The 110877-nt window shown below is 72.2% G+C and carries 108 protein-coding genes and 1 pseudogene; 61 read left to right on the top strand and 48 right to left on the bottom strand.

Annotated elements, in window-relative coordinates:
• The first annotated feature begins 35 nt into the window (after positions 1-35).
• Entirely contained in the window at positions 36-425 is a 390-nt protein-coding gene (locus AB0K34_RS10380; protein WP_301174498.1) for a DUF4440 domain-containing protein, read from the top strand.
• A gap of 103 nt (positions 426-528) precedes the next feature.
• A complete protein-coding gene (locus tag AB0K34_RS10375) occupies positions 529-1437 on the top strand; it encodes an SDR family oxidoreductase (protein WP_301174497.1) in 909 nt (302 codons plus the stop codon).
• A 53-nt stretch (positions 1438-1490) separates the two neighbouring features.
• Here AB0K34_RS10375 and AB0K34_RS10370 read toward each other — a convergent pair whose 3' ends face one another.
• Positions 1491-2594 carry a phospholipase D-like domain-containing protein gene (locus AB0K34_RS10370; protein ID WP_301174496.1) on the bottom strand — a complete coding sequence of 368 codons (1104 nt, stop codon included), beginning with the start codon at positions 2592-2594 and terminating at the stop codon, positions 1491-1493.
• Between the two features lie 228 nt (positions 2595-2822).
• Here AB0K34_RS10370 and AB0K34_RS10365 point away from each other — a divergent pair, with 228 nt between their 5' ends.
• A complete protein-coding gene (locus tag AB0K34_RS10365; RefSeq protein WP_301174495.1) occupies positions 2823-3260 on the top strand; it encodes a DoxX family protein in 438 nt (145 codons plus the stop codon).
• Positions 3261-3318: 58 nt separating this feature from the next.
• Here AB0K34_RS10365 and AB0K34_RS10360 read toward each other — a convergent pair whose 3' ends face one another.
• Positions 3319-4629, bottom strand: coding sequence for an MFS transporter (locus tag AB0K34_RS10360; RefSeq protein WP_138640086.1), 1311 nt, complete (start codon positions 4627-4629; stop codon positions 3319-3321).
• Positions 4630-4710: 81 nt separating this feature from the next.
• On the opposite strand from AB0K34_RS10360, the gene AB0K34_RS10355 reads away from it, so the two are divergent.
• The 4 genes from AB0K34_RS10355 to AB0K34_RS10340 all read left to right on the top strand — a co-directional run bounded on the left by AB0K34_RS10355 (position 4711) and on the right by AB0K34_RS10340 (position 9688).
• Positions 4711-5325 (top strand): TetR/AcrR family transcriptional regulator, encoded by a 615-nt coding sequence (locus AB0K34_RS10355; RefSeq protein WP_138640085.1) that lies wholly within the window; start codon positions 4711-4713, stop codon positions 5323-5325.
• A 96-nt stretch (positions 5326-5421) separates the two neighbouring features.
• Positions 5422-7104 (top strand): AMP-binding protein, encoded by a 1683-nt coding sequence (locus AB0K34_RS10350; protein WP_138640084.1) that lies wholly within the window; start codon positions 5422-5424, stop codon positions 7102-7104.
• Positions 7101-8744, top strand: coding sequence for an AMP-binding protein (locus AB0K34_RS10345; protein WP_138640083.1), 1644 nt, complete (start codon positions 7101-7103; stop codon positions 8742-8744). Before AB0K34_RS10350 ends, AB0K34_RS10345 begins: the two co-directional genes overlap by 4 nt.
• A gap of 74 nt (positions 8745-8818) precedes the next feature.
• Positions 8819-9688 carry a helix-turn-helix transcriptional regulator gene (locus AB0K34_RS10340; RefSeq protein ID WP_138640082.1) on the top strand — a complete coding sequence of 290 codons (870 nt, stop codon included), beginning with the start codon at positions 8819-8821 and terminating at the stop codon, positions 9686-9688.
• Positions 9689-10133: 445 nt separating this feature from the next.
• Here AB0K34_RS10340 and AB0K34_RS10335 read toward each other — a convergent pair whose 3' ends face one another.
• On the bottom strand, positions 10134-10883 hold the full coding sequence (locus AB0K34_RS10335; protein WP_240808358.1) for an ABC transporter permease: 750 nt from the start codon (positions 10881-10883) through the stop codon (positions 10134-10136).
• 92 nt (positions 10884-10975) lie between these two features.
• Between AB0K34_RS10335 and AB0K34_RS10330 the strand changes: the two genes are divergently transcribed.
• Positions 10976-11821 carry a polysaccharide deacetylase family protein gene (locus AB0K34_RS10330; RefSeq protein ID WP_364547241.1) on the top strand — a complete coding sequence of 282 codons (846 nt, stop codon included), beginning with the start codon at positions 10976-10978 and terminating at the stop codon, positions 11819-11821.
• A 69-nt stretch (positions 11822-11890) separates the two neighbouring features.
• Here AB0K34_RS10330 and AB0K34_RS10325 read toward each other — a convergent pair whose 3' ends face one another.
• Complete coding sequence (locus tag AB0K34_RS10325) at positions 11891-14080, bottom strand: MMPL family transporter (protein WP_364547240.1); 2190 nt, start codon at positions 14078-14080, stop codon at positions 11891-11893.
• A gap of 212 nt (positions 14081-14292) precedes the next feature.
• Between AB0K34_RS10325 and AB0K34_RS10320 the strand changes: the two genes are divergently transcribed.
• The 3 genes from AB0K34_RS10320 to AB0K34_RS10310 all read left to right on the top strand — a co-directional run bounded on the left by AB0K34_RS10320 (position 14293) and on the right by AB0K34_RS10310 (position 17178).
• Entirely contained in the window at positions 14293-15591 is a 1299-nt protein-coding gene (locus tag AB0K34_RS10320) for a sensor histidine kinase (protein WP_364547237.1), read from the top strand.
• Positions 15555-16199 (top strand): response regulator transcription factor, encoded by a 645-nt coding sequence (locus tag AB0K34_RS10315; RefSeq protein WP_089328396.1) that lies wholly within the window; start codon positions 15555-15557, stop codon positions 16197-16199. Before AB0K34_RS10320 ends, AB0K34_RS10315 begins: the two co-directional genes overlap by 37 nt.
• Positions 16200-16275: 76 nt before the next feature.
• Entirely contained in the window at positions 16276-17178 is a 903-nt protein-coding gene (locus AB0K34_RS10310) for a hypothetical protein (RefSeq protein WP_301174490.1), read from the top strand.
• Here the strand turns inward: AB0K34_RS10310 and AB0K34_RS10305 are convergent.
• Positions 17168-17941, bottom strand: coding sequence for an enoyl-CoA hydratase-related protein (locus AB0K34_RS10305; protein WP_301174489.1), 774 nt, complete (start codon positions 17939-17941; stop codon positions 17168-17170). The two genes, AB0K34_RS10310 and AB0K34_RS10305, sit on opposite strands and share 11 nt — an antisense overlap.
• Positions 17942-18658: 717 nt before the next feature.
• On the opposite strand from AB0K34_RS10305, the pseudogene rho reads away from it, so the two are divergent.
• A pseudogene (rho, locus tag AB0K34_RS10300) lies at positions 18659-19756 on the top strand (transcription termination factor Rho); the annotation flags it as partial.
• A 34-nt stretch (positions 19757-19790) separates the two neighbouring features.
• Here the strand turns inward: rho and AB0K34_RS10295 are convergent.
• Both AB0K34_RS10295 and AB0K34_RS10290 read right to left on the bottom strand, forming a co-directional pair.
• Positions 19791-21428, bottom strand: a complete 1638-nt coding sequence (locus tag AB0K34_RS10295) for a serine/threonine-protein kinase (RefSeq protein ID WP_138639274.1) — start codon at positions 21426-21428, stop codon at positions 19791-19793.
• 133 nt (positions 21429-21561) lie between these two features.
• Positions 21562-23136: an acyl-CoA synthetase gene (locus AB0K34_RS10290; RefSeq protein WP_138639275.1), complete on the bottom strand. Its 1575-nt coding sequence runs from the start codon at positions 23134-23136 to the stop codon at positions 21562-21564.
• Between the two features lie 221 nt (positions 23137-23357).
• On the opposite strand from AB0K34_RS10290, the gene sigE reads away from it, so the two are divergent.
• The 4 genes from sigE to AB0K34_RS10270 all read left to right on the top strand — a co-directional run bounded on the left by sigE (position 23358) and on the right by AB0K34_RS10270 (position 25979).
• Complete coding sequence (gene sigE / locus AB0K34_RS10285; protein ID WP_138639281.1) at positions 23358-23885, top strand: RNA polymerase sigma factor SigE; 528 nt, start codon at positions 23358-23360, stop codon at positions 23883-23885.
• 48 nt (positions 23886-23933) lie between these two features.
• Positions 23934-24737, top strand: a complete 804-nt coding sequence (locus AB0K34_RS10280) for an alpha/beta fold hydrolase (RefSeq protein ID WP_138639276.1) — start codon at positions 23934-23936, stop codon at positions 24735-24737.
• Positions 24738-24799: 62 nt separating this feature from the next.
• Entirely contained in the window at positions 24800-25372 is a 573-nt protein-coding gene (locus tag AB0K34_RS10275; RefSeq protein ID WP_138639277.1) for a helix-turn-helix transcriptional regulator, read from the top strand.
• On the top strand, positions 25359-25979 hold the full coding sequence (locus AB0K34_RS10270) for a GyrI-like domain-containing protein (protein ID WP_138639278.1): 621 nt from the start codon (positions 25359-25361) through the stop codon (positions 25977-25979). Before AB0K34_RS10275 ends, AB0K34_RS10270 begins: the two co-directional genes overlap by 14 nt.
• On the opposite strand, the gene AB0K34_RS10265 is transcribed toward AB0K34_RS10270, so the two are convergent.
• The 3 genes from AB0K34_RS10265 to AB0K34_RS10255 form a co-directional block, all read right to left on the bottom strand.
• Positions 25976-26446 carry a hypothetical protein gene (locus AB0K34_RS10265; RefSeq protein ID WP_138639279.1) on the bottom strand — a complete coding sequence of 157 codons (471 nt, stop codon included), beginning with the start codon at positions 26444-26446 and terminating at the stop codon, positions 25976-25978. The two genes, AB0K34_RS10270 and AB0K34_RS10265, sit on opposite strands and share 4 nt — an antisense overlap.
• 298 nt (positions 26447-26744) lie before the next feature.
• Positions 26745-27470, bottom strand: a complete 726-nt coding sequence (locus AB0K34_RS10260; RefSeq protein WP_301174483.1) for a hypothetical protein — start codon at positions 27468-27470, stop codon at positions 26745-26747.
• A 56-nt stretch (positions 27471-27526) separates the two neighbouring features.
• Positions 27527-28321 (bottom strand): L,D-transpeptidase, encoded by a 795-nt coding sequence (locus AB0K34_RS10255; RefSeq protein ID WP_364547229.1) that lies wholly within the window; start codon positions 28319-28321, stop codon positions 27527-27529.
• A gap of 237 nt (positions 28322-28558) precedes the next feature.
• Here AB0K34_RS10255 and AB0K34_RS10250 point away from each other — a divergent pair, with 237 nt between their 5' ends.
• Positions 28559-29107, top strand: coding sequence for a YceI family protein (locus AB0K34_RS10250; RefSeq protein ID WP_301174481.1), 549 nt, complete (start codon positions 28559-28561; stop codon positions 29105-29107).
• Between the two features lie 21 nt (positions 29108-29128).
• Here the strand turns inward: AB0K34_RS10250 and AB0K34_RS10245 are convergent, their stop codons facing one another.
• On the bottom strand, positions 29129-30526 hold the full coding sequence (locus tag AB0K34_RS10245) for a HAMP domain-containing sensor histidine kinase (protein ID WP_364547225.1): 1398 nt from the start codon (positions 30524-30526) through the stop codon (positions 29129-29131).
• Between the two features lie 131 nt (positions 30527-30657).
• Here AB0K34_RS10245 and AB0K34_RS10240 point away from each other — a divergent pair, with 131 nt between their 5' ends.
• From AB0K34_RS10240 to AB0K34_RS10225, 4 genes are all read left to right on the top strand, one after another.
• Entirely contained in the window at positions 30658-32139 is a 1482-nt protein-coding gene (locus tag AB0K34_RS10240) for a glutamate--cysteine ligase (protein WP_301174479.1), read from the top strand.
• A gap of 64 nt (positions 32140-32203) precedes the next feature.
• A complete protein-coding gene (locus tag AB0K34_RS10235) occupies positions 32204-32890 on the top strand; it encodes a response regulator transcription factor (RefSeq protein WP_138641382.1) in 687 nt (228 codons plus the stop codon).
• Positions 32887-33942: an ATP-binding protein gene (locus AB0K34_RS10230; RefSeq protein ID WP_301174478.1), complete on the top strand. Its 1056-nt coding sequence runs from the start codon at positions 32887-32889 to the stop codon at positions 33940-33942. Before AB0K34_RS10235 ends, AB0K34_RS10230 begins: the two co-directional genes overlap by 4 nt.
• Positions 33939-35729 carry a DUF4153 domain-containing protein gene (locus tag AB0K34_RS10225; RefSeq protein WP_301174477.1) on the top strand — a complete coding sequence of 597 codons (1791 nt, stop codon included), beginning with the start codon at positions 33939-33941 and terminating at the stop codon, positions 35727-35729. Before AB0K34_RS10230 ends, AB0K34_RS10225 begins: the two co-directional genes overlap by 4 nt.
• Here the strand turns inward: AB0K34_RS10225 and AB0K34_RS10220 are convergent.
• Together AB0K34_RS10220 and AB0K34_RS10215 are read right to left on the bottom strand one after the other, a co-directional pair.
• Complete coding sequence (locus AB0K34_RS10220) at positions 35707-36255, bottom strand: NUDIX hydrolase (protein WP_301174476.1); 549 nt, start codon at positions 36253-36255, stop codon at positions 35707-35709. The two genes, AB0K34_RS10225 and AB0K34_RS10220, sit on opposite strands and share 23 nt — an antisense overlap.
• A 1-nt stretch (position 36256) precedes the next feature.
• Positions 36257-36979, bottom strand: coding sequence for a GntR family transcriptional regulator (locus AB0K34_RS10215; RefSeq protein WP_301174475.1), 723 nt, complete (start codon positions 36977-36979; stop codon positions 36257-36259).
• 185 nt (positions 36980-37164) lie between these two features.
• On the opposite strand from AB0K34_RS10215, the gene AB0K34_RS10210 reads away from it, so the two are divergent.
• Positions 37165-37389, top strand: coding sequence for a hypothetical protein (locus AB0K34_RS10210; protein WP_138637300.1), 225 nt, complete (start codon positions 37165-37167; stop codon positions 37387-37389).
• Between the two features lie 23 nt (positions 37390-37412).
• Here AB0K34_RS10210 and AB0K34_RS10205 read toward each other — a convergent pair whose 3' ends face one another.
• Positions 37413-38621: a PucR family transcriptional regulator gene (locus AB0K34_RS10205; protein WP_240807714.1), complete on the bottom strand. Its 1209-nt coding sequence runs from the start codon at positions 38619-38621 to the stop codon at positions 37413-37415.
• A 381-nt stretch (positions 38622-39002) separates the two neighbouring features.
• Between AB0K34_RS10205 and AB0K34_RS10200 the strand changes: the two genes are divergently transcribed.
• From AB0K34_RS10200 to AB0K34_RS10185, 4 genes are all read left to right on the top strand, one after another.
• The gene (locus AB0K34_RS10200) at positions 39003-39467 is read left to right on the top strand and encodes a hypothetical protein (protein WP_301174474.1); all 465 of its coding nucleotides are present in this window, start codon (positions 39003-39005) and stop codon (positions 39465-39467) included.
• Entirely contained in the window at positions 39464-39775 is a 312-nt protein-coding gene (locus AB0K34_RS10195) for a transcriptional regulator (protein WP_138637297.1), read from the top strand. The genes AB0K34_RS10200 and AB0K34_RS10195 overlap by 4 nt, the downstream gene beginning before the upstream one ends.
• 91 nt (positions 39776-39866) lie before the next feature.
• Positions 39867-40382 carry a SigE family RNA polymerase sigma factor gene (locus tag AB0K34_RS10190; RefSeq protein WP_138637296.1) on the top strand — a complete coding sequence of 172 codons (516 nt, stop codon included), beginning with the start codon at positions 39867-39869 and terminating at the stop codon, positions 40380-40382.
• Positions 40379-41554: a hypothetical protein gene (locus AB0K34_RS10185; protein WP_364547218.1), complete on the top strand. Its 1176-nt coding sequence runs from the start codon at positions 40379-40381 to the stop codon at positions 41552-41554. Before AB0K34_RS10190 ends, AB0K34_RS10185 begins: the two co-directional genes overlap by 4 nt.
• 19 nt (positions 41555-41573) lie before the next feature.
• Here AB0K34_RS10185 and AB0K34_RS10180 read toward each other — a convergent pair whose 3' ends face one another.
• On the bottom strand, positions 41574-42476 hold the full coding sequence (locus AB0K34_RS10180) for an NAD(P)-dependent oxidoreductase (protein WP_364547215.1): 903 nt from the start codon (positions 42474-42476) through the stop codon (positions 41574-41576).
• A 122-nt stretch (positions 42477-42598) separates the two neighbouring features.
• On the opposite strand from AB0K34_RS10180, the gene AB0K34_RS10175 reads away from it, so the two are divergent.
• Positions 42599-43204, top strand: a complete 606-nt coding sequence (locus AB0K34_RS10175) for a TetR/AcrR family transcriptional regulator (protein WP_364547212.1) — start codon at positions 42599-42601, stop codon at positions 43202-43204.
• On the opposite strand, the gene AB0K34_RS10170 is transcribed toward AB0K34_RS10175, so the two are convergent.
• Positions 43184-43795, bottom strand: a complete 612-nt coding sequence (locus AB0K34_RS10170; protein WP_301174469.1) for a LysE family translocator — start codon at positions 43793-43795, stop codon at positions 43184-43186. The two genes, AB0K34_RS10175 and AB0K34_RS10170, sit on opposite strands and share 21 nt — an antisense overlap.
• A 104-nt stretch (positions 43796-43899) precedes the next feature.
• On the opposite strand from AB0K34_RS10170, the gene AB0K34_RS10165 reads away from it, so the two are divergent.
• The gene (locus tag AB0K34_RS10165; RefSeq protein WP_364547209.1) at positions 43900-44352 is read left to right on the top strand and encodes an Lrp/AsnC family transcriptional regulator; all 453 of its coding nucleotides are present in this window, start codon (positions 43900-43902) and stop codon (positions 44350-44352) included.
• 7 nt (positions 44353-44359) lie between these two features.
• Here the strand turns inward: AB0K34_RS10165 and AB0K34_RS10160 are convergent, their stop codons facing one another.
• Positions 44360-45256 (bottom strand): carbohydrate-binding protein, encoded by an 897-nt coding sequence (locus tag AB0K34_RS10160; RefSeq protein WP_364547206.1) that lies wholly within the window; start codon positions 45254-45256, stop codon positions 44360-44362.
• 70 nt (positions 45257-45326) lie between these two features.
• Complete coding sequence (locus AB0K34_RS10155) at positions 45327-45485, bottom strand: hypothetical protein (protein ID WP_364547203.1); 159 nt, start codon at positions 45483-45485, stop codon at positions 45327-45329.
• Between the two features lie 398 nt (positions 45486-45883).
• Here AB0K34_RS10155 and AB0K34_RS10150 point away from each other — a divergent pair, with 398 nt between their 5' ends.
• The 7 genes from AB0K34_RS10150 to AB0K34_RS10120 all read left to right on the top strand — a co-directional run bounded on the left by AB0K34_RS10150 (position 45884) and on the right by AB0K34_RS10120 (position 52048).
• Positions 45884-46579, top strand: coding sequence for a hypothetical protein (locus AB0K34_RS10150; protein ID WP_364547200.1), 696 nt, complete (start codon positions 45884-45886; stop codon positions 46577-46579).
• A 2-nt stretch (positions 46580-46581) separates the two neighbouring features.
• Positions 46582-47229, top strand: a complete 648-nt coding sequence (locus AB0K34_RS10145; protein WP_301174465.1) for a class F sortase — start codon at positions 46582-46584, stop codon at positions 47227-47229.
• A gap of 25 nt (positions 47230-47254) precedes the next feature.
• Positions 47255-47503 carry a helix-turn-helix transcriptional regulator gene (locus tag AB0K34_RS10140; protein WP_364547197.1) on the top strand — a complete coding sequence of 83 codons (249 nt, stop codon included), beginning with the start codon at positions 47255-47257 and terminating at the stop codon, positions 47501-47503.
• 66 nt (positions 47504-47569) lie between these two features.
• The gene (locus AB0K34_RS10135; RefSeq protein ID WP_138637282.1) at positions 47570-48616 is read left to right on the top strand and encodes a transcriptional regulator; all 1047 of its coding nucleotides are present in this window, start codon (positions 47570-47572) and stop codon (positions 48614-48616) included.
• A gap of 40 nt (positions 48617-48656) precedes the next feature.
• Positions 48657-49382, top strand: a complete 726-nt coding sequence (locus tag AB0K34_RS10130; RefSeq protein WP_364547194.1) for a nucleotidyl transferase AbiEii/AbiGii toxin family protein — start codon at positions 48657-48659, stop codon at positions 49380-49382.
• Between the two features lie 342 nt (positions 49383-49724).
• On the top strand, positions 49725-50615 hold the full coding sequence (locus AB0K34_RS10125; RefSeq protein WP_364547191.1) for a hypothetical protein: 891 nt from the start codon (positions 49725-49727) through the stop codon (positions 50613-50615).
• Positions 50616-50884: 269 nt separating this feature from the next.
• On the top strand, positions 50885-52048 hold the full coding sequence (locus AB0K34_RS10120) for a serine hydrolase domain-containing protein (RefSeq protein WP_364547188.1): 1164 nt from the start codon (positions 50885-50887) through the stop codon (positions 52046-52048).
• Between the two features lie 108 nt (positions 52049-52156).
• Here AB0K34_RS10120 and AB0K34_RS10115 read toward each other — a convergent pair whose 3' ends face one another.
• The 3 genes from AB0K34_RS10115 to AB0K34_RS10105 all read right to left on the bottom strand — a co-directional run bounded on the left by AB0K34_RS10115 (position 52157) and on the right by AB0K34_RS10105 (position 53742).
• Positions 52157-52450 carry a DUF397 domain-containing protein gene (locus tag AB0K34_RS10115; protein WP_364547186.1) on the bottom strand — a complete coding sequence of 98 codons (294 nt, stop codon included), beginning with the start codon at positions 52448-52450 and terminating at the stop codon, positions 52157-52159.
• 171 nt (positions 52451-52621) lie between these two features.
• Positions 52622-52831 carry a DUF397 domain-containing protein gene (locus AB0K34_RS10110; RefSeq protein WP_364547184.1) on the bottom strand — a complete coding sequence of 70 codons (210 nt, stop codon included), beginning with the start codon at positions 52829-52831 and terminating at the stop codon, positions 52622-52624.
• Positions 52828-53742, bottom strand: coding sequence for a helix-turn-helix transcriptional regulator (locus tag AB0K34_RS10105; RefSeq protein WP_364547181.1), 915 nt, complete (start codon positions 53740-53742; stop codon positions 52828-52830). The genes AB0K34_RS10110 and AB0K34_RS10105 overlap by 4 nt, the downstream gene beginning before the upstream one ends.
• Before the next feature lie 58 nt (positions 53743-53800).
• Between AB0K34_RS10105 and AB0K34_RS10100 the strand changes: the two genes are divergently transcribed.
• Positions 53801-54040, top strand: a complete 240-nt coding sequence (locus tag AB0K34_RS10100; RefSeq protein ID WP_364547178.1) for a hypothetical protein — start codon at positions 53801-53803, stop codon at positions 54038-54040.
• Complete coding sequence (locus tag AB0K34_RS10095; protein WP_364547176.1) at positions 54037-54438, top strand: hypothetical protein; 402 nt, start codon at positions 54037-54039, stop codon at positions 54436-54438. The genes AB0K34_RS10100 and AB0K34_RS10095 overlap by 4 nt, the downstream gene beginning before the upstream one ends.
• A gap of 35 nt (positions 54439-54473) precedes the next feature.
• Here AB0K34_RS10095 and AB0K34_RS10090 read toward each other — a convergent pair whose 3' ends face one another.
• Both AB0K34_RS10090 and AB0K34_RS10085 read right to left on the bottom strand, forming a co-directional pair.
• Positions 54474-55679 carry an MFS transporter gene (locus AB0K34_RS10090; RefSeq protein ID WP_364547174.1) on the bottom strand — a complete coding sequence of 402 codons (1206 nt, stop codon included), beginning with the start codon at positions 55677-55679 and terminating at the stop codon, positions 54474-54476.
• Between the two features lie 5 nt (positions 55680-55684).
• Positions 55685-56074, bottom strand: coding sequence for a VOC family protein (locus AB0K34_RS10085; RefSeq protein ID WP_364547171.1), 390 nt, complete (start codon positions 56072-56074; stop codon positions 55685-55687).
• Between the two features lie 101 nt (positions 56075-56175).
• Here AB0K34_RS10085 and AB0K34_RS10080 point away from each other — a divergent pair, with 101 nt between their 5' ends.
• Entirely contained in the window at positions 56176-56685 is a 510-nt protein-coding gene (locus AB0K34_RS10080; RefSeq protein ID WP_301175355.1) for a MarR family transcriptional regulator, read from the top strand.
• 28 nt (positions 56686-56713) lie between these two features.
• On the opposite strand, the gene AB0K34_RS10075 is transcribed toward AB0K34_RS10080, so the two are convergent.
• Positions 56714-57154, bottom strand: coding sequence for an SgcJ/EcaC family oxidoreductase (locus tag AB0K34_RS10075; RefSeq protein ID WP_301175354.1), 441 nt, complete (start codon positions 57152-57154; stop codon positions 56714-56716).
• Positions 57155-57174: 20 nt separating this feature from the next.
• Positions 57175-57879 (bottom strand): SgcJ/EcaC family oxidoreductase, encoded by a 705-nt coding sequence (locus AB0K34_RS10070; RefSeq protein WP_301175353.1) that lies wholly within the window; start codon positions 57877-57879, stop codon positions 57175-57177.
• Positions 57880-57954: 75 nt separating this feature from the next.
• On the opposite strand from AB0K34_RS10070, the gene AB0K34_RS10065 reads away from it, so the two are divergent.
• Complete coding sequence (locus AB0K34_RS10065) at positions 57955-58401, top strand: MarR family transcriptional regulator (protein WP_301175352.1); 447 nt, start codon at positions 57955-57957, stop codon at positions 58399-58401.
• Between the two features lie 64 nt (positions 58402-58465).
• Here AB0K34_RS10065 and ccrA read toward each other — a convergent pair whose 3' ends face one another.
• Positions 58466-59800 carry a crotonyl-CoA carboxylase/reductase gene (gene ccrA / locus AB0K34_RS10060; RefSeq protein WP_138640023.1) on the bottom strand — a complete coding sequence of 445 codons (1335 nt, stop codon included), beginning with the start codon at positions 59798-59800 and terminating at the stop codon, positions 58466-58468.
• Positions 59801-59846: 46 nt separating this feature from the next.
• Positions 59847-66326, bottom strand: coding sequence for an SDR family NAD(P)-dependent oxidoreductase (locus AB0K34_RS10055; protein WP_364547166.1), 6480 nt, complete (start codon positions 66324-66326; stop codon positions 59847-59849).
• A 325-nt stretch (positions 66327-66651) separates the two neighbouring features.
• Here AB0K34_RS10055 and AB0K34_RS10050 point away from each other — a divergent pair, with 325 nt between their 5' ends.
• Positions 66652-68778 (top strand): MFS transporter, encoded by a 2127-nt coding sequence (locus AB0K34_RS10050; protein ID WP_364547164.1) that lies wholly within the window; start codon positions 66652-66654, stop codon positions 68776-68778.
• Between the two features lie 8 nt (positions 68779-68786).
• Positions 68787-70016: a glycosyltransferase gene (locus AB0K34_RS10045; RefSeq protein ID WP_364547162.1), complete on the top strand. Its 1230-nt coding sequence runs from the start codon at positions 68787-68789 to the stop codon at positions 70014-70016.
• Between the two features lie 24 nt (positions 70017-70040).
• Here AB0K34_RS10045 and AB0K34_RS10040 read toward each other — a convergent pair whose 3' ends face one another.
• From AB0K34_RS10040 to AB0K34_RS10025, 4 genes are all read right to left on the bottom strand, one after another.
• Positions 70041-72701 carry an MMPL family transporter gene (locus AB0K34_RS10040; RefSeq protein ID WP_364547160.1) on the bottom strand — a complete coding sequence of 887 codons (2661 nt, stop codon included), beginning with the start codon at positions 72699-72701 and terminating at the stop codon, positions 70041-70043.
• Between the two features lie 43 nt (positions 72702-72744).
• On the bottom strand, positions 72745-74529 hold the full coding sequence (locus tag AB0K34_RS10035; RefSeq protein WP_364547158.1) for a fatty acyl-AMP ligase: 1785 nt from the start codon (positions 74527-74529) through the stop codon (positions 72745-72747).
• Positions 74530-74782: 253 nt separating this feature from the next.
• Positions 74783-75031, bottom strand: a complete 249-nt coding sequence (locus AB0K34_RS10030) for a zf-TFIIB domain-containing protein (RefSeq protein WP_171068862.1) — start codon at positions 75029-75031, stop codon at positions 74783-74785.
• A 147-nt stretch (positions 75032-75178) separates the two neighbouring features.
• A complete protein-coding gene (locus tag AB0K34_RS10025; RefSeq protein WP_138634806.1) occupies positions 75179-75415 on the bottom strand; it encodes a hypothetical protein in 237 nt (78 codons plus the stop codon).
• A gap of 1536 nt (positions 75416-76951) precedes the next feature.
• On the opposite strand from AB0K34_RS10025, the gene AB0K34_RS10020 reads away from it, so the two are divergent.
• From AB0K34_RS10020 to AB0K34_RS10010, 3 genes are read left to right on the top strand one after another with little or no spacing between them, the layout of a single operon-like run.
• Positions 76952-77701, top strand: a complete 750-nt coding sequence (locus tag AB0K34_RS10020; RefSeq protein ID WP_274704589.1) for an IclR family transcriptional regulator — start codon at positions 76952-76954, stop codon at positions 77699-77701.
• 48 nt (positions 77702-77749) lie between these two features.
• Positions 77750-78241, top strand: coding sequence for a SigE family RNA polymerase sigma factor (locus AB0K34_RS10015; RefSeq protein ID WP_301175344.1), 492 nt, complete (start codon positions 77750-77752; stop codon positions 78239-78241).
• Positions 78238-79050: a hypothetical protein gene (locus tag AB0K34_RS10010; protein ID WP_364547154.1), complete on the top strand. Its 813-nt coding sequence runs from the start codon at positions 78238-78240 to the stop codon at positions 79048-79050. Before AB0K34_RS10015 ends, AB0K34_RS10010 begins: the two co-directional genes overlap by 4 nt.
• A 61-nt stretch (positions 79051-79111) precedes the next feature.
• On the opposite strand, the gene AB0K34_RS10005 is transcribed toward AB0K34_RS10010, so the two are convergent.
• Positions 79112-79474, bottom strand: a complete 363-nt coding sequence (locus AB0K34_RS10005; protein ID WP_138634797.1) for a YkvA family protein — start codon at positions 79472-79474, stop codon at positions 79112-79114.
• 269 nt (positions 79475-79743) lie between these two features.
• Here AB0K34_RS10005 and AB0K34_RS10000 point away from each other — a divergent pair, with 269 nt between their 5' ends.
• Entirely contained in the window at positions 79744-80673 is a 930-nt protein-coding gene (locus AB0K34_RS10000; protein WP_364547151.1) for a hypothetical protein, read from the top strand.
• Between the two features lie 20 nt (positions 80674-80693).
• Here AB0K34_RS10000 and AB0K34_RS09995 read toward each other — a convergent pair whose 3' ends face one another.
• The 5 genes from AB0K34_RS09995 to AB0K34_RS09975 form a co-directional block, all read right to left on the bottom strand.
• Positions 80694-81347 (bottom strand): septal ring lytic transglycosylase RlpA family protein, encoded by a 654-nt coding sequence (locus AB0K34_RS09995; protein WP_240807244.1) that lies wholly within the window; start codon positions 81345-81347, stop codon positions 80694-80696.
• Between the two features lie 473 nt (positions 81348-81820).
• The gene (locus AB0K34_RS09990; RefSeq protein WP_364547147.1) at positions 81821-82666 is read right to left on the bottom strand and encodes a hypothetical protein; all 846 of its coding nucleotides are present in this window, start codon (positions 82664-82666) and stop codon (positions 81821-81823) included.
• A 261-nt stretch (positions 82667-82927) separates the two neighbouring features.
• Entirely contained in the window at positions 82928-84034 is a 1107-nt protein-coding gene (locus tag AB0K34_RS09985; RefSeq protein WP_138634792.1) for a ferritin-like domain-containing protein, read from the bottom strand.
• Between the two features lie 200 nt (positions 84035-84234).
• Positions 84235-84843 (bottom strand): hypothetical protein, encoded by a 609-nt coding sequence (locus AB0K34_RS09980; protein ID WP_240807242.1) that lies wholly within the window; start codon positions 84841-84843, stop codon positions 84235-84237.
• Positions 84844-84953: 110 nt separating this feature from the next.
• A complete protein-coding gene (locus AB0K34_RS09975) occupies positions 84954-85577 on the bottom strand; it encodes a TetR/AcrR family transcriptional regulator (RefSeq protein ID WP_138634789.1) in 624 nt (207 codons plus the stop codon).
• Between the two features lie 140 nt (positions 85578-85717).
• On the opposite strand from AB0K34_RS09975, the gene AB0K34_RS09970 reads away from it, so the two are divergent.
• The 5 genes from AB0K34_RS09970 (at position 85718) to AB0K34_RS09950 (ending at position 91285) form a co-directional block, all read left to right on the top strand.
• Positions 85718-87013 carry a GH1 family beta-glucosidase gene (locus AB0K34_RS09970; RefSeq protein WP_364547142.1) on the top strand — a complete coding sequence of 432 codons (1296 nt, stop codon included), beginning with the start codon at positions 85718-85720 and terminating at the stop codon, positions 87011-87013.
• A 19-nt stretch (positions 87014-87032) separates the two neighbouring features.
• Positions 87033-87446 carry a MarR family transcriptional regulator gene (locus AB0K34_RS09965; protein WP_138634783.1) on the top strand — a complete coding sequence of 138 codons (414 nt, stop codon included), beginning with the start codon at positions 87033-87035 and terminating at the stop codon, positions 87444-87446.
• Between the two features lie 82 nt (positions 87447-87528).
• Positions 87529-89274 carry a peptidylprolyl isomerase gene (locus AB0K34_RS09960; RefSeq protein WP_364547138.1) on the top strand — a complete coding sequence of 582 codons (1746 nt, stop codon included), beginning with the start codon at positions 87529-87531 and terminating at the stop codon, positions 89272-89274.
• A 136-nt stretch (positions 89275-89410) separates the two neighbouring features.
• On the top strand, positions 89411-90946 hold the full coding sequence (locus AB0K34_RS09955; RefSeq protein WP_364547135.1) for a serine/threonine-protein kinase: 1536 nt from the start codon (positions 89411-89413) through the stop codon (positions 90944-90946).
• A gap of 54 nt (positions 90947-91000) precedes the next feature.
• The gene (locus AB0K34_RS09950; RefSeq protein ID WP_364547132.1) at positions 91001-91285 is read left to right on the top strand and encodes a chorismate mutase; all 285 of its coding nucleotides are present in this window, start codon (positions 91001-91003) and stop codon (positions 91283-91285) included.
• Here the strand turns inward: AB0K34_RS09950 and AB0K34_RS09945 are convergent.
• Both AB0K34_RS09945 and AB0K34_RS09940 read right to left on the bottom strand, forming a co-directional pair.
• Positions 91270-91812, bottom strand: a complete 543-nt coding sequence (locus AB0K34_RS09945) for a hypothetical protein (RefSeq protein ID WP_364547129.1) — start codon at positions 91810-91812, stop codon at positions 91270-91272. The genes AB0K34_RS09950 and AB0K34_RS09945 overlap by 16 nt on opposite strands.
• Before the next feature lie 91 nt (positions 91813-91903).
• Positions 91904-93145 carry an ROK family transcriptional regulator gene (locus tag AB0K34_RS09940; RefSeq protein ID WP_138634768.1) on the bottom strand — a complete coding sequence of 414 codons (1242 nt, stop codon included), beginning with the start codon at positions 93143-93145 and terminating at the stop codon, positions 91904-91906.
• 118 nt (positions 93146-93263) lie between these two features.
• Between AB0K34_RS09940 and AB0K34_RS09935 the strand changes: the two genes are divergently transcribed.
• From AB0K34_RS09935 to AB0K34_RS09920, 4 genes are all read left to right on the top strand, one after another.
• Positions 93264-93461 (top strand): hypothetical protein, encoded by a 198-nt coding sequence (locus AB0K34_RS09935; RefSeq protein ID WP_138634765.1) that lies wholly within the window; start codon positions 93264-93266, stop codon positions 93459-93461.
• A 53-nt stretch (positions 93462-93514) separates the two neighbouring features.
• Positions 93515-94165 carry a GNAT family N-acetyltransferase gene (locus AB0K34_RS09930; RefSeq protein ID WP_364547125.1) on the top strand — a complete coding sequence of 217 codons (651 nt, stop codon included), beginning with the start codon at positions 93515-93517 and terminating at the stop codon, positions 94163-94165.
• Between the two features lie 8 nt (positions 94166-94173).
• Positions 94174-94926 (top strand): class I SAM-dependent methyltransferase, encoded by a 753-nt coding sequence (locus tag AB0K34_RS09925; protein ID WP_364547271.1) that lies wholly within the window; start codon positions 94174-94176, stop codon positions 94924-94926.
• 73 nt (positions 94927-94999) lie between these two features.
• A complete protein-coding gene (locus AB0K34_RS09920) occupies positions 95000-95542 on the top strand; it encodes a YdeI/OmpD-associated family protein (protein WP_364547122.1) in 543 nt (180 codons plus the stop codon).
• A 23-nt stretch (positions 95543-95565) separates the two neighbouring features.
• Here the strand turns inward: AB0K34_RS09920 and AB0K34_RS09915 are convergent, their stop codons facing one another.
• On the bottom strand, positions 95566-96618 hold the full coding sequence (locus tag AB0K34_RS09915) for an MBL fold metallo-hydrolase (RefSeq protein WP_364547119.1): 1053 nt from the start codon (positions 96616-96618) through the stop codon (positions 95566-95568).
• Between the two features lie 10 nt (positions 96619-96628).
• Positions 96629-97615 carry a helix-turn-helix domain-containing protein gene (locus tag AB0K34_RS09910; protein ID WP_364547116.1) on the bottom strand — a complete coding sequence of 329 codons (987 nt, stop codon included), beginning with the start codon at positions 97613-97615 and terminating at the stop codon, positions 96629-96631.
• Between the two features lie 52 nt (positions 97616-97667).
• Here AB0K34_RS09910 and AB0K34_RS09905 point away from each other — a divergent pair, with 52 nt between their 5' ends.
• Entirely contained in the window at positions 97668-98066 is a 399-nt protein-coding gene (locus AB0K34_RS09905; RefSeq protein WP_364547113.1) for a cupin domain-containing protein, read from the top strand.
• 7 nt (positions 98067-98073) lie between these two features.
• Here the strand turns inward: AB0K34_RS09905 and AB0K34_RS09900 are convergent, their stop codons facing one another.
• Positions 98074-98847, bottom strand: coding sequence for an endonuclease/exonuclease/phosphatase family protein (locus tag AB0K34_RS09900; RefSeq protein ID WP_364547110.1), 774 nt, complete (start codon positions 98845-98847; stop codon positions 98074-98076).
• Positions 98848-99057: 210 nt separating this feature from the next.
• Between AB0K34_RS09900 and AB0K34_RS09895 the strand changes: the two genes are divergently transcribed.
• The 3 genes from AB0K34_RS09895 (at position 99058) to AB0K34_RS09885 (ending at position 101561) form a co-directional block, all read left to right on the top strand.
• A complete protein-coding gene (locus tag AB0K34_RS09895) occupies positions 99058-99336 on the top strand; it encodes a hypothetical protein (RefSeq protein ID WP_364547107.1) in 279 nt (92 codons plus the stop codon).
• A 92-nt stretch (positions 99337-99428) separates the two neighbouring features.
• The gene (locus tag AB0K34_RS09890; protein WP_301175329.1) at positions 99429-100535 is read left to right on the top strand and encodes an LLM class flavin-dependent oxidoreductase; all 1107 of its coding nucleotides are present in this window, start codon (positions 99429-99431) and stop codon (positions 100533-100535) included.
• A 30-nt stretch (positions 100536-100565) separates the two neighbouring features.
• Positions 100566-101561, top strand: coding sequence for a helix-turn-helix transcriptional regulator (locus AB0K34_RS09885; RefSeq protein ID WP_364547103.1), 996 nt, complete (start codon positions 100566-100568; stop codon positions 101559-101561).
• A 32-nt stretch (positions 101562-101593) separates the two neighbouring features.
• Here AB0K34_RS09885 and AB0K34_RS09880 read toward each other — a convergent pair whose 3' ends face one another.
• The 3 genes from AB0K34_RS09880 to AB0K34_RS09870 form a co-directional block, all read right to left on the bottom strand.
• Entirely contained in the window at positions 101594-102697 is a 1104-nt protein-coding gene (locus AB0K34_RS09880) for a CapA family protein (protein WP_364547100.1), read from the bottom strand.
• A gap of 253 nt (positions 102698-102950) precedes the next feature.
• Entirely contained in the window at positions 102951-103868 is a 918-nt protein-coding gene (locus AB0K34_RS09875; RefSeq protein WP_364547097.1) for an SPFH domain-containing protein, read from the bottom strand.
• A complete protein-coding gene (locus tag AB0K34_RS09870) occupies positions 103865-104311 on the bottom strand; it encodes an NfeD family protein (RefSeq protein ID WP_138634729.1) in 447 nt (148 codons plus the stop codon). Before AB0K34_RS09870 ends, AB0K34_RS09875 begins: the two co-directional genes overlap by 4 nt.
• Before the next feature lie 148 nt (positions 104312-104459).
• Here AB0K34_RS09870 and AB0K34_RS09865 point away from each other — a divergent pair, with 148 nt between their 5' ends.
• A complete protein-coding gene (locus tag AB0K34_RS09865) occupies positions 104460-106691 on the top strand; it encodes a molybdopterin oxidoreductase family protein (protein ID WP_364547093.1) in 2232 nt (743 codons plus the stop codon).
• Between the two features lie 104 nt (positions 106692-106795).
• Positions 106796-107710, top strand: coding sequence for a Rieske (2Fe-2S) protein (locus AB0K34_RS09860; RefSeq protein WP_138634723.1), 915 nt, complete (start codon positions 106796-106798; stop codon positions 107708-107710).
• Positions 107711-107722: 12 nt separating this feature from the next.
• Here the strand turns inward: AB0K34_RS09860 and AB0K34_RS09855 are convergent, their stop codons facing one another.
• The 3 genes from AB0K34_RS09855 to AB0K34_RS09845 all read right to left on the bottom strand — a co-directional run bounded on the left by AB0K34_RS09855 (position 107723) and on the right by AB0K34_RS09845 (position 109718).
• Positions 107723-107959: a hypothetical protein gene (locus tag AB0K34_RS09855; RefSeq protein WP_138634720.1), complete on the bottom strand. Its 237-nt coding sequence runs from the start codon at positions 107957-107959 to the stop codon at positions 107723-107725.
• 89 nt (positions 107960-108048) lie between these two features.
• Positions 108049-108822, bottom strand: a complete 774-nt coding sequence (locus AB0K34_RS09850; protein WP_301175326.1) for a sulfite exporter TauE/SafE family protein — start codon at positions 108820-108822, stop codon at positions 108049-108051.
• Positions 108823-108929: 107 nt separating this feature from the next.
• Entirely contained in the window at positions 108930-109718 is a 789-nt protein-coding gene (locus AB0K34_RS09845) for an ABC transporter ATP-binding protein (RefSeq protein ID WP_138634714.1), read from the bottom strand.
• Positions 109719-109939: 221 nt separating this feature from the next.
• Between AB0K34_RS09845 and AB0K34_RS09840 the strand changes: the two genes are divergently transcribed.
• Positions 109940-110707: a hypothetical protein gene (locus tag AB0K34_RS09840; RefSeq protein WP_138634711.1), complete on the top strand. Its 768-nt coding sequence runs from the start codon at positions 109940-109942 to the stop codon at positions 110705-110707.
• Positions 110708-110877: the final 170 nt, after the last annotated feature.

Raw genomic sequence — 110877 nt, 5'->3', positions numbered from 1 at the left:
CCGCGTCCCTGCCCTGTCTACACGAAGGACACCGAATGCCGCGCCTCGCCGACCGTCCCGAAGACGTCCCGCACGTGTTCGCCGACCGCTTCAATTCCGGCGACCCGCCGGCGGTCGCGGAAATGTACGCCGAAGGGGCCGTCTTCGTCCCCACTCCGGGCACGCCGCTGACCGGCGGTGAAGCCCAGGCCGCCAATGCCGAATTCATGTCACTGGGCGTCCCGATCACCGTCGTCCCGCGCCACGTCTACACGGCGGGCGACCTTTCGCTCCTCATCGTCGACTGGACGATCGAAGGCCAAGACCGCGAGGGCAACCCCGTCCACATCGAAGGCACCGCCACCGACGTGGCCCGCCGCTGCCCGGACGGCCACTGGCGCTACATCATCGACAACCCCTTCGGCACCACCCCACCCCCACCCTGACGCCCACCAGCGTCCTGTTTGGCGGACGGCTTCAGGGGTAGCCGCCACAGGCAGTGACGGGGCCCTGCCCCTTCCACCGCAGACGCCCAGGGGGTTGCAGAACGTGCAGGACAACGGGAACGACCGCACGGAACCGCAGGTTCTCTCGGAGCCGGCGCCGCCGTACCCCAAGCAGCGGCAGCAGCCGCCCGGCAACGAGCAGGACGTCGAACTGAAGCCCCGCTACCAGGCGGAGCGCTACCGCGCGGCGGACAAGCTGCGCGGGAAGGTCGCGCTGATCACGGGCGGCGACTCGGGCATCGGACGCGCGGTGGCGGTGCTCTACGCCCGCGAGGGCGCGGACGTCGCCATCGTGTACCTGCCGGAGGAGCAGCCGGACGCGGAGGAGACCCGCCGCGCCGTGGAGGCCGAAGGCCGCAAGTGCCTGCTGCTGCCCGGCGACCTCGCCGAGGCGTCGTTCTGCCACGACGCCGTCGAGCGGACGGTGCGTGAACTGGGCGACCTGAACATCCTGGTGCAGAACGCCGCGCACCTGAACAGCCAGCTGGACCTTTCGCAGCTCTCCTACGAGGACTGGGACCGGTCCTTCAAGGTGAACGTGTACTCGTACTTCCATCTCGTCCAGGCGGCGCGCCCGCACCTGAAGGCGGGCGACTCCATCATCGCGACCGCCTCGGAGGAGGCCCTCAAGGGCAGCGACACGATGATCGACTACGCGGCCAGCAAGGCCGCCCTCGTCAACTTCACCAAGTCGATCGCCTTCCATCTGGCCAAGGACGGCATCCGCGCGAACGTGGTGGCCCCGGGCCCGACGTGGACCGTGCTCAACATCGCCGACCCGAACATGCCGGAGGACGGGCTCGCGAACCTCGGCAGCGAGGGCCCGATGGGCCGCGTCGCGCAGCCGGAGGAGATGGCGCCGGCGTACGTGTACCTGGCGTCCGACGCCGACTCCAGCTACACGGTGGGCGAGATCCTCGCCGTAACCGGCGGCCTGACCACGACCCGCTGATCCGTTCGCCTCGTCCAGCGGCCGTCGCCTGCCGGCCTTTCCCGTCCCGTCTTTCAGGCGGGGCGGGAGAGGTCGGTGGTGATTCGGGAGATCTCGTGGAGGGCGAAGGCGGCTAGTTGGCGCTGGGCGGTCTCGGCGTCGTCGCGGGTCTCCTCCAGGTCACCGAGGACGATGATGTTCTCGTCGTTCAGCGTCGTGGCGGGCGCGGTGTAGTTGAAGCTGCCGGCGATCACCAGGCGCTCGTCGATGACCATGAGCTTGTGGTGCACCTTCCGGACGCCGGTGCCCGGCTTGTTCTCGAACAGCTGCACCCCGGCGGCCTTCAGCGGCTCGGTGGCGGCCCACGCCTGGGCGCCCTGGCCGTGGTCCAGCACGCCGCGGACGCGGGTCAGCGACGGCGCCAGCCTGATCATCGTGTCGTCGATGCCGGACGAGCGGGCGAAGGTGAACATCGCGAAGTCGACGCTCGACGCGGCCTTGAGCATCTGCTTCATGATCTCCATCTCGGGGCCGTGCCGGGGGGCGAACAGCGGCTTGACGCGGATCTGGCCCAGCCGGAACTCCGCCGGGCGCGGCTCCACGCGCTCATGCATCGCGCCGAACGTCCCCGAGCGCATCCGGAGGAACTCCTCCAGGTAGAGCGCCGCCGCGCGGCGGCCCCGCAGGATCAGGACGTGGTTGAGGTTGTTGCCCGCCTTGCCGGCGGAACCGCCCGCCGGGTTGGTGCCGGTGTCGGTGAGGGTGAAGTTCGCCGAGCCGGTCAGCACCGCGGCCGTCGGCTCGCCGGCGTCGCGCACGATGAACTTCTGGTGGAAGATCGCCGGGTTCAGGTCGGTGACGAGGTCCACGCCCGCGCGCAGCAGGGCCGCGTGGATGAGCCGGTTCTCCTCGTTGGCCCCGGCCGCCGCCCACGGGTCCGCGGCCGGACGGCCCTCCCGCAGGTAGTCGCCCTCCAGGATGATCTGCACCCGCACACCGCGCGCCCGCGCCGCGAGGATCGCCTGGGCGATCGTCCGGGAGTCCAGTTCCTGCACCGCGACGCGCAGCGTGTGCCGGGCCTCGGTGACGAAGTCGCGGATCACCGCGTCCAGGTCGTCGGGGCCGCCGAGGACGGTGGGTCCCGCATGGAGTTCGATACCGCCGATCCGGACAGCCATGACGCCCCCAGCCTCGCCGCCACCACTCCCCTACATTTCCCCACAATCTGGGTCGATCTTCCAGAGGGACCCTGACGGCTTCTGATGCGGGGTTACCCTGCCTGACCTGGGCTTATGTGGTCTCGAAAAAATCTTGAAGAAAATCGGGGTGGGATGTCGATCCGGTCGGGGTCCGTGCGACGCGTCAGTGAAGGCCGATGAGATGCACCGCACGGAAGGACCACCGCCATGACCGCTCAGACCGCTCAGACCGTCCAGTCCCCCACCACCACCGCCGCCGCTGTTGACCGTGGCACGGTGCGCAGGGTGCTGTGGGTGCCGCAGGTGCTGCTCGCGGCGTTCCTGCTGATCGCGTCGGGGCTGCCCAAGCTGGTCGGGCAGGCCGACGCCGTGGAGACCTTCGACCTGATCGGGTGGGGCCAGTGGTTCCGCTACGTCACCGGGATCGTCGAGGTGTCCGGTGCGATCGGGCTGCTGGTGCCGCGGCTGGCGGGGCTCGCGGCGACCGGGCTGATCGGCCTGATGGCCGGCGCCATCACCACCCACCTGCTGGTGCTGGACCCGGCCTGGAGCCTGATGCCCGCCGCGTTCGCCGTCATCTTCGCCGCCATCGCCTGGAACCGCCGCCACGACACCCGCGAGCTCCTGCACTCCCTCAAGCGCTGAGCCAAAGCACCGCACGGCGGACGACCCGAGGCCATCCGGCTCCGGGTCGTCCGCCGTTTCAGCGTCCGGTACGGAGGCGCAGGGTCAGCACGGTCGTGAGGGCGGTAGCCGTGGCCAAGGCGAAGGCCGTGCGCAGGCCGACGAGGCTGTAGTCGGACAAGGCCCACACAGTGGTCGCCAAGGCGGGCCCTAGGGAGAAGCCGAGTTGGCGGGCCAGGCTCTGCGCCGCTCCGGCCGTGCCCTGGAGGTCGGGTGGCGCGCTCGACATGAGCCTTGCGAACGTCGGGCCCGCGAAGAGCCCGGTGCCCGCGCCGACGACGGCCAGGCGCCAGCTCAGGTCGGCCGGGTGCCAGCCGGTGCCGAGGGGCACCAGCAGCAGGACGCCGGCGGCCGTGACCGCGGCTCCGAGGACGGCCGCGCGGTCCGTCCCCCAGCGGTCGCCGAGGACGCCGCCGACGGGGCCCGCCGCGACCATCGCCACGGGGAACGCCAGGATCGCCGCCGCGGTGGCGGACGGGGAGAGCCCCAGCGTCCGCTGGAGGTAGAACGGCGCGAGGAACTCGGTGAGCGAGATGACCAGGGCGTTCAGCATGATCGCCGCGACGGGCGCGGCCAGCGCCGGGACGCGGAGGAGGGCCCGGACGGGGTCGCTCGCCCTCGTCCGGCCCCAGAGGCAGAGGGGCGGGACGGCGCCGGCGGACAGGGCCAGCCACGCGATGCCGTGGCTCGCCGACAGGGAGAGGGAGAGCAGCAGCGTGACGCTCGCCGCGGCGAGGAGCGCCGTCTCGGACAGGAAGGCGCGGCCCGGGAGGCGGAGGGCGTCCGGCGGCAGGGTGGTCAGGGCGATGGCCGTGACGAGGACGCCGATCGGGATGTTGATGTAGAAGATCCACGGCCATCCCCAGGCTTGGACGATCACTCCGCCGAGCGGCGGGCCGCTCACGGCGCCCAGCGGGCCGAGCGTCATGACGAGCGCGCCCGCCCGTCCGGCCAGGTCGGGGCGGACGGCGCGGATCACGATCGTCGGGATCACCGCGAACAGCACCGCCGCGAAGGCGCCCTGCGCGACCCGGGACGCGACGAGCTGCGCGAGGGACGGCGCCAGCCCGGCGGCCAGGCTGCTCAGCGTGAAGCCGGCCACGGCGAGCAGCAGCGCCGCGCGCGGGCCGGTGCGGTCGAGCCACCGGCCGGCGGGGAGCGTGAGCGCGATCAGCGGCGCGAGGTAGCCGAGGACGACCCATTCGGCGGCGGACGTCCGCACCCCGAAGCCGCGTTCGAGCGACGGCAGCGCCACCGCGACGATGCTCGTGTCCAGTGTCGCCATGAAGACGACGAGGCCGCTGCCCGCGACCGGCCACCACTGCCGCATACATCCCCCTTAACTGCACATGATGTGAAGTTAAAAAGTACACAGCGCGTGCAGTTTCGACAAGGCTGGAATCATGGGGCCATGCCCAGGTCGATCGAGGAGCCGCGGAACGCGCGGAGCCGCCGTTCCCGGATGGCGCTGCTGCGGGCCGCCCGCGAGCTCGTCGAGGAGCGCGGCATGGCGGCGACGACGATGGCGGCCGTCGCCGAGCACGCCGGGGTGTCGCGGCGGGCCGTCTACCTGCACTTCGCGTCCCGCGCCGACCTGATCACCGAGCTGTTCGGCTACGTCAACGAGGTCGAGGACCTGGAGGGCCGGTTCGCGCCGATCAGCGAGGCGCCCGACGCGGTGTCGGCGCTGGAGGCGTTCGCGCACCGGCACGCCGACTTCATGGCGCGCATCCTGCAGGTGTCGCGGGCCGTCGAGCGGGAGGCGGGCAACGACCCGGACGCGGCGCGGCACTGGGAGGCGGCGCTGTACTGGCGGCTGGAGACCAACCGGGCGCTGATCCGCCGGCTGGACGAGGAGGGCGTCCTCGCCCCCGGCTGGACGGTCGACACCGCCACCGACATGCTGCTCGCGCTCATCTCCAACGGGGTCAGCGAGACGCTGCTCAACGAGCGCGGGTGGACGCCGGAGCAGATCGGCGAGCACATGGCGCGGTTGCTGCGGTCCACGTTCACGACGGGCGGGTAGGACGATCCCGACTACCCCCGTTCGGGGGTGGCGCGGGTCACCCGGATGGCCAACCATCCAGGTGACCGGGTGTCCGTGCGGCTACGAGGAGAGACCATGCCCGCAGTCGAGTTCCGCGCGGCGCGCGACTTCCTGCTCGCGCATCGCGACGACTACGCGACGGCGTACGAGAAGTTCCGCTGGCCGGTGCTGACCGGTTTCAACTGGGCGCTGGACTGGTTCGACAAGATCGCCGAGGGCAACGACGCGCCCGCGCTGTGGATCGTCGAGGAGGACGGCTCCGAGGCCAAGTACTCGTTCGCGCAGCTGTCGCGGCGGTCCAACCAGGTCGCGAACCTGCTGCGCCGGACGGGCGTGCGGCGCGGCGACCGGGTCATCCTGATGCTCGGCAACCAGGTCGAGCTGTGGGAGACCGTCCTCGCGGTGATGAAGCTCGGCGCGATCATGATCCCGTGCACGCCGCTGCTCGGCACGGCCGACCTGCAGGACCGGCTGACCCGCGGCAAGGCCCGGCACGTGGTGGTCGCCTCGGCCGACACCGGCAAGTTCGACGGCGTCGAGGGCGACTACACGAAGATCGCCGTGGGCGCGCCCGTCGAGGGCTGGACGGCGTACGCCGACGCCTACGAGGAGGGCGAGTCGTACACCCCGTACGGGCTGACGATGTCGCGGGACACGCTGCTGCTCTACTTCACGTCCGGGACGACGGCGCAGCCGAAGCTGGTGGAGCACACCCACGCGTCCTACCCGGCCGGGCACCTGTCGACGATGTACTGGATCGGGCTGCGGCCCGGGGACGTCCACCTCAACATCTCGTCGCCGGGCTGGGCGAAGCACGCGTGGAGCAACATCTTCGCGCCGTGGGACGCCGAGGCGTGCGTGTTCATCTTCAACTACACGCGGTTCGACGCCGACCGGCTGCTCGACACGATGGAGCGCTGCGGCATCACGAGCTTCTGCGCGCCGCCGACCGTGTGGCGGATGCTGATCCAGGCCGACCTCGGCCGCCTCGCGACGCCGCCGCGCGAGGTCGTCGCGGCCGGCGAGCCGCTGAACCCCGAGGTGATCGAGCGGGTGCGGGACGCCTGGGACCGGACGATCCGCGACGGCTTCGGGCAGACCGAGACGACCGTGCAGATCGCCAACACGCCGGGCCAGCCGGTCAAGCCGGGGTCGATGGGGCGCGCCGTGCCGGGCTACAAGGTGGCGCTGATCGACCCGCTGACCGGGGAGCCGGGCGACGAGGGCGAGATCTGCCTGGAACTGGAGGACCGCCCGCTCGGGCTGATGACCGGCTACCACGGCGACGAGGCCCGCACGGAAGAGGCCATGGCGGGCGGCTACTACCACACGGGCGACATCGGCTCCCGCGACGAGGACGGCTACATCACCTACGTCGGACGCGCCGACGACGTGTTCAAGGCGTCCGACTACAAGATCTCCCCGTTCGAGCTGGAGAGCGTGCTGATCGAGCACGAGGCGGTCGCGGAGGCGGCGGTCGTGCCGTCGCCCGACCCGGTCCGGGCGGCCGTGCCGAAGGCGTACGTGACGCTCGCGAACGGCTGGCAGCCGACCGCCGAGACCGCGAAGGCGATCTTCGAGCACAGCCGGGCGCAGCTGTCGCCGTACAAGCGGGTGCGGCTGCTGGAGTTCGCCGAGCTGCCGAAGACGATCTCCGGCAAGATCCGCCGGGTCGAGCTGCGGACCAGCGAGATCGACAAGCATCCCGGCCCGGACGACCGGCCGCCGGGCGAGTTCCGCGAGGAGGACCTGCGATGAACCTCTCCTACGCGTCGGGCGTATCGACCACCCCCCTGCTCGGTGACACCATCGGCGCGAACCTCGACAAGACGGTCGCCGCGTTCCCCGAACGGGACGCGCTGGTCGATCGCACTTCCGGCCGCCGCTGGACGTACGAGCAGTTCGCCGACGACGTGGAGGCCGTAGCGCTCGGCCTGCGCGACCTCGGCGTGGTCAAGGGCGACCGTGTCGGGATCTGGTCGCCGAACTGCGCCGAGTGGATGCTCGTCCAGTACGCGACGGCGAAACTGGGCGCGATCCTCGTCAACATCAACCCCGCCTACCGGGTGCACGAGCTGGAGTTCGTCCTCAACCAGGCGGGCATCCGGACGCTGGTGTCGGCGTCCACGTTCAAGACGTCCGACTACGCGGCGATGGTGGACGAGGTCAAGCCGAAGTGCCCCGCCCTCCGCGACGTCATCCTCATCGGCACCCCCGACTGGGACGGGCTCATGGAGGCGGGCCGGACGAGCGACCCGGCCGTCCTGGTCGACATCGCGCGGACGCTCACCGCCGACGACCCCATCAACATCCAGTACACGTCCGGGACGACGGGTTTCCCCAAGGGCGCGACGCTCTCGCACCACAACATCCTGAACAACGGCTACTTCGTCGGTGAGCTGTGCGGCTACGACGAAGAGGACCGCGTGTGCGTGCCCGTGCCCTTCTACCACTGCTTCGGCATGGTGATGGGGAACCTGGCGGCGACCAGCCACGGCGCGTGCGTCGTGATCCCGGCGCCGGCGTTCGACCCGAAGGCGACCCTCGAAGCGGTCGCCGCCGAGCGCTGCACGTCGCTGTACGGGGTGCCGACGATGTTCATCGCCGTCCTGAACGAGCCCTCGCTGGACGGCCTCGACCTGTCCACCCTCCGCACCGGGATCATGGCGGGGTCGCCGTGCCCGGTCGAGGTGATGAAGCAGGTCATCGAGCGGCTCGGGATGGGCGAGGTCGCGATCTGCTACGGCATGACGGAGACGTCGCCGGTGTCGACGCAGACCCGGGCGGGCGACTCCCTCGACCGCCGGGTGTCCACGGTCGGCACCGTGCTGCCGCATCTGGAAATCAAGATCATCGACCCGGAGACCGGCGTCACCGTCCCGCGCGGCGTGCCCGGCGAGTTCTGCACCCGCGGCTACTCGGTGATGCTCGGCTACTGGGAGGAGCCGGACAAGACGGCCGAGGCCATCGACGCGGCCCGCTGGATGCACACCGGCGACCTCGCCGTGATGGACGACGCCGGCTACGTCAACATCACCGGCCGGATCAAGGACATGGTCATCCGGGGCGGCGAGAACATCTACCCGCGCGAGATCGAGGAGTTCCTCTACACCCATCCCGACATCGTGGACGCGCAGGTCATCGGCGTCCCCGACGAGAAGTACGGCGAGGAGCTGATGGCCTGGGTGCGGCTGCGCGAGGGCGTGCCCGGGATGACGGCCGGGGAGCTGCGCGCGTTCTGCGAGGGCAAGCTGGCGCACTACAAGATCCCCCGCTACGTGCACGTCGTGGAGGAGTTCCCGATGACGGTCACCGGCAAGATCCGCAAGGTGCAGATGCGCGCGGAGGCCGTCGACATCCTCGGCCTGGAGGACGCCGCCACCGCGCGGCACGCCTGACCGCCTGCGGAAACCCCCGCGTTTCTCCGCGTCCGGCCTTTCGGGGCGAGGGTCGCTCAGGGCATGCTCGGAGCATGGATGCGGCTGAACCGGGGGCCTCGGGAGGGCGCGCCCCCCGAGGCGCGCGCGACGACGCGGGATCCGTCCGGTCGGCGGTGCTGTCCCTGCACCGCACGACCGGGCTGCCGATGGTGTTCGGCGGCGCCCTGAGCGGCCGGGACCGGCTGTGCATCACCGAGCTGGTCGGCAACACGACCGACTCGCTGAACGGCCTCGTCGTGCGGCGGGGCAACGGGCTCGGCGGCAAGGCGATGGCCCTCGGGCGTCCCGCCTGGGTGAGCAACTACCCGTGCTCGGCGGCCATCAGCCACGACTACGACAAGCCCGTGGGGCGGGAGGGGCTGCTGTCGATCGTCGCCGTCCCGATCGTCGTCCGGCGGCGGGTGCGCGGCGTCCTGTACGGCGCGCTCCGCGAACCGCTCGGCCTCGCCGACCGCATCGTGGGCGCCGCCGTCCAGGTCGCCCGCGACCTTGAACAGGACCTCGCCGTCCAGGACCGCGCCGACGACGCCCTCGCGCGGGCGCGACCCGGCACGTCGGCGGCGCGCTGGGAGGAGGTGCGGGCGGTCCACGCGGAGCTGCGGGCGCTGGCCGAGGAGGTCAGCGACCTGCCGACCCGCGACCGCCTGCGCCGGGCGTCGCTGCGGCTCGCCGCCGCCGGGCTGGACGACGCGGACGCCGCGCCGCGTCCCGTCCTGTCGCCGCGCGAGCTGGACGTCCTGTCGTACGTGGCGATCGGCTGCACGAACGCGGAGGCCGCCGAACGGCTCGGCCTGCTTCCGGAGACGGTGAAGAGCTACCTGCGCTCGGCGATGCGCAAGCTGGACAGCCACACCCGCCTGGAGGCCGTGACCGCCGCCCGCCGCGCCGGCCTGCTCCCGTAAGGCCGCCCTGCGCGGGGGGGGATGGACCCCGGCCGCCGCCACCGGATCGCGGTGGGACGGGCCGATGGGCCGGTGGGGCCGGTGAGAACCGCGGGGCCGCGCGGCTTCTCGGTGGATCGGCCCGGCGACGGGGTCAGCGCCGCGGGCGGCGACGCGGGCGTGTTCCAGCACAGATCGGCCCCCGTGGCGCACTGCCTGGACACTCGGTCACCACACGCCGGCTGCGCCGGGCCGTGATCGCACGGCCGTCCCGGCTCGAATCCGGCCGGGGACGTCCGGCCCCCGATATTGCACTGAAGACCGTAACACCTCTGGCGAACATGATTGTTCTTAGGCAAAGGGTTACGGCGATCGGGGCGGGACCGTTGCCAATTTATGCGGATGTATACCGGCAGCTCCCACCCCCACCTGCGGGAACTCACCGAGGACGTCCACCGCCCTGCCGTCAATGCCCGTGCGTCCGCCTCCCGTCCGCCGGGGCGACGGCGAACCGGCCCCTGGCCACCAGCTCCAGTGTGATCAGCACGGCGATCGACTCGATCGCCAGCAGCCCGATGAGGACGAGCAGCTGCACCGCGCCCGCCTGGACCGGGTCGGCGCCGCCGAGCAGCACCCCGACGAACGCGCCCGGCAGCGTGACCAGCCCGACCGTCCGGGTCTGGTCGAGGACGGGGAAGAGCGCGAGCGCCGCCGACGAGCGGCACACCTCCAGCGCGGCGTCGCGCGGCAGGAGCCCGAGCGCGAGGCCGCCCTCGTACTCGCCGCGGCGCGTCGCCAGCTCGTCCAGCGCGCGGCGGCCGGTGAGCCCGGTCGCCGACATGGCGCCGCCGATGAAGATCCCGGCGATCGGCAGCACCGACACCGTGCGGGCCGGGACGAGCGAGGTCGCCATCAGCAGCCCGAGCACGGGCCCGACGCCGCTGACGATCGGCAGCGCGGTCCACCAGCCGGGGCCGCGCCGCGACCGAGTGATGCGGCGGCCCGCCGTCACGACCGCGATCACCACCATCCCGGCGATGAACGCGGCCGTCAGCCCCGCGCTGCGCAGCACCGCCGCGATCAGCAGCGACACCGCCGTGAGCTGCACCGCCGCGCGCACCGAGACGACCAGCATGTCCCGGCCGAGACCGAGCCCGCCGACCCGGACCAGCACCGCCGCGACGGCCGCCAGCGACGCCAGCACGAAGGCCAGCAACGGACCGACCTCCGGGGTCGCACTCACCTGCCGCCCAAATGAGCCGATTGTGATCCCATAGCGACCCCCTACCCGGTTAAAACCTCGATAGCGTGGGACTTGTGGAGGTTGAGGAGTCAGGTGGGACATCCCGCCGCAAAGCGCTTCTGCTGCTGGGTGCCGCCGGGCTCGCCACGCTCGGTGCCGACGCCGCGCGGCCCTCGGGCTCCCGCGCCGCGGCCGCGCCCGCGGCGACGCCCCGCGCGCGGCCGGTGATCCATCCGACGCCGACCCCGACGCCGACGCCGACCCCCACGCCGCGGGCCGCGTCCTGGACGCCGGGCAAGCTCACCGCGCTGGAGAAGCCCGTCCGGGAGCTGTCGCAGCTGGCCCCGCCCGCGCCGCCGAAGTCGATCGCGCTGACCATCGACGACGGCCCGAACCCGACGTGGACGCCGAAGATGCTCGACCTGCTGGCCGAGCACGAGGTCCACGCGACGTTCTTCATCATCGGCGAGCAGGTGAAGGAGTATCCGAAGCTCACCCGCCGCATCGCCGACGCCGGGCACCAGATCTGCAACCACACCATGACGCACCCGATCGCCATCGCGAGCCTGCCGGAGAAGAGGGTCCGCAAGGAGATCGTCGAGGCGCACGACCGGATCGCGGACGTCACCGGCGTCGTCCCGCAGTTCTTCCGCTCGCCCGGCGGCGCCTGGTCGAAGACCGTCCTGGAACTGGTCGCCGAGCACGACATGCTCCCGATCGACTGGGCCGTCGACCCCCGCGACTGGGCCCGCCCCGGCGTGGGCCGCATCCGCCGCGCCCTGCTGAAGGGCCAGGAGAACAACATCGTCCTGTGCCACGACGGCGGCGGCGACCGCTCCCAGACCATCAAGGCCCTGCGGGACGCCATCCCGAAGCTGAAGAAGCGCGGCCTGACCTTCGTCGCCCTCTGACCGCGCGTCGCCCTCCGACCGCGCGTCGCCCTCCGACCGGGCGCTGCGCGGTCGGAGGGCGGACGGGTCCTAGCGAGCGGCCACCAAGTCTTCCGTGGTGCCCGCGCGCGGGCCGGGGGCCGGAGCGGGGGCGGGCTCGTCGCCGTGGGAGATGCGGGGCAGCCAGTTCAGCCACGCCGGCAGGTACCAGTTCGCGCGTCCCAGCAGCGACATCACCGCGGGCAGCAGGACGACCCGGACGATCGTCGCGTCGATCAGGATGGCGACCGCGAGGCCGACGCCGAGCTGCTTGAAGTCCTGCATCGACAGCGTGCCGAAGATGCCGAACGTCGCGATCATGATGACGGCCGCGCTGGTCACGACGCCCGCGGTGGCGCGGACGCCCTCGTGCACGGCGCGGGTCGTGTCGAGCCCCCGGTCGTACGCCTCGCGGATCCGGGAGACGACGAACACGTGGTAGTCCATCGACAGGCCGAACAGGACGACGAAGACGAAGAGCGGGATCCAGGATTCGAGCGCCCCGGCGCCCGTCGTCCCGACGAGCGAGTCGCCCCAGCCGTGCTGGAAGACCGCCACCATCACCCCGTAGGCGGCGCCCACCGACAGCAGGTTCAGGACGATCGCGCTGGCGGCGATCAGCAGCGAGCGGAAGAAGACCAGCATCAGCAGGAACGTGATGGCCATGACGAACAGGAAGACGGGCGCGATGCTCGACTTCAGCTGCCCGTTGTAGTCGGTCGACCAGGCGAGCTGCCCGGTGACGGGCGCTTCACCGACCTTGCCGACGGTCTCCGGGACGATCCGCTCCCGCAGCGTCTCCAGGGCGTGCTTCGAGGTCGCGTCCGAGCCCGTCCCGGCGAGCGGCACCTCGATCTCGGCGACGTTCGCGCGGTCGTGGACGGTGACGTCGATCGGCTCGTTCAGCTCGCCGGACGCGGCCGCCCGCCGCTTCAGGTCGTCGATCGCCCGCGTGACCTGCGGCGCGTTGATGTCGCGGGCCTTCAGCACGACGACCGCGGGCTCCGGGTTGCCGGGGAACGCCTCGTTCAGCCGCGTGTAGGTCTGCGCGATCTCCTCGCCGGGCGGGATCTGCTGGTCGATGCGCAGCCGCTCGGTCTTCATGCCGAGCGCGGGCGCGGCCAGGGCGAGCAGCAGCCCGGCCGACAGCAGCGCGGCGATGCCGGGACGGGCCAGCACGGGCCTCAGCAGCGTCCCGACCACGCCGGCGCGCTCCTCACGGCGGCGCCGGGGCAGCCGGACGCGGCCGAAGTCGACCTTGTCGCCGAGCAGGGACAGCAGCGCGGGCAGGACGGTCACCGAGCCGAGCATCGCGATGAGGACCACGAGGATCGTCGCGATCGCGAACCCCTTGAAGAGCAGCAGACCGGACAGGAACATCCCGGACATCGCGACCATCACGGTGATGCCGGAGACGAGCACGGAGCGGCCGGAGGTCGCCGCGGCGATCGCCAGGGCGGTCTCCCGGTCGCGGCCCTTGCGGCGCTCCTCGCGCTCGCGCTGCAGGTAGAACAGGCAGTAGTCGACGCCGACGGCGAGACCCATCAGCAGCATCACCGAGTTCGTCGTCTGGTCGACGTGCAGCGCGTGGCTGACCACCGCGAGGACGCCGCCGGCGGCGAGGAACGCGGTGAACGCCAGGACGACCGGCAGCACGGCGGCGAGCAGCGCCCCGAACGCGACCAGCAGGATGCCGAGCGCGAGCGGCACCGCCGTCAGCTCGGCGCGCTTGAAGTCGGCGCCGAGGGCGTCGTCGAACCAGGCGTCGGCGGTGGCGCCGCCGAACTGCCCCATCCGCACGGACGGGTTGCCGCGCTCGGCCTTCGCGACCGCGTCCCGCACCGCGGGCAGCGGGTCGTCCGGCGCCTCCTTCAGCGTGAACTGGACGATCACATGGCGCCCGTCCTTGGCCACCACGTCCGGGCGCAGATCGGTGATCAGGCCCGTGGCCTGGACGTTCGCCCGCACGTCCGCCACCGCCCGGCGCATCTCAGGCGAGGCCGCGGGGGCGCCGTAGAGCAGCACCGTCTCCCGGTCCGGGTCCTCGATGCCGGCCTCCGCGACGATCTGCGCGGCCCGCGCCGACTGCCCGACGCCCTGCTCGTGGTCCGCCATCGTGATCTGGCCGGCCGCGCCGCCCAGCACCGAGGCCAGCACGACGAACAGCAGCCAGCCGAGGACGGCCGTCACGCGGTGCCGCGCGCTCCAGCCGCCGAGCGCGGCGGCGAGGTTTCGCTTCATGGGGGTTCCCCTGGTTAGGTCGTCTGCGGGGTGACACCCATTGACGCTAGGAAGCGCGCATCCGGCGGGACATGGCTCTAAACGGCGTTCCGGGGTGGACGTAGGTACACCCCAGGTTCGGTGTGCGGGCACACTGTGGACGTGGGTGCTCGCCAGAAGACTGGATTCCAGATGGCAGGTGAGCCTTGGAGGATCCAGTGAGCGGTGAATTGGTGAAGGAAACACGACTGCTGCGCCATGCGAGGGCGCCCTGGCGCGGACTGGCGCTGTGGATGCTGGCCGTGCCGGCGACGCTCGCCGGGCTCTGGTTCCTCACGGTCATCTCGATGATCACGAGCTTCATCGGGGTGCTGCTGTTCCCGTCCGCGACGATGCTCATGCGCACCCAGCTCGACGCCTACCGCGAGCGCATCAACAAGTGGACGGACGCCCGGATCGAGCGCCCGTACCTGCCCGAGCCGGAGCAGGAGCCCGGCCTGCACGGGATGTTCAAGCGGTTCATCGCGCTGATCTCCGACCCGGCCACCTGGCGCGACTACCTGTGGGTCGTCACCGACCCGTTCGTGGCGCTGTTCACCGCGGCGCTGCCCGGCCTGCTGATCATCTACGGGCTCTGGGGGTACCTGCTCGCCGCGTTCGCCGGGGACATGATCGGCCACTACGGCGGCAGCGACTGGTACGCCTACGTCCACATCACCGAGGGGTACGGCCGCGAGCCCGGCCGCGTCCTGTCCACCGTGGTCGTCGCCACCGCCTGCATCGCCCTCGGGTACGCGATCGGGCCGAAGATGATGACCGTGTACGGGCGCTGGGGCCGGACGATCCTCGGGCCGACGAAGAAGTCGCAGCTGGCGCTGCGCGTCCAGCACCTCACCGAGACCCGGTCGGAGGCCGTGGACGCGTCCGCCGCCGAGCTGCGCCGCATCGAGCGCGACCTGCACGACGGCGCGCAGGCCCGGCTCGTCGCGATGGGCATGACGCTCGGCGCCATCGAGCACCTCCTCGACAAGGACCCGCAGAAGGCGCGGCTGCTGCTCGCCGAGACCCGCGCGTCGTCGGCGAAGGCGCTGCACGAGCTGCGCGACCTGGTGCGCGGCATCCACCCGCCGGTGCTCGCCGACCGCGGCCTCGGCGACGCGGTGAAGGCGCTCGCGCTGGACCACCCGATGCGCGTCGAGGTCGAGGCCGACCTGCCCGGACGGGCCGAGCCGCCGGTCGAGTCCGCCGCCTACTTCGCGGTGTCGGAGATCCTCACCAACGCCGCCAAGCACGCCGGCGCGTCCCGCGTCTGGATCGACCTGCGCTACGAGGGCGGGATGCTCCGCATCACGGTCACCGACGACGGGCGCGGCGGCGCCACCCTCGACGGCGGGACCGGGCTGCGCGGCATCGAGCGGCGCATCGGTACATTCGACGGCGTCCTCGCCCTCAGCTCGCCCGTGGGCGGCCCGACGATCGTGACGCTGGAGCTGCCGTGCGCGTTGTCCTCGCCGAAGACCTCGCCCTTCTGAGGGAGGGCCTGGTCAGCCTGCTGGAGACGCACGACTTCGAGATCGCCGCCGCCGTCGACAACGGCCCGTCGCTCCTGAAGGCACTGCTCGACCACCGCCCGGACGTGGCGGTGGTCGACGTGCGCCTGCCGCCGTCCTTCACCGACGAGGGCCTGCAGGCCGCGCTGGAGGCCCGCCGCCGGGTGCCGGGCCTGCCGGTGCTGGTGCTGTCGCAGTACGTCGAGCAGCTCTACGCCCGGGAGCTGCTCGCGGACGGCACCGGCGCCATCGGCTACCTGCTGAAGGACCGGGTGTTCGACGCGGCCCAGTTCGTGGACGCGGTCCGCCGGGTCGCGGCGGGCGGCACCGCGATGGACCCCGAGGTCATCTCCCGGCTCGTCGCGTCCAACACCCGCGACACCCCGCTGAGCCGGCTCACCCCGCGCGAGACCGAGGTGCTGGAGCTGATGGCGCAGGGGCGCTCCAACGCCGCGATCGCGGAGCGGCTCGTCGTCACCGAGCGGGCCGTCACCAAGCACACCGCCAACATCTTCACCAAGCTCGACCTGCCGGTGACCGGCGACGACAACCGCCGCGTCCTCGCCGTCCTCGCCTATCTGAACAAGTAGGGGGCGTTCTCCGCGCCCCGCCGGGGCCGTACCGGGTGGCATAGTCTGCTCCGCGAGACGGCCCCGGGAGGGCGCGATGACGGTGGTTCTGGTCCTGCTGTGCCTGGCGATCGCCGGGCGGGAGCTGTATCTGGCGTTCGAGCGCCGGCATTCCCCGGGCGCGCCGGAGATCGCCGACATCCGCACCCAGCTCCGCGCGCTCAAGGGCACCCGGGACGAGCTGGAGGGGTTCCGCGCCTCGCAGCGGGAGCGGCTCGACCGGCTCACCGCCGAGCAGGACCGCGACCGGGAGGCGCTCGGCGCCGCCGACACCCGGATCCGGTCGCTGATCTCGCAGATCAACGACCGGCTGCTGCCGGACGTCACCGCGCGGCTGAAGCAGCAGCGCGACGCCGCCGCCGAGCAGCGCGACGCCCTCGACCGGCTCGCCGCCGAGGTCGCGGTGCTGCGCGCGCACCTCGTCGGGCGGCTCGACCAGGCCGTGGCCGCCTCCCTCGGCGCCGAGCCCGCCGAGCTGGTCGCCGGGGCGCTCACCGCCGACCCGCCCGGCGCGCGGCCCGCGCTGGCCGGCCCGTACGAGCGGTTCGCCGAGCAGTACGGGCTGCGCGTCGAGCTGACCGACCGCGACCGCTACTACCTGTCCGGGCGCAGCCCGCGCGCGCTGGAGCGCGACTTCGTCGACCTCGTCGCCGCGCTGCGCGAGGACTGCCCGGAGACCACCGGCAAGGCCCGCGGCCTGCTGGGCGCGCTGCGCGGCGTCGACCGGGGCGGCGCGCAGATCGGGCCGCTCCTGATCGTCCGGACGCCGGACGCGCTCGTGTGCGGGGTCGTGCCGCTCGCCGAGCTGCGCCGGCCCGAGGGCGCCGTGCCGCTGGACGACCCGTCCGGCGCGGCGCGGCGCCTGCACCGGCTGCCGGAGGGCCGGTTCTGCGACCTGTCGGGCTGGTCCGCCGGCGCCCCGGCGGGGCTCAGCGAGTAGGGGCCGTCCAGGTGAACGCGGGCGCGCGGCGCTCCAGGAACGCGGCGATGCCCTCCTCGACCTCGCCGCTCGCCGCGACCTCCGCCAGCCACCGGTCCGTCTTCTCCCGGACGGGCCCGGCGGCGGCGATCGCGTCCACGATGTCCTTGGTGGCCTGCTGGGTGAGCAGCGACCGGGACGCGAGCGTCGCGGTGAACGCGGCGACCCGGTCGCGCAGGCCGCCCGCCGGGACGACCTCGTCCAGCAGCCCGATCCGCAGCGCGTGCCCGGTGCCGACGAGGTCGGCGGAGAACAGCAGGTACTTCGCGGCGGCCGGCCCGACGAGCCGGACCAGCCGCGCCGTCGCGCCCGCCGGGTAGACGATGCCGAGCTTGGCCGGGGTGATCCCGAACCGGGCGTCCTCGGCGGCGAAGCGCAGGTCGCAGGCCGCCGCGAGCTGGCAGCCGCCGCCGACGCAGTACCCCTCGATCGCGGCCAGCGTCGGCTTCGGGAACGCGGCGAGCGCCCGCTCGGCGACCGTCGACAGGTGCGAGTCGTCGTCGCGGTGGATGTCGTTCAGCTCGGCGATGTCGGCGCCCGCGCAGAAGTTCCCGCCCGCGCCGGTCAGCACCACGACCCGGACGGCCGGGTCCTTCGCGAGGGTCTCCAGGATGCCGGGCAGGGCCCGCCACATGTCCGCCGACATGGCGTTCCGCTTGGCCGGCCGGTCGATGGTGATCGTCCCGACGCCCTCGGCGACCTCGAAGTCAAGCCCGGCGGCCATGGTCCTCCCTCGCCCGGACGCCCCGCCCGGATGTCGTCGCGCCTCGACCCGGCTCATCGTACGGAGCGCGCGGCGCCCGGACGATCCCGGGGCGGCCGGTCCCGGCCGCGGACCGGAGCGCCGTCCGGGAACCTCAGGGCCGCTCGGGGAGTCATACGGTGCAATTGGCCGCCTCTGCCGTCGGGGGACGCGTACGGGCGGCCGCCGGCGGCGCCGCACGGCGCCGCCGCACCGGTACAGGGGGCTCGACCTTCATGAGGAAAATCGGCGGCGATCGGGGAATGCGCAACCCGCGTCGCGTGCTGTACTGTCAAGGCAGTGCCTTCGGATTCCGTGAATCGCCTCGAAGGCCCTCTCTTCCCCGCCCGGGCCATCTGAGCGCCCGGTGATCCTCCCGGTTCGGCGCGCGCACCTCGGCGTTCCGGACCGCCGCACAAGGGAGCCGACGTCAGCCCGGTGAACCGAGCTGCATCTCTCGCATTCCTCTCGCGTACGCGCCGCGGGTTCCGCCGCCGTACCCGGGAAACGACTCCAGGCGGCGCGGACCGCTCCGCGCGAGCCTGAGAAGGGACCCGCATGTCCACTTCCACCCTCACCTCCGAACCCGCGACCGGGCACACCGCCGCCGGTCGCCGGTCGCAGGCGCACACCGTGCCCGCGCAGAACGCCCGCAAGGGCGGCCAGCAGGCGCGGCGCACCGCCGACGACGGGCCCGCCGTCCCGTTCCACGGCCTCCTCGCCGTCCAGGACAAGCACGCCTTCGTCCGCACCTCCGGCTACCTCGCCGGGCCGGACGACGTGCACGTCTCCCTCGCCCAGGTCAAGGCGCACCACCTGCGCCCCGGCGACGTCGTCGCGGGCACCGCGAAGGCGCCGAAGTCCGGCCGGGAGAAGTTCGGCTCGCTCGCCCGCGTCGAGACCGTGAACGGCCTCCCGGCGGCCGAGGCCGCGAACCGCCCCGAGTTCGGCAAGCTCACCCCCCTGTTCCCGGACGAGCGGCTCCGCCTCGACACCGGCCCGCTCGCCACCCGCGTCATCGACCTGGTCGCGCCGATCGGCAAGGGCCAGCGCGGGCTCATCGTGTCGCCGCCGAAGGTCGGCAAGACGATGGTCCTGCAGGCCGTCGCGAACGCGATCGCGCAGAACAACCCCGAAGTGCACCTCATGGTCGTGCTCATCGACGAGCGGCCGGAAGAGGTCACCGACCTGCAGCGGACCGTGCGCGGCGAGGTCGTCCACTCGACGTTCGACCGTCCCGCGCAGGACCACACCGCGCTCGCCGAGCTCGCCGTCGAGCGGGCCAAGCGGCTCGTCGAGCAGGGCCACGACGTGGTCATGCTGCTCGACTCGATCACCCGGCTCGGCCGCGCCTACAACCTCGCGGCGCCCTCCAGCAGCCGGATCCTCGCCGGCGGTGTCGCGACGACCGCGATCTACCCGCCGAAGAAGTTCTTCGGCGCCGCCCGCAACATCGAGAACGGCGGCTCGCTGACGATCCTCGCGACCGCGCTCGTGGAGACGGGGTCCCGCATGGACGACGTCTTCTTCGAGGAGTACAAGGGCACCGGCAACATGGAGCTGAAGCTCGACCGGGGCCTCGCCGACCGCCGCGTCTTCCCCGCCGTCGACATCGAGGCGTCCGGCACGCGCCGCGACGAGCTGCTGATGTCCCCCGAGGAGCTCGCGCTCTCCTGGCGGCTGCGCCGCGCCCTGCAGGGGCTGGAGAAGCAGCAGGCCGTCGAGCAGCTCCTGGAGAAGATGAAGGGCACCTCGTCCAACGCCGAGTTCCTGCTCCGCCTCCAGCAGACCACCTGAGCCGCCGCCCCGGACTCGGAACGGAGGAGACCCCTCAGTCGCGCTCCTGCGCCTTCTCCTGCTTCTGGTGCTTCTTCGGCTTCTCCGGCCTGAACGACTCCAGGATCCGGTCGTAGAGCCGCTGGCCCGGCGTCCAGTCGGGATCGGGCGCGGAGAAGCAGAACTCGTACCCGGCCGCCCGGCTGCACAGCACGTGCCTGACGCCGTCGCCCGTGCCCGACCGCCAGGTGAACTCCCATTCGGCGCCGCCCGCGGCGACCTCGGGGGCGGGTTCCAGCCGCAGCCTGCGGTAGCCCGGGAAGCGGTGCTCCCCCACCGCCCGGTGCTCCTCGGCGCGCAGCCCCGCGAGCGGATCGCCCGGTGCCGGGGAGATGCGCAGGCCCCGTCCCGCCCCGGCGTCCTTCCAGGTCATCACGGCGCCGCTGCGCTCGGACTGCCAGCCCGCCGGCACCCGCACCGAGTAGGCGCCCGTCTCATGGTACTTCGCGGTCTTGGCGGTCACGCCCGCCGCCGGCCGCAGCGCCACCGCGTCGCTCTTGCCGATCGACGTCCAGCGGGCCGCCCAGGTGCCCGTGCCCGCCGCGAGGACGGCCAGCACCGCGACCCCGGCGACCGCCCCCGGCCGGAGCCGCCGCCCCCGGAACGACGGGGTCTTGAACGGGGTCTTGAACCGCGGAGTCTTGAACCGCGGAGTCTTGAACCACCGGCGGGAACGCGGCGAACCGCACGGCGCCTTCCCGCTGCGTAGCGTCCACGGGACGCGCGGCCCGCGGAGGGCCCGCCGCGCGGCCGGGACGCGCACCCGCTCGGGGCGCGGCGCCCGCGTGATGCCCGGCTCCGGGAGGTCGGCGACGACGTCCCGCAGCAGCTCCGCCGTGGCCTCGGCGGTCAGCCGCTCCTCCGGCCGCTGCCGCAGCAGCCCCTCGATGACGGGGGTCAGGGGGCCCGCCCGCGCCGGGCGCGCGTAGTCGCCCAGCATCACCGCCATCATCGACGCGAGGGCGTGGCAGCGCAGGAACGGGGCGAAACCCTCGACCGCCATGTAGAGCGTCGCGCCGAGCGACCACAGGTCGGACGCGGGCACGCTCAACTGCCCGTCGATGCGCTCCGGCGGAAGATAAGCGGGAGATCCCTCAATGCCCGCGGGCATTGTGTCGGCCAGCTCCCGGCCATTGTCCATTTGGACGGCGAGCCCGAAGTCGCTGAGCAGAACGCGGCCGTCGTCGCAGAGCAGCACATTGCTCGGCTTCACGTCGCGGTGCAGGATGCCCGCCTCGTGCGACGCCCGCAGCACCGACAGCACGGCGGCGCCGATCTGCGCCGTCCGCCGCACGCTCAGCGGGCCGTCCTCGATGACCAGCCGGTTCAGCGAGCACCCCGCCAGGAACTCCATGACGATCCAGGGCCGGCCGTCCTCCACGATCAGGTCGTGCACGGCGATCACACCGGGATGCCGCAGCGCGGCCGTCGCGCGCGCCTCCTGCAGCAGCCGCCGGCACAGCACCCTGCGCTCGCTCTGCGTGATGCGCGCCGGCAGGTGCACCTCCTTGACGGCCACGTCCCGGTCGAGCATCTCGTCGTAGGCGCGCCACACGGTGCCCATGCCGCCCCTGCCGACCACAGAGAGCAGGCGATACCGCCGCGCGAGCGGTATCGGCCGATCCCCATTCATGACGTGGTTATTCGCCGGAACGCGCTCAAGGCACGCTCCCTCGGCATCAATTGTTTTTTGACCGCGGTCCGGCGAGAAAAGCGCGCGCGGCCGTGGTATAACCGCGCGGGCCGCATTTACCGGCGCGGTGCCGTCAGCCGAGGACGGTGCGCGCCCACTTGTAGTCGGACTTGCCCACGGCCGTGCGCTGCACCTCGTCCACCAGGGTGATCTGGCGCGGGAGCTTGTAGCCGGCGAGCCGGCCCCGGCAGTGCTCGGTGAGCTGCTCCAGCGTGACGGTCGTGCCGGGGCGGGGCGCGACGACGGCGGCGACGCGCTGCCCGAACCGCTCGTCGGGCAGGCCGACGACGACCGCGTCGTACACGTCCGGGTGGTCCTTCAGCGCGACCTCGACCTCCTCCGGGTAGACCTTCTCCCCGCCCGTGTTGATCACGAGGGAGCCGCGCCCGAGCAGGGTGATCGTCCCGTCCTCCTCCAGGCTCGCGAAGTCGCCGGGGATCGACCAGCGGGTGCCGTCGGCGGCGGTGAAGAACGTCGACGCCGTCTTCTCCGGGTCGTTGTAGTAGCCGAGCGGGATGTGGCCGCTGCGCGCGAGCCTGCCGATCTCGCCGGGCTTGACCACGTTCAGGTCGTCGTCCAGGACGGTGATGCCCGGCTTCATCATGAAGCGGGCCGTCCCCTCCTTGGAGTCGACGGACGGGCCGCAGGCACCGGTCTCCGAGGCGCCGTAGTTGTCGAGGAACATGATGGTCGGCAGGTGCTCCCGGAGGGCCTGCTTGGCGCCCTCGGTGAGCGGCGCGCCGCCGGACGCGATCGCGATCAGCGACGACGTGTCGTACCCGCCGCCCGCCAGCGCCTTCGCGACGGGCCGCGCCATGACGTCGCCGACCAGCATCAGCACGTTCGCCTTCTCCTCGGCGAGGAGCCGCAGCGCCTTGTCGGCGTCGAACGCGTGGTCGGTGTAGAGGACGACCTTGGCGCCGGTGAACAGCCCCATGTAGGCGACCCACTGGCCGGCGCCGTGCATGACGGGCGCGCAGTCGAGGACGGCCATCCCCGGCTGGTCGGCGTTGGCGGCCAGCTCCTCGGGGCTGCCGATGGGGTCGCCGAGGACGTTCCCGCCGCCGAGCGCGCCGAAGAAGATGTCCTCGCAGCGCCACTCGACGCCCTTCGGGTAGCCGGTGGTGCCGCCGGTGTACATGATGTAGCGGTCGTCGCTGGAGCGCTCGGGGAAGTCGTCGCTCGGGTCGGCCGCCGCCAGCGCCTCTTCGTACTCGACGGCGCCGGGGATCTCGTCCGCCGAGCCGTCCTCCAGGACGACGATGTGCCGCAGCGCGGGCAGTTCCCCGCGGATCTCCTCCACCTTCGCCAAGAGCGAACGCTCCCCGATGAGCGCGACCGAGTCCGAGTCGGCGAGCACGTGGCGCAGTTCGGCGGCCACGTAGCGGTAGTTCACCGGGATCGGCACGGCGCGGGTCTTGAACGCGCCGAGCATCGCCTCGATCCACTCGGCCCGGTTGTAGGCGAGGATCGCGACGTGCTCGCCGGGCCGCACCCCGGCCGCCTCCAGATGGTGCCCGACCCGGCTCGCACGCTCGCTGAGCTGCCGGTACGTCCGCCGCTCGGTCCCCGCCACGAGGGCCGGACGGTCCGGTCCGGCGGCGGCCAGGATCTCGATCAGGTCGGCCAGGTTGTAGCTACGCGCCATGCCACGTCCTCGCGGGAGTCGGGGTGGGACCGATCCCGATCCTGCTCGTGGACGGCGCGTGAACTCAATGCCTATTGGCGTCTGGTCCAATGAGATGAGTCACATCCCACACCGCCTGATCCGGCCACGCGCGGGGTCCTTACACGGCTCTTATCTGGGTACCGGCATGCTTGGCCGTAACGATTCAGTATCAGACGGGGGTAGTGGTGAGCGCAGGCGCGATGGCGTGGACCCCGCCGACGTGGGAGGAGATCGTCAGCGAGCACTCGACGCGGGTGTTCCGGCTGGCGTACCGGCTGACCGGCAACCGGCACGACGCCGAGGACCTGACCCAGGACGTCTTCATCCGGGTGTTCCGCTCGCTGTCGTCGTACAGCCCCGGCACGTTCGAGGGCTGGCTGCACCGGATCACGACGAACCTGTTCCTCGACCGCGCCCGGCGCAAGCAGCGCATCCGGTTCGACTCCCTCGCCGACGACGCCGCCGAGCGCCTGCAGGGCCGCGAGCCGTCGCCCGCGCAGGCCTACGACGACCGGCACCTCGACGCCGACATCCAGCGGGCGCTGGACTCCCTCGCCCCCGAGTACCGCGCGGCGGTCGTGCTGTGCGACATCGAGGGGCTCTCCTATGAGGAGATCGCCGCGACCCTCAACGTGAAGCTCGGCACCGTCCGCTCCCGCATCCACCGCGGCCGCGGCCAGCTCCGCGAGGCCCTGGAGCACCGCCGCCCCGCCGAGTGCGCGCAGTGACGAGCATCACTAGTGACCGCTGAGTAACTTCCGGCCTACCCTGCGGCCGTGGACATCGTCTTCGACCGCCGCGGCGACGGCCCGCCCCTCGTCCTGCTGCACGGCATCGGGCACCGCCGCCAGGGCTGGGCGCCCGTCATGGACCTGCTCGCCGCCGAACGCGACGTCATCGCCGTCGACCTGCCCGGCTTCGGCGACTCCCCGGCGCTCCCGCCCGGCACCCCCTACACCCTCGACACCGCCATCGACGCCCTCGCGGCGAGCTTCGCGAAGCTCGGCCTCGACCGGCCGCACGTCGCGGGCAACTCGCTCGGCGGCCTGTTCGCGCTCGAAGCCGCCGACCGCGGCCTCGCCAGCTCCGCCACCGCGCTGTCCCCGGCGGGCTTCTTCAACGCCCTCGAACTCCGCTACGGCATGTCGGTGCTGCGCGCCTCGCGCCTCGGCGCCCGCGTCCCGGAGACCTTCCTCACCCGCCTGGCCCGCTCGCCGCGCCGCCGCACGCTCATGTTCGGCATGATCTACGGCCGTCCCGACCTGATGGACATCGACGCGCTCACCGGCGACGCCCGCGCCATGCGCGACGCCCCGGGCTTCGAACCCACCCTCCGCGCCGGCCGCACCACCCGGTTCCGCGGCTCCTGCGCGGACGTCCCCGTGACCATCGCCTGGGGCACCAAGGACCGCCTACTGCTGCGCAGCCAGGCCGTCCGCGCCCAGCGCCGGCTTCCGAACGCCCGCTTCGTCTGGCTGGAGGGCTGCGGCCACGTCCCCATGGCGGACGACCCGCCCCTGGTGGCCAAGATCCTCCTGGAGGGCAGCGCCCACCCCCTGAAGGCCCAGTCCGCCGCCTGAGCCCTGGCACGGCCGAGCGGTCACCGCGCTCGCGCTTCTATTCTAGTACTAGGATAGAAGCCATGGCCGCCGAGTTGACGCCCGCCGAGCTGACCCTGCTCGGCCTGCTGATGGAGAAGCCGAGGCACGGCTACGAGCTGGACGAGGTCATCAGCACCCGCGGCATGCGCGAGTGGACGGAGATCGGGTTCAGCTCGATCTACTACCTGCTGACCCGGCTGCGCGACCGCGGGCTGATCGCCGAGATCGACGCGGAGCGGCCGGCGCGGGGCAAGGCGCGGCGGGTGTACGGGCCCACGGCCGAAGGGCGCCGGGCGTGCGCGCGGGCAGCGGAGGCGGCAGTGGCCGAACTCCGGCCGGTGTTCCCGCCCGTCCTGGTCGGCCTGGCCAACCAGCCGGTCATCCCGCCCGAGCGGCTGCGGGCCGCGCTCGACCGGCGGGCGGCGGCCCTCGCGGAGAAGGTCGCCGAGATCGCGGCGGCCCGCGACACCCAGCCGTGGATGCCCGGCTTCGCCCGCGCCGTCTTCGACTACACGCTCGGCCAACTGACCGCCGAACAGCAGTGGCTGGCCGCCTACCGGGCGGAACTGGCCGACGACCCCCGCCAGGAAGGCGACGGCCATGACCCGCTATGACATCAAGCGAGAGCTCAAGCAGTGCTACGCGCCGAGGAACCGCGACTGGGCTCTGGTGGACGTGCCCGCGCAGCGGTTCATCGCCGTCGACGGCAGCGGCGACCCGAACACCAGCGCCGCCTACGCCCGCGCCGTCGAGGCGCTCTACACCGTCGCTTACACGATCAAGTTCGCGAGCAAGCGCACCCTCGACCGGGACTTCGTCGTCGGACCGCTCGAAGGGCTGTGGTGGTCCGACCGCCCGGAGGTGTTCACCGCCCGGGACAAGGACGCCTGGCAATGGCGGATGCTCATCAGCCAGCCCGACTGGATCACCGAAGACTTCATCGACGACGCCAAACAGACCGCCCTGGCGAAGAAGGGCCTCCCCGCCATCGCCGACGTCCGCTACGAGCCCATGCACGAGGGCCTCTGCGCCCAAGTCCTGCACATCGGGCCGTACGACGACGAGGGCCCCATCCTCGCCGAGCTTCACGGGGAGTACCTCGCGGCCAACAACCTGCGCATGACCGGGCACCACCACGAGGTCTACCTCGGCGACCCGCGCCGGAGCGCACCCGCCAAGCTCAGGACCGTCCTCCGGCAGCCCGTCGAGCGGGCGGACTAGGTCGCCAGGACCGTCCCGAGGACGACGAGGGCGACGCTGAGCAGGCCGATCGAGGCGCGCAGCATCCCGGCGTTGCGCGCTCCACCGCGCACGCGGGCCGCCAGCGAGGCGTCGTCCGGGTGGGCCAGGGCGTCGCGACGCAGGCGGGTCATCCGGCGCGCCTGAAGGACGCCGAAGGTGAGCACGGCGACGAGGGCGGCGGCCAGCACGGCGGTCGCGGTGAGGGTGCCGTCCCAGGGGCGGTCGGCGACCAGGGCCGCGCCGCTGCCGAGGGCCAGCACCAGCGCGCCGGTCCCCACACCCAGGTAAAGCCGGCCCAACGCGCGGAAGAACGCGACCCGGTCACCGGGACCGAGCGTCCGGACGCTGACCCGCGCGACCACGCCGATCGCCACGAACCCGCCGACCCACACGGCCGAGGCGAGGACGAGGACGCAGGCGAGAACGACCTCGACTCCATGAGACATGTGCACCCGCCAGGCTTCCGCGCTGAGACCACCTATTTCTCACTTTTTTACAAGAACCACTGTGTAAATACAAGCCGGAAGCGGTGTGGCCCCGCTCGCTCTCCCGGAGCGAGCCGCGTTTTCGGACGGACGGGGCCGGGAGTTCCGGGATGGCCGTGAAGGCGGGGCGGAGTGGCCACATGTGGACTCCGACATATGACACAAACAGGCATATATGTCTCATGATCGACCACAAGTGTGCACTCACCAATGAGAGGGTGCCGGGCCGGCGTGGCCCGGCACCCTTCTCGGGGGTGTGTCAGCCGGTCACCGGGAGGTCGCCGGTCACCGGGGTCGGGACCGGGGCCGGGCTGGACGGCGCCGACGGGGCGGGCGCCGGGGTCTCCGACGGCGGACCGCTCGGCTTGCCGGGCTGCTCGGGCTCGCCGGGCTTCCCGGGCTTGCCGGCCTTGCCGCAGGTCACGGACGCGATGCTGAGCGTCTGCGTCTTGCCGGCCAGCGTCGCGACCACCTCGATCGCGGTGATCGTGAGGCTGCCGTCCTTGTCCTTGACGTGCTTGTTCAGCGTGATCGCGGCGGTGCCGAGGCCCTTCAGGTCGGCGTTGATCGTGGTGTTGGGCGTCGCGCCGAGCTTCAGCGTCCGGCCGTTGAGCGTCGCCTTCGTCAGGTGCGAGACACCGTTGCCGTTCTCGCACTTGGCCGTCACGGCGTGCGCGGCGAGCCCGATGCGGGGCACCTTCAGGTCCGCGACGGACGCGCGGCCGTGGCCGGACCAGGCGGCGACGTTCAGCAGGCCCGCCTCCACGAGGGGGTTGGCGGGCAGTTCGGCGAGGCTCTTGCGAGCCGGCTGCTGCGCGGACGACGTGACCGTCGGGGTCGCCGGGATCGCGACCGGGCCGGTCGCGGCGACGGCGGTGGCGGAGCCGGTGCCGCCGCTGGTGGCGGACGCGGCCGGGGCCAGGCCGAAGGGCAGGGCCAGCGCGCCGGCGACGGCGACGGCCTTGGTGAGTGACGGCAAACGCACGGTTTCTCCTCAAGTTGGGGGTGCAACGGGACCGGCCTCGCGGCCGGAGGTCTGGGTCAGACGGTGACGAGCACGGGGGTGCCGAGCGGCACCTTGGCCAGCCGCTTCAGCGCGTCCGCCGGGACGCGGACGCAGCCGTGCGTGACGGCCTTGCCGAAGACGTCCTTGGACGGCCAGCCGTGGAAGGCGACCGTGCCGGGCCCTCCGCCGAAGGTGTCGAGCGTGTCGGAGTGCGCGCCGACCGGCAGGATCAGCGGGCTGTAGGTCGGTTTCGCGGGGGCGAGGGAGGCGAGCATGAACGTCCGGCCGGTGGGGGTGGGCGTCTTCGGCGCGCCGACGGCCACGGTCCAGGCGCCGACCTTGCGGCCCGCGTCGTAGAGGGCCATCTTGCGGTCGCCGAGGTCGACCTTGACGACGTGGCGGCTGCGCGCGGCCTTCAGCCCGGTGTCGGGGATCCAGCCGGTCACGCCGTTGGGGCGGCTCGGCAGCAGCACGCGCCGCCAGCCGGGCCGGGACTCGACGACGGGCACCCAGGTGGGGCCCTTCAGCTGGGTGCTCGGCAGTTCGGCGACGGCGGGCGCGCCGGGCTTGGCGGAGATCGGGGTCGCGGCCTCGGGGTGCACCACCGTCCCGTCGCCCGCGGTGGCCGCGGTGTCCGTCGGCAGGTCGTCGAGGGTCGTGTAGGTGGTCGCCTGCGGCAGTGCGGTGGCGCCCTTGGCCGGGGCGGCCTTCGCGGGTCCGGGCTCGCTGCCGCCGCCGCAGCCGGTGACGAGCAGGGCCGCCGCCAGCAGGACGGCGGGGACCGCGGCCCCGGCCGCCGGCAGGGCGGCGCGCGGTGGTGCATCGCTCACGAAGACTCCAAGTGATCCCGCCGGAGGGACTCCGGCTCGCCTCTGTGCCCGCTGATTACGCATGAGGCGCGCCGGAGGTTGCACGCCGTGTGGACCGAGTTGCGGTGGGTGAACCACCCCTCCCCGGCGGGCCACCGCGCGGGCGTGGAACAATCCGGGATTGACAGGTGTTTGAACCCTCAACTAACCTTCGACGAGTCGTTGAAGTTTCAAGCAACCACCTCTACGGGAGTCACCATGAGCATCGCCGCCGTCGCCCCCGAGCTGACCGCCGGGACCTGGAACATCGACCCCGGGCACTCCGAGGTCACCTTCGTGATCCGGCACCTGATGACCAAGGTGCGCGGCACCTTCACCGAGTTCACCGGCTCGGTGCAGCTCGCCGAGGAGCTCAGCGAGTCGACCGCGACCGCCGAGATCCAGGTCGGCTCGCTCGACACCCGCAACCCCGACCGGGACGCGCACGTGCGCACCTCCGACGTCCTCGACGTCGAGAAGTTCCCCACCATGACCTTCGCGACCAAGGGCGTGCGGGCCGAGGGCGGCGAGTACTTCCTCGACGGCGACCTGACCATCAAGGGCGTCACCCGCCCGGTCACCCTGTCCGTGGAGTTCAACGGCGTCGCCGAGGACCCGTGGGGCGGGACGCGCGCCGGGTTCTCCGCCGAGACCTCGATCAACCGCAAGGACTGGGGCATCGAGTTCAACGTCCCGCTGAAGGGCGAGAAGGCCCTGCTCAGCGACAAGGTCGACATCCAGCTGGAGATCCAGGCCGTCCGCGCCTGAGCGTCCCCGCACACCCCCGCTTCAGCGAGAAGGGCCGTCCGGTTTCGGGCGGCCCTTCTCGCGTCCCTGCGGCGGGACGAGCGGCAGCCGGAGCGCGAACCGGGCCCCGGCGGCGCGGTGGTCCTCGATCCGCAGCGTCCCGCCGTGCGCCCGCGCGATCTCGCGGGCGATCGCGAGGCCGAGGCCGGTGCCGCCGGCGTCCCGGCTGCGGGCGGTGTCGAGCCGGGTGAAGCGCTGGAAGACGCGCTCCCGGTCGGCCGGCGGGATGCCGGGCCCGTCGTCGGTGACGGCGAGCAGCGCCAGCCCGCCCTCCCGGCGCACCTCCACCGTGATGGACGACCCGGCGAACCGCTCGGCGTTGTCGAGCAGGTTCCCGAGCAGCCGGACGAGCTGCATCCGCACCCCGCGCACCGGGACGCCCGCCGACAGCTCCGTGGCGATCCGCACCGGGAACGTGCGGCGGCGCAGCTCCGCGCCGGTGAGCGCGGCCAGGTCGATCGGCTCCTGCACCGCCGTCCCGCTCGTGCCGATGCGGGCGAGCAGCAGCAGGTCGGTGACGATCGACTCCAGCCGGTCGATGTCGCGCAGCGCCGACCGGACGACCTCCCGCAGGTCGGTGTCGTCGGGGTGCATCGCGGCGTCCTCCAGGTTCGCCCGGAGGCCGGCGATCGGCGTGCGCAGCTCGTGCGAGGCGTCGGAGGCGAACTGGCGCTGCCGCGCGACCGCGCGCTCCAGCCGGTCGAGCGTCGCGTTCGCGGTGCGGGCGAGCTGGGCGATCTCGTCCTCGCCGGGCGGCTGCGGGACGCGCCGGCTGAGGTCGGTGGCGCCGATCTCGGCGAGCTGCGCGCGGATGGCCTCGACCGGGCCGAGGGTGCGGCCGACGATCCGCCAGGTGACCCACGCGACGCCCCCGGCGAGCAGCAGGACCGCGGCGCCGAGCACCCCCTCCAGCACCCCGTTCACCAGGTAGGACGGCAGCCGCTCCGCGGCGTAGACGACGACGGAGTCCGGCGCGGTGCTGACCCGGATCGCCTCGACGACGTAGCAGTCCCGGCGCGGCCAGGCGCCGTCGCACACGGTGAAGTCGCGGACGCGCAGGTTGCTCGACGGCCAGAGTCTGCTCACCGGCGGGCGGCGCGCCGCGCCGGGGGTGGCGTTCGTCACCCGCCCGCCGGGCTCGACGACCTGGATGAGGAGGCGGCCCCCGGTGTCGTCGGGGATCGCGCCCTCCAGCGAGCCGTCGCGGACGCCACCGCTGACCCGGCGCGCGTCCACCTGGGTCTGCCGGAGGAGATCGGCCTTGACGTCGACGCGCACGGCGACGTCGACGCCGGCCGCCGTGATGCCGAACACGAACGCGGCGATGACGGCGGCGGCGAGCGTGTCCCGGGCCCGGATGGACCGGGGGCGCATGCGCATGGTCCCTCCCGGGGAGACACGTTATCCATCGCTCACCGACGGGGAGTCCCACCATGGATGCCGGGTTTTCGCCTTCGCTTACCGGGACATCCCGTTTTATGACGGTTCCTCCGAAGCACAGGGACGGACACATGGGCAGGGACGTGGCTTCGGTCACCATCAGCGGCGAGGACCGGCGGCGGTATCGCGACAAGGTGCGCAGGTGCCTCGACGTGCTGGCCCGCATGCTGGGCGAATCCCAGTTCGACTTCGAACGCCCGCACATCGGGCTGGAGATCGAGCTCAACCTGATCGACGCGCTCGGCGACCCGCTGATGCGCAACGCGGACGTCCTCAAGGCGATCGCCGACCCGGCCTGGGCGACGGAGCTCGGCCAGTTCAACCTGGAGATCAACATCCCGCCGCGCGAGCTCGGCGGGGAGAGCACCGGCGAGCTGGAGGCCGAGGTCCGCGACCACCTCCGGCACGCCGACGACCGCGCCACCGAGGTCGGCGGCCGGCTCCTCATGATCGGCATCCTGCCGACCCTGCGGCGCACCGACATCGGCGAGGAGACCCTCTCCGCCAACGCCCGCTACAAGATGCTCAACGACCAGATCTTCGCCGCCCGCGGCGAGGAGATGCGCATCGCGATCGACGGGCGCGAACCGCTGCGCATGCACGCCGACACGATCATCCCCGAGGCCGCCTGCACCAGCGTCCAGTTCCACCTCCAGGTCAGCCCCGACCAGTTCGGCGCGTACTGGAACGCCGCCCAGGCCATCGCCGGCCCCCAGGTCGCGATGGGCGCCAACTCCCCGTTCCTGTTCGGGCACCGGCTCTGGCACGAGACCCGGATCACGCTGTTCGAGCAGGCCACCGACACCCGCCCCGACGAGCTGAAGACGCAGGGCGTCCGACCCCGGGTCTGGTTCGGCGAGCGCTGGATCACCTCCGTCTTCGACCTGTTCGAGGAGAACACCCGCTACTTCCCGTCCCTGCTGCCGCTGTGCGACGACGAGGACCCCCGCGAGGTGCTGGACGACGGCCGCATCCCCGAACTCGGCGAGCTCACCCTCCACAACGGCACGATCTACCGCTGGAACCGCCCCATCTACGCGGTCGTGAAAGGGCGCCCGCACCTGCGCGTCGAGAACCGGGTGCTGCCCGCCGGGCCGACCGTCGCCGACGTCGTCGCCAACGGCGCCTTCTACTACGGCGTCGTCCGGATGCTCGCCGAGGCCGACCGCCCCGTCTGGACCCGGATGTCCTTCGCCACCGCCGAGGAGAACCTGCACCGCGCCGCCCGCGACGGCCTCGACTCGACCCTCTACTGGCCCGGCATGGGCGAGGTGCCCGCCGCCGAACTCGTCCTCCGCAAGCTGCTGCCGCTCGCCCACGAGGGCCTCGACCGGTGGGGCGTCGACCCCGCCCGCCGCGACCGGCTCCTCGGCATCATCGAGCGGCGCTGCGTCACCGGGCAGACCGGCGCCGCCTGGCAGATCGCCACCGTCAACGCCATCGAGGAGTCGTCGGGCACGTCCCGCCACGACGCGCTCCGCATGATGACCCGCTCCTACGCCGAGCACATGCGCGCCAACACCCCCGTCCACCTGTGGCCCACCGGGCCCTGATCTTCACGGCACCTCCACATTCCACGCCCTGCGCACGCATACCGGGCTCTTAGAGTCTGGTCCCGTGACGGGTAACGAGACTCGCGTCCTCGTGGTCGAGGACGAGCCGACGATCGCGCGCGCCGTGGCGGACCGGCTGGCCGCCGAGGGCTTCGGCGTGGAGACCGCCGGCGACGGACCCTCGGCGGTCGAGCGGGCGCGCGCGTACGAGCCGCACCTCATCGTGCTGGACGTGATGCTGCCCGGATTCGACGGCCTCGAGGTGTGCCGCCGCGTCCAGGCCGAGCGTCCCGTGCCGGTGCTCATGCTGACCGCGCGCGACGACGAGACGGACCTCCTCGTGGGCCTCGGCGTCGGCGCCGACGACTACGTGACCAAGCCGTTCAGCATGCGCGAGCTGGTCGCGCGGATCCGGGCGGTGCTGCGGCGCGTCGAGCGGCCCGCCATGGAGCCCGCCGACGGCGCCGTGCGCGTCGGGGCGCTGGAGATCGACGAGCGCGCCCGCCGCGTCCGCCGGGACGGCCGCGAGGTGCACCTCACCCCCACCGAGTTCGACCTGCTCACCTGCCTGCTGCGCAACCGCGGGGCGGTGCTGACCCGCGCCGTCCTGCTGGAGCAGGTGTGGGACTGGGCGGACGCCTCCGGGACCCGCGTCGTCGACAGCCACGTGAAGGCGCTGCGCCGCAAGCTGGGGCAGGAGCTGATCCGCACGGTGCACGGCGTCGGCTACAGCCTGGAGCCGGCGCCGTGACCCCGATCGTCCACCGGCTGTGGGCGCGGCTGCCCCGCCCGCTGGACCCGCTCCGGTCGATCAAGGTGAAGTTCGGCGTCGTGGTCGTCGTGACCGCGTGCGTCGCCGTGCTGATCGTCCTGTGGGGGTACCCGATGGGGTTCCGCGCGCGGCAGACGATGCCGGTCGGCGTGCTGATCTCCCTCGTCGTGATACAGCTCCTCGCGCACGGGATGACGGCGCCGCTCCGGGAGATGACGGCGGCGGCGCGGGCGATGGCGCGCGGCGACTACAGCCGCCGGGTGCGGGCCACGTCGCGGGACGAGGTCGGCGAGCTGGCGCAGGCGTTCAACCGGATGGCCGCGGACCTCGCCGAGGTGGAGCAGCAGCGCCGCGACTTCGTCGCGAACGTCTCGCACGAGCTGCGCACCCCGATCAGCGCGCTGCGGGCCGTCCTGGAGAACGTCGCGGACGGCGTCACCCCGGCGACGCCCGACGTCCTCGAGACCGCGCTCGACCAGACCGAGCGGCTCGGGCGGCTCGTCACCCAGCTCCTCGACCTGTCGCGCGTCGAAGCGGGAGCGGCCGTCCTCGACCTCGCCGACATCGACGTGGCCGAGTTCGTGGACGGCGTCATCGCCGAGGCCCGCGCCGGGCACCCGGAGGCCGTGTTCGCGACGGACGTCGCCCCCGACCTGCACGCCGTCGCCGACCGCGACCGGCTCCACCAGATCGTCGCGAACCTGCTCGACAACGCCGCCCGGCACGGCCCGGACGGCCGCCCCGTCACCGTCACCGCGCGTCCCGCGAACCTTCCGGGCGGATTGATCATCGAAGTGGCCGATGAGGGACCCGGCATTCCACCCGAAGAGCGGGCCCGCGTGTTCGAACGCTTCTCCCGCGGCACCGCGTCCGGCACCCGCGCCGGCACCCCCGGCGGCGGCACCGGCCTCGGCCTCGCCATCGCGAACTGGGCCACGGACCTGCACGGCGGCGACATCACCGTCCTGGACACCCCGACCGGCTGCCGCATCCGCGTCCTGATCCCCCCGACGACCGGAGACCCCAGATGACCCAGACCCCCGAGGACCCGCCCGAACCGGCCGACAAGCCAGAACCGCCCGACGCGCCCGAACCGGCCGACAAGCCCGCCCCGAAGCCGGAGCCGGGCGGGACGGCGGGCTTCCCCCCGCCGCCCGTGGCGGGCGGGTTCGTGCCGCCCGGCGCTCCGCCTCCGCCGGGCGCGATGCCCTACCCGCCGTACCAGCGGCGGCCGGGGCAGCCGGTCTACGGGCCGCAGGGCGGGTTCGCGGGGCCGCCGCTCGTGTACGCGCCCACCAAGCTCGAAAAGGCGCTGAAGGCGTGGAAGCGGCCGGCGCGGCCGATGGCGCCGTCGCTGCTGGCCGGCATGCTGATCGCCGGAGCGATCGGGGCCGTCACGGTCGGGCCGCCGCTGCGGGAGGGGCGGTTCGGCGTCGGCGCCGTCATCGCCGCCGTGGCCGTCGCGTACGTGGCGGCGGCGTCGGCGTGGTCGGCGGGACGGATGGTCCGCCCCGGCTCCGGGAAGCGGCGGCCGCGGGTCAACCGGACGGCGATCGTGTTCGGGCTGCTCTCCCTCGGCCTGGCCTCGACCGTCGCGCTGCGGGAGGCGGAGTGGGTCGTCGTGCCCGCGCTGCTGCTCGCCGTCGCCGTCGGGTCGTACGCGGCGTCCGGCGGGCGGTCGTGGGCGGAGGTCCTGCTCGGCGGGCTCGCGGTCGTGCCCGCGGGCGGCGCCATGCTGCCCTGGGTCGCGGAGAGCGCTTACGGGACGGTCACGTCCGACAAGAGCAGGGCGTGGCCGGTCATCCGGACGTCCCTCATCGCGGGCGGGCTGATCGCGGTGTTCGGCGCGCTGTTCGTCGGGGCGGACGCGGCGTTCGGCAGCCTCGCCTCGGGCCTCGTCCCCGAGGTGTCGCCGTTCTCGGTGGTCGTCTACGGGGCCGCCGGCGTCGTGACGATGGCGCTGGCGTCCGCCGGGGCCTACCTCGGGCAGGCGCCGCCGCCGCTGCGCATGCTGGCCCCCGGGCGCGGCAGGCCCGCCGGGCGCTGGTCGTGGGCGGTGCCGATCGCGGCGCTCGACCTGCTGTTCCTGCTGTTCTGCGCGATCCAGGCCGGGGTGTTCCTCGCCGACGACAAGGACGAGCTGCTGCGCTCGACCGGCCTCACCTACGCCGAGTACGCGCGGCAGGGGTTCTTCCAGCTCGTCGTGGTGACCGTGCTGGTGCTCGTGGTCGTCGCCGTCGCGAAGCGCTACGCCCCGGACGGGGGCCGGGGCGACGACGTGACCGTCCGGGTGCTGCTCGGGCTGCTGTGCGCGCTGACGCTCGTCGTCGTCGCGGTCGCGCTGCGCCGCCTCTACCTGTACGAGGAGACGTTCGGCTGGACGCGGCTGCGGCTGTGGGTGCACGCGTTCGAGCTGTGGCTCGGCCTCGTCGTGGTGCTGGTGGCCGTCGCCGGGGTGGTGCGTGGGCGCGTCCCCTGGCTGCCGCGCGCGGTCGCGGGCAGCGGCGCGGCGGCGATGATCGCCCTCGCGCTGCTCAACCCGGACGGGTTCATCGCCGAGCACAACGTCGCCCGGCACGCCGAGACCGGCAAGATCGACGTCCCGTACCTGCGGGACCTGTCCGCCGACGCGGTGCCCGCCCTGGACCGGCTGCCGGAGCCGCTCCGGACGTGCGCCCTGCGCGAGATCGCCTACGACCTGGACCAGGACGAGCCGGCGATGAGCGCCAACCTCGCGCGGGCGCGGGCCAGGAAGATCCTGGAGCGGCGCCCGGCCGACGGCTCGGTGGACTGCTTCAGCTCGTCTCGTCCATCGTGAGCAGGGCGTAGGCGGCGAGCGTCGAGTCGTCGGTGATGCGGCCCGCCCTGATGAGCGCCTTGAACTCGTCCCTGGACACCCACTTCTGCCGCATGTCCTGCTCTTCGGGCTCCCGGTCGGCCTCCCCGGCCGCGAGGTCGGACGCGACGAAGATGTCGAAGCCCTGGCCGCTCGTCCCGTGCGAGCAGTTCAGGTGGCCGAGGTGCCGCAGCGTGCCGGCGCGCAGGCCCGTCTCCTGGGCGAGTTCGAGGCGGGCGAGCTCCTCCGGGTCGGCGGCCTGCCGGCCGGGGAGCGAGCCCTGCGGGAAGCTCCAGGTGCGCCTGCCGATCGGGTACCGGTACTCCTCGACGAGGTGGAAGCCGCCGTCCTCGACGGGGATGACCAGCACGAAGTCGGGCTTGTCGACGACGCCGTAGATGCCGCGCGAGCCGTCCAGGCGCTCGACCTCGTCCTCCCGGACGACCATCCAGGGGTTCTCGTAGACGATCCGCGAGGCGACCTGGCGGACTGCGGGCTCTTCGGTCATGTCAGGCTCCCGACCCGTAGCGGTAGACGAGTTCGTGGCGGTCGCCGACCACCACCCGGTGGGTGACCTCGACGACGCGGTCGCCCTGGTCGTAGGCGCGCCGCCACAGCGTGAGGACGGGCTGGTCCGGGCCGATGCGCAGCGTCTCCTGCTCGTCCGCGCGGGGCAGCCGGCACGTCACGGTCTCCTCGAAGGTGATGCGGTGCCCGGCCTCCTCCAGCCGCGAGTAGATGCCGCCGGGCCCGGTGTTGACCTCCAGCAGCACCGGGATCTGCTCGACGATGGGCCAGATCACCCAGGTCGTCGCCGTCTGGACGGGCGGCTCCCCCTCCACGCCCTGGACGCGCGCCCGCTCCAGCACCCGCGTCCCGACGGGGACGTCCAGCCGGGGCGCGAGCCGCTCGCAGGCGCGGATCTCGGACACGGTCGTACGGGTGAACGGGCGGCGCCCGCCCGTCTGCGCCGACACGTGGAAGCCGCGCCACTCGCCGACCTGCCGGGTGATGTCGGCCGCCGCGCGCCGCACCCGCGGCGCGGTGCGGACCTGCGCGCCCGCGCCGTGCCGCAGCTGGACCAGGCCCGACTCGGCGAGGATCCGCAGCGCCCGCCGCACGGTGGACCGGTCGGCGCCGAACTCGTCCGCCAGCCGCCGCTCGGACGGCAGCCACGACCCCGGGTCGAGCTCGCCCTCGACGATGCGGGCGGCGAGCGCGTTCGAGATCACCTGTGCCTTCGTGGGGGGTCGCGGCATACCAGATCAGATCCTGCTCCGGGTCGGTGCGTTGACCTCACACCGTACAGATCCCACCCGTCCCGGCGGCCTTTTGGGGTTCTGCGGAACGCGTTGTGGGCGGTGCTTGGTAGTCCTATGGTAGACCTACCATAGGCCGACCGAGGGAGCCCCGGACCATGTCGGTGACCATGTGCATGCCCGGATGGCGCAGCGAACGCTCGGACGAGGGGCTGCGCGCCACGAGGGTCACCCGGCTGTCGGACTACCAGCTCGTCAACGGCTGCCTGGAGGAGATCCACGCGACGGACGAGGGCGAGCTGTGGCTGCTGTGCGACGCGCAGACCCGGCTCGCCGAGCGCGTCGCGACCGCCGAGCGGCTGCGCTCCCTCCGCCGCGTCTAGCACGGCGGAGGGCACGGCCGGGGTCAGCTCCGGCGGAAGCTGACCACCTCGCCGGAGTCGCCGACCGCCTCGCGGGACGGCGTGATGATCCGCTCGCCCGCGTTGTCGGCGAGCAGCGCGCGGGCGCGCAGCACGATCTCCAGGTCGAAGCGCAGGTCCGGGTCGAGCAGCTGGTCGCCGAACAGCTCCTCCAGCTGGCGCAGCCGGTACCGGACGGTCTGCGGGTGGACGTGCAGCCGCATCGCGACCTCGTTGGCGTTGCGGCCCGACTGGAGCCAGGCGAGCAGCGTCTCGGCGAGCCGGTCCTGCTGGCTCGGGCGCAGGTGCGCCAGCGGCGCGAGGCGCAGGTCGGCGAGCGAGGTGATGAGGCCCTCGTCCTGGAACAGGATCAGCGTGGACATGTGCTCCACGCTGCGGATCACGCCGCTCTCCGCCTCGATGACGCCGCGCTGGACGAGCGACAGCGTCTTGCGCGCCCACTGGATGGACCGCGCCGCCTCCATCAGCGGGACGGTGGGGCCGACGACGGCGAGCGTCCCGGACAGGGCGCGGTCGACGAGCTTCGCGCGGCCGGGGCCGTCCGGGTCCGGGATGATCAGGCTGGGGGTGCGGCGGGTCAGGTCGGCGAGGACGTCCGGCGGGAACGCGGGCTGCCGGGCGTCCTGGTGGTGCCGGCCGAGCGCGACCGCCGCGACCGTCCGGGGGACGGGCCAGTGCGCGGCGGCGGCGAGGTCGGCGATGGCCTCCTGCGCGGCCGGCGGGTCGGCGAACAGCAGGTCGAGCAGGCGCTTGCGGCGGCGCTGCATCTCGCCCGCGACGGCGGCCTTGGCCTGCGAGAAGCCCTCGGCGGCGGCGTGCGCGAGCTCGTCCTGGAACTGCATCAGCACCTCCCCGACGGCGCCGAGCGTGCGGGGGGAGACCTTCAGCGCCTCGGCGCCCTCGGTCATCCGGCGCCAGGCCACCATGCCGCCGACCCGCATCGCGGTCTGCATGGCGTCGAGGCTGCGGCCCTCGCCGGCCTCGCCGCGGCCGATGGCGCGGAAGAAGTCGGTCACGGGCGCGGGGTCGTGCGCCGGGTCGCCCACCCGGTCGACGAAGAAGTGCAGCACGCGCTCGACGGCGAGGCGCAGGGTGCCGGAGTAGGAGCCGTCCCCGGGGCGGTCGTACTCCCTGACGCGCGTCTGGATCTCCAGGATCATGTCGTCCGCCACCTCGTCGAGGTGCGGCCTCATGTGATCTGCCAGTTCCCTCGGCAGATCCGCCCACGGGCGCCCATTAGTGGTCGAACCGTCGTTCGCCACAGATTCTCCCCCTCCTCGTCCCCCAGCGTTGCGCGCCGTACACGGGGGGTAATTAATTACTTATGAGACCTATGTGGGGCAAATCATGACCCGTGGCGAGCCTGGGCGCAAAGTCTAGGTCGACATTCGACCAGCTTCGGCCGACCGAATGACCGAGATTCGACAGGTCCGAGAACCCCCGCCGAAGACCTGTCACCCCCGGCGCCGTCCGTCACTCTCAGTCACCCCTGTTCCGGCAAGTACTTGACGCATCGGAAAGTAGAAAGTACTTTCTTCATCGGAAAGTACTTCTTGAGCCAGCAGGAGCCCCCCATGAGCGACCAGTTCACCGACGCCGCCGAGGCCCTCGCCGCGATCGAGCGGACCCAGCAGCGCGCCTACGCCGACCAGCGGCTGCCGGTCTGGTACCTCCCGGGCGTCATCGGTCTCGGCACGGCCGCCGCGGTCGGCAGCGAGCTGGACGGCGCCGCCCAGGTCGGCCTCACCGCCGCCGCGGTCGCCGGGCTCCTCGGTCTCGTCGCCGCGCTGTCCGCCCGCACCCGCATCAAGTTCCGGCCGCACACCTGGACGCCGAAGGCCGGTGCCCTGATGGCGCTGTGGATCACCTCGATCTTCGTGGTCTGGGGCGTCGTCCCGCCCCTCGCCGGCCTGGTCACCGACTCGGGCGTCTGGCAGAAGGCCGTCGCGGGCGTCGTCGCCGCCGCCTACAGCGCGGCGACCCTCCGCCGCGCGGAGACCATGGTGTTCGCGCGGCTCGCCGGGAAGGTCGCCCGATGAACCTCGACCCGGTGATCCACACCCCCGCGCGGCTGCAGATGGTCTCCCTGCTGGCGACGGCGACCGAGGCCGAGTTCGGCTTCGTCCGCGACAGCCTCGGGCTGAGCGACTCGGTGGTGTCCAAGCACGCGAGCGCGCTGGAGAAGGCCGGCTACGTCGAGATCCGCAAGGGCTACGTCGGCAAGCGCCCCCGCACCTGGTTCAAGCTCACCCGCGAGGGCCGCCGCGCGTTCGACGAGTACGTCGCCACGCTCCAGCGGATCGTCGGCCGTCCCCTCGCCGACACCCCGGCCGAGGACGACCGCTGATCGGGCGGGCCGCCGGAGAAAGCGGTCCGCCCGAGACATAGCGGCGCGCGACCGGAGGCGTCTGAAGGGGGACAGCAATCCGGAGGTGACGATGGACGACGCAGCGGAGCGGCGTTTCCGCGAGTTCGTCGAGACGAGGTCGGTGGCCCTGATGCGGCTGGCGTACCTGCTCGCGGGAGGCGACCAGCACGCGGCCGAGGACCTCCTGCAGACCGCGCTCGCCAAGACCGCGGCGCGCTGGGGCAGCGTCGACAACCCCGAGCCGTACGTGCGGCGGACGATGTACCGCCAGCAGGTCAGCAACTGGCGGCGGACGCGGCGGCGGCGCGAGACCCAGGTCGGCGTGCTCCCCGACCGGGCCGGGCTGGACGCCGCGTCGGCGGTCGATCTGAAGCTGACCGTGCGGACGGCCCTGGCCCGCCTCACGCCCAAGCAGCGCGCGGTACTGGTCCTGCGGTTCTTCGAGGACCTGCCCGAGGCGGAGGTGGCGCGCATCCTCGGCTGCGGCGTCGGCACGGTGCGCAGCACCACGCACCGCTCGCTCGCCAGGCTGCGCGAACTCGCCCCCGAACTGAACGCACTGGAGCCGGAGGAGGCCCGCCGATGAAGCCGGACACGATCGTCAAGAGCGCGCTCGACGAGTGGGCGGGCGAGGCGCGCGTCCCCGCCGGGCTCGCCGACCGCGCGCTGCGCCGCCGCGCCCGCCGCCGCACCGTCAAGGTCGCCCTGTTCGGCGGGACGAGCGCGCTCCTCGCCGGGGCGACCGCCGTCGCGCTCGTCGCGGGCGGTGCCACGGGCGGCGGCCCGGACCGGCCGGAGGTCGCGTTCGAGCCGGTGTCCCTGTCGTCGGACACTTCGCTGCGGACGGACCTCGGCAGCGCGTTCCCCCGCCGCCTCGTCGCCGCGGGGCACACGGCCGTGGCCGCCTACTACACCACCAACGCCGGCATGAGCCGCGATGCCGGCACCGTCCGCCGCACCTGGCACCTCTACAACCCGTCGACGGGCGAGTACGAGCGGACGCGGTGGACGTACCTCAGCGTCGCGCCCGGCATGCAGCGCGCGGCCGTCCTGCAGGGCCCGCTGCCCGCGAGCAAGGTCGGGGTGCTCGACATGAAGACGCGGAAGGTCACGCACTGGATCCCGGTGGACCGGCCCGTGGGAGGGGCGGCCTGGTCGCCCGACGGCCGCCGGCTGCTCCTGACGTCCTACGCCTCGAACCCCGACGTGGTGGGGCAGCCGCCCGAGACGGCGCCGAGGAGCGGCTACTACATCGTCGACGGCACGGCCGGCGCCGGTCCGTTCCACCCCCTGCCGCCGGCGCCCGGCAACCCGAACTACCGGCAGGACCTCGGCTGGAGCCGGGACGGGACGCTGATCTGGGCGCCGACCGCCCAGGTCCCGAGCAAGGTCTTCTACGCCCCCGGCGGCGAGCGGCGCCCCGCGCCGGCGCACGAGGCCGGCGACCAGGAGGCGGCGGGCCTGTCCCCGAACGGGGAGCTGCTGCCCACGTTCGGCCCGCCTCCCGGCCCCTCCGTCACCGTCACCAAGGCGCGGAGCGGCGAGAAGGTGGCGGTACTGCCCGTCCAGCAGGCCCTGGCCTGGGCGGACGACGACCGGCTGTTCGCCATCGGCTGCGACGTCGAGAAGTGCACCCGCAAGAACGAGTTCCGCAACCGGCTGCTGCTGGTCACGCTGACGGGGAAGATCACCCCGCTCACCGGGTACCGGCACTCCGACCGGGCCGGCTCCTGGACCCCGGTCTTCACCCACCGCTGACCCGGCGCCCGCCGGAGCCTTACGGGGCGAGGCGGGCGCGGTCGAGGGCGGCCGTCCGGGATGCGATCGCGTGCACGACCGCGGCCATGTCGGACGGCCCGTGCCCCTGCTCCTCGGTCTCGCGGTAGAGGGCATGGCAGGCGTCCAGGACGGGCGAGGCGATGCCGGCGTGCCGGGCGGCCTCCGCGATGAGGCGGTTGTTGTCCAGGACGTTGGTGATGGACGCCTGGACGGTGAAGTCGCCGTCGAGGAGCTTGCGGGCCTTGGCGCGGGAGACCGTGCTGGCCATCGGGCCGGCGTCGAGGACGTCCCGCAGCAGCCGCCGGTCGAGCCCGTACCGGTCGGCGAAGTGGAACGCCTCGGCGAGGCCGGTGACCATCGTGATCAGGTACAGGTTGACGGCGAGCTTCATCAGCAGCGCCCCCGGCACCGGCCCGCACGCGAACACCTGCCGGCACATCGGGGTGAGCAGCGGGCGGACCGTCTCGACGTCGGCGGGCTCGCCCGCCACCAGCGCGACCAGGTCGCCGGTCTCGGCGGGCCCGCGCGACCCGGACACCGGCGCCTCGACGTACCGGCCGCCCGCCGCCGCGACGTCGGCCACCAGGCCGCGGGAGTAGCCCGGTGACGTGGTGCCCATGTGGACGATCACGCGTCCCGCGACGGCGGCGGCGAAGCCGGGCGTGCCGCGGCCCAGGACGGCGTCCATCGCGGGACCGTCGGCCAGCATGAGCAGGACGACGTCCGCGCGCCGGCACACCTCGGCGGGGCCGGACGCCACCTCCGCGCCAGCCGCGCGCAGCGCCTCGCTCCCGGCGGGGCTGCGGTTCCAGACGGTGAGGGGGACTCCGGCGCGGGCGAGGTTGAGCGCCATGGGGCGTCCCATGACGCCGAGTCCGATGAAGCCGATGTTCGCGTCCACCTTCGCCTCCGGTTCCGGGCCGGGCGGCGCTCCGCCAGGGGTGGCGGCGGAGCGCGCGCGGGGACCTGCCGACCTTGCCGATTATGACAGCGGTCATGATAATGGTCCAGGTGAAGCCGGAAATGGACGATCGAGGGCCCCGGGAGCGGATGGTCTTCAGCGCCGCGCAGCTCATCCGCCGGGACGGCGTCGCCGCCACCGGGATGCGCGAGGTCGCCGCCCGCGCCGGCGCGCCGCGCGGCTCGCTGCAGCACTACTTCCCCGGCGGCAAGGAGCAGCTGGTCAACGAGGCCGTCGAGTGGGCGGGCCGGTACGCCGCCGCGCGCATCGATCGGTTCATGGCGTCGATGTCCCGTCCGACCCCCGGCGGGCTGTTCGCGGCGATGGTGCGCCAGTGGACGGACGAGTTCCGGGCGCAGGGCTCCATGGGCGGCTGCCCGGTCGCGGCGGCGACGGTCGACTGCGCGGACTCGGTCCCGTCCGCGCGGGCCGCCACCGCCGCCGCGTTCGCCGAGTGGCGCCGCCCCATCGCCCGGGAGCTGACCGCGATGGGGGTGCCGTCCCGCAAGGCCGCCGGTCTCGCGACGCTCATGGTCAGTGCGCTGGAGGGCGCGATCCTGATGGCGAGGGCCGAGCAGAGCGTCCGCCCGCTGAACACCGTCGCCCGTGAACTGGGCCCCTACCTGGACTCCTGCGTCGAACGCGGCTCAGGCCAGGACGCGGTCTAGGACGAGGTAGGCGCCCAGCCCGATCATGGCGGCGCCGGACAGGCGGCTGATGAGGCGCGTCTTGCCGGGCGCCCCCTTCAGGACGCTCCGGGTGAGGGTGCCCAGGCAGAGGTACCAGACCCAGCAGGTGGCCATGAAGGTGAGGCCGAGAACGCCGATCTGCACGGCGATGGGCCAACTGCCGTCGGGATCGGTGAACTGGGGCAGGAGGGCCAGGAAGATGAGCAGGCCCTTGGGGTTGAGCCCGCTGACGCCCATGCCGCGCAGGAAGGCACGCCGCCCGGTGCCGGCCTCGGGGTCGGCGCCGGCCGTGGCGGGATGGGCGAGGGTCGTCGCGCCGTGCCAGATGAGGTAGGCGCCGCCGACCAGCGTCAGAGCGGTCAGCGCGGCCGGAGAGCCCGCGACCAGGGCACCGACGCCCGCCGCGACGACGAGGGTGATGGCGGCGTAGCCGGCGACCAGCCCGCCCACCGCCGGGAGGACCGAGCGGCCGCGCAGACCGGCGCCGATGGTGAACGCCCAGTCCGGGCCCGGCACGGCGATGAGCAGTAAGGCGATCGTCCAGAAGGCGAGTACGGAGCCGGCCCCCATGGTTTCCTCCCCATTCCGCCAATGCGGGAAGGCTAATCACGATCGGCCAGAAGGTGTTCCCAACTTTTCCCCGAAAGCCGGGCCACCATGGAAGGATCTCCTTCATGGACGCGATCGACCGGAAGATCCTTGCCGTCCTGCAGGAGGACGGCAGGCTCACGATCACCGAACTGGCCGCGCGGATCGGGCTGAGCGTCTCGCCCTGCCACCGCCGGCTGCGGGAACTGGAACGCAGCGGCACCATTCGCGGCTACCGGGCGGTCGTCGACGCCGCCGCCCTCGGCCTGACCTTCCAGGCGCTCGTGTTCGTCACCATGCGGCAGGAGGACAGGGACACGCTGCTCGGCTTCGAGGAGGCCGTGGCGCGGGTGCCGGAGGTCGTCCAGGCGCAGCGGCTGTTCGGCGACCCCGACTACCTGCTGCGCATCGTCACCGCCGACCTGACCGCCTACCAGGAGCTGGAGGACGACGTGCTGTCCGCGCTGCCCGGCGTGCAGCGGCTGAACTCCACGCTCGTGATGAAGCACGTCGTGGACGAACGGCCGCTGCCCACCTGAGCGGCTCCTACTGGCGGACGATCCAGTGGTCGTTCGCCCCGGCCTTCACGAATTGCAGGGACGGGCACAGGTAGTCGTCCGGATCGGGCGTCGCGGTCGGCTGCCAGGGCGAGTCGGACGGCGCGGCCGGGCGCCACACGCCATTCCGGCGGAGCTGAATGCCACTGCTTTCGAAGACGACGTTCCTCGCGTCGGCGCAGTAGTAGGCGTTCCCGGTGCGCGGGTCGCGGGTCGCGTATATCTCGAAGATGTCCCAGCCGTAGCTGAGACTGCTCGTGTCGCTGCCGGCCTTGCTGTAGAAGAGATTCCAGCTGCCGGTCGTGTGGTTGTAGAGATACGCCGACCAGGCATTGGTGGACGCGTTCGTCCGGACGAGCTGGACGCTGTAGGCCGGGTGGCCGTTCACGGGCCGGGTGTAGGTCTGGAGGAAGCCGGCGTCCATCACGATCTCCTTGCGGGGGCCGTTGCCGCCGCACCAGTCCCACGCCCAGATCTCGTTCCCGACGGCCTGCGAATACACCGTCGTGATCTCCATGCACGACCCCGCGGCCTTGATGGTGGGGGTATAGGTGAAGTCGGCGCTGTTCGACACCCGGTAGCTCGTGTCGACGCTCTGGGAGGCCATGAACCCGTCGTGCGTTCCGGCGGCGGGCTCGACGCCCCAGAAATGATGGATCTGCTCGCGGCGGAGCCGGGACCGGTGCAGCCCGCGGAACTTCTCGACGGCCTCGGCGTTGCGGGCGGACGGCGTGAACGTCCGCGCACCCGCCACCACGCCGCGCTTCGGCGCGTCCGGGCTCGGTGCGGCAGGCGGTTTCACGGTGGAGGCGGCGGCGCCGGCGGAGGCCGGAACGGCGGTGAAGGCGGCGAGGACGGCGCAGGCGAGCAGGGTGCGACGCTGCATCACACAACTCCTTGTCGGGGCGGGGAGCAGTCTGCAAGCGCGCGCTGACCGTGGCGTGAATTGGGGTGGATCACGCCGTCACAAAGAATCCGTCCCGCGTTCCCCTACTGTCAACGAGTCGTTTTTCAACGCCCGTCCAGTACGCGCCGAAAAAACGTGTCATCCGGCCGCCGCGCACGGTGAGGCGAAGTTCACTCCCCGAAGAGATCACACCGGCCACGGTGATCACGATCACACCCGGCCGCCCGCGTTCACCTTTTCACCCTGCGTCATTTCCGCTGATCAGCCGGGCCGAAGTGAGAGGAAGTCGCGCGGAAGCGAGCGGTGGTTTACGCGGCCATCGCGGATGACCATGTCCGGCCATCGGGCGGGTGGACCGTCCATATGCCCTGGTGGAGCGGCCGGAAATCGCTAAGCTACGGGCTCAACATTCTCCTTCGTCTCCCCGGCACCGTCCTGCGAGTGCCCTGCATTGCCAGCCGCCGGCCCGCGGCACATCCCCCGCCATTGCACGGTGCGAATCTCGCTTCGCCCGGGACACGGAGAAGCCCCCAACAGAGGAGAAAACCAATGCGCGCAAGTCGGCTGGCTGCGGTGGGAATCGCTGCGGGCTCCATGATGCTCGGAATGGCCGCCCCCGCCTTCGCCACCCCGGACACCGTCACCCCGGGCGCCTTCTGCGACAAGGCCGGCGACACCGGCAAGACCGACAAGGGCACGGCCATGGTGTGCAAGACCGCCAAGGACGGGAAGCTGCGCTGGGCTGCGGCCGAGCCCGGCAACGAGAACCCGGGCGGCGAGAACCCCGGCGGCGAGAACCCCGGCAACGAGAACCCGAAGCCGACCTTCAAGTTCGGCTACGACAAGGTGAAGCTGTCGAGCCTGCGCGTCGCGCCGGGCTACAAGACCACCTTCACGGTGACCTGCCCGACCTCGGTGATCATCACCGGCAACGGCTACACGCAGAAGTCGCTGCCCGTGAAGAAGACCGGCGAGAACACCTGGACCGCCACCGGCACGTTCCGCAAGAACCTGCCGAACCCGACCATCGCCACGGTCGTCTGCAAGGACTTCGGCTCGGTCAAGTACAGCACCCAGCCGGAGAAGGGCGAGACCAAGCCCGGCAAGCCCGGCAAGCCCGGCCAGATGAAGCCGAAGACGCCGAAGATCCCGACCGGCCGCATCGACACCGGTGACGGCAGCACCTACGCGCAGAACGAGGGCGCGCCGGCCGGCCTGCTGGCCGCCGGGTTCGGCGCGCTGATGGCCCTCGGCCTCGGCGCCGTCGCGCTGCGCCGCCGGACGGCCGGGGAGCGGTCGTAACGTTGCCGGAACTGCCTGCTTCGGCCATCGGTCGCCGCGCCGCCGGCGCGGTGACCGGTGCGCTGCTCATCGGACTGCTGCTCGGCGGCTGCGGCGGCGGGGACGACGACACCGCGTCGCCCGGCACCCCGGAGCCCGCGGCGACGCAGTCGACGGGCGCGACCACGCCCGCCTCGAACGTCCATCCCCTGTCCGAGTCGCTGCCCACGAAGATCTCCATCCCGAAGATCGGCGTGTCGGCCCCGGTGGGCTCGATCGGGCTGCGGCCCGACGGGCGCGTCGAGGAGCCGCCGCTCAGCAAGCCGAACCTCACGGGCTGGTACGACGAGGGCGTCACCCCGGGCGAGGTCGGCCCGTCGGTGATCCTCGGCCATGTCGACGCCAACGGGAAGCCGGCGGTGTTCGCCCGGCTGAAGGACCTGAAGCCCGGCGACAAGATCGCGGTGTCCCGCAAGGACGGCTCCACCGCGACGTTCGCCGTCCAGCAGGCCCAGCGCGTCGACAAGGACGCCTTCCCGCACGAGAAGGTGTTCGGTGAGGCGCTCGACCACGCGTCGCTCCGGCTGGTCACCTGCGGCGGCGCCTTCGACAAGAAGATCGGCCACTACAAGGACAACCTGATCGTCTACGCCAAGCTGATCAGCTCCTGACCCGAAGTACAAAGAACGCCCGCCGGTGGACGCACCGGCGGGCGTTCTGCATCCCACCCACCGACTGGCTCGCGCCCGCGCGCCGCATCGTCTTACTCACTGTCTTCTGCAAGACCAGGGAACGAGAGCCCTGGGGCTGACACAGACTCAACTCGCCGAACGGGCAGGGCTGACACAGCCTGCCCTGTCCCGGTTGGATGACCAGTTGGGCGCGGTCGCGGGCGCCGGCGCCCTCGCGGTCACCACCCTCGCCTTCATCTCCTCACTGGGATGACCCAGCACGCGAGTGTTCGGTGTTCGGTCATGACCGAACACCGAACACTTGGCTACACTAGGCCACATGACAGGCGCGGAGCGGATCGATGACTTCGTGGCCGCGGTGACCGGCATCGGTGCGGACGTGGTCGATGAGCGGGTCGGCCCGAACTCCGGATACGACCTGTCGATCACCTTCGGGGGAGCGCCCGCCAGAATAGAGATCAAGCAAGCAGGCACGGTGACGCCTGCCATCGTCAACCGTCTCGTGAGGGCCCGAGAGAGACGCAACGAGACGCCGGATGCGATTCCCGTCCTGGTGGGTGAGCGAATATTCGACGCGTCGCGTGCGCTGCTGCGTCACCATGGATGGGGTTGGTTGGACCTTCGCGGCCACTTGCATCTAGAAGGTCCAGGAATCTTTATTGACGCTGAAGTTCAGCCCTTTATTTCTCGCCCAAGGCGCTCCAACGCCCTCGCCGGCTCGGTCGGGCTCGAAGTAGCCGCACTACTGTTGCTGCACCCCGGTGAACGGCCTAGCGTGCGAGGGATCGCCCGAACGTTGAAGCGATCCGCCAGTACCGTTTCAGAGGTGCTGAACGGCCTTCGAGACGAGGGAATCCTGACCGGCTCCGCCCCGCCAGAGCCGCGAAGCCTTTTCTGGCGCCTGGCCGACTCCTGGAACACTGCGACGGCCTCCCTCGCCGCCCTGCCCATGACCGACTCCGGGTCGGTCGACAAGGCCCTGAGACTAGGGCTGCGAGATCCCGAATCGACACTGGGCTGGGCCATGACGGACACGATGGCCGCCGCCCTCTACGGCGCACCCGTCGGCGTTCGCACCGGCTACCCACCGGATTTCTACGTACCGACCGAGGCTGTGTTCAGCCGGGCGATCCGCCTCCTCGGCAGCGCCGAGAACCCCTCCGACCGGAAGTGCCGGATAAGAGTGGCTCCCGTCCTGATGGCCTGCGACCACCGCATCGACGCAGCGCAGGCCCACCTCGGGGACGCACGCTGGCCGCTGGCCCATCCACTCTTCGTCGCCCTGGATCTCGCCGCCGATCCGGGCCGCGGCAGCGAGATCCTAGAGGGCTGGAGTCCGCCGGAGCCGTGGCAACGTGTTTGGTGAGGAGACAGGTGCTCCCACGGCCAGGCTGTTCGGGCCTGTCATGGAGGCACTGGTACTCGCGATTCCCGAGATCGAATCGCGGACGGACCGACCGGTCACTCTGGTCGGAGGACTGGCCGTGCTCTGTCGGCTCGGGACGGCGTATCGAGTGACCAGTGACCTCGACACCGCACATCGACGTGGGCCGGGCGAACAACGGCAACTGGAACTACTGATCGCATCTGGGGCGCGAGCCGCAGGGCCGTCGGGAGTCCGAATACCGACCCCCCGCGGCGAGGTTCAAGTGGACATCCTCGAAGTGGCCGACCTCGAATTGGCGGAGCCGCCAGAGGACCCCACGGACCGGCTGCATGTGATGGCTCACGCCTGGGCCGTCGATACGGCGACCCCGATGTCCATCGAGGTGTTCAACACCGATGCCTCTTCTGAGCCCACGATCCAGCGTGTCCGAGTCGCATCACCGGGTTCGTTGATCGCCATGAAACTGCAAGCGATCATGAACCGGCCGGCGGCCAAGGAGGGAACCGATCTGCTGGACATCGTTCAGTTGACGCTGGACCCCGTCACCGGCCCGCCGGCCCGAGCGGAACTCCGCGAGGCGGGCGCCCGGATCCGGCAGGACGCCGCACTCCATGCTCGAAAATGGTTCGTAGACCAGCGAGTCAACACCGTCCAACGGATCAATGCGGTCTCGCCCGGTGATGAGATCGACATGGACACGGTCGGTCTAGTGGCGGATCTACTCCTCGGCGAGCTCGAAGAATGACAGTTCGGCAGGGCTCGCCGAACGAGCAGCGGCCTCGACCGGCTCGCGCACGCTACAGCGACGGCAGGTGAAGCCGTCCAGCCCGAGCCCGGCTCGGGTAAAGATCTTTCGTTGACAGGGGCTTGTCCCCTCCAGTGCACTTGACAGGATGTTCAGCCCTATTCAGCCTTAGCTTCGGCTGACGATTTTCCATGGCGATCACCGGGGGCGGGCATGTCTTTCTGGAGTCGGCAGATATTCGCGCGGAGCGCGGCCGGGCTTCTGTTGATCGCGGGATTTCCGGTCGCATTCGGCGCGGAACCAGCCATGGGGGCCGCCGACTCGACTGTCACGGTCTGCGCGGTGCCGAAGAGCGCCCCGCATACCGAGAAGACCGTGCAGGTGGCGAAGCGGGCTGTCGGCAAGCTGCTCGCCCGCTCCCTCTCCTATCCCGGGCCGTGCGCCCAGTACGGGCAGAGCGCGCCCCTCGGGAACGGGAGGCTCACCGCGTTCTCGCAGACGAGGGGGAAGATCCCGCTGGTCATCGGGCTCCTCGCCAAGGACGGCACCTACGACGGTCTTCCGTACGAGCCGCCCACCAGCGGGATCTGGTGCTACGACAAGAACGGCGACGGCACCGTCGACCAGCACCGTGAATGCACGGGCGGGCATGAGAGATCCCTCCGGTTGAGCCCGAAGTTCACGAAGCGGGTCGACTCGCCCTTCACCTACGTCCTGGCCAACTGGAATCCGATGGGGCACATGCCTCCCCACATTTGGGACGTACCGCATTTCGACGTCCACTTCTACATGAATCCTGAAGCGGAGCGACTGGCGATCCGCCCTGGACCGTGCCCGCAGCTCACCAACTGCGATGACTACCCCAAGGGCAAGATTCTCCCGGCCGCGAAATACCGGCACCCCGACTACGAGGACACCGACGCCGTCGAGCCCGGAATGGGCAACCATCTGGTCGACACAACCGCCCCCGAATTCCATGGGGGGAAATTCACGTCCTCCTTCATCTACGGCATCTGGAACGGCAAGGTCACCTTCTACGAGCCGATGGTGAATCTCGCGCAGTACAACGGGCTGCGCAACGGCACCATTGATGACCGCTGCGTTCCGATCAAGCTGCCGCAGGCGTATGAGCGTTCGGGCTGGTACCCGACGCGGTACTGCATGCGGCACCGCTACAACCGCGCCGAGACAGTGACCTCGCTTGAGGGGTTCGTCTACAGGACGGCGGGCTGACGGTCATCACCCTCGGTTTCGTCTCGTCCCTGGGCTGACCCCGACGCATGGGACGGGGTGCCGGCGGTCGGGTGTATTGCGGGCGTATCGAAAATCGCATACGCCACCGCAACAGTCTCCGGTTTTCGATGGAGGCGCGGAGCAGGGGCGCGGGCGTAGGCCCGGTGACCCGGCTTCGCAGTCCATCGCGAGACTGGGAGAAGGAAACGGACATGGCCGGTGCGAGTGGCGGGGCATGGGAACGGCGTTCGATGTTGCGGGGCGCCGCAGTGGCGGCCGTCGCCGGCGCGGTCACACCGCTACTGGGCGGGACGGCCACGGCACGAACCGGCAGAGGTGCTCAGCTCGGCCCGATCCCTCCGGACACCCGTCCCGGCGGCGCCTACGACCGGTACATCGCGAAGCTGGCCGCCGAGGACAGGTTTTCCGGGGTGGTGCTGCTTTCCCACCGGGGCCGGACGGTGCTGTCCCGCAGCTATGGCATGGCCGACAAGGAGAAGGGGATCCGCAACCACGAAGGTGTCGCGTTCAATCAGTACGGCGGGCCGTTCGCCAGCCTGTCCATCGTGCAGTTGGCGCAGCGGGGCAAGGTGAAGCTGTGGGACACGGTGGGCACCTACCTGACCGGTTTCGCCAAGGAGATCGCTGAGCAGGTGCGCGTCCATCACCTGCTCGTGGGCACCTCGGGGTTGTCCTTTCCGGAGCGTGACTACCAGCGCATCTTCCAGAGCAAGGAAGAGCAGCGGGAGTACGACCAGCAGTACGCCCGGCAGGCCACGCTGGTCGCGGCCCCCGGTGCGGGTTCGGAGAAACCCGGCTGGGGTTCGGAAGTCGTCGTGCAGATCGTCGAGGCGGTGTCCGGCATGACGTTCTGGGACTACGTGCAGAAGGACATCTTCGAGCGCTGCGGCATGACCGGCTCGGGGTACTACACCAGGCCGCAGTGGCTGGCCGACGAGCACATCGCGCGCTCGTACATGAAGCAGGCCGACGGCAGCCGGGTGGACGCCGTCCGCAACCTGGACAAGGACAGCCCTCACCCGGGTATGGCGGGCATGAACAATGCCCGCAACTTCGTCCCGGACGGAGGGTTCGTCACCGCACCGGACATGGTCCGGTTCACGGAAGCGCTGTACGACGGCACCGTGCTCGACCCGCCCTGGGCCGACGTGTACACCTCGGTCAAGGCCCCCAACTTCCGAGGCTCCCCGGGGTTCGCCACCTACGGGCCGACAGCCCACATCGTCGAAGGCCAGTGGGAGCTCGGACGCGGCGGCCTCCACCCCGGCAGTTCCACCCACTACAGCATCTACCCGGATAGCGGGTGGGTCGGCGTCATCCTCGGCAACTACGACGACATACCGCTGCAGGAGATCACCGGGCGCCAGACGCAGGCCATCACCGGGGCCGCACCCGGCGACGGCGGCGGCTGACGCGCGACCACGGGTGATCCGCGCCTTCGTCTCCTTGCTGGGCTGACCCCGGCGCGCGTGATGTTCGGTGTTCGGTCATGACCGAACACCGAACACCCTTGTCGGCGGTCAGGGGAGGTCGTGGGCGCCGGCCGTGACGCGGCGGGCGAACGTACGCCACTCGGCGGACGTGAAGGCCAGCTTCGGCCCGTCCGGATCCTTGGAATCCCGAACCGCGACCGCCCGCGCGACACCCGCGACCTCGACGCAGTCACCGCCGTGGTGATCGCTTCGGCTTGCCTTGCGCCAGACCTCAGCTGAGACGGACGGGAGGGCGCCGACCTCGACGCATTCGCCGCCCTCGTGACCGCTGCGGCTCGCCTTGCGCCACTTCACGGCCGACAGATCCGGTGTGGGGATCATCCGTGCACCTCCAAGACGCTCTTGAGCAGCATCCACGATTTCTGGATGCGAAGCGCCTCACCCGGCAGTGAGCCGGACGTTACTGCGAGATCAGCGACAACTCGCGACTTCGTGATGGAGCGTGTGCGTGAGCCCCCACCCAGAAGGGGCAGGGGCCCGTCGGTCAGGGGGTCAGGGCAGGTCGTGGGCGCCGGACGTGATGCGGCTGGCGAATGCACGCCATTCGCTGGACGAGAAGGCGAGCTTCGGCCCGTCCGGGTCCTTGGAATCCCGGACCGCGACCGTCCGCGCGACACCCGCGACCTCGACGCAGTCGCCACCCTGATGTCCACTCTGGCTTGCCTTGCGCCACTTCAGCGTCGACAGATCCCGGGTGGTCATCCGTACTCCTCCATCACACTCGTGATTAAGGCACGCGACTCTCCGACTCGAAGCGCGTCACCTCGTAGTGAGTTGTACATTACTGCGAAACCAGCGACGACCCGCGGGTCCTGGATGAGCATTCCCTGCCCCGCCGATTCGGTGTACGCGACGTCCGACGTGTCGGAGAAGCTCAGGATCGTAAAGCTCCCGGTCAGACCGGGGTAGTACCCCTGGTCCAACGGGACGACATCGATGGAGACGTTCGGCCGTTCGCCCATGGTGAGGATGTGGGCAAGCTGGTCGCGCATGACGTCCGGCCCAGCGATCGCGCGTCGCAGCGCAGCCTCGTCGAGTGTGAACCATACGTGGAGCGGGTTCTCACGGGTGAGGATCTCCTGCCGCCTGAGACGTTCGGAGACGAGTCGTTCCGCTGTGTCTGGATCCTGGTCGTGGCCGACGACTGTGCGGATGTAGTTTTCGGTCTGCAGCAGGCCGTGAATCAGCATCAGTTGGTAGATGCGCGCCTGACTCGCCTCGGCCTCTCGCTCCTGGTACTCGGTGAAGCCGGGCGGGAGGATGGCCTGGTGGCGGGTGTCAATGATGCGCTTCCACAGCCGCTCGAAGAGGCCATCGACCCTGAAGAACGTGTCGAGGTTCTGCGCGAACTCCTTAGAGGGGATGCTCTTCGCGGATTCGATCTGACTGATCCACTGGGGCGTGTACCCCATTGCCTCGGCGATGGCCGTCTTCGTGAGTCCTGCTTGCGTACGCCACGCTGTCACTTCAGTGGCGAATGTCTGAATTGCGGGGGCTTCATATGGTTCGCTACGCACACCCAATGGGAAGCTCCTTTGAAACCTGCACCTGGGTTTCGTTGATCTTTTGGGGAGTAGCACACAACTCCCACCGCCTTCCTGGTCGGGAGTCATGCGCGCTGCGATTCTTATAACACATTCACTGGCGGCGAAAACGACTACGGGACCTTCCATGGAAGACACAATTGCGTTCGATAACCCCGCACTCGATCGGCTGCGCGAGGACTTCCCCGGGCACCACATCTGGCGGTCGCGCCGGTGGGATGGGCGGCTCGGCGAGTACGTCGCCACGCTCATCGACCCCGCGGCCGGGGTGGACGCGACCGTCATGCGGCCCGACCCGGTGGAGTTGCGGGCCGAGCTGATGCGGGAGGCCGCGCGGGCGCGCGGCTCCCTCCGAGACCTCCGGTGAGCTCGGCGCCGGAGCGGGCCGTCCGCCCCCGGACGGCCCCGGGGAGGGAGGCGGCGCGGCCGGGCGGGCTCCCCCCGGGCCCACCGGTCGCGCCGTCCCTCCCGGACGCCTGGCGGGCGCGCCGGCACCTCAACCGGCTCGCCCGCCGGTTGCGGCGGGGCGGGTGGACGGCCCAGCCCCGCTACGACGAGTCGCCGCCGCTGCTGCGGGTGTTCGATCCGCGCGTCCCCTGCGTCGGGGAGAGTGTTACCGCCGTCCGGGACGGGACCGGGTGGTGGTTCGTGTCGAGCACCGGTGACCGGTTGGGCGCTTGCTCCGATCTGGACGGGACGTGTGCGGGGGTTGCCGCGTCGCTCGTTCCGTGGGTCGTCCAGGCGCTTGGCGGCAGAAAGCCCTGACCGCCGGGACGGGCCGGCGGTCAGGGGGTCATCGGTCAGTCCTTGACCAGTTCGGGGGTGGGTTGCGTTGGGGACGGGCGGGTCGTGCGGCCTCCTGTGGTGGCGACGAGGAGGAGGGCGGCGGCGGTCAGGATCACGCCGAACCAGGCGATGTTCGTGACGCCCAAGTGGTCGGCGAACAGGCCGCCGAAGAGGGCACCCAAGGCGATGGACGTGTTGTAGGCCATCGTGTTGAGCGACATCGCGGCCTCGAAGGTCTCCGGTGCGGCGGCCAGGGTCATGTTGACCTGGGAGAGCTGCACGACGCCGAACGCGACGCCCCAGAGGATCAGTGCGATGACCGCGCCGGTCTTGCCTCCGCCGATCGCCAGCAGGAGGAGAAGGGACGCCACGAGGCCCACGGAACCGACGATGAAGCTCCCTCGCAGGCTCTTGTTCACCGTGTAGCCGGCGATGAAGTTGCCGACCGCGCCGCCGAGGCCGAACAGCATCAGGACGACGGTGATGAAGACGGCCGAGGCGGACGCGGTGTCCTCCAGGAACGGGCGCACGAACGTGTAGGCGCCGAAGTGGCCGAGGACGAACAGCACGACGGCGGTGAGGACGAGGCGCAGCCGGGCGTTGTGGCGCGGCAGGCCGAAGACCTCCCGGACCGACACCGCGTTCGCCGACGGCAGGGACGGCAGGACGGCGGCCACGGCGAGGAGGACGAGCAGGCTGAGGCCCGCCCAGATGAGGAACGTCGTCCGCCAGCTGGTGAGGTCTTCCAGGATCGTCCCGAGGGGGACGCCGACGACGGTGGCGATCGAGATGCCGGACATCACGACGGCGGCGGCCCGGCTCGCGTGGCGTTCCGGGACGAGCCGCATCGCCATGCTCACGCCGATCGCCCAGAACACGCCGCTCGCGAAGCCCATGATGAGCCGTGTCGCCAGCACCGCCGGGTAGTTCGGCGCGACGGCCGTGATCAGGTTGCCCAGGGCGAGCACCACCAGCAGGGTGGACAGGAGGACGCGCCGGTTGACGCGCCGCGTCCATGCCACGATGAACGTCACGGCGAGGCCGGCGGAGACGCCGTAGAGGGTCACCATGAGTCCGGCGACGCCGACGGAGATGTCCAGGCTCTCGCTCAGCGGGGTGAGCAGGCCGACGGGCATCAGCTCCGTGGTGAGGAAGACGAAGAGGCTCGCCGTGATGGCGGCGACGCCCAACCAGGCCCGCGCGGGGCTCTGCTCGGTCATGGTGCTCATCCCTCCGCGTCCTCGGGGTACCAGCGCAGCTCGATGACGTTGCCGTCCGGGTCCTCGACGTAGACCGAGCGCGCCATGCCGCGGGCGCCGAACCGGTCGACCGGGCCCTTGATGACGGTGAACTCGCCGGAGTCGATCAGCTCTTGCCAGTCCAGGGGTTCGACGGCGAGGCAGAAGTGGTGGACGTTCGTCCCGTCGCGCGGGGCGTCCAGCAGGTCGATGATCGTGGACTCGTTGATCCGGACGGTCGGGAAGCCCGCCTTCCCGGCCCGCCATTCGTCGACGCGCTCGGGCCGCAGCCCGAGCGGGCCCGTGTAGAACTCCAGCGCCCGCTCGACGTCCCGCACGTTGAGCACCAGGTGGTCGAGGGCCGTGACGCGCACCATGGCCTCCTCCAAGTGACCTTTTAACGTTGAAATCTTCAACGCTAAGAACTGTAGGCGAGGTGATAGCTTTGCGTCAAACACTTCAACGTTGAGGAGTTCAGGTGACGCGCGACGCCCTCGACCTCGTCCTGGAGCAGTGGGCCCGCGCCCGCCCGGACCTGGACGCCTCCCCGATGGGCGTGCTCGGCCGCCTGTCCCGGGTGACGCGGATCGCCGAACGCGAGCTCAAGGCGCTGTTCGCCGAGTTCGGGCTGGAGCGCGGCGAGTTCGACGTCCTCGCCACGCTGCGGCGCGCGGGCGCGCCCGGCGGCATGACGGCGGGCGCGCTGGCGCGCTCCTCGATGGTGACGTCCGGAGCCGTCACCAACCGGCTCGACCGGCTCGTGGCGAAGGGCTACGTCACGCGCGACGTCGACCCCGCGAACCGGCGCACGGTCGTCGTCGCGCTCACCCCCGAAGGCCGCGAGCTGATCGACCGCGCCGTCTCCGCCCACCTGGAGAACGAGCGGCGCATCCTCGCCGCGCTCGGTCCGCACGAGCAGGAGGCCCTCGCCGGGCTGCTGCGCACCCTGCTGCTCGGCCTCGGCGACATCTCGCTGGAGGAGGACTGAGCGGTCGCACCGCAGATGATCCGTCCGCTCAGGTCGCGGCGGGCCTGGTGGTGGGCTGGAACTTGAAGGAGACGGCCTCCATGACGGCCCTGTGCTTGGTGTTCTGGAAGGCGGCGACCTTCCAGGCGCCGTCGGGCCGGCGGGCGAGCATGTAGGTCTGGATTTTGCGGAGTCCGCCCGGCTTGCCCTTGTGGACGTCGCCGCGGGTGACGACCAGGGCCGTGCCGGGGCCGGTGAAGCGGACGCTGACGATCTCATGGGCCAGCCGGGTGCCCTTCAGGAAGCCGTCGAACAGGGCCTGGTGTGCGCTGCCGATTTCACGGGCTCCCCGGTACAAGGTTCCGACGTAGGTGATGTAGGTGGCGTCCTCGGTGAACTCCGCGCCGTAGGCGGCGCCGTCACCGGCCGACCAGGCGGCGGCCAGACGGTCCAGGACGGCGGTGATCGCGGCGGTGTCGTGCGCGTTCATCAGTGAGGTCCCTTCTCGGATCACTTCTCGGCGGCGGGTCGGGTGTCGGCGTCGAACAGGAACGAGATGCGTTCCATGACCCGCTGCCGCTTGGTGTTGTGGAAGGCGGCGATGCGCCATTGGCCGTCGTCCTGGCGGATCAGCGTGTAGGTCTGCACCTTGGACAGTTCGCCGGGCTTCTTGGTCTCGCCCTTGTAGGTGTCGCCACGAGTGGCGACGATCGCGGTGGCGGGCCCGTAGAAGCGGATTCCCAGGTAGGAGTCGGCCAGGCGGGTGTCTTTGAGGAATCCGCCGAACAAGGCGCGGTGGCCTTCGACGATGTCGCGGCGGCCCTGGTAGTGGCTGCCCACGAAGGTGGTGTAGGTGGCGTCCCGGGTGAAGGCCGCGCCGTAGGCGTCGGCGTCACCGCGGCCCCAGGCCTCGGTCATCGCGCTGAGCGTCGCGCATACCTGCCGGTGCGCGTCGGCTGCGGGCACGCCGGTCGGGGTGACGGCGGCGCAGTCGGGGTTGCCGGCCTGGAGCACGTCCGCGGTGCCGTCCAGCCACAGGTAGGCGCCGCCCGCGGCAAGCCCGGCCGACAGCGCGCCGACCCCCAGAAACCGCTTGACCAGCCGCCTCCGGGATCGCCGGGGCACGGCCGGGACGTCGGTGACCTGCTCTGTGGCGATGGCGCTGGCGGTGTTGGTGGTGCTGGTGCTGGTGCCCACGGCGATGCCCCTTCCCATGATAACTTCATAGAAGAAGTTTCTTCTTTGAAGATTTCTCTTCCTTGAGGAAGAGATTAGGGAGGGGAGGATCCCGTGTCAACACCCGAGGACGCGAGCCGGACCTACCGCCGGTACCTGAGCGCGGTCATGCTGCACGGGCACGCGGGCGCCAAGGCGTGCGACATGGGGGCGACCGACCTGTACGCCCTGAACGTTCTGGAGTTGTCGGGCGCAATGACCCCGGGGGAGCTGGGCGCGCGCACCGGGCTGACCACCGGCCCCACCACCCGCCTGATCGACCGCCTGGAGAAGGCCGGCTACGTCCGCCGGCTGCCCTCCCCCGACGACCGCCGCAAGGTCATCGTCGAGCCGATCGCCCAGCCCGCCCGGCTCGACGAGGTCCTCGCCCCCGCGCGGCGGCGGATCGGCGAGATCATCGCCGGCTACCCGCCCGAGCAGCGCGCGGTGCTGTTCGACTACTTCGCCCGCGCCGCCCGCGCCTACCAGGAGGCCGCCGAGGAGCTCGGCGCGCCGTCGTGACCTCGCCGAGGGAACGCGAAAGGGACGGACCCGGCGACCGGGCCCGTCCCTTCGTGCGGATACGTCAGCGGCGGTAGAGGTTCAGCTTCTCCTCGCCGATCTTCTCGCGGAGGATCGGGTCGTCCACGCCCTGGCCCTCCTTCTCGGCGCCGCACAGGACGGCGACCTTGCCGATGTGCTGGTTCGTCTGGACGGCGCGGGTCGCCTCCCCGGCCTCCTCCAGCGGGAACGACTTCGACAGCGTCGGGTGGATCATGCCGAGGCTGAACAGCCGGTTCACCTCGGCGGCCTCGTGGTAGTTGAAGCCGTGCGAGCCGATGATGCTCTTCAGCCGCATCCACAGGAACCGGTTGTCGTACTCGTGCTTGTAGCCGGTGGACGAGCCGCAGGTGACGATCTTGCCGCCGCGCTTGGCGACGTAGACGGACGCGCCGAACGTCTCGCGGCCGAGGTACTCGAACACGATGCCGGGGTCCTCGCCGACGAGGCTCCGGATCGCCTCGCCGAGGACGCGGCCGGCCTTCGGGTGGCGCAGGCCCTGCTCGCCGAGGTTCAGCTCGTTGCGGTTGATGACGTGCTCGCAGCCCTGCGCCCGGACGATGTCGGCCTTCTCGTCCGACGACACGACGCCGACGGGGATGCCGCCGCCGTTCTTCACGAGCTGCGTCGCGAACGAGCCGAGCCCGCCGGTCGCGCCCCAGATCAGCACGACGTCGCCCTGCTTCATCCGGGCGCCGTGGGTGCCGACGAGCATCCGGTAGGCGGTGGCGGCGCACAGCGTGTTGGAGCCCGCCTCCTCCCAGGTGAGGTGCGCGGGCTTGCGGATCAGCTGGTTCGCCTTGACGATGCAGTACTCGCCGAGCGACCCGAAGTTCGTCTCGAAGCCCCAGGCGAGCTGGGTCTCCGACATCATGCCGTCGTCGTAGGAGCCGTGGTCCTCCTCGTCCACGTAGGACGGGGACAGCACGACCTTGTCGCCGACCTTCCAGTGCTTCACGCCCGCGCCGGTGCGGACGACGACGCCGGAGCCGTCCGAGCCGAGGATGTGGTACGGCAGGTCGTGCCGGGCGCCGTACCAGCCCTGCCGGCCGAACTTCTCCAGGAACGCGAACGTCGGCACCGGCTCGAAGATCGCCGACCAGACGGTGTTGAAGTTGATCGCGGCGGACATCACCGCGACCACGCACTCGTCGGGCGCCAGCTCGGGCATCTCGACCTCGCCGACGTGCAGGGAGCGGCGCACGTCCTTGTCGGTCTGGCCCTCGAAGATCCCCACCTCGTCCTTGCGGGTGAACGCGGCGCGAAAGCGCGTCGGCAGGTCGATCTCCTGCAGCTCGGGGCCGCTCGCACCGGAGCGGACGGCGTCGAGCAGGGCGTGGGACGAGCCGGACTGGGCCATGGGTGTCCTCCGTGGAACGACGGGGTTCAGGGGGGTGAGCCGGCCCTCAGCGGGCCGTTGTGGACGTGAGGACGGCGTCGCGCTCCCGCCGTCCGGCCAGCCTGCCCTCCAGGTGCGCGGCGAGAGCCTCCACACCGGGCGGGTCCAGCAGGTTGAGGTGGTGCACCCCGGGGATCGTGACGATCTCCAGGTCGGAGCAGAGCCCGCCGAAACCGTTGGTCCCGTCGAGCACATAGCGGGCGTCCCGGACGGCCCAAGGGGTTTCCTCGGGCGCGTAGTACAGGATGACCCGACCGTCGTACGGCTCGGGCTGGTACGCCTCCAGGGAACGGGTGTCCTGGTGCGACGTGAGCTGGTGGGTGAGGGCCGCCGGGGGGATGTGGTCCACGAGCGGGGCCGCGCGCTCCATGACGAGCGCGAACTGGGCCTCCTCGTCCAGGCCGGACAGCTCCTCGTAGGTGAGGGCGACCTCCAGGCCGTACGTCTCGTTGATGTAGTCGGCGAAGGCGGCGAAGCGGCGGGCGAGGGTGTCGGACTCGTCGTCCACCGGCAGCGGCAGGCCCGCGTCGAACAGCGCGACGAACTCGACCTCGCGCCCGGCCGCGGCGAGCTGGCGGGCGGTCTCGTAGGCGAGGACGCCGCCGAACGACCAGCCGCCGAGCCGGAACGCGCCCTCGGGCTGCGCTTCGAGGAGGTGCCGGACGTAGCGGGCGGCGCGCTCCTCGACGGACGGCGCGTCCTCGAACCGCTCCAGCCCGTACACCGGCTGGTCGTCGCCGAGCAGGTCGATGAGCTGGCGGTAGCAGGCGGTGGTGCCGCCCGCCGGGTGCGCGATGAAGATCGGCCGCCGGGTGCCCGAGGTCTTCAAAGGCCGGACGGTCTGCCGCGCGGCCTCCTCGTCGGCGGCCCGGATGAACTCGGCGACGTTCTCGGCGGTCGGGACCTCGAACAGCTCGCCGCGGGTGACCTCGGCGCCGAGTTCGGCGCAGACGCGGGCCACGACCTCGTCGGCCTGGTGGTCCTGGCCGCCGAGCTCGGCGAAGAAGTCGGCGGTGACGCCGACGCGGTCGAGGCCGAGGACGTCCTCGATGATGCGGACCGCCAGCCGCTCGGCGGCGTCGCGCGGCATGACATAGCCGGACTCGGCGTTCGACACGGCGGTGGGGGCCGGGGCGCCGGCGAGGCCGAGCTCGCCCGCCGCCCACTCCTCGAACACGTTGACGCTGGCGCCCTGCAGCAGCACCGACGCCGGGACGGTCAGCCCGAGGTCGTGCTCGACACCGCTCTTGATCCGGACGGCGACGAGCGAGTCCAGGCCGAGGTCGGTGAGCGGGACGGCCGGGTCGAGGCGCTGCGGGTCGAAGCCGAGGACGGCCGCGATCCGGTGCCTGACCTGCGCGGCGATCTTCGCGCGGGCGGTGGCGGGGTCGAGGTCCTTGAGCGCCTCCACCCCGGGCCAGTCGCCGGCGGCGTCGCCCCCGGCCGCGTCCGCCGCCTCGGTCAGCGCGGCGAAGTACGGCATGTTCCGGATCTCGGGGAACAGCCCGACGGCCGTCGCCGGGTCGAAGCGCAGCACGCCCGCCGCCGGGAGGTCGTGGACGAGCAGCGCTTCGAGCGCCTCCGCGCCCTCCGCCGGGCTGATCGGGTCGATGACGGTGACCGACGCGTCGGCGGCGCCGCCGACCTGCGACCAGGTGCCCCAGTTGATGGTGGTGCCGGGCAGCCCGTGGGCGCGGCGGTGGGCCGTCAGCGCGTCGATCGCGGCGTTCGCGGCGGCGTAGGCGCCCTGGCCGGGCGAGCCGAGCAGCGCGGCGGCCGACGAGTGCATGACGAGCCAGTCGAGGTCGAGGTCCCAGACCGCCTCGCTGAGCCGGCGCGCGCCCTCGACCTTCGCCGTCCACACCCTGTGGAGATCGTCGGGGCCGAGGTCGGCGATCAGCCGGTCGTCGATGGCGCCCGCGCCGTGCACGATGCCGTACAGCCGCTTGCCGCCCTCCCGCGCGACCCTGACCAGCCGCTCGGCGGTGCCGGGCGCCGCGATGTCGCCGAGCACGACGCCGACGTCCACGCCGTCCTCGCGCAGCCGCGCGATCACCTTCTCGGCGTCGGCGTCGGGGCCGCTCCGCCCGGACAGGACGATGCGCCCGGCGCCGCGCTCGGCCAGCAGCCGCGCGGTGACCAGGCCGATCCCGCCGTACCCGCCGGTGATGATGTAGGCGCCGCCGCGCCGGACGATCCGCTTGCGCTTCGCCGGGGCGGCGGGCAGCGCGGCCTGCCCGAGGCGCGCCGTGTACCGGGCGCCGCCGCGCCAGGCGACCTCGCGGGAGCCGTCGGCGGCGAGCAGTTCCGCGACGAGGTCCTGCGGACGGTCGACGTCCACGTGGGTGGCGCGCTGGGCGGTCCGCTCGAACGCCAGGACGCGCGTGATCGCGCTGATGAACCCGTGGCCGGGCAACCCCGCCGCGCCGTGCAGCGGGAGGGCGTTGCGGGTCGCGACGTAGAGGCGCGGGCCGTCCGGCAGCGAACGGCTCACCCCGACCGTGGCGAGCACCAGCTCCTCGTCGACCAGGTCGGCGGACGGGACGAGCACGACGCCCTCGACCGGCTCCTCCATGGCGGGGTGGTCGTCCGGCGGGCGGTTCGTCACGCGGTGCCGGATGACCCGCTTGCCGCGCTCCTCCAGGCCGGCGGTCGTCGCGGCGGCGAGCGCGTCGTGCTCGTCGGACAGCACCAGCCATGTGCCGCCGCCCGCCGCCTCGGCGTCGTCGGGGAGGGGCGACTCGTCCCAGATCAGCTCGACCAGCTTGTCTTCGAGCGGCACCGGGATGTCAGGGCGCTCGACGCGGCGCAGGACGATGCCGGTCGCCTCGGCGAGCAGGTCGCCCTCCGCCGACAGGAGCATGACCGAGCCGGTCACGCCCTCCTCGTCGCGGACGACGCTCGCCCGCACGTGGCCGCCGCGATGCGTCGGGCCGTGCACGCGGAGGCTGCCGATCGTCTCGGCCAGCCAGACGCCGCCGTCGCCGTTCGCCGCCTCGTCCGACAGGACGGACAGGCAGCGGTCGAAGACCTCCGGGTGCAGCCGGTAGTGGCGGCTGCCGCGCTCGGCGCCCGCGACCTCGGTGGCCGGGCCCGGCTCGGGCGCCGCGGGGGCGCGGTGGTCGTCGCCGACGTCCGCGCTGGCCAGCCGCGCCCAGGTGCCCGCCGGGGTCAGCGCGTGGATCTCCACCCGCTGCTCGGCCTCGGTGAACGTGGTGGTGACGGTGGTGTGGTCGGCGAGCGCGAGCGGCCGCTCCATCCACAGGCTGTTGACGCGGACGTCCTCGGTGCCGAGCGCGGTCGCGCCGGCGGCGAGCGCCATCTCCGCGAACGCGGCGACCGGCAGGGCGCGCAGGCCGTGCACGGCCAGGCCGTCCAGCCACGGCTGCGCGGCCGTGCCGACGTCGGCGCGCCAGGCGTGCCGGTCCTCGCCGGGGAGCTCGACGTGCGCGCCGAGCAGCGGGTGCTCGTCGCTCCTGCCGGACGCGCGGGACGACAGGTCGACCCAGTGCCGCTCGTGCCGCCACGGCGACTGCGGGACGTCGACGACGCCCCCGTCCGCCGGGACGGCGACCTTGAGGCCGTGGGCGGCGAGGGTCGCGAGCTGCGCGTGGAACGTCAGCGTGTCGTCGGTCTCCTCGCCCTTGCGCGCGCGCTTGAGCGTGTGGGTGACGAGCGCGCCCGTCCCTTCGAGGGTCTCGCCGACCGCGTGGGCGAGGATCGGGTGCGCGTTGACCTCGACGAACGTCCGGAAGCCGTCCTCGGCGGCGGCGGACACGGCGTCGGTGAGCCGCACCGCGTTGCGCAGGTTCGCGGCCCAGTGGTCGACGCCGAGCGCGGCGTCGGAGCCGAGGTAGGCGCGCGGGTCGTCGAGGGCGGTGGTGTAGAGCTCGATGTCATCGGCGAGCGGGGTGCCGCGCTCCGCGCCGACCTCGGCGAGGAGTTCGCGCAGCTCGGGCAGCAGCGGGTCGACCTGCGGGGAGTGCCCGGCGCCCTCGGCCTGCACCATCCGGGCGAGCCGCCCCTCGGCCTCGGCGCGCTTCACGACCTCGGCGACCTGGTCGGCGTCGCCGGTCACGACCGTCTGCTTCGGGGACGAGTGGACGGCCGCGTACACCTCGGGCAGGCCGTCCGCGAGCCGCGCGACCTCCTCGGCGGACGCGCCGAGCACCGCCATCGCGCCGCCGCCGACGAGCCGCGTCAGCAGCCGGGAGCGGCGGCAGATCACGCGGACGCCGTCCTCGGTCGTGAGCGCCCCGGCGACGACGGCCGCCGCGACCTCGCCCATCGAGTGGCCGACGACCGCGCCCGGTGTGACGCCGTACGACTTCCACATGCGGGCCAGGCCGAGCTGGATCGCGAACAGCACCGGCATGGCGTCGGCGGGGCCGTCCGGCTTGCGGCCCTCTTCGAGCAGCGACCACAGGTCGGGGCCGCCCTCCTCGGCGAAGAGGCCGTCGAGGTCGTCGATCGCCTCGGCGAACGCGGGCTCCTCCTCAAGGAGACGCTGCGCCATGCCCGCGCGCTGCGCGCCGTATCCGGAGAAGACCCACACCGGACGGCCGGGAACGCCGAGCGCCGAACCCGTGACGACACCGGGGTGAGGGCGTCCTTCGGCGAGTGCGGTCAGCCCTTCCACGAAACCGGCGCGGTCGCGGGCGGAGACGGCGGCGCGGGCCCGGCCGCGGCCGGCGCGCCGGTGCAGGGTGCGGGCGACGTCGGCGAGCTTCACGTCGTCGCGGGCAGGGAGCCACTCGGCGAGAAGGGCCGCGTGGTCGCGGACGCGGTCGTCGCTCGTGTCCGACAGCGGGAACGTACGGACAACGGCCGGCTGGACGGTCGTCTCCTGCGCGGGAGCCTCTTCCAGGACGACGTGCGCGTTCGTCCCGCCGAAGCCGAAACCGGACACGCCCGCCCGCGCGGGGTGGCCCCTGTCGGGCCACGGGGTCTCGTCAGCGACGACGGAGAGGCGCAGTTCGTCGAACGGGATGTGCGGGTTGGGCTCCTTGTAGTGCGCGCTGGCCGGGATGACCCGGTGGTGCAGCGCGAGGACGGCCTTTATGAGCCCGGCGATGCCCGCCGCCGACTCCATGTGGCCGAGGTTCGACTTCGCGGAGCCGAGCAGCAGCGGCGCGGCGGCGTCGCGTCCCGCGCCGAGGACCTCGCCGACCGCCTTCGCCTCGATCGGGTCGCCGAGGAACGTGCCCGTCCCGTGCGCCTCGACGTAGTCGACCTCGCGCGTGTCGATGCCCGCGCTCGCGTAGACGTCGCGGAGCAGGGCGCGCTGCGCGTCGGAGTTCGGCGCGACGAGGCCGTTCGAGCGGCCGTCGGAGTTGACGCCGGAACCGCGCACGACGGCGAGGATCCGGTCGCCGTCGCGCTGCGCGTCCGACAGCCGCTTCAGCACGACGGCGCCGCAGCCCTCCGCGCGGACCATGCCGTCGGCGGACGCGTCGAAGGCCTTGCAGTGCCCGTCCGCCGCCGTCCCGCCGGCGAGGTCGAACGTCATCGTGACGGTCGGCGACAGCAGCAGGTTCACCCCGCCCGCGAGCGCCACGTCGGCCTCGCCGCTGCGCAGCGCCTGGACGGCGAGGTGGGTGGAGACCAGCGACGACGAGCACGCCGTGTCGACGATCATGCTGGGGCCGCGCAGGTCGAGCAGGTACGACAGCCGGTTCGCGATGATGCTGAGCGCGGCGCCGGTCGCCGTGAACGGCTCCAGCGACGCCAGATCGGAGGCGGTGAACGCCGCGTACTCCGGCGCCGACACCCCGACGAACACGCCGGTGCGGCTGCCGCGCAGCGACGCCGGGCCGATGCCCGCGTGCTCGAACGCCTCCCACGCCACTTCCAGGACGAGCCGCTGCTGCGGGTCCATGACGGCGGCCTCGCGCGGCGTGATGCCGAAGAACTGCGCGTCGAACCCGGCGAGGTCGTCGAGGAACCCGCCGAGCCGGGTCGTCCTGCCGAGCAGGTCGCCGACCTCGGGGGAGCCGTCGTCGAACGGGTCCCAGCGGCCGTCCGGCACCTCGCGGATCGCGTCGCCGCGCCCGGTCAGGAAGCGCCAGTAGTCGGCGGGGCCGGTCAGGTCGCGGTCGCCGCCGGGGAAGCGGCAGCCGATGCCGACGACGGCGATCGGCTCGTCGTTCGCGGCCCCCCGGGCGGGCGCCGGCACCGGCGCGGCGGGGGCGGCGGGCGCGCCGCCGGCCAGCGCGACGGAGAGCTTGTTGATCGTGGGGTGCTCCCAGACGAGCGTCGCCGGCAGGGACCGGCCGAGCAGCTGCTCCAGCTCGCCGGCGATCGCGACCGCGTCCCGGGACGCCAGCCCGAACTCCTCCAGCGGACGGTCGGGGTCGATGTCGGCGGCGGTGGTCCGGGAGCGGCGCGCGATCTGCTCGATCAGATGCCGGCGAATCGAATCCTCAGTGATCCGAGTCTCGTCCTGCGGGGTCTCCCGCGCGGCTCCGGAACGATCGTTGCTCTGCATGCGGTGGGTTCCCCCCATGAAACCGGGATCGTTCATCGAAGCGGAGGGACCACTTTGTCCCACACTGACCGGCTCACGATGCGCACCCAGACCACTTTTCTCATCGAGGTCTTGTCACGGTGATGACAAGACTCGGCAGTAACCAATGTGGCCTGATGGGATAGTTGAGTTCGCCCGGCAGATGTCAGGGCTGAGTAACGGAGCGCCAACCAATAGTAACAATAGCGACGACTGCTTTTAGGGGGAAGCGGCGGATTTCCCGGCGGTCCGGGGACCCCCGCCGTACGGACTCTTGACCCGGGGCCGGTACCGATGGGCACTGGCGGTGGTGGCCGTCAGCGCGTTCATGACCACCATGGACAACACGGTGGTCTTCACGGCGCTGCCCACGATCATGGACGACCTCGGCATGTCGTCCTCGGCCAAGGACTGGGTCGCCACCGGGTACATCCTGATGTTCTCCTGCCTGATGATCACGGGCGGGCGGCTCACCGACGTCTTCGGCTGCCGGGTGACGTTCACCACCGGCATGGTCGTGTTCACCGCCGCGTCCGCCGTGTGCGGCCTGGCGCAGACCTCCGAGGTGCTGATCCTCGCCCGCATCGTGCAGGGCGCCGGCGCCGCGCTCGCACTGCCCGCCACGCAGGTCATGGTCACCGTCGGGCGCACCGACAAGCAGCGCTCCATCGGCAACATCATCTTCATCGGCGCCGCGTCCGGCGCGACCGCGCTCGGCCCCACCATCGGCGGGATCATCGTCCAGCACTGGCACTGGGGCTGGATCTTCCTGATCAACATCGTGCCCGGCATCCTGGTGATCCTGCTCGGCCTCGTCACCCTCACCGGGAAGGGCGAGAACAGGCACGCCCGCATCGACCTGCCCGGCGTGCTGATCTCCGCGACCATGCTGTTCGCGTTCATCTACGCGCTGGAGGTCGGCAACAAGCGCGGCTGGGGCGACCCGTCCGTGCTCAGCGTCTTCGCCCTCGGCGTGATCGCGCTGGTCTGCTTCATCGTGGTGGAGAGCTGGGCCCCCGACCCGATGATCGACCTGCGGTTCTTCCGCAACCGGGTGTTCACCGGCGGGCTGCTGTCGCAGATGCTCTACGGCATCGGCTTCAACGGCATGATGTTCTACTCGCAGCCGTTCCTGCAGCGCTTCCTCGGCTTCTCGCCGCCCGAGGCGGGCCTGGTCATGCTGCCGCCCGCCATCGCGATCATCCTGCTGACCCCCCTGGCGTTCCTGATGGCCGCCAAGCTCGGCCCGCGCCCGGCGATCGGCGTCGGGATGGCCCTGATGGGCCTCGGCATGGTGCTGTTCTCCATGCTCCAGGTCGGCGACGGCTACGCCGACCTGATGCCGGGGGTCATGCTCGTCGGCGTCGGCGCCGCGCTCGGCATGCCGCTGGTGATGTACGTGCTCAAGGCCGTCCCGGAGAAGCGGGCCGGGGTCGCGAGCGGCGTCATCAACGTGATCCGCGAGGCGTCCGGCGCGTTCGGCATCGCGATCGTCGGGCTGCTCGTCCACCACGTCCCGGACCAGGGCGCCAGCGCCGCCGAACTGGAGACGTTCCGCGCGGGCACCTCCTCCGGGCTCATCCTCGGCGCCGTGCTCGTCCTCATCGGCGGCCTGATCAGCGGGATCACGCTGCCCAGCCGGCGCGGCTGGCTCGGGCCGAAGCACGGCAAGACCTCGCCGGTCATCCCCGACACCCCGACGTTCGACCCGGCCGCGACGCCGCGCGACCCGATCCCGGCCCTGGTCGGGCCCGCGCCCGACCCCCTCGCGGCGCCGCTCGCCGAACCCGTCGCCGTCGCGACCGCCGCGCCGCCCGGCGCACCCCTCCCGCTTCCCCTCACCTGGGAGGACGACCCCATGCCGGACGACCCCGCCCCCACCCCGACCCCCGGTCCCCACTGGTGGACGGACGCCGCCTCCGAGCCCCTGGACGACGACCGGGCGGACGGCGACCGGCCCGCCATCCCGACGCCCTGGCCGGCACCGCCCGGCGCGGCCCCGCCGCCGGCTTCCGCCACGCCGCCCGCTCCTGCCGTCCCACCGCCCGCACCGCCTGAGCCGCCCGAACCGCCTGCTCCGCCGCCTGCTCCGTCCGCCGCCGCGAACGCCTGGGAGGACTGGCCGAGCGGCGAGGGCGCCCCTCCCACCGCCCCGATCCCGGCGGTCCCGCCGCAGGCGGGCGAGGGTGCGTCCGCGCCGGCCGACCTCGGGGCGGCGCCGGTGTGGCGGGTGCGCGGCGGCAGCCTGGCGGAACCCGACGCCGACGCACCCGAAGCCGCCGAGGCGCCAGTCACGGACGCCGTTGACCCCGTGGACGCCGCAGACGCCGAGGAGCGGCCCGCGCCGCCCGAGGGCTGGTACGAGCCGTACGTCCCGGAGGAGGAGGGCCCGGCGGACGGTCCGCAGCCCGTCCCGCGCAGCGACGCCTGGTAGGAGGCACCGTGAGCAGAATCGTGATCTTCGCGGCCGGGTCGCGCGGGGACATCCAGCCGTGCGTCGCGCTCGGCCGGGCGCTGCGGGCGCGCGGCGACGAGGTGCGGCTCGTGGCGAGCGCGCGGTACGCGCCGATGGCCGTCGCGGCCGGTCTGGAACTCGCGCCGCTGACCGCCGATCCGACCGAGATCCTGGAATCGGACGCGGGGCAGGAACTGCTCGCGGGCGGCCGGAATCCGGTGAAGTTCCTCGGCGGGTTCCGGCGCATCCTCGGCCCGATGGCGGAACGGCTCCTCGCCGAGTGTTCGGACGCCTGTAAGGACGCGGACCTCATCCTCGGGCCCACACTCGGATTCCTTCCCCGCCATATCGGCGAGCATCTCGGCGTGCCATGGGCGCTGATTCATTTCCAGCCGAGCGAACCGACCGGCGCGTTCCCGCATCCGTTCGTCCCGCAGGCGCGAATGCTCGGGCCGTGGGGGCGGCGCGCGAGTTTCCGGGCGGTCGACGAGATCGCCTGGCAGCTGTCGCGGCCGTTCATCAACCCGTGGCGGGACGCCTCGCTCGGGCTGCCGAGGCTGCCGCTGCGGGGCCGGCGCCCGGACGGCCCGGTGCTGGCGTGCTTCAGCCCGGCGGTCGTGCCGCGGCCCGCCGACTGGGGCCCCGGCGTGCACCTCACCGGGTACTGGTTCCTCGACGAGCCCGAGTGGGAGCCTCCGGCGGAGCTCGCGGAGTTCCTCGCGGCCGGTCCCGCGCCCGTCTACGTCGGGTTCGGGAGCATGGTGCCGAAGGACTCCGCGATGACCGACCTCACCGTCCGGACGGCGCTGAAGCTCGCCGGGGTGCGCGGCATCGTGCAGGGCGATCCGGCGACGTCGGACGAGCACGTCCTCGCCGTGCGGGACGTCCCGCACACGTGGCTGTTCCCCCGCATGGCGGCGGTCGTGCACCACGGCGGCGCCGGCACGACCGCGGCGGGGCTGCGGGCCGGCGTGCCGACCGTGGTGTGCCCGTTCTTCGGCGACCAGCCCTACTGGGGCGAGCGCGTCGCCGCGCTCGGCGCCGGGCCGCGGCCGCTGCCGTTCCGGGCGATGACGGTGCCCCGGCTCGCGGCCAGGATCCGGCGCGCCGTCCAGGACCCCGACGTCGCGGACCGCGCCGACGACCTCGGCCGGCGCATCCGCGCCGAGGACGGCGTCGGCCGCGCCCGCGAGGTCATCGACACTCTGCTGCGCTGAGCCCCGGCCGCCGTCGGCCGCGTGTCAGCGGTCGTCGGCGGGGTCGCTCCAGCGCCAGCCCGACCCGTCCGGGGCGGGGACGATCGCCCGCCTCGCACGCGGCCGCTGGGGCGCCCTCGGCTGCGGCGGGCCGTCCGCCCAGGGCCGCCACGGCGCCCCGCCGGACGCGGCCTCGGCGGACGCGGCCCCGGCGCCGTTGGCCGACCGGAACACCAGCTGCGGCGGCTCCGGCTCGGCGGGCGGCTGGGGAGCGGGCCGGAAGGCGTCGCGCGCGTCCACCGGCTGCGGTTCCCCCGCCGGTGCGGCCTTCACCTCCGCCCAGTTCAGGGCGTAGGGGAAGGGCTGCTCGTCCGGCATGCGCGGCGGCGCGGCGGTCGCGCCCGCCGGAACGGCGGCGGTGTGCTCGCGCAAGTCCATCCGGGCGTGCAGCCCGGCGAGGAAGGGCGGCAGCCACCAGTTCGCCGCGCCCATGAACCGCATCGTCGCCGGGACGAGCAGCGACCGGACGAGCGCCGCGTCCACCACGACCGCGACGAACATGCCGACGCCGATCAGCTTCACGACCGTGATGCCCGCCATGCTGAACGCGGCGACCACCACGAGGAACAGCAGCGCCGCGCTGGTGATGATGCCGCCGGTGTGCTGCATGCCGGACGCGACCGCGACGCGGTTGTCGTGCGTGAGGTCCCATTCCTCGCGGATGCGGCTGAGCAGGAAGACCTCGTAGTCCATCGACAGGCCGAACACGACCGCGAGGATGAGGATCATGCTGGTGGCCTCGACGCCGCCCGTCGGGGTGAAGTCCAGGACGCCGGCGAGATGCCCGTACTGGAAGCCCCACACGATCGCGCCGAACGAGGCCCCGATCGACAGGACGTTCATCACGATCGCCTTCAGCGGCAGCACGATCGACCCGAAGAACATGAAGAGCAGGATGAACGTGGCGACCCCGACGAACAGCGCCATCTTCGGCAGCGTGCGCATCAGGCTCGACATCAGGTCCATCTGCGAGGCCGTGCTGCCGCCGACGTCGACGTGCATCGGATAGCCGTCCTTGGACAGGCTCATCGCGCGGATGTCCTTGACGAGGTCCTGGGCGTGCTGGTCCATCGGCTCGTACTTGTGCGTGACGGAGATGCGCACACCGCCGTACGCGCCCGAGTAGCCGGTGAACTGCGCCTCGGTGACGCCGGGGAGCTTCGCCAGGTTCTGCCGGAACTCCTCCAGGTAGGGCGGGATGGGGTCGCCCTTCTTGGCGGGCTTCCAGTCGCGCGGGATGAGGTCGCCGGAGACGACCACGTCGATCGGCTCGGCGGACCCGTTCGGGAACTCCTTCTTGACCGTCTCGACGACGGCTCGGGTGGGGCTGTCCTTCGGCAGGACGCGCGCGTCCACGCTGCCGAACTGGACGTTCAGGAACGGCACGAACATCACGCCGAGGATGACGAGCACGACCGCGAAGTACGGCAGCGGATGCTTCATCACGCTGTGGCCCAGCCGGTACCAGAAGCCGCTCTCCGGGTCGCGCTGCGCGCGCCTGGCCGTGGGCCGCCGCCACGGCATCCGCCCGAACTCGACGCCCCTGCCGAGGATCGCCAGCAGCGTCGGCAGCAGGACGATGGCGCCGAACACGGCGACCATGACCGTGGCGATGCCGGCGAGCCCGATCGTCCGGAGGAACATCTGCGGGAAGAGCAGCAGGCCCGCGAGAGCCGCCGACACGGTGATGCCGCTGACCATGATGGTGCGGCCCGCGGTCGCCATGGTGGCGGCCAAGGCCGACTCCCGGATCGGCTCCAGGGCCTCCTTGTACGCCTTCTTCGCGGCCTTGCGCGCGGCCTTGTCCCGCTCCCGCTTCCAAGGTTTGCCCGGTGGCAGCCCTTGCGCGGACATGCCTCTCTCCAGTTCCTCACGGAACCGGCTGATGATGAACAGCGAGTAGTCGATCGACAGGCCGACGCCCATCATCGTGACGACTTCGAGGGCGAACGACGTCACGTCCGCCGCGTACGTCACCACATGGAGCACGGCCAGGCCGCCGACGGTCGCGAAGATCGCCACGGCCATCGGCAGCTGCGCCGCCGTCCACGCCCCGAACAGGATCATCAGCAGGATGAACAGCGGCAGCGCCGTGATCAGCTCGGCGCGGACGATGTCCTTGACGACCTGCTGGCCGAACTCCTCGCCGAGCGGGATGCTGCCGCCGAGCTGCACGCGCAGCCCCGGCGCCGCCGCGAGCCGGTCCTCGACCGCGTGGTAGTTCTCGGCCTTCTCGGCACCGGTCTTGCCGCGGATCTTCACCGCGACGAACGTCGAGTGCCGGTCGTGGGACGCGAACGACTTCGCCGCGTCGCCGTCGAACGACCAGTAGGAGATGATCTCCTCGACGTTCGCCGTCGGCAGCCGCGCCACCGTGCCGATGACGCTCGCCTCGTAGCGCGGGTCGTCCACCGTCATCGTGTCGCTCGTGTAGAGGACGAGGACGTCGGGGTTCGTGCTGCCGAAGTAGGTCGCGCCGAGCTTGGCGACGAGCGTCGAGGACGCGTCCGGGTCCTCGAAGCCGCCCTCCTTGAACTTGGCGAACACGCCGAGGCCCCAGCCGCCCGCGACCACGGTCGTCAGCAGGATCAGCACGAGGCTGGTCCAGCGTCGCCGGTGGATGAGACGCCCCAGCCCCGAAAGCATGATCCTCCTGTGTCACCGCGGGCGGCGGCCGCCCGTGTCGAAGCTACTTGCGGGACGCCAGCCGCGCCGCCGTCGTCGGCAGCGCGCCGTCGAGATACCGCTGCCGCGTCGCCGCACGTGCGATCTTTCCGCTCGACGTGCGCGACACGCCACCCGGTTCGACCAACACGAAGTCGTGCACGCCCATCTCGTGCTCGATGTTGACGGCGCCGCGCACCGCCGCCTCGACCTCGTCCAGGTCGAGCCTGCCGAGCGGGACGCGGCGGTTGCGCTCGGCGACGACGACGAGCCGCTCGGTCTCCTCGCCGGTGAGCGCGAACGCGGCGACGTGGTCGGGGCGGACCGCGGCGTGCGCCTCCTGCGTCGTGACCTCGATGTCCTGCGGGTAGTGGTTGCGGCCGTCCACGATGATGAGGTCCTTGATGCGGCCGGTGACGTACAGCTCGCCCTCGTGGACGACGCCGTAGTCGCCGGTCTTCATCCAGGGCCCGGCCGGGAGGTCGCCGGGCTCGCTCAGCTCGCCGCCGAACGTGTCCTGGCTGCGCTCCGAGTTGCGCCAGTAGCCGGGGGCCGTGTTGGGTCCGTGCACCCAGATCTCGCCGACCCGGCCGTCCGGCTGCTCGACCCGCGTCTCCGGGTCGACGATCGCGACGAGCTGCCCGCAGGGGCCGCCGCACGACACCAGCTCGGACCCGCCCTCGCGCAGCCGCAGCTCGCCCTGCGTGAGCGCCTCCCGGTCCACCGAGATGACCTTCGGCGGGACGTCCTCGGCCGCCGCGGTGACGAACACCGTCGCCTCGGCGAGCCCGTAGCCGGGGGCCTGCGCGCCCGGCCGCAGCCCGGCCGGCGCCAGCGCGTCCGCGAACACCGACAGCGTCGACGGGCGGATCGGCTCGGCGCCGTTCAGGCAGGTCGTCAGCCCGGACAGGTCCAGGCCGGCGATCTTCTCCGGCGTCACCGCCGTCGCGACGTACTCGAACGCGAAGTTCGGCCCCGCCGTGTAGACGTTCCTGCCCGGCCGCGACGCGATCAGCTGCAGCCAGCGCATCGGGTTCATGATGAACGACACCGGGTCGGTGTAGATGGCGTGGTCGCCGTTCACCAGCGGCAGCGCCATCGTCGCGATCATGCCCATGTCGTGGAACAGCGGCAGCCAGCTCACCAGCTCCGGGTTCGGCTTCTCGGGCGCCCACCCGGACCACAGCTGCGCCGCGTTCGCCGTCACGTTCCCGTGCGTGATCTCGACCCCGGCCGGGCGGCGCGTCGACCCCGACGTGTACTGCAGGTACGCGAGGTCGTCGAAGCCGATGGGCTCGTCCTCCCACCGGTCGGCCAGCGCGAGGTCGACCTCCTCGGCGAACACGATCTCCTTGGGCCGGGGGACGTCGTGGTCGGCGAGGAACTTCTCCACGTGCGGCAGCGCGTTCCGCGTCGTGACGATGACCGCGGGCTCCGCGTCGGTGTAGGCGCCGATCAGCCGGTCGGCGTGCCCGGGCAGGTCGGGCGAGAACAGCGGCACCGCGATGACGTGCGCGTGCATCGCGCCGAGCATCGTCATCATGTACTCGAGGGTCTGCGGCAGCAGCAGCGCGGCCCGCTCGCCCGGCCCGGTGACCTGCCGCAGCGTCGCCGCCATCGCGCGCGCCCGGCGGTCCGTCTCGGCCCAGCTCGCCGTGACGTGCGCGCCCGCCGGGTCGGCCGAGTAGTCGACGAAGGTGTAGGCCGGCGCGTCCGGCTTCTCCCTCGCCCACCTCGCGACCCGTTCGATCAGCGGGGTGCGGCCGGAGCCGCCGGGCAGCAGTTCGGGAAGCAGCGAGCCCAGAGCCATTGAACATTCTCCCGAGGGGACGGGCCGGACGGGGCCCTCGTGCGGACGGGCGGGCGCCATCGGCGGAGCCGGGCCGCGTCGGCCGGGGCGCGCCCCCCGGCGACCGGCGATGATCGTCAAGCTACCGGATGGTAGTCAGCACGCGATATTAGCTCCCGGCCACATTCGCCGAAGCCGGGTTTGTCACCCCCGTGACAAGCGGAAAATCCCTTTCACGCCTGGGCGTTCGCCCGGTCACCGACCGTGCCCGCGCTCACGCCTCGCCGGAAAAGATCCGCTCCACGATGCCCCGGCGGTGCCGCCCCTGGTACGTCGTCTCCGGGTTGACCTCGTCCGGAAGCTCCGCGAGATAACGGCTCTCGGCGTCGATCAACTGCTCCAGTTCGCCGCGGTCGAGGAACACGCCCTTGCATCCCGGGCATTCCTCGATCACCACGCCGTGGCGTTCGTGGGTGTCGAGCTTCGACTCGCACTTCGGACACTGCAGCGTCGTCTCTGACATACCGGATCCCCTGTCCGTAACGACGGCTTTACTGCCAGGCGGACAGCCTACTGACATGGCGGCCGTTTCGGTATGGTCCGCCATTCGATCCGTCTGTCCGAAGGCGGGGCGCCCCCGTTCGCGTCGCCTTCCACCCGTCCGGGCGCGTCACCCGGCGGCGGCGTCATCCGCCTCCAGCGACCGCCGCAGCGCCAGCCGCCGCCTGTAGAGGCCGATGCAGGCGGCCCCCCAGAGCAGCCCGATCTCCGCGATGAGCGCGACACCGATGACGACCGCCCAGTCCAGCTCGTCGCCCTGCTCCAGCCCGACCGGCGCCATCAGCGTCATCCGGTTCGCGCCGGACGCGGCCCGCGGCCCTTGAGCCGCGCTGACGGGCGGCAGCACGACCTCCTTCGGCGGCGCGACGCTGGGCGGCGGAGGTCCGCCGGCCCCCGACCCCGGAAGCACACCCCCGTCCGGACCGTCGCCACTCCCCGGAGGCCCCACCGCGACGCAGGGCTCGTCCTCGCCGCACTGACCGTCATCAGGCGCATCAGTGGCCTGACCGCTGAAACTGGGCAGCTCCGCAGGCTTCTTAGTGGGGTGAGCGCTCGTACTGGGCTCGGGCACAGACGCCTCTGGCTCAGCCACCTCCGGCACAGGCACCTTCGGCACGGACGTCTTCGGCACTGACTGCTTCGGCACAGTCGTCTTCGGCACTGACTGCTTTGGGCTGGATGCCTTGGGGCTGGACGTCTTCGGCGCGTGGCTGCCGCCCGTACTCAGTTTCGGCGTGGACGGGCTAGGAGTCGCCTCAGGGCTTTCCGAGGCGAGACAGGGCTTCGAACCCTTGCGCGGCTTGCCGGTGCCACACGGCGTACTTGTCGGCAAGTGACTGCCACTTGGGCTCGGCCTCGGATGACCGGCCGTGGGTGCGGGTCCAGAGTGCCCGCTTGAGGTCGGCTTCGGGTCGGACGTCTCCGGCGTAGGACATGGGCTCCGTCCCGGACTCGCGTCGCCCGTGGTGCAGGGATCGGCCGTAGGCGAGTTTTCCGCCTCTGGCTTATCCGAATCGGCCGGTGAGTGAGCGTTCTGCTCAGGACCGGACGGTTCGGCGGACGCGCAGGCGCTGCCGTCGCTGCTCAACTCGCCGGACGGGCAGGGGCTGGGGACAGGCTTCGGACGGGACGGTTCCGTGGGGCACGGTGCGCCGTCACAGGACGGCGCGGACGTAGGCGCAGACGAAGGCGTGGACGTAGGCGTGGGCGAGGTCGAGGTGGTGTCCGAGAAGCCGAACACGGCGTCCAACGAACGGCCGGCGGCGTTCGGAGCGTCCGCCATCGCGCGAATGTTCAGAGGCTTCGCCGACGGTTCCGACACCCTTGACGCGGGGAGCCGCAGCGTGGCCGTCCGTACGCGTGGCTTCTCGCCCACGTCACCCAGCGCGCAGTCGAGGCGCCCCGGACCTGCCTCGGTGCAGTCTGCTGGGCGACTCGTCCAGGCGAGAGGGCGCTCTGCGGTGAGGCGCAGGGTCGCGCCGCGCGCGATGCCGCCTTCCGCATGGACACGGACCGTGTACACCACGGCGTACTCAGGTCCGGACGTGGTGACGCCGGCGAGCTCCTGGTTCATGAGTAAACGGACATTCGCCGGGCGTCCGTCCGGTACGGCCTCGGCGGCCGGGCTCATCAGCACGAGCGGTACGGCCAGCGTGCCGGTGGCAGTGATCGCACCCCAGCATGTCCTTCGGCGCACCGTTCCCCCTAGCTGTCTCCTTCATGGCTGCCAGGGGGGCGGCGCCGTGGCGCCGGGCACAGACAGTTATTGCCAAAACGCCGGTGCTAGTAACGTGCATCACTCCGGTGGCGGACCCTCTTTCACATAGCGAAAACGGTTCTCCGTAGAATCGGGTTTGGCTGCGGCGAGGGAGAGGAGACCGGGGTGGCGGAGGCCGTTCGGTCGCTGGAGCGCGCGTTCGACCTGCTGGAGCATCTGGCGGACGCGGGCGGCGAGATGGCGCTGTCGGAGCTGACGGAGGTCTCCGGGCTGCCGATGCCCACGATCTACCGGCTGATGCGCACGCTCGTGAACAAGGGCTACGTCCGGCAGGAGCCGTCCAAGCGGTACGCCCTCGGGCCGCGGCTCATCAGGCTCGGCGAGGGCGCGAGCCGGCTGCTCGGCACCTGGGCGCGGCCCGTGCTGGCCCGCCTGGTGGACGAGATCGGGGAGACCGCCAACATGGCGGTGCTGGAGGGCGACGAGGCCGTCTACGTCGCGCAGGTGCCGTCCAAGCACTCGATGCGCATGTTCACCGAGGTGGGGCGGCGCGTCCAGCCGCATTGCACCGGCGTGGGCAAGGCGCTGCTGTCGCAGCTGTCCGACCAGCGGGTGCGGGAGATCCTGGCGCGCACGGGCATGGACGCGCACACCCCCAAGACCTTCACCGACCCGGACGCGCTGCTGGCCGAGCTGGACCGGATCCGCGAGCAGGGCTACGCGCTGGACGACGAGGAGCAGGAGATCGGCGTCCGCTGCGTCGCGGTGCCGCTGCCGGGGACGCCGACGCTGACGGCGATCTCGGTGTCCGGCCCGTCCGGGCGCATGACGAGCGAGGCCGTCCCGGGCGTCGTGCCCATCATGCGGGACGCCGCCGAACGCTTCGCGAAGGAACTGAGCCCCACGACGTCCTGACGCGCGCGGGCTGTCAACCTTCCACCGCCCCCGCCGCGTTAGAGCGCCGTGAAAGAGACAACGCACGACGACGCGTACAGCGCCTTCGTCGCGGCGGCATGGACCAGGCACTACGGGCTGGCCGTTCTCCTGACCGGCGACCCCCACCTCGCTGAGGAACTGCTCCAGGACTGCCTGGTGCGGCTCTACGTGCGGTGGCGCCGCGTCTCGGCCGGCGAACCCGACGCCTACCTGCGGCGCATGCTCGTCAACGGCAACGTCAGCCGGTGGCGGCGGCGCCGCAGGGAGACGCTCACGGCCGCCGGGCCCGACCGCGGTGTCGCGGGCCCGGCGGGACCGGACGACGAGCTCCGCCGCGCGCTGCTGGCCCTGCCGCAGCGTCAGCGCGCCATCGTCTTCCTGCGCCACTACGAGGACATGACGGAGAAGTCGGTCGCGGCGGCACTGGGGTGCTCCGTCGGGACCGTCAAGAAGCAGCATTCCCGGGCGATGGCGCGGCTGCGCGGCCTGCTCGGCGCGAAGGAGGAGGTCTCCCTGTGAACGTTCAGGAGCAGCGGCTCACGGACGCGCTCGGCTCCCTGTCCGGCGGCACGCCGTCCCCGGCCCCGGTGGACGAGGTACTGCGGCGCGGCAGGCGGGCGAAGCGGACCCGGCGGGCGGCGGTGCTCGGCGGATCGACCACCGCCGTCGCGGCCGGCGCGCTGGCGGTCGCGCTCGCGGCCGGGACGGCCTCCGGGACGGCTCCCGTGCAGCCGCCTGGCAAGGCGGACGGCCGGACGACGCTGGTCGCCGCCGTGGAGGCGACCTCCGCGACGAGCTTCACCGTCGAGATGACCAACACGATGCGGCAGGGGGACCGGCGCCCGCACGTCGAGCGGTACCGGGGGGCCTTCGACGCCGCGAAGCACCGCGGCTACCTGCGCGGGCCGCTGTCCGCGCGGACGGCACCAGAACTCCGGTTCGTCGACGACCGGACATACGTCTACCGCGGGACCTGGAAGGAGATCGAGGGCGGCTTCGGCATGCTGTCCCGGGGCACGCTCGCCCCGGCGTCGCTCGCGGCGGACCCGGCGTCCCTGCTGCGGCGCCTGCAGACGCTCGGCGAGGTGAAGCCCGCCGGCGAGGGGACGTACACGTTCACGTACGCGCCCCTCAAGACCGGTGGCCCCCCAACGGGCGACCGCGTCGACGGGACGGTCACCGTTGCCGATCGGAAGGTGCGGCGGATCGAGCAGACGACCGTCATCAGGTCCGCGGATCCCGAGATCGCCGACCGCGACCCGGTGCGGTTCACGTCCGTGATCGAGTTCTCCGGCTACGGCACTCCGGTCCAGGTCGACGTGCCCTGACCGGCCTGCGGCGCTCCCGCCTCACGCGGGGGCGCCGCGCGCTCGTCGGTCGACGGGCGCGTCAGTCGACGGGCTCGCCGACGATGACGGTCGGGCGGCCGCTGCGCTCCCAGGTGACGAAGTCGCCGGCGGAGCGGACGAGCACGGCCGCGAGCCACAGGGCCAGGCCGGTGTCGTCGGCGATGCCCACGACCGGGATCACGTCGGGGACGGCGTCGATCGGGGAGACGATGTAGACGAGGCCGAGGGCGAGCAGGCCGAGCGTCCCGAAGGACATGCCCTTGTACTGCCCGCGCAGGACCGACTTGAGCATCCGCGGGACGGCCCGCACCCGCTCCCAGAACCCCGGCGCGTCGGGCTTCAGGGTCTCGCTGTAGATCTGCCAGGCCTGGCCGGCGGCGGCCGCGCTGCGCTTGCTGTTCACGAGCACTCCTCGTCCGAACGGGGTCGTGAGGGCGCGCCCCCGCGGCGCCCACGCTTACCTAGGACGCGACGCCCGCCGGAAATGTTCCCCTTGTCGGATCACCTGGCGCCGTTCTGCGCGAACCGAGGTGAGTTCTTCATCACTCCCGCGGCCGAGGTGCGGCGATTCGCGGCGTGTTGCCCGGCGTCCGCTGCCAGCATGTCCCTACGGGCGGCTCCCCCAGCACGACCGGCACGGCCCGTCGAGCATCGCAGGAGTGACGAACCGATATGAGCGGCGACCATACGAACCGTCCCGTCCATGGCACCGCGGCAGGCGACGCCTACGTCGCGCTGCCCCCGACCGCGGTCGACGCCGAAGCCTCCGGCCCGGTCCGGCTGATCGTGGCCTGGCCCGGGTTCGACCCGCCCCGCACGGCCGCGGCGCTCGCGGCGGCGGTCCCGATGACGGGCGTGCCGGTGTGGCGGGTCTTCCTCGACCTGCCGGGCCGCTCACCGGGCGGGCTCGGCTCGGGCGCGATCCTGGAGACCGAGGCCATCGAGGCGTACTGCGCCGCGGTCGAGGACGCCGTGGAGCGGCTGCCCGCCACCCTCGCCGAGATCCGCCGCGACCTCGCGCTCCCGGACGGCCCGGTCGCGCTGGCCGGGTTCAGCACGGGCGCCGCCGCCGCGCTGCTGGCCGTCCTGAGCGACACCGTGCCGGTGCGCACCGCCGCGCTCGTCGCGCCCGTGACCGCCCCGGCGCGGGCCGCGCGGGCGGTGGAGCAGCGGTCCGGCCGCGAGCGGGACTGGACGCCCCACGCCGCCGCCCGCGCCGACCGCCTCGACCTCGGCGCGCTCGCCCCCGGCCTCGCCGGACGCGACGTCCCGACGCTGCTCATCGGCGGCGCCAAGGACCGCGTCGTCCCGCCCCGCGAGATCACCGCCCTGCGCGACCTGCTGCGCCGGCACGGCACCGGGGCCGTCGAGTCGACCACGTTCCGGATGGGGCACGCGCTGGCCGCCGAGCCCGGCACCGAGCCGCGCCCGCCCATCACCGAGGCCGTCCAGGTGGACACCGCCCTCACCGACTGGTTCCGCGACCATCTGGCCGACACCGGGCCGGCCGAGGACGGCAGGCACGGCGCCTGGTCGGCGGACGGCGCGGCCGGCGCCGCCCCGGCCGCGCGGCCGGGAGCGGTCGCCGGCCACCCCTCGTGACCGGCGGGAGATGACGCGGCTCAGCCGCGCGACAGCACCTCGTAGCGGACGGGGATCACACCCGACCCAGTGCCGCCGACCTTCTTCATCGCCGCCCTGGACAGGTCCAGGCAGCGGCCGCCCGCGTACGGGCCGCGGTCGTTGATGCGGACGACGACCGAACGGTCGTTGTTCTTGTTCGTGACCCGGACCTTGGAGCCCATCGGCAGCGTCTTGTGCGCGGCCGTCAGCTCGTCGGGGTCGAAACGCTCACCGCTCGCGGTCATCTGGCCCTCCCAGTAGTAGGAGGCCTCGCACGATCCGGACGCGATGACCTTGTGCTTCTTCGCGGTCTTCTGCTTCGGCTTCGCCAGGTGCGCGGCGGCGGCGTCCGACTTCGGCGCCTTCTCCCGCTCCTTGGGCCGCTGCTGGTTCTCCGGGTCCTTCGACGCCGTCGGCGACGGCTCCGGTGCGCGCGTCCCGCCGCGGCTCACCCGCGGCGCGTCGGCGTCCGGGCGGTCGGCGAGCGGGTCGGCGGGCCGCTTCGCGGTCTGCGCCGCCTGCGCGGATCTCGCCGACCCGTCCCCGTTGACCAGGGCGAACGCCCCGGCGGCGAGGACGGCGACGGCGGCGCCGGAGACGATCAGGACGGTGCGCAGGCGCGCGCGAAGCAGACGTCTAACAGGGCTGCTCACAGAGGAGTCCTTTGTTAGGGGACAGGGCCCCGGACGCCCGGCTTCATCTCACGGCGCGCTCAGGCGACCTCTCCGTCCCCCGAGTCCTCCGCCGCCGGCGGGCGCGCTCGCCCGTCCCGTCTCCGCGCCGCTCTCAGGCGCGTCCGCGTCATCGCGGTCCGGCGTCCGGCAGGTGCGGCGGGAAATGCTTCTTCACTTTTGATCACTAAAGCGCCGCACAAGTCCTTGACCGTACGTTGTGTCTCGTGTGAATCAAGACGTAGGGCCCTGGTTTGTGGGGTTTGTCACCCGACTCTTTGCGCTGCGAAGTCGATCAACTTCACGCGGTCACGCCCTATGTAGATCGTCTTTACTCTCCCTTGACCGGCGATCTCGGGCAGATAACAACCGTTCGCGGACAACGCGACGGGGCGTCCCGGGGATGCCGATCGCATCCGCGGAACGCCCCGTCGCGGTGGACTAGAGGGTGCGCGTCACCCGAGCCCGGGCACGCCGAGCCCGGTCGTGCTCAGCATGGACAGCGGGCCCGCCAGCGGACCGTTCTCCAGCGGGCCGCCCTCCAGCGGACCGGCCGCCGGGCGCGGGCCGGGGCCGTCCGCCCGGCGCTCGGTCGCGCCCTTGGCCTTCAGCACGTCCACGACGTTGCCGAGCCCCTCCTGGGTCTGGTCGAGCTTCACGCCGGCGTCGTTCACGGCCCCGTTGGTCTGGCCGAGGACGTCGTCGGCCGGCACCGGCGTGGCGCGGCGCTCGCGCGGCGGGAAGAGCATCGTGCCGACCGGCACCCCGACGGCCTTCGCGGCGGCGAGCGTGGCCGGCACGTTGGCGACGTTCGCGGGCAGCACCTCCTGCAGCCCGTCGGCCGGCATGCTCACCGGCGCGCCGGTGCGGCGCGCGCCCGGCGCGGCGGCCCGCGCGCCCGGCAGGTCGCCGAGGGCGCCCTGGCCGACCGTGTCGCCGAGCTTCTTCAGGAGCGCCCCGCCGTCCGCCACGCCGGAGTCCGGCGGGGCGGGCACCGCGGCCGTCCGCCGGGCGGAGACGGGCGCGATGTCGGTGGCGCCCGGAGCGCCGCGGAGCGCGTCGTCGACGGCGCCCGTCGCGCGCTCGGCGGTCTGGCCGCCGGTCCGCAGGACGGGGTCCGGGACCGCCCCGCTGATCGGGTGGGCGGCGGCGGCCGTGTCGTAGAGCAGTTCGGTGGACGGGCCCGGCACGTCCCCCGCCGGCGTGTGCGCGGCGTTCGCGGGCGCGGACGCGACCGCGAGCACGGCGGCGAACGGAGCGACGACGGCGGCGCCCAGCAGACCTCTGGCAGATCGGTTCATGTTTCCCCCCGGTTTTTCCGGCTTGACCCTGCACGTGTGATGTGCGCCCGCCGGACCGGCGAATTCGGCGCACCGTCGAGCGGGGACGTTAGTACAACCGGAAGGCGCGTACGGCCGATTAGGGAATCAATTGCCGAACCGCGGAAAGATCTCCCTGGAATTGATACTCGGCCGCGCCCGAGTCGCCAAAGGATGACAATTTCCGACATAAGAGAAGGCGAGGGCGCCGCGCCTGGCGCCCCCGCCTCCCTCCCGCCCCGGTTACTCGGCCGCGCCGAGCGAGATGGCCTCGTCGACCTCGTCCTTGCGCGCCGCGACCTCCGCCGCGTAGCGCTCCTCGTCGACCTTCTCGGCGATCTCCTCGTCCTGCTTCATCAGCGCCTCCAGGTCGGCCTTGGCGTTGTCGAGAACGCCCATGTCCTGGTAGGCCGCCTGCACCTTGTCGCCCCAGAGGCCGACGTCCCGGACGCACGGCACGATCCGGCTGAACAGCAGGGACTGATAGAGGGTGTACATATCGGAGTTGTCGACGAACTCCATGCACTTCTCGACGGGCATGTCGAGCGTCTCGAAGATCTCGCGCCCCTTGAAGCGGTCGCGCATCAGGTAGCAGCCCTCGACGACGAACTCCTCGCGCTCGGCCCGCTCCTTCTCGGTGAGCTCGGCGTAGTAGTCCTTGAGCGCGAGCCGCCCGAACGCGACGTGCCGCGCCTCGTCCTGCATGACGTACGCCAGCAGCTGCTTGACCAGCGGGTTCGTCGACATGTCGCGGTACAGCCCGAACGCGGCGAGCGCGAGGCCCTCGATGAGGACCTGCATGCCGAGGTAGGGCAGGTCCCAGCGGCTGTCCTCCAGCGACTCGGCGAGCAGCTTCGCCAGGTCCTGGTTGATCGGGTAGTACATCCCGATCTTCTCGTGCAGGAACTTCGTGTACAGCTCGACGTGCCGCGCCTCGTCCATCGTCTGGGTCGCGGCGTAGAACTTCGAGTCCAGGTCGGGGACGGACTGGACGATCCGCGCCGACACGTTCAGCGCCCCCTGCTCGCCGTGCAGGAACTGGCTGAACAGCCACGATCCCTGGTGCCGGCCGAACTCGTCCCGCTCCTTCTGCGACATCTTCTCCCAGATGTCGGACCCGAAGAGGGGGTTGAAGTTCTCCGGCAGCCCGGCGACGTTGAGGGGGTCCACCTCAAGGTCCCAGTCGATGCGCTTCTGCGCGTCCCACTGCTTGTCCTTGCCCTTCTGGTACAGGTTCAGCAGCCGGTCGCGTCCGTCGTCGTACTCCCAGGTGAAGCGGGTCTCTCCCGCCATGGGGACGTTCCACGTCTCGGTCGGGACCGGGGTGGAGTAGAGGTCAAAGGAACTCACGGGGGGATCCTCCTCCAGGCGTTGCGCCGCGCCCTCGCGACGCCGGTCTGCACCGCCCACGGCTTTACATACCTTCGTAACATGTAAAGCCCGGGGAAACCAGGGCCCTCGCGGGAACGTCCCAAAGCCGTCGCCCGCACCTCCCCGGAGGGAGACGCGGGCGAGGGGACGAGCGGGCCGGTGCGCGGACGGGCGCCGGGTCAGCGGGACTGGAGGGCGTCTAGGCCGACGGCCTGCGCGATGACGAGCCGGCGGTCGAGGCGCGGGTCCTTGATGTCGACGGTGTAGCGGTCGCGGAACCCGAACTTCTTCTCCACCGAGAAGACGACCTGGTCGCCCGCGTAGAAGTCGAAGTGGTACGGCCAGGCGAACGGCAGGCTGTCCACGTACGGGATGATCTGCCAGACGCGCCGCAGCACGGCCACGAACTTGTTGCGCTCGCTGCCCGTGGTCACGCCGAGGCCCGGCTGCTCCATGTGCCAGGTGGAGGCCAGCAGCGACTTCTTGAAGTCCTTGCGGAAGACGCCGATCGGCTGCCCGTGCGCGTCGGTGATGTCGTAGGCGGACGCGAGGTCGATCCGCTTGCGCGCCTTGAAGCCGAGGATCGGACGCGTCTTGGTGTCGTCCGAGTACAGGGTGACCTGCTCCTTGAACGCCAACCGCTTCTGCTGCGCGAAGGCGAGCAGCTCGCCCTCCCCGCCGCCGGGGGCCTCGGCGTGCACCTCGTACTGGTTCACCATCAGGCGCACCCGCTGCCGGATCAGCAGCCTGTTCTGCGCCTGCAGTCTCTCTTCGTCCAGCGGACTCACCCGTTCTGTCGCGTTGTGCGGTGGGAGTCTGCCACAGCGCGTCCCCGACATCCCGGTTTTTCCGGGAGTGGGGGACCCCGACGCCTTTGGGCGACGGGGGAGGGCCCTGATCAGGAGTGCTGGATGTGGGAGGCGAGGTAGGCGTGGATCATGCGCTCGGCCTCGGCGACGATCTCGGGGTCGCCCTCGGGGCTGCGGCGGAAGGCCATCTTCAGCACGGCGTCGCCGGCCTCGACCGCGATGGCGAGGGCGGTGGCGAGGCCGGGGGTGTCCTGGACGTCGAACGTGCCCACGATCATGCGGCGCAGCCGGTCGGCGACGACGGCGTTGTTGTCGGCGTCGGAGTCGAGCAGGTTGACGTCGGCGACGTCGCCGAACCGCAGCACGCGGAAGCCCGGGACGGTGCGGTGCATCTCGACGAAGATCTCGATGATGGCACCGACCGTGTCGGACCAGTCGCCGAACCCGCCCGCGGCCAGCCGCGCGGAGATGCGGTCGCCGAACTCCTCCAGGTTGCGCAGGGCGAGGGCCTGCGCGACGGCGCGCTTGTCGGGGAAGAACTGGTACACCGAGCCGATCGCCACTTCGGCGCGCTGGGCGATGCGCGTCGTGGTGAGGCCGTCGTAGCCGTCCTCGTCGAGGATGTCCGCGCAGGCGTCGAGCATCCGCTGGACGCGTTCGGCGCTGCGGCGCTGGGCGGGACGGCGGCGGAGCGGGGTCCGGATCTCGGTCACCAGGTCATTGTCCCCGACCGCGGGGGTGCCCCGCATGGACCGCCTAGCCGTTCCCCACCCCGGGGCCACCGGAGTCTTCCGCCCGCACCACCCCGCCACTAATATCCGAAGGCTATTCGCATTTTCGGGAGGGGATCGCGATGGGGCTTCCGGAAGGCTTCCGCTGGGGCGTCGCCACCGCCGCCTACCAGATCGAGGGCGCGGTGGACGAGGACGGGAGGGGCCCGTCCACCTGGGACACCTTCGCGCGCACGCCGGGACGCGTCCGGGACGGCCACACCGGCGACGTCGCCTGCGACCACTACCACCGGTGGCCGGAGGACGTCGCGCTGATGGCGGGCCTCGGCGTCGACGCCTACCGGTTCTCGATCGCGTGGCCGCGCGTCCAGCCGTCGGGGAGCGGGCCCGTCAACGCCAAGGGCCTCGACTTCTACGACCGGCTCGTGGACGGCCTGCTCGCCGCCGGCATCTCCCCCGCCGCCACCCTCTACCACTGGGACCTCCCGCAGCCGCTCGAAGACGCCGGCGGGTGGCTGGAACGTGACACCGCCTACCGGTTCGCCGAATTCTCCTACCTGGCGGCCGAGCGGCTCGCGGACCGCGTGGACATGTGGATAACCCTGAACGAGCCCGTGGTCGTCATGGCCTACGGCTACGCGTTCGGCGTCTACGCGCCCGGCCGGGCGCTGATGCTGGACGCGCTCCCCACCGCGCACCACCAGCTCCTCGCGCACGGCCTCGCCGTCACCGCGCTGCGCAGCCGCAACGCCCGCGCCGTCGGGCTGACGAACCACTACTCGCCAGCGTGGGCCGCGTCCCCCGCCGACCAGCCCGCCGCCGACGCGTTCGACACGTTCATGAACCGGCTGTTCACCGACCCCGTGCTGCTCGGCCGCTACCCCGACCTGATGGGGGACGCGCCCTACATCCGGTCGGCGGACATGTCGGTCATCGCCTCGCCCATCGACTTCCTCGGCGTGAACTACTACCAGCCGACGCGGCTGGCGACGCCGTCCGAAGGCCCGCTGCCGTTCGAGATCACGGACATCACCGAGTACCCCACGACCGGCATGGGCTGGCCCATCGTCCCAGACGCCTTCCTGTCACTGCTCCGCACGCTCGACACCCGCTACGACCTGCCGCCGCTCTATATAACGGAGAACGGGTGCTCGTTCCCCGACGAGATCGGCGCGGACGGCACGGTGGACGACTCGTCCCGCATCGCGTTCATGGACGCCCACATCAAGGCCATGCGCACCGCCGTCGACGAGGGCATCGACGTCCGCGGCTACTTCGCGTGGTCGCTGCTGGACAACTTCGAATGGTCCGAGGGCTACCACCCGCGCTTCGGCCTCGTCCACGTCGACTACGCGACGCAGAAGCGCACCCCAAAGAAGTCCTACGGCTGGTACAGGGATCTCATAGCGTCGCCGTAACCGGTTTTACGCTGGGAGTATGCCCGTCGAAGGACAAGTCCTCGGTAGAGCCCTCAGGCAGGCCCAGTACCGGCACCACAGGGCCCTTGACGGCAGGCTCGCCGGCGTCGGCACCACGCTGGCGCAGTGGGACGCGCTCCGGGCGATCAGCCGCTCCCCGGGCGCGTCCGCCCGGGCGCTCGCCGCCGAGACGTTCCAGAGCGAGCAGGCGTTCGGGACGCTCGCCGGGCGCCTCACCGCGCAGGGGCTCATCGACCGGCGCCCAGGCGCGGGCCGGAGCATCGAGCACCACCTCACGCCCGCCGGCGAGAAGACCCTGGCGGCCGGGCACGCCGTCGCCGACGAGGCCCTCGCCGAACTCTTCGCCCCGCTGGCGGAGGACCAGCGGGCCGCCCTCCTCGACCTGCTCCTGCGCATCGGCCGGACGGACTGACCCGCGCGCCCCGGCGGCCCTCCCGGATAGTCTGCTCTCTCCGCTTTCGCCGGGGAGGTAGTGGATGCCGGAAAGTCGTCCGTTGCGCAGCAACGATCCGCGCGAAGTGGGCGGATTCCGGCTGACGGCCCGGATCGGCGAGGGCGCCCAGGGCACCGTCTACCTGGGCGAGTCGGACGAGACCGGGCAGCGCGTCGCCGTGAAGCTGCTGCACGCCGACTTCGGCCGGGACCCGCGGGCCCGCACCGCGTTCGAGCGGGAGCTCGCCGCGGCCCGCCGCGTCGCCCCGTTCTGCACCGCCCGCGTCCTCGCCGCCACCGCCGACGACGACCTCCCGCACATCATCACCGAGTACGTCGACGGCCCGTCGCTGAAGGACCTGATCGCCGAGCGCGGCACCGCGTCCCCCGACGAGCAGGTCCGGCTGGCGATCGGCACCGCGACCGCGCTGGCCGCGATCCACGAGGCGGGCGTCGTCCACCGCGACTTCAAGCCGGCCAACGTGCTGCTCGGCCCGGACGGCCCGAAGGTCATCGACTTCGGCATCGCGCGGCCGCTCGACGCCACGTCCGCCACCATGACCGGCGCCGTCGGCACGCCCGCCTACATGGCGCCCGAGCAGGTGTCGGGCTCGTCCGGCGGCGCGCCCGTGGACATGTTCGCGTGGGCCTGCACGATGGCGTTCGCCGCCAACGGGGTGCCGCCGTTCGGCGGCGACTCGGTCCCGGCGATCATGCAGCGCATCCTGTACGGGGAGCCGGACCTCGGCGCGCTCACCGACCGGCTCCGCGATCTCGCGGCGTCCTGCCTGGCCAAGGACCCGGCGGACCGTCTCACCGCCACGCAGGTGCTCCAGCGGCTCCTCGGCATCGGGCCGGACGCGAACCTCCTCGCCGAGGGCACCTCCGCCGCCACCCGTCCCGCCGGCACCGCGCCCGCCGCCGCGCCGATCGCGCCCCCGCCTCCGGCCGGCCCGTGGACGCCGCCGGCCGCCGCCCCCGCGCCGCCCAACGCCGGGCCTCCGTTCGGCGGGGGCACCGCTCCCGGCGCCGGCCCGGTCGGGCTGCCGCCGGGCTTCCCCGCCGCCGCGAGCACGCGCCCGGCGAAGGGGCGGAGCAAGCGTCCGCTGCTCGTCGCCGGTGCGGCGGCGGCCGGTGTGCTGCTGGTGGTGGGCGGGCTCACCACCGCGATCCTGCTGAACGGCGGCGACGAGCCCGGCACGAAGAAGACCGACGATCCGAACAGCGGCAAGCCGGTCGCGCAGACGACGCACGCCGGAGCCAAATGCACCTACCCGCCCTCGTCCAGCAATCAGGTGAAGTTCGTCGGGACGCCGCCGGTCAGCCCGCCCCAACTTCCCACCAAGGCCACCATCAAGACCAACGTCGGCGTCCTGGAACTGAAACTGGACCCGGCGGCGCCGTGCACGGTGAACTCGCTCGCATTCCTCGTCAAGAAGAACTTCTATAACGGCACGTCATGCCACCGTCTGACCACGAACCCGAGCCTGAAGGTCCTCCAATGCGGTGACCCGACCGGAACCGGAGCCGGAGGCGCGTCGTACGTGTTCGCCAACGAGAACACGTCCGCGCCCTACAACAGGGGCACCGTGGCCATGGCCAACGCGGGCCCCGGCACCAACAGCAGCCAGTTCTTCATCCTCTACGGGGACGCACCGGCCATCGACCACTCCTATTCGGTCTTCGGGCAGGTCACCTCCGGTCTGAACGTCATCGACCGGGTCGCCGGGAAGGGCACGGAGAGCGGCGACGACGGCCAGCCCAAGCAGAAGGTCACGATCACCGAGTTCACCACCTCGGCGGCATAGCGCCCGTTTGCCACGCCTTCCCGTATTCGCCGCTTCTGCGTCTCCTGACCTACACCGCGTCGCACCGGTCCGCTTTAATGGCGGTCGACTCGCCCCGGCGAGCGGAAACCTGAACATCGGAGCACGGGGAGCCGCGGTGGAAGACCTGCGTCCTGGAGACCCTCGCGCCGTCGGCCGATATGCGCTCTCGGCCCGGCTCGGCGCGGGCGGAATGGGGCAGGTATTCCTCGGCTCGTCGCCGGGCGGGCGCCCGGTGGCGGTCAAACTCGTCCATCCGGGGCTGGCCTCCGACGCCGAGTTCCGGCGGCGTTTCAAACGCGAGGTCGAAGCGGCGCGCCAGGTCGGCGGCTTCCACACCGCCCCGGTCGTGGACGCGGATCTCGACGCCCCCGTCCCATGGCTGGTCACGGCCTACGTCCCCGGTCCGTCGCTCGCCGCCGCCGTCGCCGAGCACGGGCCGTTCCCGCTGGAGTCGGCCCTCGTGCTGGGCGCCGGGTTAGCCGAGGCCCTGGAGGCCATCCACCTCGCCGGCGTCGTGCACCGCGACCTCAAGCCCTCGAACGTGCTGCTCGCGGCCGACGGCCCGCGCGTCATCGACTTCGGCATCGCCCGCGCCGTGGACGCGTCCGGTGTCACCGCGCACGCCGGGACGCCCGGATTCATGGCGCCCGAACTGCTGTCCGAGGGGACGGTCACGCCCGCCTGCGACGTCTTCGCCCTCGGCGCCGTCCTCGCGCACGTCATGGGGGTGCGGCCCTTCGGCGAAGGGCCCTCGGAGGCCCTGGTCTACCGGGTCGTCCACAAGGAACCCAACCTGGACGCCCTGCCTGACCCCCTCCGGGACATCGTCGCGAACTGCCTCGCCAAGGACCCGGCGGCGCGTCCGGAGCCGCCGGAACTGCTGGACGCGCTGCGCCCGGCCGGCGGCAGCGGGGCGTGGCTTCCGCAGCCCGTCCAGGAAATGCTGACCCGCTATCCCGCCCCCGGCACCGACCCCGCCTTCGGGACCGGCCCCCGGGTTGGAACCGGGCAAGGAGCCGGAACCGGTCAAGAAGCCGCGGGCGAGGCCAGCGGGTGGACGCTCGTCGCCCCGGAAACCCATGCCACCACGCAGCTTCCGCCCGTGCTGTTCAAAGGCAACAGACTTCCCGTCGCGCTGGCGCTCGTCGGGCATTCCCTCCGCTTTCTGCTCGGCCTCGTCCTCGGCCTCTTCACCTTGAAGGGCGTGGTCGGCATGGCGGATTCCGGGGGCGGCCCCTTGCCCGTGCTGATCCTCGCGGTGCTCTTCGTGATGGCCATCGCACTCGTCCGCGTCCCCGTGGCCTGGCTCGTCCCGCTCATCAGGGAACTGCTGAGCCCGTGCGACCTGGAAATCAGCCACAACGGCATCCAGGTCCGGTTCGGCGGCCGGCTCGTCCGCTACCCGTGGCAGGGGATCGGCCGCGTGGTGGTCCGCCGCGCGGACTCACCCGCCGGATGGTCGCTCTGCGTCTCCCCTGCCGCCGGCACCGGTCATCCACCGACGAGAGGGCCGCGCACCCCGCTGTGCTACCTGGAGAGGAAGACGGGCTGGATCGTCGTCATGCCCGTCCACCGGATCAAGGGTTCCCGGCAGGAGCTCGAAGGCGTCCTCATGCGCTACAGCGGCCCGCGCTGGGGCGGCAACGGCTGACTCCGGGCGGGGGCGGCCACCCGCCGGCCGTCCCGCGGCTGGAATGATCGCGGCATGGATTCGCTGGACGAGGTGCGGGCCCGGATCGACGGCATCGACGGCGAGCTCGTCCGCCTGCTGGCGGAGCGGCAGGGCCTGGTGCGCGCCGCCGCCGCCTTCAAGACCGACGAGCAGGCGGTCCGCGCCCCGGACCGAGTGGAGCGGGTCGTCGCGCTGGCGCGGCGGCGGGCGGCGGACGCGGGCCTCGCGCCCGAGGTCGCGGAGGCCGTCTGGCGGTCGATGATCGCCGCGTTCATCGACCTGGAGCTGGCGGAGCACGCCGCTCAGCGCCCGAGCTGACCCGAGAGCCGCCCCGCGGCCGGCACCGTCCGGCGGCGGTAGTAGTGGACGGTCAGCACCGCCAGCAGCGGCCCCCAGGCGAGGAACGGCGCGTAGGCGGCCGTCATGACGGCCCCGGCGAAGCCGTGCGGGCTGTCGCTGTCGGCCATCGCGTCCGTCCAGCCGGAAGCGCCCACCAGGCCCAGGGCCGTGACGGCCGCCGCCCCCAGCGACGCCGTGCCGACGGCGAACGGCACGGGCACGCGGCACCCGCCGACGAGCGGGAACCAGCGCGGGAACACCTCGCCCCACGGCCGGACCAGCCCGAACGCGAGCAGCGCGAAGAGTTCGCAGACGACGCTCAGCGCGAAGACGTACGGGGTGCCGATCGGATGCGGGAAGTCGGCCATCTCGCCGCCCTCCGCGAACCCCATCGGCACGCCGAGGCCGAGGGCGATCCGCCACAGGCCGGACGGCAGGACGGTCAGCGGGACGAGGTGGGCGACGCGGTCGGCCCACACGGGCACCGGACGGGCGGTGGTGGTCATGGACTTCATGCTCATCGGCGCGCCCCCGCCGCCACGTCACCCGCGAGAGCCATGATCATCCCCCGCCGGAGGGAAAACGGGCCGTCCGGCCCTAGGCGTTCGCGCGCTCGGCGCCGAGGACGCCCAGCGGGTCGGCCAGCAGCGCGGCGAAGCCCAGCTCGGCGGCGCCCGCCAGCGTCGCGTCGTAGCCGAGGGCGGCGGTGCGGAGCGCGACCCGCTCCCGCGACACCGGCAGGCCGCTCGTCCGGACGCGGGCCCGGACCTGCGGCGCCGCGCCCCGGTAGATCTCGCTCAGCATGCCGCCGAAGACGACGACGCCGGGATTGAACAGGTTGATCAGGTTGACGACGCCGATGCCGAGCCAGCCGCCGACCCGGTCCAGGGCGTCCCGGGCCGCCGGGTCACCCCGCTCGGCCGCCGCGACGACCGCCCGCACGCCGTCCCGGCCGACCGGCCCGCCGGCGCGTCCGGCGGCCTCCAGCAGCGCCGGTTCGCCGACCTCCGCCTCCAGGCAGCCGCGCGAACCGCAGTTGCAGGGCCGCCCGTCGTACGGGTTCACGATCATGTGGCCGAGTTCGGCGGCGTAGCCCTCGTCGCCGTCCAGCAGCCGGCCGCCGACGATGATGCCGCCGCCCACCCCGACGTCCCCGTGCAGGTAGACGAGGTTGCGGCTGCCGACGCCCGCGCCGCGCACGTACTCGGCCAGCGCGCCCAGGTGGGCCTCGTTGCCGACCGCCACCGGCAGCCCGAGCCCCAGCCGCCGGCCGAGCTCCGGACCGACGTCGAGGTCCGTCCAGCCCATGGTGGGCGCCAGCCGCACCTTGCCGTCGACGGCCCTGATCATGCCGCAGTACGACACCCCGACGCCGACGCACTCCGCTCCGTCCGGCGCGGCGGCCACGAGCGCGCCGCCGAACCCGGCGAGGGCGCCGACCACCTCGTCGAGGTCGTCCTCGCCGCGGCGGCGCGGCGCCTCCCGGCGCTCCAGCACCGTCCCGCCGAGGCCGACCCTGGCGGCGACGAGCCGGTCCACGGCGACGTCGAAGGCCAGCACGTACGCCCGCGCGCTCTCCGCGCGGACGACCAGCGACGGCCGGCCCGCGCGGCCCGTCGCGGCGGCCGGCTCCTCCCGCACCAGCCCGGTGGCGGCCAGCTTCGCGATCAGCGTGAGGATCGTGCTCCGGTTGACGCCCATCCGCTCGGCCAGTTCGGTGCGCGACACCGCCCCGTCCCGGTGCACCTCCCGCAGCACGGCGCCGGCGTTGCGCCGCCGCGTCGGCTGCGGCACCCGCCGCGCGGGGCCGGTGACACCCGACAGGAGAGAGGACGACATGCCGTCCAAGCTACCCAAGGAGCGTCCCCGGCCCCATCGCGGAGGGATGAGAACAGGGTTGCCCGAGCGTTGGAACGAAGAGCGAGCACCGCTCCCTGACCAGGAAGGACATTGACCGATGGCCCTGAAGCGACCGTCCTTCCTGCCGTCGCTGGACGACCTCGAACGGCAGGCCGAGGCGCGCTCGGAGCACCGCGGCCGCCCCGGCTCCCAGTTCGACCACCCGACGGCGAAGAACGTCTTCGTCGCCGTCCTGATCATCACCGTGGTCGCCCACCTCGTCGGCGGCATCGTCTTCCTGCTCCTCGGCCACTGACGCGCCGCGAAAACGGGATGCGGCCGGGCGCGCCGACCCGGCATCGTGAGGGAATGCTGGTCGACCACTTCCCCGTTCTGGGGCTCCGGCTGAGAACACCGCGCCTCGAACTGCGGCTGCCGTCCCCGGAAGAACTCGGCGCGCTGGCGGACGTCGCGGCGGAGGGCGTCCACGCGCCGGACACGATGCCGTTCATGGTCCCGTGGACGGACCGGCCGCCCGCCGAGATCGCCCGGAGCGTCGTCCAGCACCACTGGGAGACGCTCGGACGTTGGACGCCCGAGAACTGGCAGCTCAACCTCAGCGTCTTCCACGCCGGCGAGATCGTCGGCCAGCAGGACCTCAGGGCCCGCGACCTCGCCGTCCTGCGCCAGGTGTACAGCGGCTCGTGGCTCGGCATGCGCCACCACGGGCGGGGGATCGGCACCGAGATGAGAGCCGCCGTCCTGCACCTGGCCTTCGCCGGGCTCGGCGCCGACGAGGCCCTGTCCAGCGCCTTCGCCGACAGCCACGCGTCCCGCGCGGTGTCGCGCAAGCTCGGCTACACCGACAACGGCATCGGACGCCAGGTCATCCGCGGTGCGGCGACCACCGAGCACCACGTGCGCCTCACCCGCGCGGCCTGGGAGAAGCACGCCGCCGTTCCCGTCACCGTCGAGGGCCTCGCCCCGTGCCTCCCCATGTTCGGAGTCTCCGACCGATGAACCGGCCGATGGACCGCACCTTCGAGGAACTGCTGGACGAGGCCGAATCGGCACCCGTCGAAGGCTGGGACTTCTCCTGGTTCGAGGGCCGCGCCACCGAGCAGCGCCCCTCCTGGGGCTACCAGCGGCTCATGAGCGAGCGCCTGGCCCGCGCCACCGCCGCGCTCGACATCGAGACGGGCGGCGGGGAGGTCCTGGCCGGTGCCGGGACCTTCCCGCCGACCATGGCCGCCACCGAGTCCTGGCCGCCGAACCTCGCCAAGGCCACCCGCCTCCTGCACCCCCGGGGCGTGGTCGTGGTCGCCGACACCGGCGTCCTGCCGTTCGCCGACGGGGCGTTCGACCTCGTCGTGAGCCGCCATCCCGCCACCGTCCGGTGGGCGGAGATCGCCCGCGTCCTCGCCCCCGGCGGGACGTACTTCGCGCAGCACGTGGGCCCCGCGAGCGTCTTCGAGCTCACGGAGTACTTCCTCGGCCCGCAGCCGGAGGCGCGCGGCGCCCGCCATCCCGACGTCGAGAGCGCCGACGCCCGCGCCGCCGGGCTCGTCATCGCCGACCTGCGCCACGAGCGCCTCCGCATGGAGTTCTCCGACATCGGCGCGGTCGTCCACTTCTTGCGCAAGGTCATCTGGATCGTCCCCGGCTTCACCGTCGCCGAGCACCGCGACCGCCTCCGCGCCCTGCACGACCGGATCCGCCGCGAGGGGCCCTTCATCGCCCACTCGTCCCGCGTCCTCATCGAGGCGCGCAAGCCCGGCTGACCCGCCCGGCGGTCTGTCGGAGGGCCGTGCGATTCTCTAATCCCGCTGGTCACGCCGAGCATGGGGGCCGCTCATGATGCACTTCCAGGACGCCGCCGCATGGGAGGCGTGGCTGGCCGCGCACCACGACTCCGAGGACGGCGTCTGGCTGAAGATCGCGAAGAAGGGCGCGCCCGTCGACTCGCTCAGGATCGGCGACGCGCTGGACGTCGCGCTGTGCCACGGCTGGATCGACAGCCAGCGCAAGGGCCTCGACGAGCACTTCTACCTGCAGCGCTACTCGCGGCGCCGCAAGGGCAGCCCGTGGTCGCGGGTCAACGTGGAGCGGGCGGAGGCCCTGATCGCGGCCGGGCGGATGCGCCCGGCGGGCCGGGCCGAGATCGACGCCGCCCGCGCGGACGGCCGCTGGACGGCGGCCTACGTCCGGCAGCGCGACGCCGCCGTCCCGCCCGACCTGGCCGCCGCGCTCGCCGCCCGCCCGGAGGCCGCCGCCCGCTTCGAGGAGTTGGGCAAGACCGACCGCTACCTGCTCATCCTCCCGCTCCTCAAGGCCCGCACCCCGGCCGGCCGCACGGCCCGCCTGAACAAGGCGATCGAGTCCCTGCTGGCCGACTGAACCTGCCGGCCGGCTGAAAAGGGTCAGGCCGACAGGCGGTACGTCGTGCCGCTGCTGCTCTGCACCCAGGCGTCGGGCAGCGCGGCGGCCAGGGCGTGCTGGGCGCGCCAGCCCGTGCAGTGCCCCGGGACGAGAAGGCTCGGCGCGAGGTCGGTCAGCGCGGCGACGGTCGGCGGGATGACCGGTTCGAAGGCCGGGCCGCCGAGATGCAGGCCGCCGACGAGCGCGTGCAGCCGGTCCACGCCGGTGAGCCGGCGCGCGTGCCGGACGATGTTGACCGCGCCCGCGTGCCCGCAGCCCGTCAGCACGACCAGGCCCCGGTCGCGGACGTGCACGACGAGCGCCTGGTCGTCGGCCACCAGCGGGTCGTGCACCCAGCCGGAGCCGGTCCACGCCTGGTGCGGCGGCGGCATGCCGCGCTCGAACTCGGTGGTGCGGTCGACCTCGCCGGTGATCAGCACGCTGCCGTCCAGCAGCAGCGACGGCTCGCGGCGCTCGATGACCTCGAAGCCCTCCCCGGCCAGGGCGCGGGGGCTCAGCGTCGGCAGTTCCTCCGGCTCGCGGCCGGGCACCGCGAGGCGCCGCCGCGTCCAGGCGAGCGGGTGCACCACCATCGGCAGCGACCGGACGCCGCGCCTGCCCGCCAGCCCGGCGAGCCCGCCCGCGTGGTCGAAATGGCCGTGGCTGAGCACGACGGCCTGGATGCCGCCGAGGTCGAGGCCGAGCCGGTCGGCGTTGGTGACCATCGCGTCCGGGGACAGGCCGGTGTCGAACAGCAGGGTGGTGGAGCGGTCGCCCCGGCGCACCGTGACCAGCGCGGAGAAGCCGTGCTCGGCGACCATCCCGGCGAAGGTCCGGCCCTCCTCGAACTGCGGAGCCGTCACCGCGCCCTTGCCGGCGCCGGCGCGCCGGGTGCGCTCGCCGTCGGTCAGCAGGGCGTCGTAGACGTTGTCCACCAGGGTGACGATCTCGACCTCGTCGACCGGCTCCAGCGCGATCGGATCGACCGCCGCGCCCGCCGCCGGACGCGGCATGGACGCCAGTGCCTCCGCCTGCCCGCCGCCTGTCTCGCACATGATCGCAAGCCTAACCGCGGCGCTCCGCCGCGCTCTCCGCGGCCGCGAAGCGCCGCCGGTAGGCGGACGGGCTGAGGCCGGTGCGGCGGCGCAGCTGGGCGCGCAGGTTGGCGGGGGTGCCGAGGCCGCTGGCGCGCGCCACCGCGTCCAGCCGGGCCTCGCCGCGCTCGATGATCCGGCAGGCCAGCTCGACGCGCTCGGCGGTGAGCCAGGCGAGCGGGGTGGTGCCGAGTTCGGCCTGGAAGCGGCGGTGCAGCGTGGCCGGGCTGACGGCCGCGCGGGCCGCCAGGGCGGGCACGGTCAGCGGCTCGTCCAGCCGCTCCCGCGCCCAGTCGAGCAGGGCCGCGAGCGAGCCGTCCGGGATGTCCGGCATCGGGCGCTCGATGAACTGCCGCTGGCCGCCGTCGCGGTGCACGGCGAACACCAGCCGGCGGCTCACCGCGTTCGCGATCTCCGCGCCGTGGTCGCGGCGGACGAGGTGCAGCCCGAGGTCGAGGGCGGCGGCGCTCCCGGCGGAGGTCAGGACGTCGCCGTCGTCGACGAACAGCACGTCCGGTTCGAGGTGGACGCGGGGGAAGCGCGCCCGGAACGTCTCGGCCCAGCGCCAGTGCATGGTCGCGCGGCGCCCGTCGAGGACGCCCGCCGCCGCCAGCGTGAACGCGCCGGTGCACAGGCCGACCAGCCGGGCGCCGCGCGCGGCGGCGGCCCGGACGGCGGCCAGGACCTCGGGCGCGGGGTCCTCGTCCGGGTCCGGACGGTTCGGCACGATCACCGTGTCCGCGCGTCCGGCGGCGGACAGGTCCGCGATGCCCGACATGGTGAACAGCCCCGCGTGCATGACGGCCTCGCCGCCCGCGGCGCACAGCGCGAAGTCGTACCAGGGGCGGTCCAGCTCGGGGCGGCGCAGGCCGAACAGCTCGGTGGCCACGCCCATCTCGAACGGGTTGGAGCCGGTGTCGACGATCATCACCACGCGGTGCGAGGATCCTTGCGGCATACGCGATTTCTAGCACTCACGGCGGGGTGCGGCGGCCCGGCAGGGTGGTGGGGTGAACAGCGAACCCATCGAACTCGCGGCGGCGCTGGCCTCCTTCAGCGACCTGTGGAGCCCGCGCATCGTCGCCAGTGTGAACGACTACGACGTCCGCGTCGCCAAGGTCGAGGGCGACCATGTCTGGCACGCCCATGACGACACCGACGAGTTCTTCCTCGTCCTCGACGGCGAACTCGCCATCGCCCTGCGCGACGCGCCCGGCGGCGGCGAACGGACGGTCACCCTTCCCAAGGGGGCGGTGTTCGTCGTCCCGCGAGGCGTGGAGCACAAGCCGTCCGCGCCCGGCGGCGCCGCGATCCTGCTGTTCGAGCCGACCGGCACCCTGAGCGTGGGCGACCGCCATGACGCCGTGCCCTCTTCGGTGGACGCCACCACGGGCCACCCGCTGACTTGATCCGGGGCTAGAGCGTCACCGTGGCCGCGATGCCGTAGTGGTCGGAGAGGGGGGCGGTGGTGCCGTCGTCGAGGCGGATCTCGTCGGTGAACACCAGACGGGGCTCCGCCTCCAGACCCGGCCTGTGGAGGAACTGGTCGATCGCCCCGATATCGGCGTACTCGGGGCGGAAGGTGGGCTCCGTGCGGCCGGCGAGGGCGTCCCGGAGGCCGGCGGCGGCCGCGAAATCCGCGAAATAGCGGGAGTCGCGGGGCACGTTGAAGTCGCCCATGGCGATCAGCGGTTCCGCCGTGTCGATCCTTTTGATCGCGGTCGCGAGCTGCTCCAGTTCGGACTGCTCCACCTTGGTATAGGCATTGGACGGGGACCAGTCCATGTCCATGTTCGCGGAAAGGTGCGTGTTCACCACCGTCAGGCAGCCGCCCGGCAGCCGTATGCGGGTGAACAGCGCGCCTTTGTTCAGCAGCCATTCCGGCCGGGCGGGGCGGGCGAGCGCGTACGGCTGGAAGTGGGTTCTGGCGATCGGCCACCGGGAGAGCGTGACCAGGCCGCCGCGGACGATCGGAAATCCCCGGGCCCGCGCCATGAACGGGAAGGACGCCGTCGCCCGGCGGAACCGTGCGAGGACCGGCGGCGATACCACTTCCTGCAGGCAGACGATGTCGTAGTCCGATTCGTCGACGAGCCGGGCCAGCGCGTCCATGCGGGCCCGGACGCGGCCCCGGAACAGCGTGTTGAAGGTGAGGACGCGGATTCGCCGCGCGTCGTCCCGCATCGCCATGCCGCCACCCTACGTCGCGGGGCGCCCGGCCGCCCGCGCTCCGGCCGCGGGGCGCTTTGTTCGAGGAAATGCGCCTTTTGCGTTATTTGTCGCTAGCCGGATGCCGCGCTGGACTATCCCATTCGCGTTGAAGCCCGTCACCCGGTGGTCCATGATGGAGGCCGCCGCACGTTTGCCCACCCGACCCCGCGACATCGAAAGTGCCCCTTGATGCACAGCGATCCCCTCCATGGCGAACAATCCTGCTCGATGCCGCGCTGTGGTCGCCCGTCGTGCTTCCATGTGCGGCTGAAGGCGGCCGCCCGGACCGAGACCGGACGCGATTCCTGCGGCGCCCATCTCGCCGAAGTCGTGCAGGAATTGGCGCTGCGCGCCCGCGAGCGGCGCAAACGGCCGGCGCGCGTCGTCGTGTACGCCACGGGAGAGCGCCGGCGGACGAAAGAGCCCGGCCCTTTCGACCGGCTCGCGCTCGGCACCATCCCGGTGTGAGCACCCGGCCGCCGCCGGCCGTTGCCGATCGTCCCCCGGCTTCCGATACTGGGCGGGCAATGCCGAACGCCGCCGGACGGAAAGAGGTCGGCATGGGATTCCAGCTTGGCTTGTTCTCCCCCAACACCGAATCGGGACTGGCGATCACGAAGGCCCCGGAAAGGTGGCACGCGACCTGGGAGAACAATCTCCGGCTCGCCCGGATCGCGGACGAGAGCGGCATCGACTTCCTGCTGCCCGTCGCCCGCTGGACCGACTGGGGCCCCGACACCGACTTCCACCGCAGCGCCCTCGACCCGCTCGTCTGGGCGTCCGGGCTCCTCGCCAGCACCAAGCGGCTGCGGGTGTTCAGCACCGTCCACACCGCGTTCCACCATCCCGTCGTCGCCGCCAAGCAGCTCGCGACCGCCGACCACCTCAGCCAGGGCCGGGTCGGGCTGAACATCGTCGCGGGCTGGCACGCGCCCGAGTACGAGATGTTCGGCCTCACGCTGCCCGACGACCACGACACCCGGTACTCGCTCGCGCAGGAGTGGTGGGACGTCGTCAAGCGCATCTGGTCGACCGACGAGCCGTTCGACCACGACGGGCGGTTCTTCAAGCTCCAGCACGTCGTGGGGCGCCCCAAGCCGTTCAACGGGCACAGCCTGCCGGTCATCAACGCGGGCTCGTCCAGGCAGGGGCGCTCGTTCGCCGCGCGCAACGCCGACCGGGCCTTCACCGTCGTCGCCGGTCCCGAGGACGGCGCGGAGATCGTGAAGGCCATCCGCGCGGAGGCCGCGTCCCACGGCCGGACGGTCGGCGTCTTCACGCTCGGGCACGTCGTCTGCCGGCCGACCAGGAGCGAGGCTGAGGACTTCCTGCGCTACTACGCCGACGAGCAGGCCGACTGGCCCGCCGTCGACGAGGTGATGCGGCTGCAGGGGCTGCACGCGCAGTCGTTCACGCCCGAGATGCTCCAGATCTACCGGGACCGGTTCGCCGCCGGCCACGGCAGCTGCCCGCTGGTCGGCGACCCCGACGACGTGGCGGACGGCATCGCGGAGTTCGCGCGTGCGGGCTTTGACGGTATCGCTCTGTCGTTCCTCAATTACGCTGATGAACTGGGCCACTTCGCCGCCGAGGTCATGCCTCGGCTGCGGGCCCGGGGTGTCCTGCCCATCGACCGTCCCGAACCGGCTCCGTCCGCCCGACCATGACTCTCACCCGACCATGACTCCGACCCGACCATGACTCTCACCGATGCCTCGCCGCCGCTGTCGGCGTACCAGCGGGTCGTCAGCGCGGACATCGACGTCCTGCACGACTCGGTCGAACCCTTCGCCGTGGGCCACGACCTCCAGGCCCGCGACCCGTGCGCCCCTCTCGACGGTGCCGTCAACGCCCTCGCCCTGGGCGCGGTCAACCTGGTCTGGGTGCGGTACGGGGGCGGCGGGGTCGTCGTCGACACGCCCCCGACGGAGGGGCACTTCGCCATGTGCGCGCCCATGGCGCCCATGGGCGTCGAGTACCGGTCCACGCACAACAACGACGTCGCGGGCGGCAGCCTGGTGCTGTCCCACGACGAGGCGATGCGGATGACGCCACATCCGACGCTGGGCTGCCTGGTCATCGCCACGAGCACCGGGCGGCTCGCCGACCACCTCGCCTGCCACCTCGGGCGCGACTACACCGCGCCGCTGCGCTTCCACCGGGCCGGCAGGCCCGCGATCGCGCCCGCCTCGATCGTGGAGCGCACCTGGCGGCACGTGTGCGACGTCCTCGACCACGCGACGGGCCGGGGCGGGCTGCACCCGCTGGCGGCGCGCACGCTGGAGGAGTCGCTGCTCACCGCCCTCCTGCTCGGCCTGCCGCACACGGCCACCGAATGCCTCGCCGAGCCGCCCGCGCGGTCACCGCACCATCTCGCCGGCACCATCCGCGAGTGGGTGGAGCACCACCACCACCGCCCCATCGGCGTCACCGACATCGCGGCGGCGGTGGGCATCAGCGTCCGCCAGCTCCAGGCGATCTGCCAGGACGAGTGGGGCCTCACCCCCACCCAGCTGTTGCGCGGGGTCAGGCTCGACCACGCGCGCGCGGCGCTCAGCGTGGCGCAGCGCGGCCCCGGCACCGTCACGGACGTCGCCAAGGCCGCCGGGTACTTCCACATGAGCCGGTTCGCCGCCCACTACAGGCAGCGCTTCGGCGAGACCCCGACGCACACCCTCAAGCGCATCGGCTGAGCCGCCCTCAGGGAGTTTCAGGACGCCGGACTTCAGGACACAGGACTGGCCGAGAGCCCCGTGCAGCCGCGCAGCCCGTTCCACCGCTTGAGCTCCGCCTTCGCCGCGGCGCCCTTCATCGGGATGGGGACGCCGCCGCTGATGAGGGCCGGGCTCCACTTGTCCTTGGTGACCTTGCCGTCCTGCACCTTCAGGAACAGCACACCGGACTTCGCCGTCTGGCCGTTGGCGGAGTAGAACACGAAGTTGCCCATGCCGTAGTGGACGTACGCGTTGTCCATGTAGCCGCCGCCCAGCGGAATGTGCGCGTGGCCCCCCACGATGATGTCGGCACCGGCCTCGACGAGCTGCTGGGCGAGTTCCTTCTGGCGCGGCAGCGGGCACGGCTGGAGTTCGGCGCCCCAATGCAGGTGGACGATGACGACGTCCGCCCCCTTGCGCGCCTCCTTCACCGCCTGCACCATCCGGGGGACGTTCTTGGCCGAGGCAAGACCGCCCTTGGTGTCGGTGGCCGTCCACGCCTGGATCAGGTTGTCGTCCAGCACCTGCGTGGCGCCGACGACGGCGAGCTTGTTGCCCTTCACCGTGACGCGGTATGGCTTGAAGGCGTCGTCCTCGTCCTTGCCGATGCCGACGACCGGGAACCCGGTCCGCTTGATGGCGGCCAGGGAGTCGCGCAGGCCGCCGTCCATGAAGTCCATGCCGTGGTTGTTGGCCATGGAGACGACGTCGACCCCGGCGGCCTTCAGCGCCTTGAACGCGGTCGCCGGGGCCCGGAAGGCGTACTGCTTGCCGGGCGCGGGCGTACCGCCGGTCGTGATGGCCGTCTCGAGGTTCAGCATGGTGAAGTCGGCGGCGCGCAGCTGCCTGGCCACCGGGCCGAGCGCCGTGGACGGGTTGCCGAGCCGGGCGCGGAGCTGCCCCTCGAAGTGGGTGTCGCCGCCGAACGCGATGATGATCGGCTCCTTCGCGGGCGCCGGGGGCTTCGTGGCCCCGCCGCCCCCCGCGGCGCCGGACGTCGCGGACGGCGGTCCCGCGCCCTCCGCCTCGGAGTCGCCCGAGCCGCCGCACGCCGCCGCCGTCATGGCCATCCCGACCAGGACCGCCGCCACGGCCGCCTTCCCCCGCCTGCTCATCGCTTCGCCTCCGTCCGGCCCAGTGGACCTGCTGGGTCGGCCAAGCATGCCACGAGCGGGCGACCAGGCCCACTAAAGGCAAACCGATCATTATCTTGAACCGGTCGTGTCTATGACGTTAGATTGAGCCGACCGCGACGCGGTCCCGCAGCCCACCTCCAGAGGGACGGCACGGCCTCGAGCCGCCTCTCACCCCCTGAAGCGGCCGGGTGGCCTCCCCCGCCCGGCCGCTTCGCCACGTCTGCCCCGAACGTCAGTCGCGCTCTTCGGGTGCCCCCTTGGCCTCGTCCAGAGCGCCGTTGAAGGCCCGGCTGACCGCCTGTAGCGCGGACGTCACCTCGCTGGGGATGACCCAGAAGGTGCTGCCCTGGCCCTCGGCCAGCTTCGGGAGGGTCTGGAGGTACTGGTAGGCGAGGAGCTTCGGGTCCGGGTCGGCCTTGTGGATCGTGTTGAAGACCTGCTCGATCGCCGCCGACTGGCCCTCGGCCTCCAGGATCGCGGCCTGCCGGGCGCCCTCCGCCTTCAGGATCGTCGACTGCCGCTCGCCCTCCGCGGTGAGGATCGCGGACGCGCGGGCGCCCTCGGCGGTGAGGATCGCGGCGCGCTTCTCCCGCTCGGCGCGCATCTGCTTCTCCATCGCGTCCTTGATGGACGGCGGCGGCTCGATCGCCTTGATCTCCACGCGGGTCACCCGGATGCCCCACTTGCCGGACGCGTCGTCCAGCACGCCGCGCAGCGCCGTGTTGATCCGGTCGCGGGACGTCAGCGTGGCCTCCAGGTCGAGGGTGCCGATGACGTTGCGGAGGGTCGTCGCGGTGAGCTGCTCGATCGCCTTGATGTAGTTCACGATCTCGTAGTCGGCGGCGCGCGGGTCGGTGACCTGGAAGAACAGCACCGTGTCGATGTGGACGACGACGTTGTCCTCGGTGATGACGGGCTGCGCCTTGAACGAGACCACCTGCTCGCGCAGGTCGAGGAGCGGCTTCACCCGGTCGACGAACGGGACGACGAAGCTGATGCCGGGTTCGAGGGTGCGGTGGTAGCGGCCGAGGCGCTCGACGTTGCGGGCGCGGGCCTGCGGGATGATCCAGACCGCCCGCATCACGGCGGTGGCCAGGACGAACACCCCGGCGAGCACGACGACGAGCAGGGCGATGGCGACATCGGTCATGGTGGCTCCTCGGCCGAGACCGGATACAGCAGGGCCGTGGCCCCTTCGATGGCGAGGACGTCGGCGGTCGCGCCGGCCGGGATGACGAGGTCGGGGTCGTAGGGGCGGGCCGTCCACTCCTCGCCGCCGATGCGGGCGCGGCCGCCGTGCCGGTTCACCTCGGTGAGCGTGTACGCCTCGCGGCCGACCAGCGCGGCGGTGCCGGAGCGCAGCGGCGGCGGCTGCCTGATGTGCCGGGTCGCGAAGGGCCGGACGAACGCGAGGCCCGCGACCGCCCCCACGCCGAACACGGCGGCCTGCGCGGCGAGCGGCAGGCCCAGCGCCCCGGTCAGCCCGGCGGCGAGCGCGGCGACGGCGAGGATGCCGAGGGCCAGCGTGAGGCTGAGCAGCTCGGCGATTCCGAGCAGCGCGGCGACCAGCAACCAGGCGACCCACGGCTCCATAGCAGCTCCCTAGCGGCTGCCGAAAGTCCTCGTATTAAAAGTAACTCTCAAAACCGTGCTTCGGCCATGCCTCGGGGGGCGGCCATGGCGCGGTATGGACGCACCGGTCATCATGGGACAACGGTCCCGTTTGACAAGGAGTGTCTCGATGGGCGACCGCACGGCGTTCCGCACCTGTCCCCTTTGCGAAGCCCTGTGCGGGCTGGAACTGACCCTGGACGACACGGGAGCGGTAACCCGCGTACGCGGCGACGTTAAGGACCCGTTCAGCAAAGGCTTCATCTGCCCCAAGGGCGCGACCCTCGGCAGCCTGGACGGTGACCCAGACCGCCTGGCGGAACCCCTCGTCAACGGCGAAGCGACCGGATGGGACGAGGCGTTCGAAGCCGTCCGGCGAGGTCTGGCCGGCGTCATCGAGCGGCACGGGCGCGACGCCGTCGCCGTCTACATCGGCAACCCGACCGCGCACTCGATCGCCGGGCCGCTGTACGTCGCCGCCATCGTGAAGGCGCTCGGCACCAGGAACCTGTTCACCGCCAGTACCGCCGACCAGATGCCGAAGCACGTCGCGTGCGGGCACATGTTCGGCGACCCCCTGGCGATCCCCGTCCCGGACCTCGACCGCACCGACCACCTGCTCATGCTGGGCGCGAACCCGCTGGAGTCGAACGGGAGCCTGGCCTCGGCCCCCGACTTCCCCGGACGGCTCAAGGCGATCCAGGCGCGCGGGGGCAAGGTCACCGTCGTCGACCCGCGCCGCACGCGGACGGCCGCGCTCGCCGACGAGCACCTGTTCATCCGCCCGGGGACGGACGCGTTCTTCCTCATGGCGCTCGTCCACACCCTGTTCGCCGAGGACCTGGTCGCGTCCCCCGAGCACCTGGCCGGACGCGTCAACGGCCTGGACGACCTGCGCGCCCTCGCCGTCGACTTCGCGCCCGAGCGCGTCACGCCCGTCACCGGCATCCCGGCGGACGTGATCCGGCGGACCGCCCGCGAGCTGGCCGGAGCCGGCCGCGCCGCCGTCTACGGCCGCATCGGGACCTGCACGCAGGCGTACGGGACGCTCAACAGCTGGCTCGTGGACGTCCTGAACGTCCTCACGGGGAACCTCGACCGGGAGGGCGGCGCGATGTTCCCGCGGCCCGCCCACATGCCCGTGTACCGGCGCAAGAAGCCGTTCACGACCGGGCGGTGGCGCAGCCGCGTCCGCGGCCTGCCCGAGGTCAACGGGGAGCTGCCGGTCGCCACGCTCGCGGACGAGCTGGAGACCCCCGGCGAGGGCCAGGTCAGGGCGCTGGTCACGATCGGCGGGAACCCGGCGCTGTCGTCCCCGAACGCCGCCCGGCTGGACCGCGCGCTCGCCGGGCTGGAGTTCATGGTCAGCGTCGACCCCTACCTGAACGAGACGACCCGGCACGCGCACGTGGTCCTGCCGCCGCCGCGCCCGGCGCAGACGCCGCACTACGACATCGCGCTGACGGGGCTCGCCGTCCGCGACTACGCCCGCTACTCGCCGCCCGTCGTCCCGCTGCCGGACGGGCGCCCCAGCGAGGCCATGCTCCTCGCGCGGCTCGCGATGGCCGCGACCGGCGCGGACGGCGACCCCGCCGCCCTCGACGAGATGATCATCACTTCGACGCTGGCGAAGGCCACCGCGCTCGCGGGCTCCCCGGTGCACGGCCGCGAGCCGGACGAGCTGCGCAAGATGCTCGACAGCGGCACGTCCACCGAGCAGCGGCTCGACATGATGCTGCGCCTCGGCCCCTATGGCGACGGGTTCGGCGCCGACCCGTCCGGCCTCACCCTCACCCGCCTGCGCACCGAGCACCCGCACGGCCTCGACTTGGGCGCCCTCAAGCCGCGCCTGGACGAGGTGCTCTGCACGACGTCCGGACGGGTCGAGCTGTGCCCGTCCACGTTCGCCGCAGACGTCGACCGGCTGCACGCGGCCCTGAGCGCCCCGCAGAACGACGGCACCGTACTGATCGGCCGCCGCCATCTGCGCTCCAACAACAGTTGGCTGCACAACGTCCCCGAACTGGTGCGCGGCTCCAACACGTGCACTCTCCAGCTCAACCCCGCTGATGCCGAACGTATAGGCGTCGCTGCGGGCGACACCGTCCGCGTCACCTCCCGCACGGGCACCGTGGAGGCCGTTGCAGAACCCACCGACACCGTCATGCCAGGCGTCGTCAGCCTCCCGCACGGATGGGGTCACGACCGCCCTGGGACGCATACCGCCGTCGCGCGCGAGCACGCGGGCGTCAACGTCAACGCCGTCACCGACGAGCAGGAGATCGACCCCCTGTCGGGCAATGCGGTGTTCAACGGCGTCCCCGTCACGCTGGAGGCGGTATCGCCCGCGCCGGTGCCCTGACCCCGTTGTTTAGCCCCTCCCGGCCGCAGGTAGGTATGACTGGCCGCAGGAGAACGCGGAAGACTAATGTCGCATCAGGCGTCTCATAGCCGCGGAGGAGGGACATGCACCGACGGGTGAACATATTCCGGCGCGGGTCCCGGCCGCAGGCGTCCCCCGGGATCGCGGACGCCACCGAGGCACTGGAGCAGGCGAGCGGATTGGACCGTACCATCCGCGTGCTGTCCACGGCCGTGCGGCGGACGCTGCGGCCCGGCCCGGCCAAGGACGCCCTGCACGGCGTCCCGCTCGGCCAGCCCGCCCATCCGCCGCTCACCGACGTGCCCGTCGGCCTGTGGGTCTCCGCCGCCGTCCTCGACCTCATGCCGGGGACGCGCCGCGCCGCGCAGGCCCTCGTCGCCGCCGGCCTCGCCGGAGCCGTCCCGACCGTGCTCACCGGCATCGCCGACTGGGGCTCGCTGCACCGCGAACAGCAGCGCGTCGGGCTCGTCCACGCCGCCGGGATGGCGACGACGAGCCTGCTGTACTCGGCGTCGCTCATCGCCCGCCACCAGGGCCGCGACGGCGCCGGCCGGGCGCTCGGCTTCGCCGGGCTGTCCACGCTCGTCGCCGGCGCCTACCTCGGCGGGCATCTGGCGTTCCGGCAGGCCGCCGGCGCCAGCCACGCCGACCAGGTCGCCCACCTCGTCCCGCTCGGCTGGCACGACCTGTGCGCCGCCGAGGAGCTCCCGGACGGCTGGCCCGTCACCCGCAGGCTCGGCTACATCCGGCTGTTCGTGCTGCGGACCGGCGACGACGTCCACGTCCTCGCCGACCGCTGCAGCCACCTCGCCGGGCCGCTCCACCAGGGCCGCATCGTCACCGACGACGAGGCCGACATCTGCGTCGTCTGCCCCTGGCACGGCAGCACGTTCCGCGTCGCGGACGGCTCGGTCGTGCACGGCCCCGCCACGGCCCGCCAGCCCGCCTTCGAGACCCGCGTCACCGAAGAGGGCATGCTCCAGGTGCGGCCCGTCTGACGCACGGCCCGCCTAGGCGGGCTCGGCGGGCTCGGTGCCGACGGGATGCTCCACCAGGGCCAGCACCCGGCTGGACATGAAGCGCGCCGTCCGGACGGGGGTGCCCGTCCGGGTGACCTCGGTGACCTCCACGACGCCGCGCCTGGTCGCGATCTCCACGCGGCGGCCGGCGCGGCTGGCCGCGACCTCGTACGTCCGCGTTCCGTCGCCCCCGGCGTCGACCACGATCTCGACCCTGTCGCCCTTCATCCGCGCGAACCTCCGGTAGTCGAACGTATATTCGAGATATACCCGAAATGCCGGCCCGCGAATCCCGGCACGGCCCCCGAAAACGCTGGTCAGGCCAGCAGCAGGTTCACGATCGCGGCCACGCCGACGGCGACGATCACGCCGCGCAGCACCAGCGGCGGGATGCGCCGGCCGACCCGCGCGCCGATCATGCCGCCGCAGGTCGAGCCCGCCGCGATCATCAGCACCGCGAGCCAGCTGACCTTCGTGTCGGCGAACAGCCACATGAGCGTGAACAGCAGCGCGGCGGTGCCGTTCACGACCGCCGACAGGACGTTCTTGCCCGCGTTGATGCGCTGCAGGTCGTCGTCCAGCATGATGCCGAGCAGGGCGATGAGGATGATGCCCTGCGCGGCGCCGAAGTAGCCGCCGTACATGCCCGCGAACAGCACGCCCGCCCACAGCACCGGGCCGCCGTGCGGATTGTGCTCGCCCTCGCGGCGCCGCATCATCCACCGCTGGAGCCGCGGCTGCACGACGACCAGGACCAGCGCGATGATGATCAGCGCGATGACGATGACGTTGAACGCCTCGGCGGGCAGGCCGAGCAGCAGCAGGCCGCCGATCACCGCGCCGAGGAAGGACGCGCTGGCCAGCCGCACCAGCCGGCTCCGCTGGCCCTTCAGCTCCTCGCGGTACCCGTAGGCGCCGGTCACGCCGCCGGGGACGAGCCCGATGTTGTTGGAGATGTTCGCCACGACGGGCGGGTAGCCGAGCGCCAGCATCGTGGGGAAGGTGATGAGGGAGCCGGACCCGACGACCGTGTTGATGCTTCCGGCGGCCACCCCGGCCGCGAAAATGGCGGCCGCGTCCAGCAGGTTCACGTGCGTCCCATCTCAGCGCTGCGAGTTCACGACGGTGCGCACATCGTAGGGACACCGGTGCCGGGCACCGTCGATCGGGGGGTGGTTCGGACGGGTTCCGCCCGATATCAGCGGAGCGAGCGGGCGTACCAGCGGCCGTTCTGGCGGTCGACCGTCAGCGGCAGCCCGAAGGTGTCCGAGAGGTGCTCGGGGGTGAACACCTCGTCCACCTTGCCCTGCGCGACGATCTGGCCGCCGCGCAGCAGCAGCGCGTGCGTGAAGCCCTCCGGGACCTCCTCCACGTGGTGCGTGACCATCGCCATCGTGGGGGCGGCCGGGTCGCCGGCCAGCGCGGCGAGGCGGGCGACGAGGTCTTCGCGGCCGCCGAGGTCGAGGCCGGCGGCGGGCTCGTCCAGCAGCAGGAGCTCGGGGTCGGGCATGAGGGCGCGGGCGATCTGCACGCGCTTGCGCTCGCCCTCCGACAGCGTGCTGAACGTCCGCCGGACCAGGTCGGCGCAGCCGAGCGCCTCCAGCAGCGCGACGGCGCGGCCGACGTCCGTCGTGTCGTACTCCTCCCGCCACCGGCCGATGATCGCGTACGAGGCGGTCAGCACCAGGTCGATGACGGTCTCACCGGCCGGGACCTTCTCCGCGACGGACGAGCTGGCGATGCCGATGCGGGGCCGCAGCTCGAACACGTCGGTGCGGCCGAGCTCCTCCTCCAGGATCTCGACACCGCCCTCAGTGGGGTGCAGCATCGCGGCGGCGACCTGGAGCAGCGTCGTCTTGCCGGCCCCGTTCGGCCCCAGGATCACCCACCGGTCGCCCTCGTCCACCGTCCAGTTGACATCGCGCAGCAGGGACGCCCCGCCGCGCCTGACCCCGACTCCGCGGAGCTGAAGCACCTCGCCGGCCATCGCGCGCCTTCGTCTCCCATCCGGTAGCCCGTGATCTCTCTCTCAGGAAAGAACCTATGCGATCCGGGCTGGCGGTGGGCCGCCGGATCCCCGGCGGAAACGGCGGCCCCACGGTGCTCCTCCGCCGCGATAGGTCCCTTACGTCCGGTGGAACCGGCGATCCGAGCGCTTATCGTGGATCGCATGCCCATTGCGAACTGTCTGGGAATGAGCCCGAACGCATGAGCGGGGCCGTCGCCACCGCGCTGGTCGCCTGGGGCAACGCCTGGCTGACGGGGCACGTCGGGCTGGACGAGGCGGTCGACGCGGTCGAGAAGAACGCCGGCCCGCAGATCCTCGGCGGCGAGCCCGCCGAGGTGACGCTGCGCCGCGGCCTCGGCGACCTGCGCGTCGGCGGGCTGTCGGCGCTGCGGCTCGCGCTGCCCGAGCCCGGCGACCCGCTCGGGCTGACCGGCCCGCCCGCGTTCAACACCGCGGCGATCGAGGCGGGCGCCGCCGTAGTCGCCGTCCTGGACGGCCGGGCGATGGGCCTGGTCCCCACCGAGGACCGGCGCGGCTCGTCCTACGTCGGCGTCCGCTGGACGCCCCACGAGGCGTCGGCGGCCCTGCCGGACGTCCCGTCCCTGGCCGAGGCCGACCGGAGCCTCACGCTAGCGATGCGGGACGCCACGGAGGCGCTGCTGACGGTGGACGACTTCGCCGGCGTCCCACCGGAGATCGCGGACGCGCTGGTCGACCTGCGCGACCCCGACCGCGGCGACCACCCGCTGGCCCCCGGCTACCCGCAGCGCGCACACCGCGTAGCCGCGCTGGCCGGCCGGCTCTCCCTAGTAGTGGACCTGGCCCGCCAGATGGACGACCGCGGCCTCAGCGCCGACCAGATGAGCCGCAGAGGCGAGGCCCTGCGCCTCCTGGACAGCGCCGTCCGCCGCGCCCTGGTGGCGGCCTGCAACAGCGCATTCGACCCAGTCCCCAGAACAGACCGCTAGCAAAAGGGACCGCCCAACCACCACAAGCCAGGAACACAAAAAGCCCCCACAAGGGGGCCGTAGGCCGAACCCCACGAGGGGGTGTAGGGGGAACCCCACAAAAGCCCATGTCCCTGGCGAGCGCGGCGATGCGGTCCTGCGTCGGGCCGATGAACTCGGCGCCGCCCTCG

The sequence above is a fragment of the Actinomadura sp. NPDC049382 genome (assembly GCF_040677125.1).
GTDB classification, from domain to species: Bacteria; Actinomycetota; Actinomycetes; order Streptosporangiales; family Streptosporangiaceae; genus Spirillospora; species Spirillospora geliboluensis.
Note: the sequence above shows the minus strand (reverse complement) of the source record. Positions and strands in the feature narration are given on the sequence as shown.

Excerpts from the sequence above, each read along its gene's own strand:
- AB0K34_RS10380 (WP_301174498.1), top strand. The coding sequence starts at position 36 with ATGCCGCGCCTCGCCGACCGTCCCGAAGACGTCCCGCACGTGTTCGCC.
- AB0K34_RS10370 (WP_301174496.1), bottom strand. The coding sequence starts at position 2,594 with ATGGCTGTCCGGATCGGCGGTATCGAACTCCATGCGGGACCCACCGTC.
- AB0K34_RS10365 (WP_301174495.1), top strand. The coding sequence starts at position 2,823 with ATGACCGCTCAGACCGCTCAGACCGTCCAGTCCCCCACCACCACCGCC.
- AB0K34_RS10360 (WP_138640086.1), bottom strand. The coding sequence starts at position 4,629 with ATGCGGCAGTGGTGGCCGGTCGCGGGCAGCGGCCTCGTCGTCTTCATG.
- AB0K34_RS10355 (WP_138640085.1), top strand. The coding sequence starts at position 4,711 with ATGCCCAGGTCGATCGAGGAGCCGCGGAACGCGCGGAGCCGCCGTTCC.
- AB0K34_RS10350 (WP_138640084.1), top strand. The coding sequence starts at position 5,422 with ATGCCCGCAGTCGAGTTCCGCGCGGCGCGCGACTTCCTGCTCGCGCAT.
- AB0K34_RS10345 (WP_138640083.1), top strand. The coding sequence starts at position 7,101 with ATGAACCTCTCCTACGCGTCGGGCGTATCGACCACCCCCCTGCTCGGT.
- AB0K34_RS10340 (WP_138640082.1), top strand. The coding sequence starts at position 8,819 with ATGGATGCGGCTGAACCGGGGGCCTCGGGAGGGCGCGCCCCCCGAGGC.
- AB0K34_RS10325 (WP_364547240.1), bottom strand. The coding sequence starts at position 14,080 with ATGAAGCGAAACCTCGCCGCCGCGCTCGGCGGCTGGAGCGCGCGGCAC.
- AB0K34_RS10310 (WP_301174490.1), top strand. The coding sequence starts at position 16,276 with ATGACGGTGGTTCTGGTCCTGCTGTGCCTGGCGATCGCCGGGCGGGAG.
- AB0K34_RS10305 (WP_301174489.1), bottom strand. The coding sequence starts at position 17,941 with ATGGCCGCCGGGCTTGACTTCGAGGTCGCCGAGGGCGTCGGGACGATC.
- AB0K34_RS10295 (WP_138639274.1), bottom strand. The coding sequence starts at position 21,428 with ATGAATGGGGATCGGCCGATACCGCTCGCGCGGCGGTATCGCCTGCTC.
- AB0K34_RS10290 (WP_138639275.1), bottom strand. The coding sequence starts at position 23,136 with ATGGCGCGTAGCTACAACCTGGCCGACCTGATCGAGATCCTGGCCGCC.
- sigE (WP_138639281.1), top strand. The coding sequence starts at position 23,358 with ATGGCGTGGACCCCGCCGACGTGGGAGGAGATCGTCAGCGAGCACTCG.
- AB0K34_RS10275 (WP_138639277.1), top strand. The coding sequence starts at position 24,800 with ATGGCCGCCGAGTTGACGCCCGCCGAGCTGACCCTGCTCGGCCTGCTG.
- AB0K34_RS10270 (WP_138639278.1), top strand. The coding sequence starts at position 25,359 with ATGACCCGCTATGACATCAAGCGAGAGCTCAAGCAGTGCTACGCGCCG.
- AB0K34_RS10265 (WP_138639279.1), bottom strand. The coding sequence starts at position 26,446 with ATGTCTCATGGAGTCGAGGTCGTTCTCGCCTGCGTCCTCGTCCTCGCC.
- AB0K34_RS10250 (WP_301174481.1), top strand. The coding sequence starts at position 28,559 with ATGAGCATCGCCGCCGTCGCCCCCGAGCTGACCGCCGGGACCTGGAAC.
- AB0K34_RS10245 (WP_364547225.1), bottom strand. The coding sequence starts at position 30,526 with ATGCGCATGCGCCCCCGGTCCATCCGGGCCCGGGACACGCTCGCCGCC.
- AB0K34_RS10240 (WP_301174479.1), top strand. The coding sequence starts at position 30,658 with ATGGGCAGGGACGTGGCTTCGGTCACCATCAGCGGCGAGGACCGGCGG.
- AB0K34_RS10225 (WP_301174477.1), top strand. The coding sequence starts at position 33,939 with ATGACCCAGACCCCCGAGGACCCGCCCGAACCGGCCGACAAGCCAGAA.
- AB0K34_RS10220 (WP_301174476.1), bottom strand. The coding sequence starts at position 36,255 with ATGACCGAAGAGCCCGCAGTCCGCCAGGTCGCCTCGCGGATCGTCTAC.
- AB0K34_RS10210 (WP_138637300.1), top strand. The coding sequence starts at position 37,165 with ATGTCGGTGACCATGTGCATGCCCGGATGGCGCAGCGAACGCTCGGAC.
- AB0K34_RS10205 (WP_240807714.1), bottom strand. The coding sequence starts at position 38,621 with ATGAGGCCGCACCTCGACGAGGTGGCGGACGACATGATCCTGGAGATC.
- AB0K34_RS10200 (WP_301174474.1), top strand. The coding sequence starts at position 39,003 with ATGAGCGACCAGTTCACCGACGCCGCCGAGGCCCTCGCCGCGATCGAG.
- AB0K34_RS10195 (WP_138637297.1), top strand. The coding sequence starts at position 39,464 with ATGAACCTCGACCCGGTGATCCACACCCCCGCGCGGCTGCAGATGGTC.
- AB0K34_RS10190 (WP_138637296.1), top strand. The coding sequence starts at position 39,867 with ATGGACGACGCAGCGGAGCGGCGTTTCCGCGAGTTCGTCGAGACGAGG.
- AB0K34_RS10185 (WP_364547218.1), top strand. The coding sequence starts at position 40,379 with ATGAAGCCGGACACGATCGTCAAGAGCGCGCTCGACGAGTGGGCGGGC.
- AB0K34_RS10175 (WP_364547212.1), top strand. The coding sequence starts at position 42,599 with ATGGACGATCGAGGGCCCCGGGAGCGGATGGTCTTCAGCGCCGCGCAG.
- AB0K34_RS10170 (WP_301174469.1), bottom strand. The coding sequence starts at position 43,795 with ATGGGGGCCGGCTCCGTACTCGCCTTCTGGACGATCGCCTTACTGCTC.
- AB0K34_RS10165 (WP_364547209.1), top strand. The coding sequence starts at position 43,900 with ATGGACGCGATCGACCGGAAGATCCTTGCCGTCCTGCAGGAGGACGGC.
- AB0K34_RS10160 (WP_364547206.1), bottom strand. The coding sequence starts at position 45,256 with ATGCAGCGTCGCACCCTGCTCGCCTGCGCCGTCCTCGCCGCCTTCACC.
- AB0K34_RS10150 (WP_364547200.1), top strand. The coding sequence starts at position 45,884 with ATGGCCGCCCCCGCCTTCGCCACCCCGGACACCGTCACCCCGGGCGCC.
- AB0K34_RS10135 (WP_138637282.1), top strand. The coding sequence starts at position 47,570 with ATGACAGGCGCGGAGCGGATCGATGACTTCGTGGCCGCGGTGACCGGC.
- AB0K34_RS10130 (WP_364547194.1), top strand. The coding sequence starts at position 48,657 with ATGGAGGCACTGGTACTCGCGATTCCCGAGATCGAATCGCGGACGGAC.
- AB0K34_RS10115 (WP_364547186.1), bottom strand. The coding sequence starts at position 52,450 with ATGATCCCCACACCGGATCTGTCGGCCGTGAAGTGGCGCAAGGCGAGC.
- AB0K34_RS10110 (WP_364547184.1), bottom strand. The coding sequence starts at position 52,831 with ATGACCACCCGGGATCTGTCGACGCTGAAGTGGCGCAAGGCAAGCCAG.
- AB0K34_RS10105 (WP_364547181.1), bottom strand. The coding sequence starts at position 53,742 with ATGACTCCCGACCAGGAAGGCGGTGGGAGTTGTGTGCTACTCCCCAAA.
- AB0K34_RS10100 (WP_364547178.1), top strand. The coding sequence starts at position 53,801 with ATGGAAGACACAATTGCGTTCGATAACCCCGCACTCGATCGGCTGCGC.
- AB0K34_RS10090 (WP_364547174.1), bottom strand. The coding sequence starts at position 55,679 with ATGACCGAGCAGAGCCCCGCGCGGGCCTGGTTGGGCGTCGCCGCCATC.
- AB0K34_RS10085 (WP_364547171.1), bottom strand. The coding sequence starts at position 56,074 with ATGGTGCGCGTCACGGCCCTCGACCACCTGGTGCTCAACGTGCGGGAC.
- AB0K34_RS10075 (WP_301175354.1), bottom strand. The coding sequence starts at position 57,154 with ATGAACGCGCACGACACCGCCGCGATCACCGCCGTCCTGGACCGTCTG.
- AB0K34_RS10070 (WP_301175353.1), bottom strand. The coding sequence starts at position 57,879 with ATGGGAAGGGGCATCGCCGTGGGCACCAGCACCAGCACCACCAACACC.
- ccrA (WP_138640023.1), bottom strand. The coding sequence starts at position 59,800 with ATGGCCCAGTCCGGCTCGTCCCACGCCCTGCTCGACGCCGTCCGCTCC.
- AB0K34_RS10055 (WP_364547166.1), bottom strand. The coding sequence starts at position 66,326 with ATGCAGAGCAACGATCGTTCCGGAGCCGCGCGGGAGACCCCGCAGGAC.
- AB0K34_RS10040 (WP_364547160.1), bottom strand. The coding sequence starts at position 72,701 with ATGCTTTCGGGGCTGGGGCGTCTCATCCACCGGCGACGCTGGACCAGC.
- AB0K34_RS10035 (WP_364547158.1), bottom strand. The coding sequence starts at position 74,529 with ATGGCTCTGGGCTCGCTGCTTCCCGAACTGCTGCCCGGCGGCTCCGGC.
- AB0K34_RS10030 (WP_171068862.1), bottom strand. The coding sequence starts at position 75,031 with ATGTCAGAGACGACGCTGCAGTGTCCGAAGTGCGAGTCGAAGCTCGAC.
- AB0K34_RS10000 (WP_364547151.1), top strand. The coding sequence starts at position 79,744 with ATGAGCGGCGACCATACGAACCGTCCCGTCCATGGCACCGCGGCAGGC.
- AB0K34_RS09990 (WP_364547147.1), bottom strand. The coding sequence starts at position 82,666 with ATGAACCGATCTGCCAGAGGTCTGCTGGGCGCCGCCGTCGTCGCTCCG.
- AB0K34_RS09970 (WP_364547142.1), top strand. The coding sequence starts at position 85,718 with ATGGGGCTTCCGGAAGGCTTCCGCTGGGGCGTCGCCACCGCCGCCTAC.
- AB0K34_RS09965 (WP_138634783.1), top strand. The coding sequence starts at position 87,033 with ATGCCCGTCGAAGGACAAGTCCTCGGTAGAGCCCTCAGGCAGGCCCAG.
- AB0K34_RS09950 (WP_364547132.1), top strand. The coding sequence starts at position 91,001 with ATGGATTCGCTGGACGAGGTGCGGGCCCGGATCGACGGCATCGACGGC.
- AB0K34_RS09945 (WP_364547129.1), bottom strand. The coding sequence starts at position 91,812 with ATGACCACCACCGCCCGTCCGGTGCCCGTGTGGGCCGACCGCGTCGCC.
- AB0K34_RS09940 (WP_138634768.1), bottom strand. The coding sequence starts at position 93,145 with ATGTCGTCCTCTCTCCTGTCGGGTGTCACCGGCCCCGCGCGGCGGGTG.
- AB0K34_RS09935 (WP_138634765.1), top strand. The coding sequence starts at position 93,264 with ATGGCCCTGAAGCGACCGTCCTTCCTGCCGTCGCTGGACGACCTCGAA.
- AB0K34_RS09930 (WP_364547125.1), top strand. The coding sequence starts at position 93,515 with ATGCTGGTCGACCACTTCCCCGTTCTGGGGCTCCGGCTGAGAACACCG.
- AB0K34_RS09925 (WP_364547271.1), top strand. The coding sequence starts at position 94,174 with ATGGACCGCACCTTCGAGGAACTGCTGGACGAGGCCGAATCGGCACCC.
- AB0K34_RS09920 (WP_364547122.1), top strand. The coding sequence starts at position 95,000 with ATGATGCACTTCCAGGACGCCGCCGCATGGGAGGCGTGGCTGGCCGCG.
- AB0K34_RS09915 (WP_364547119.1), bottom strand. The coding sequence starts at position 96,618 with ATGTGCGAGACAGGCGGCGGGCAGGCGGAGGCACTGGCGTCCATGCCG.
- AB0K34_RS09910 (WP_364547116.1), bottom strand. The coding sequence starts at position 97,615 with ATGCCGCAAGGATCCTCGCACCGCGTGGTGATGATCGTCGACACCGGC.
- AB0K34_RS09900 (WP_364547110.1), bottom strand. The coding sequence starts at position 98,847 with ATGGCGATGCGGGACGACGCGCGGCGAATCCGCGTCCTCACCTTCAAC.
- AB0K34_RS09895 (WP_364547107.1), top strand. The coding sequence starts at position 99,058 with ATGCACAGCGATCCCCTCCATGGCGAACAATCCTGCTCGATGCCGCGC.
- AB0K34_RS09890 (WP_301175329.1), top strand. The coding sequence starts at position 99,429 with ATGGGATTCCAGCTTGGCTTGTTCTCCCCCAACACCGAATCGGGACTG.
- AB0K34_RS09885 (WP_364547103.1), top strand. The coding sequence starts at position 100,566 with ATGACTCTCACCGATGCCTCGCCGCCGCTGTCGGCGTACCAGCGGGTC.
- AB0K34_RS09880 (WP_364547100.1), bottom strand. The coding sequence starts at position 102,697 with ATGAGCAGGCGGGGGAAGGCGGCCGTGGCGGCGGTCCTGGTCGGGATG.
- AB0K34_RS09875 (WP_364547097.1), bottom strand. The coding sequence starts at position 103,868 with ATGACCGATGTCGCCATCGCCCTGCTCGTCGTCGTGCTCGCCGGGGTG.
- AB0K34_RS09870 (WP_138634729.1), bottom strand. The coding sequence starts at position 104,311 with ATGGAGCCGTGGGTCGCCTGGTTGCTGGTCGCCGCGCTGCTCGGAATC.
- AB0K34_RS09865 (WP_364547093.1), top strand. The coding sequence starts at position 104,460 with ATGGGCGACCGCACGGCGTTCCGCACCTGTCCCCTTTGCGAAGCCCTG.
- AB0K34_RS09860 (WP_138634723.1), top strand. The coding sequence starts at position 106,796 with ATGCACCGACGGGTGAACATATTCCGGCGCGGGTCCCGGCCGCAGGCG.
- AB0K34_RS09855 (WP_138634720.1), bottom strand. The coding sequence starts at position 107,959 with ATGAAGGGCGACAGGGTCGAGATCGTGGTCGACGCCGGGGGCGACGGA.
- AB0K34_RS09845 (WP_138634714.1), bottom strand. The coding sequence starts at position 109,718 with ATGGCCGGCGAGGTGCTTCAGCTCCGCGGAGTCGGGGTCAGGCGCGGC.
- AB0K34_RS09840 (WP_138634711.1), top strand. The coding sequence starts at position 109,940 with ATGAGCGGGGCCGTCGCCACCGCGCTGGTCGCCTGGGGCAACGCCTGG.